General features: G+C 35.4%; 103 protein-coding genes and 30 pseudogenes (2 of these 133 running past the window's edge). 81 read left to right on the top strand and 52 right to left on the bottom strand.

From position 1 onward, the window contains the following. The 35 genes and pseudogenes from N7U66_RS19210 to N7U66_RS19035 all read right to left on the bottom strand — a co-directional run. Positions 1–786 carry the 5' portion of an N-acetylneuraminate synthase family protein gene (locus N7U66_RS19210; RefSeq protein ID WP_267676544.1) on the bottom strand. Its footprint begins 90 nt before the window's first position, so only the first 786 of its 876 coding nucleotides appear in the window; the start codon lies at positions 784–786; the stop codon falls past the left edge of the window. A 4-nt stretch (positions 787–790) separates the two neighbouring features. Next, positions 791–1,945 carry an acylneuraminate cytidylyltransferase gene (locus tag N7U66_RS19205; protein ID WP_267676543.1) on the bottom strand — a complete coding sequence of 385 codons (1,155 nt, stop codon included), beginning with the start codon at positions 1,943–1,945 and terminating at the stop codon, positions 791–793. 129 nt (positions 1,946–2,074) lie between these two features. Beyond that, positions 2,075–2,401 (bottom strand): glycosyltransferase, encoded by a 327-nt coding sequence (locus N7U66_RS19200; protein ID WP_267676542.1) that lies wholly within the window; start codon positions 2,399–2,401, stop codon positions 2,075–2,077. After that, entirely contained in the window at positions 2,370–3,137 is a 768-nt protein-coding gene (locus tag N7U66_RS19195; protein WP_267676541.1) for a hypothetical protein, read from the bottom strand. Before N7U66_RS19195 ends, N7U66_RS19200 begins: the two co-directional genes overlap by 32 nt. An 80-nt stretch (positions 3,138–3,217) precedes the next feature. Further along, positions 3,218–4,039: a galactosyltransferase-related protein gene (locus tag N7U66_RS19190; protein ID WP_267676540.1), complete on the bottom strand. Its 822-nt coding sequence runs from the start codon at positions 4,037–4,039 to the stop codon at positions 3,218–3,220. Beyond that, positions 3,957–4,286, bottom strand: a complete 330-nt coding sequence (locus tag N7U66_RS19185; protein WP_267676539.1) for a glycosyltransferase family 2 protein — start codon at positions 4,284–4,286, stop codon at positions 3,957–3,959. The genes N7U66_RS19190 and N7U66_RS19185 overlap by 83 nt, the downstream gene beginning before the upstream one ends. A 21-nt stretch (positions 4,287–4,307) precedes the next feature. After that, positions 4,308–5,261 (bottom strand): glycosyltransferase family 2 protein, encoded by a 954-nt coding sequence (locus N7U66_RS19180; RefSeq protein ID WP_267676538.1) that lies wholly within the window; start codon positions 5,259–5,261, stop codon positions 4,308–4,310. A 4-nt stretch (positions 5,262–5,265) separates the two neighbouring features. Continuing rightward, positions 5,266–6,486 (bottom strand): glycosyltransferase, encoded by a 1,221-nt coding sequence (locus N7U66_RS19175; protein WP_267676537.1) that lies wholly within the window; start codon positions 6,484–6,486, stop codon positions 5,266–5,268. Positions 6,487–6,489: 3 nt separating this feature from the next. Continuing rightward, positions 6,490–6,735: a hypothetical protein gene (locus N7U66_RS19170; RefSeq protein ID WP_267676536.1), complete on the bottom strand. Its 246-nt coding sequence runs from the start codon at positions 6,733–6,735 to the stop codon at positions 6,490–6,492. Further along, positions 6,716–7,282: a glycosyltransferase gene (locus N7U66_RS19165; RefSeq protein ID WP_267676535.1), complete on the bottom strand. Its 567-nt coding sequence runs from the start codon at positions 7,280–7,282 to the stop codon at positions 6,716–6,718. Before N7U66_RS19165 ends, N7U66_RS19170 begins: the two co-directional genes overlap by 20 nt. Next, entirely contained in the window at positions 7,194–7,448 is a 255-nt protein-coding gene (locus N7U66_RS19160; RefSeq protein WP_267676534.1) for a glycosyltransferase family 2 protein, read from the bottom strand. Before N7U66_RS19160 ends, N7U66_RS19165 begins: the two co-directional genes overlap by 89 nt. After that, positions 7,449–8,273, bottom strand: a complete 825-nt coding sequence (locus tag N7U66_RS19155; RefSeq protein WP_267676533.1) for a glycosyltransferase family 2 protein — start codon at positions 8,271–8,273, stop codon at positions 7,449–7,451. Positions 8,274–8,278: 5 nt separating this feature from the next. Further along, a complete protein-coding gene (locus N7U66_RS19150) occupies positions 8,279–9,202 on the bottom strand; it encodes a GDP-L-fucose synthase family protein (RefSeq protein WP_267676532.1) in 924 nt (307 codons plus the stop codon). Next, positions 9,202–10,313: pseudogene (gene gmd, locus N7U66_RS19145) on the bottom strand (GDP-mannose 4,6-dehydratase). The gene N7U66_RS19150 and the pseudogene gmd overlap by 1 nt, the downstream one beginning before the upstream one ends. Before the next feature lie 24 nt (positions 10,314–10,337). After that, entirely contained in the window at positions 10,338–11,612 is a 1,275-nt protein-coding gene (locus tag N7U66_RS19140; RefSeq protein ID WP_267676531.1) for a glycosyltransferase, read from the bottom strand. Next, positions 11,612–12,238: a class I SAM-dependent methyltransferase gene (locus N7U66_RS19135; protein ID WP_267676530.1), complete on the bottom strand. Its 627-nt coding sequence runs from the start codon at positions 12,236–12,238 to the stop codon at positions 11,612–11,614. The genes N7U66_RS19140 and N7U66_RS19135 overlap by 1 nt, the downstream gene beginning before the upstream one ends. Next, complete coding sequence (locus N7U66_RS19130; protein ID WP_267676529.1) at positions 12,211–12,519, bottom strand: hypothetical protein; 309 nt, start codon at positions 12,517–12,519, stop codon at positions 12,211–12,213. The genes N7U66_RS19135 and N7U66_RS19130 overlap by 28 nt, the downstream gene beginning before the upstream one ends. After that, positions 12,510–13,028 carry a hypothetical protein gene (locus N7U66_RS19125; RefSeq protein ID WP_267676528.1) on the bottom strand — a complete coding sequence of 173 codons (519 nt, stop codon included), beginning with the start codon at positions 13,026–13,028 and terminating at the stop codon, positions 12,510–12,512. The genes N7U66_RS19130 and N7U66_RS19125 overlap by 10 nt, the downstream gene beginning before the upstream one ends. Continuing rightward, positions 12,985–13,212, bottom strand: coding sequence for a hypothetical protein (locus tag N7U66_RS19120; protein ID WP_267676527.1), 228 nt, complete (start codon positions 13,210–13,212; stop codon positions 12,985–12,987). The genes N7U66_RS19125 and N7U66_RS19120 overlap by 44 nt, the downstream gene beginning before the upstream one ends. Further along, the gene (locus N7U66_RS19115) at positions 13,209–13,436 is read right to left on the bottom strand and encodes a hypothetical protein (RefSeq protein WP_267676526.1); all 228 of its coding nucleotides are present in this window, start codon (positions 13,434–13,436) and stop codon (positions 13,209–13,211) included. The genes N7U66_RS19120 and N7U66_RS19115 overlap by 4 nt, the downstream gene beginning before the upstream one ends. Before the next feature lie 59 nt (positions 13,437–13,495). Then, positions 13,496–14,665: a TDP-N-acetylfucosamine:lipid II N-acetylfucosaminyltransferase gene (locus N7U66_RS19110; RefSeq protein WP_267676525.1), complete on the bottom strand. Its 1,170-nt coding sequence runs from the start codon at positions 14,663–14,665 to the stop codon at positions 13,496–13,498. Then, on the bottom strand, positions 14,662–15,711 hold the full coding sequence (gene rffA, locus N7U66_RS19105; RefSeq protein ID WP_313791545.1) for a dTDP-4-amino-4,6-dideoxygalactose transaminase: 1,050 nt from the start codon (positions 15,709–15,711) through the stop codon (positions 14,662–14,664). The genes N7U66_RS19110 and rffA overlap by 4 nt, the downstream gene beginning before the upstream one ends. A gap of 70 nt (positions 15,712–15,781) precedes the next feature. Next, the gene (locus N7U66_RS19100; protein ID WP_267676524.1) at positions 15,782–16,414 is read right to left on the bottom strand and encodes an acetyltransferase; all 633 of its coding nucleotides are present in this window, start codon (positions 16,412–16,414) and stop codon (positions 15,782–15,784) included. Positions 16,415–16,417: 3 nt separating this feature from the next. After that, positions 16,418–17,110 (bottom strand): WbqC family protein, encoded by a 693-nt coding sequence (locus N7U66_RS19095; RefSeq protein ID WP_267676523.1) that lies wholly within the window; start codon positions 17,108–17,110, stop codon positions 16,418–16,420. Continuing rightward, positions 17,100–18,238, bottom strand: a pseudogene (locus tag N7U66_RS19090) (acyltransferase family protein). The gene N7U66_RS19095 and the pseudogene N7U66_RS19090 overlap by 11 nt, the downstream one beginning before the upstream one ends. Position 18,239: 1 nt before the next feature. Further along, entirely contained in the window at positions 18,240–18,551 is a 312-nt protein-coding gene (locus N7U66_RS19080) for a hypothetical protein (RefSeq protein WP_267676520.1), read from the bottom strand. Continuing rightward, entirely contained in the window at positions 18,515–19,048 is a 534-nt protein-coding gene (locus tag N7U66_RS19075) for a hypothetical protein (protein WP_267676519.1), read from the bottom strand. The genes N7U66_RS19080 and N7U66_RS19075 overlap by 37 nt, the downstream gene beginning before the upstream one ends. 97 nt (positions 19,049–19,145) lie before the next feature. Next, positions 19,146–19,700, bottom strand: coding sequence for a hypothetical protein (locus tag N7U66_RS19070; RefSeq protein ID WP_267676518.1), 555 nt, complete (start codon positions 19,698–19,700; stop codon positions 19,146–19,148). A 26-nt stretch (positions 19,701–19,726) separates the two neighbouring features. Continuing rightward, positions 19,727–21,004: pseudogene (locus N7U66_RS19065) on the bottom strand (ABC transporter ATP-binding protein). Position 21,005: 1 nt separating this feature from the next. Then, positions 21,006–21,880, bottom strand: a pseudogene (locus N7U66_RS19060) (ABC transporter permease). Further along, positions 21,873–22,865 (bottom strand): SDR family oxidoreductase, encoded by a 993-nt coding sequence (locus tag N7U66_RS19055; protein ID WP_267676517.1) that lies wholly within the window; start codon positions 22,863–22,865, stop codon positions 21,873–21,875. Before N7U66_RS19055 ends, N7U66_RS19060 begins: the two are co-directional and overlap by 8 nt. Then, a pseudogene (locus tag N7U66_RS19050) lies at positions 22,866–24,151 on the bottom strand (nucleotide sugar dehydrogenase). A gap of 15 nt (positions 24,152–24,166) precedes the next feature. Further along, positions 24,167–25,864 carry an exopolysaccharide transport family protein gene (locus tag N7U66_RS19045; protein ID WP_267676516.1) on the bottom strand — a complete coding sequence of 566 codons (1,698 nt, stop codon included), beginning with the start codon at positions 25,862–25,864 and terminating at the stop codon, positions 24,167–24,169. A 200-nt stretch (positions 25,865–26,064) separates the two neighbouring features. Continuing rightward, positions 26,065–26,625: a hypothetical protein gene (locus N7U66_RS19040; RefSeq protein WP_267676515.1), complete on the bottom strand. Its 561-nt coding sequence runs from the start codon at positions 26,623–26,625 to the stop codon at positions 26,065–26,067. Positions 26,626–26,635: 10 nt separating this feature from the next. Next, positions 26,636–27,427 (bottom strand): polysaccharide biosynthesis/export family protein, encoded by a 792-nt coding sequence (locus N7U66_RS19035; protein WP_267676514.1) that lies wholly within the window; start codon positions 27,425–27,427, stop codon positions 26,636–26,638. A gap of 104 nt (positions 27,428–27,531) precedes the next feature. On the opposite strand from N7U66_RS19035, the pseudogene N7U66_RS19030 reads away from it, so the two are divergent. From N7U66_RS19030 to secA, 6 genes and pseudogenes are all read left to right on the top strand, one after another. Beyond that, positions 27,532–29,395 (top strand): annotated as a pseudogene (locus N7U66_RS19030) (ABC-F family ATP-binding cassette domain-containing protein). 52 nt (positions 29,396–29,447) lie between these two features. After that, on the top strand, positions 29,448–30,272 hold the full coding sequence (locus N7U66_RS19025; protein WP_267676513.1) for an O-methyltransferase: 825 nt from the start codon (positions 29,448–29,450) through the stop codon (positions 30,270–30,272). Positions 30,273–30,299: 27 nt separating this feature from the next. Then, positions 30,300–30,422 (top strand): hypothetical protein, encoded by a 123-nt coding sequence (locus tag N7U66_RS19020; protein WP_267676512.1) that lies wholly within the window; start codon positions 30,300–30,302, stop codon positions 30,420–30,422. A 165-nt stretch (positions 30,423–30,587) separates the two neighbouring features. Next, positions 30,588–31,159: pseudogene (locus N7U66_RS19015) on the top strand (cob(I)yrinic acid a,c-diamide adenosyltransferase). 176 nt (positions 31,160–31,335) lie between these two features. Further along, the gene (locus tag N7U66_RS19010; protein ID WP_267676511.1) at positions 31,336–31,557 is read left to right on the top strand and encodes a DUF2795 domain-containing protein; all 222 of its coding nucleotides are present in this window, start codon (positions 31,336–31,338) and stop codon (positions 31,555–31,557) included. A gap of 338 nt (positions 31,558–31,895) precedes the next feature. Further along, positions 31,896–35,253: pseudogene (gene secA / locus N7U66_RS19005) on the top strand (preprotein translocase subunit SecA). 114 nt (positions 35,254–35,367) lie between these two features. On the opposite strand, the gene N7U66_RS19000 reads toward secA, so the two are convergent. After that, positions 35,368–36,249, bottom strand: a complete 882-nt coding sequence (locus N7U66_RS19000; RefSeq protein ID WP_267676510.1) for a hypothetical protein — start codon at positions 36,247–36,249, stop codon at positions 35,368–35,370. A 331-nt stretch (positions 36,250–36,580) separates the two neighbouring features. Between N7U66_RS19000 and N7U66_RS18995 the strand changes: the two genes are divergently transcribed. The 5 genes and pseudogenes from N7U66_RS18995 (at position 36,581) to N7U66_RS18975 (ending at position 40,289) form a co-directional block, all read left to right on the top strand. Next, positions 36,581–36,988, top strand: a complete 408-nt coding sequence (locus tag N7U66_RS18995; protein WP_267676509.1) for a hypothetical protein — start codon at positions 36,581–36,583, stop codon at positions 36,986–36,988. A gap of 284 nt (positions 36,989–37,272) precedes the next feature. Further along, positions 37,273–37,776 (top strand): peptidase associated/transthyretin-like domain-containing protein, encoded by a 504-nt coding sequence (locus N7U66_RS18990; RefSeq protein ID WP_267676508.1) that lies wholly within the window; start codon positions 37,273–37,275, stop codon positions 37,774–37,776. Between the two features lie 35 nt (positions 37,777–37,811). Beyond that, positions 37,812–37,949, top strand: coding sequence for a hypothetical protein (locus N7U66_RS18985; RefSeq protein WP_267676507.1), 138 nt, complete (start codon positions 37,812–37,814; stop codon positions 37,947–37,949). A gap of 7 nt (positions 37,950–37,956) precedes the next feature. Then, positions 37,957–38,964: a transglutaminase domain-containing protein gene (locus tag N7U66_RS18980; protein ID WP_267676506.1), complete on the top strand. Its 1,008-nt coding sequence runs from the start codon at positions 37,957–37,959 to the stop codon at positions 38,962–38,964. Between the two features lie 84 nt (positions 38,965–39,048). Further along, a pseudogene (locus N7U66_RS18975) lies at positions 39,049–40,289 on the top strand (DEAD/DEAH box helicase). A gap of 126 nt (positions 40,290–40,415) precedes the next feature. On the opposite strand, the gene N7U66_RS18970 reads toward N7U66_RS18975, so the two are convergent. After that, positions 40,416–40,691: a hypothetical protein gene (locus tag N7U66_RS18970; protein WP_267676505.1), complete on the bottom strand. Its 276-nt coding sequence runs from the start codon at positions 40,689–40,691 to the stop codon at positions 40,416–40,418. Beyond that, positions 40,681–41,259 carry an RNA polymerase sigma factor gene (locus N7U66_RS18965; protein WP_267678561.1) on the bottom strand — a complete coding sequence of 193 codons (579 nt, stop codon included), beginning with the start codon at positions 41,257–41,259 and terminating at the stop codon, positions 40,681–40,683. The genes N7U66_RS18970 and N7U66_RS18965 overlap by 11 nt, the downstream gene beginning before the upstream one ends. Positions 41,260–41,400: 141 nt before the next feature. Here N7U66_RS18965 and N7U66_RS18960 point away from each other — a divergent pair, with 141 nt between their 5' ends. From N7U66_RS18960 to N7U66_RS18900, 13 genes and pseudogenes are all read left to right on the top strand, one after another. After that, positions 41,401–41,766, top strand: a complete 366-nt coding sequence (locus N7U66_RS18960) for a DUF6249 domain-containing protein (RefSeq protein WP_313791313.1) — start codon at positions 41,401–41,403, stop codon at positions 41,764–41,766. A gap of 217 nt (positions 41,767–41,983) precedes the next feature. After that, a pseudogene (locus N7U66_RS22900) lies at positions 41,984–43,782 on the top strand (DUF885 domain-containing protein). 60 nt (positions 43,783–43,842) lie between these two features. Next, positions 43,843–44,829, top strand: a complete 987-nt coding sequence (locus tag N7U66_RS18950) for a hypothetical protein (RefSeq protein WP_267676504.1) — start codon at positions 43,843–43,845, stop codon at positions 44,827–44,829. 257 nt (positions 44,830–45,086) lie between these two features. Beyond that, a pseudogene (locus tag N7U66_RS18945) lies at positions 45,087–47,306 on the top strand (RelA/SpoT family protein). 97 nt (positions 47,307–47,403) lie between these two features. Then, complete coding sequence (locus N7U66_RS18940; RefSeq protein WP_267676503.1) at positions 47,404–47,859, top strand: Fur family transcriptional regulator; 456 nt, start codon at positions 47,404–47,406, stop codon at positions 47,857–47,859. 20 nt (positions 47,860–47,879) lie between these two features. Continuing rightward, positions 47,880–49,151, top strand: a pseudogene (locus N7U66_RS18935) (adenylosuccinate synthase). A 208-nt stretch (positions 49,152–49,359) separates the two neighbouring features. Next, entirely contained in the window at positions 49,360–51,144 is a 1,785-nt protein-coding gene (locus N7U66_RS18930; RefSeq protein WP_267676502.1) for an OstA-like protein, read from the top strand. After that, positions 51,125–52,309 (top strand): aspartate aminotransferase family protein, encoded by a 1,185-nt coding sequence (locus N7U66_RS18925; protein ID WP_267676501.1) that lies wholly within the window; start codon positions 51,125–51,127, stop codon positions 52,307–52,309. The genes N7U66_RS18930 and N7U66_RS18925 overlap by 20 nt, the downstream gene beginning before the upstream one ends. Before the next feature lie 157 nt (positions 52,310–52,466). Beyond that, positions 52,467–53,850, top strand: a pseudogene (locus tag N7U66_RS18920) (tetratricopeptide repeat protein). Between the two features lie 173 nt (positions 53,851–54,023). Further along, positions 54,024–55,031, top strand: a complete 1,008-nt coding sequence (locus tag N7U66_RS18915; RefSeq protein ID WP_267676500.1) for a DUF368 domain-containing protein — start codon at positions 54,024–54,026, stop codon at positions 55,029–55,031. Next, positions 55,032–56,051, top strand: coding sequence for a DUF368 domain-containing protein (locus N7U66_RS18910; protein ID WP_267676499.1), 1,020 nt, complete (start codon positions 55,032–55,034; stop codon positions 56,049–56,051). Beyond that, a pseudogene (locus N7U66_RS18905) lies at positions 56,044–56,782 on the top strand (shikimate dehydrogenase family protein). The gene N7U66_RS18910 and the pseudogene N7U66_RS18905 overlap by 8 nt, the downstream one beginning before the upstream one ends. A 90-nt stretch (positions 56,783–56,872) precedes the next feature. Further along, complete coding sequence (locus tag N7U66_RS18900) at positions 56,873–58,891, top strand: DUF349 domain-containing protein (RefSeq protein WP_267676498.1); 2,019 nt, start codon at positions 56,873–56,875, stop codon at positions 58,889–58,891. Between the two features lie 1,299 nt (positions 58,892–60,190). Here the strand turns inward: N7U66_RS18900 and mazG are convergent. Continuing rightward, on the bottom strand, positions 60,191–60,976 hold the full coding sequence (gene mazG, locus N7U66_RS18895) for a nucleoside triphosphate pyrophosphohydrolase (protein ID WP_267678560.1): 786 nt from the start codon (positions 60,974–60,976) through the stop codon (positions 60,191–60,193). A 213-nt stretch (positions 60,977–61,189) separates the two neighbouring features. Here mazG and N7U66_RS18890 point away from each other — a divergent pair, with 213 nt between their 5' ends. The 6 genes from N7U66_RS18890 to N7U66_RS18865 all read left to right on the top strand — a co-directional run bounded on the left by N7U66_RS18890 (position 61,190) and on the right by N7U66_RS18865 (position 65,430). Further along, positions 61,190–61,948, top strand: a complete 759-nt coding sequence (locus N7U66_RS18890; protein WP_267676497.1) for a hypothetical protein — start codon at positions 61,190–61,192, stop codon at positions 61,946–61,948. Between the two features lie 282 nt (positions 61,949–62,230). After that, positions 62,231–63,124 (top strand): hypothetical protein, encoded by an 894-nt coding sequence (locus tag N7U66_RS18885; protein ID WP_267676496.1) that lies wholly within the window; start codon positions 62,231–62,233, stop codon positions 63,122–63,124. Then, the gene (locus N7U66_RS18880; protein WP_267676495.1) at positions 63,121–63,951 is read left to right on the top strand and encodes a hypothetical protein; all 831 of its coding nucleotides are present in this window, start codon (positions 63,121–63,123) and stop codon (positions 63,949–63,951) included. Before N7U66_RS18885 ends, N7U66_RS18880 begins: the two co-directional genes overlap by 4 nt. Beyond that, the gene (locus N7U66_RS18875; RefSeq protein WP_267676494.1) at positions 63,948–64,817 is read left to right on the top strand and encodes a hypothetical protein; all 870 of its coding nucleotides are present in this window, start codon (positions 63,948–63,950) and stop codon (positions 64,815–64,817) included. The genes N7U66_RS18880 and N7U66_RS18875 overlap by 4 nt, the downstream gene beginning before the upstream one ends. 122 nt (positions 64,818–64,939) lie before the next feature. Further along, positions 64,940–65,128: a hypothetical protein gene (locus tag N7U66_RS18870; protein WP_267676493.1), complete on the top strand. Its 189-nt coding sequence runs from the start codon at positions 64,940–64,942 to the stop codon at positions 65,126–65,128. A gap of 53 nt (positions 65,129–65,181) precedes the next feature. Then, the gene (locus tag N7U66_RS18865; RefSeq protein ID WP_267676492.1) at positions 65,182–65,430 is read left to right on the top strand and encodes a hypothetical protein; all 249 of its coding nucleotides are present in this window, start codon (positions 65,182–65,184) and stop codon (positions 65,428–65,430) included. An 8-nt stretch (positions 65,431–65,438) separates the two neighbouring features. Here N7U66_RS18865 and N7U66_RS18860 read toward each other — a convergent pair. Both N7U66_RS18860 and N7U66_RS18855 read right to left on the bottom strand, forming a co-directional pair. After that, positions 65,439–65,999: pseudogene (locus tag N7U66_RS18860) on the bottom strand (integrase core domain-containing protein); the annotation flags it as partial. Further along, positions 65,993–66,082: pseudogene (locus N7U66_RS18855) on the bottom strand (nucleoside triphosphate pyrophosphohydrolase); the annotation flags it as partial. The pseudogenes N7U66_RS18855 and N7U66_RS18860, both read right to left, overlap by 7 nt. Positions 66,083–66,294: 212 nt before the next feature. Between N7U66_RS18855 and N7U66_RS18850 the strand changes: the two are divergent. From N7U66_RS18850 to N7U66_RS18795, 12 genes are all read left to right on the top strand, one after another. Continuing rightward, on the top strand, positions 66,295–66,648 hold the full coding sequence (locus tag N7U66_RS18850) for a hypothetical protein (protein WP_267676491.1): 354 nt from the start codon (positions 66,295–66,297) through the stop codon (positions 66,646–66,648). A gap of 139 nt (positions 66,649–66,787) precedes the next feature. Then, positions 66,788–67,054 carry a hypothetical protein gene (locus N7U66_RS18845; protein ID WP_267676490.1) on the top strand — a complete coding sequence of 89 codons (267 nt, stop codon included), beginning with the start codon at positions 66,788–66,790 and terminating at the stop codon, positions 67,052–67,054. A gap of 282 nt (positions 67,055–67,336) precedes the next feature. After that, a complete protein-coding gene (locus N7U66_RS18840; RefSeq protein ID WP_267676489.1) occupies positions 67,337–67,522 on the top strand; it encodes a hypothetical protein in 186 nt (61 codons plus the stop codon). A 7-nt stretch (positions 67,523–67,529) separates the two neighbouring features. Continuing rightward, entirely contained in the window at positions 67,530–68,261 is a 732-nt protein-coding gene (locus N7U66_RS18835; protein WP_267676488.1) for a hypothetical protein, read from the top strand. Between the two features lie 15 nt (positions 68,262–68,276). After that, entirely contained in the window at positions 68,277–68,516 is a 240-nt protein-coding gene (locus N7U66_RS18830; protein ID WP_267676487.1) for a hypothetical protein, read from the top strand. A gap of 27 nt (positions 68,517–68,543) precedes the next feature. Next, the gene (locus N7U66_RS18825; RefSeq protein WP_267676486.1) at positions 68,544–69,323 is read left to right on the top strand and encodes a PoNe immunity protein domain-containing protein; all 780 of its coding nucleotides are present in this window, start codon (positions 68,544–68,546) and stop codon (positions 69,321–69,323) included. 244 nt (positions 69,324–69,567) lie between these two features. Next, positions 69,568–70,038, top strand: a complete 471-nt coding sequence (locus N7U66_RS18820; protein ID WP_267676485.1) for a hypothetical protein — start codon at positions 69,568–69,570, stop codon at positions 70,036–70,038. 601 nt (positions 70,039–70,639) lie between these two features. Continuing rightward, on the top strand, positions 70,640–71,227 hold the full coding sequence (locus N7U66_RS18815) for an AHH domain-containing protein (RefSeq protein ID WP_267676484.1): 588 nt from the start codon (positions 70,640–70,642) through the stop codon (positions 71,225–71,227). A 430-nt stretch (positions 71,228–71,657) separates the two neighbouring features. Next, a complete protein-coding gene (locus tag N7U66_RS18810) occupies positions 71,658–72,014 on the top strand; it encodes a hypothetical protein (protein ID WP_267676483.1) in 357 nt (118 codons plus the stop codon). Between the two features lie 139 nt (positions 72,015–72,153). Then, positions 72,154–72,768, top strand: a complete 615-nt coding sequence (locus N7U66_RS18805; protein ID WP_267676482.1) for a DUF6973 domain-containing protein — start codon at positions 72,154–72,156, stop codon at positions 72,766–72,768. 10 nt (positions 72,769–72,778) lie between these two features. Continuing rightward, complete coding sequence (locus N7U66_RS18800) at positions 72,779–73,237, top strand: hypothetical protein (RefSeq protein WP_267676481.1); 459 nt, start codon at positions 72,779–72,781, stop codon at positions 73,235–73,237. 244 nt (positions 73,238–73,481) lie between these two features. Continuing rightward, on the top strand, positions 73,482–73,946 hold the full coding sequence (locus N7U66_RS18795; protein ID WP_267676480.1) for a hypothetical protein: 465 nt from the start codon (positions 73,482–73,484) through the stop codon (positions 73,944–73,946). A 193-nt stretch (positions 73,947–74,139) separates the two neighbouring features. On the opposite strand, the gene N7U66_RS18790 is transcribed toward N7U66_RS18795, so the two are convergent. From N7U66_RS18790 to ruvX, 3 genes and pseudogenes are all read right to left on the bottom strand, one after another. Next, complete coding sequence (locus tag N7U66_RS18790; RefSeq protein WP_267676479.1) at positions 74,140–74,559, bottom strand: DUF5606 family protein; 420 nt, start codon at positions 74,557–74,559, stop codon at positions 74,140–74,142. A 59-nt stretch (positions 74,560–74,618) separates the two neighbouring features. Continuing rightward, positions 74,619–75,210, bottom strand: a pseudogene (gene def / locus N7U66_RS18785) (peptide deformylase). 15 nt (positions 75,211–75,225) lie between these two features. After that, a pseudogene (gene ruvX, locus N7U66_RS18780) lies at positions 75,226–75,636 on the bottom strand (Holliday junction resolvase RuvX). Positions 75,637–75,899: 263 nt separating this feature from the next. Between ruvX and N7U66_RS18775 the strand changes: the two are divergent. The 6 genes and pseudogenes from N7U66_RS18775 to N7U66_RS22290 all read left to right on the top strand — a co-directional run bounded on the left by N7U66_RS18775 (position 75,900) and on the right by N7U66_RS22290 (position 79,608). Then, positions 75,900–76,716, top strand: a pseudogene (locus tag N7U66_RS18775) (2,3,4,5-tetrahydropyridine-2,6-dicarboxylate N-succinyltransferase). A gap of 6 nt (positions 76,717–76,722) precedes the next feature. After that, entirely contained in the window at positions 76,723–77,331 is a 609-nt protein-coding gene (locus N7U66_RS18770; protein WP_267676478.1) for a glycosyltransferase family 9 protein, read from the top strand. Then, the gene (locus N7U66_RS18765; RefSeq protein ID WP_267676477.1) at positions 77,316–77,717 is read left to right on the top strand and encodes a glycosyltransferase family 9 protein; all 402 of its coding nucleotides are present in this window, start codon (positions 77,316–77,318) and stop codon (positions 77,715–77,717) included. The genes N7U66_RS18770 and N7U66_RS18765 overlap by 16 nt, the downstream gene beginning before the upstream one ends. Positions 77,718–77,775: 58 nt before the next feature. Beyond that, positions 77,776–78,861, top strand: a complete 1,086-nt coding sequence (locus N7U66_RS18760) for a CDP-glycerol glycerophosphotransferase family protein (protein WP_267676476.1) — start codon at positions 77,776–77,778, stop codon at positions 78,859–78,861. After that, a complete protein-coding gene (locus tag N7U66_RS22295) occupies positions 78,854–79,120 on the top strand; it encodes a glycosyltransferase (protein ID WP_313791309.1) in 267 nt (88 codons plus the stop codon). Before N7U66_RS18760 ends, N7U66_RS22295 begins: the two co-directional genes overlap by 8 nt. A gap of 77 nt (positions 79,121–79,197) precedes the next feature. After that, positions 79,198–79,608: a glycosyltransferase family protein gene (locus tag N7U66_RS22290; RefSeq protein WP_313791308.1), complete on the top strand. Its 411-nt coding sequence runs from the start codon at positions 79,198–79,200 to the stop codon at positions 79,606–79,608. Here N7U66_RS22290 and N7U66_RS18750 read toward each other — a convergent pair. From N7U66_RS18750 to N7U66_RS18740, 3 genes and pseudogenes are all read right to left on the bottom strand, one after another. Next, entirely contained in the window at positions 79,605–80,369 is a 765-nt protein-coding gene (locus tag N7U66_RS18750; protein ID WP_267676475.1) for a lipopolysaccharide kinase InaA family protein, read from the bottom strand. The two genes, N7U66_RS22290 and N7U66_RS18750, sit on opposite strands and share 4 nt — an antisense overlap. A gap of 59 nt (positions 80,370–80,428) precedes the next feature. After that, positions 80,429–80,979: pseudogene (locus N7U66_RS18745) on the bottom strand (DUF5672 family protein). 67 nt (positions 80,980–81,046) lie between these two features. Further along, the gene (locus N7U66_RS18740) at positions 81,047–81,205 is read right to left on the bottom strand and encodes a hypothetical protein (RefSeq protein ID WP_267676473.1); all 159 of its coding nucleotides are present in this window, start codon (positions 81,203–81,205) and stop codon (positions 81,047–81,049) included. A 77-nt stretch (positions 81,206–81,282) separates the two neighbouring features. Here N7U66_RS18740 and N7U66_RS18735 point away from each other — a divergent pair, with 77 nt between their 5' ends. Beyond that, entirely contained in the window at positions 81,283–81,945 is a 663-nt protein-coding gene (locus tag N7U66_RS18735; RefSeq protein WP_267676472.1) for a hypothetical protein, read from the top strand. Between the two features lie 207 nt (positions 81,946–82,152). Beyond that, entirely contained in the window at positions 82,153–82,863 is a 711-nt protein-coding gene (locus N7U66_RS18730) for a glycosyltransferase family 2 protein (protein ID WP_267676471.1), read from the top strand. A 277-nt stretch (positions 82,864–83,140) separates the two neighbouring features. On the opposite strand, the gene N7U66_RS18725 is transcribed toward N7U66_RS18730, so the two are convergent. From N7U66_RS18725 to N7U66_RS18715, 3 genes are read right to left on the bottom strand one after another with little or no spacing between them, the layout of a single operon-like run. Beyond that, positions 83,141–84,058 (bottom strand): glycosyltransferase family 2 protein, encoded by a 918-nt coding sequence (locus N7U66_RS18725; RefSeq protein ID WP_267676470.1) that lies wholly within the window; start codon positions 84,056–84,058, stop codon positions 83,141–83,143. Continuing rightward, on the bottom strand, positions 84,059–84,700 hold the full coding sequence (locus N7U66_RS18720; RefSeq protein ID WP_267676469.1) for a PglD-related sugar-binding protein: 642 nt from the start codon (positions 84,698–84,700) through the stop codon (positions 84,059–84,061). After that, the gene (locus tag N7U66_RS18715) at positions 84,693–85,772 is read right to left on the bottom strand and encodes a DegT/DnrJ/EryC1/StrS family aminotransferase (protein ID WP_267676468.1); all 1,080 of its coding nucleotides are present in this window, start codon (positions 85,770–85,772) and stop codon (positions 84,693–84,695) included. Before N7U66_RS18715 ends, N7U66_RS18720 begins: the two co-directional genes overlap by 8 nt. A gap of 319 nt (positions 85,773–86,091) precedes the next feature. Here N7U66_RS18715 and N7U66_RS18710 point away from each other — a divergent pair, with 319 nt between their 5' ends. From N7U66_RS18710 to N7U66_RS18690, 5 genes and pseudogenes are all read left to right on the top strand, one after another. Then, positions 86,092–86,652 (top strand): L-threonylcarbamoyladenylate synthase, encoded by a 561-nt coding sequence (locus N7U66_RS18710; protein WP_267676467.1) that lies wholly within the window; start codon positions 86,092–86,094, stop codon positions 86,650–86,652. Positions 86,653–86,733: 81 nt separating this feature from the next. After that, positions 86,734–88,172: pseudogene (locus tag N7U66_RS18705) on the top strand (CCA tRNA nucleotidyltransferase). After that, positions 88,156–88,620, top strand: a complete 465-nt coding sequence (locus N7U66_RS18700) for a GNAT family N-acetyltransferase (RefSeq protein ID WP_267676466.1) — start codon at positions 88,156–88,158, stop codon at positions 88,618–88,620. The pseudogene N7U66_RS18705 and the gene N7U66_RS18700 overlap by 17 nt, the downstream one beginning before the upstream one ends. Further along, positions 88,604–89,679, top strand: a pseudogene (locus N7U66_RS18695) (COX15/CtaA family protein). Before N7U66_RS18700 ends, N7U66_RS18695 begins: the two are co-directional and overlap by 17 nt. Next, on the top strand, positions 89,676–90,188 hold the full coding sequence (locus tag N7U66_RS18690; protein WP_267676465.1) for an IS1096 element passenger TnpR family protein: 513 nt from the start codon (positions 89,676–89,678) through the stop codon (positions 90,186–90,188). Before N7U66_RS18695 ends, N7U66_RS18690 begins: the two are co-directional and overlap by 4 nt. A gap of 81 nt (positions 90,189–90,269) precedes the next feature. On the opposite strand, the pseudogene N7U66_RS18685 reads toward N7U66_RS18690, so the two are convergent. Further along, a pseudogene (locus tag N7U66_RS18685) lies at positions 90,270–91,327 on the bottom strand (hypothetical protein). A 100-nt stretch (positions 91,328–91,427) separates the two neighbouring features. Between N7U66_RS18685 and N7U66_RS18680 the strand changes: the two are divergent. The 23 genes and pseudogenes from N7U66_RS18680 to uvrB all read left to right on the top strand — a co-directional run bounded on the left by N7U66_RS18680 (position 91,428) and on the right by uvrB (position 112,663). After that, positions 91,428–92,321, top strand: a complete 894-nt coding sequence (locus N7U66_RS18680) for an ABC transporter ATP-binding protein (protein WP_267676464.1) — start codon at positions 91,428–91,430, stop codon at positions 92,319–92,321. Between the two features lie 55 nt (positions 92,322–92,376). After that, a pseudogene (locus N7U66_RS18675) lies at positions 92,377–93,211 on the top strand (ABC transporter permease). 94 nt (positions 93,212–93,305) lie between these two features. Continuing rightward, positions 93,306–93,986: a hypothetical protein gene (locus tag N7U66_RS18670; RefSeq protein ID WP_267676463.1), complete on the top strand. Its 681-nt coding sequence runs from the start codon at positions 93,306–93,308 to the stop codon at positions 93,984–93,986. Between the two features lie 19 nt (positions 93,987–94,005). Then, positions 94,006–95,904 (top strand): hypothetical protein, encoded by a 1,899-nt coding sequence (locus N7U66_RS18665; protein WP_267676462.1) that lies wholly within the window; start codon positions 94,006–94,008, stop codon positions 95,902–95,904. Continuing rightward, positions 95,861–96,620: pseudogene (locus tag N7U66_RS18660) on the top strand (T9SS type B sorting domain-containing protein). Before N7U66_RS18665 ends, N7U66_RS18660 begins: the two are co-directional and overlap by 44 nt. 24 nt (positions 96,621–96,644) lie before the next feature. Next, positions 96,645–97,880 carry a hypothetical protein gene (locus N7U66_RS18655; RefSeq protein WP_267676460.1) on the top strand — a complete coding sequence of 412 codons (1,236 nt, stop codon included), beginning with the start codon at positions 96,645–96,647 and terminating at the stop codon, positions 97,878–97,880. 106 nt (positions 97,881–97,986) lie between these two features. Next, complete coding sequence (locus N7U66_RS18650) at positions 97,987–98,547, top strand: hypothetical protein (protein WP_267676459.1); 561 nt, start codon at positions 97,987–97,989, stop codon at positions 98,545–98,547. 277 nt (positions 98,548–98,824) lie between these two features. Further along, a pseudogene (locus N7U66_RS22725) lies at positions 98,825–98,935 on the top strand (hypothetical protein); the annotation flags it as partial. Further along, positions 98,922–99,026: pseudogene (locus N7U66_RS22720) on the top strand (T9SS type B sorting domain-containing protein); the annotation flags it as partial. The pseudogenes N7U66_RS22725 and N7U66_RS22720, both read left to right, overlap by 14 nt. Positions 99,027–99,182: 156 nt before the next feature. Further along, positions 99,183–99,362, top strand: a complete 180-nt coding sequence (locus tag N7U66_RS18645) for a hypothetical protein (RefSeq protein ID WP_267676458.1) — start codon at positions 99,183–99,185, stop codon at positions 99,360–99,362. Then, the gene (locus tag N7U66_RS18640) at positions 99,334–100,659 is read left to right on the top strand and encodes a hypothetical protein (RefSeq protein ID WP_267676457.1); all 1,326 of its coding nucleotides are present in this window, start codon (positions 99,334–99,336) and stop codon (positions 100,657–100,659) included. The genes N7U66_RS18645 and N7U66_RS18640 overlap by 29 nt, the downstream gene beginning before the upstream one ends. A 354-nt stretch (positions 100,660–101,013) precedes the next feature. Next, positions 101,014–101,463, top strand: a complete 450-nt coding sequence (locus N7U66_RS18635; protein WP_267676456.1) for a hypothetical protein — start codon at positions 101,014–101,016, stop codon at positions 101,461–101,463. Between the two features lie 195 nt (positions 101,464–101,658). Continuing rightward, positions 101,659–102,291: a T9SS type B sorting domain-containing protein gene (locus N7U66_RS18630; protein ID WP_267676455.1), complete on the top strand. Its 633-nt coding sequence runs from the start codon at positions 101,659–101,661 to the stop codon at positions 102,289–102,291. 519 nt (positions 102,292–102,810) lie between these two features. After that, complete coding sequence (locus N7U66_RS18625; RefSeq protein ID WP_267676454.1) at positions 102,811–105,528, top strand: T9SS type B sorting domain-containing protein; 2,718 nt, start codon at positions 102,811–102,813, stop codon at positions 105,526–105,528. A 181-nt stretch (positions 105,529–105,709) separates the two neighbouring features. Beyond that, positions 105,710–106,297, top strand: coding sequence for a choice-of-anchor L domain-containing protein (locus tag N7U66_RS18620; protein WP_267676453.1), 588 nt, complete (start codon positions 105,710–105,712; stop codon positions 106,295–106,297). 94 nt (positions 106,298–106,391) lie between these two features. After that, a complete protein-coding gene (locus N7U66_RS18615; protein WP_267676452.1) occupies positions 106,392–106,535 on the top strand; it encodes a choice-of-anchor L domain-containing protein in 144 nt (47 codons plus the stop codon). Position 106,536: 1 nt separating this feature from the next. Continuing rightward, on the top strand, positions 106,537–107,871 hold the full coding sequence (locus tag N7U66_RS18610; protein WP_267676451.1) for a hypothetical protein: 1,335 nt from the start codon (positions 106,537–106,539) through the stop codon (positions 107,869–107,871). Then, a complete protein-coding gene (locus N7U66_RS18605; protein WP_267676450.1) occupies positions 107,822–108,049 on the top strand; it encodes a T9SS type B sorting domain-containing protein in 228 nt (75 codons plus the stop codon). Before N7U66_RS18610 ends, N7U66_RS18605 begins: the two co-directional genes overlap by 50 nt. A 324-nt stretch (positions 108,050–108,373) precedes the next feature. Further along, complete coding sequence (locus N7U66_RS18600) at positions 108,374–109,399, top strand: sensor histidine kinase (RefSeq protein ID WP_267676449.1); 1,026 nt, start codon at positions 108,374–108,376, stop codon at positions 109,397–109,399. After that, positions 109,306–109,740: an ATP-binding protein gene (locus N7U66_RS18595; RefSeq protein ID WP_313791544.1), complete on the top strand. Its 435-nt coding sequence runs from the start codon at positions 109,306–109,308 to the stop codon at positions 109,738–109,740. The genes N7U66_RS18600 and N7U66_RS18595 overlap by 94 nt, the downstream gene beginning before the upstream one ends. An 8-nt stretch (positions 109,741–109,748) precedes the next feature. Next, positions 109,749–110,018 (top strand): response regulator, encoded by a 270-nt coding sequence (locus N7U66_RS18590; RefSeq protein ID WP_313791543.1) that lies wholly within the window; start codon positions 109,749–109,751, stop codon positions 110,016–110,018. A 167-nt stretch (positions 110,019–110,185) separates the two neighbouring features. Next, positions 110,186–110,575 carry a hypothetical protein gene (locus tag N7U66_RS18585; RefSeq protein WP_267676448.1) on the top strand — a complete coding sequence of 130 codons (390 nt, stop codon included), beginning with the start codon at positions 110,186–110,188 and terminating at the stop codon, positions 110,573–110,575. An 82-nt stretch (positions 110,576–110,657) separates the two neighbouring features. After that, positions 110,658–112,663, top strand: a pseudogene (gene uvrB, locus N7U66_RS18580) (excinuclease ABC subunit UvrB). Between the two features lie 84 nt (positions 112,664–112,747). Here the strand turns inward: uvrB and N7U66_RS18575 are convergent. Next, positions 112,748–113,810, bottom strand: a pseudogene (locus N7U66_RS18575) (branched-chain amino acid aminotransferase). 115 nt (positions 113,811–113,925) lie between these two features. On the opposite strand from N7U66_RS18575, the gene N7U66_RS18570 reads away from it, so the two are divergent. From N7U66_RS18570 to N7U66_RS22285, 3 genes and pseudogenes are all read left to right on the top strand, one after another. Further along, positions 113,926–114,432 carry a DUF4920 domain-containing protein gene (locus tag N7U66_RS18570; protein WP_267676447.1) on the top strand — a complete coding sequence of 169 codons (507 nt, stop codon included), beginning with the start codon at positions 113,926–113,928 and terminating at the stop codon, positions 114,430–114,432. Between the two features lies 1 nt (position 114,433). After that, positions 114,434–115,120 (top strand): annotated as a pseudogene (mnmD, locus tag N7U66_RS18565) (tRNA (5-methylaminomethyl-2-thiouridine)(34)-methyltransferase MnmD). A gap of 117 nt (positions 115,121–115,237) precedes the next feature. Next, positions 115,238–115,343 carry the 5' portion of an NAD-dependent epimerase/dehydratase family protein gene (locus tag N7U66_RS22285; protein WP_313791307.1) on the top strand. Its footprint extends 50 nt past the window's final position, so the window shows 106 of its 156 coding nt (coding positions 1–106); the start codon lies at positions 115,238–115,240; its stop codon lies off the right edge, out of view.

The raw sequence follows: 115,343 nt of genomic DNA, 5'->3' as shown, positions 1-115,343 counted from the left end.
ATGTACATCTCTTGATAATTTTCGCAAGCCCATAGGCTCTAAAGAGGCGGCATGGTCTGTTCCTTTCCAAGTTCTATCAATCGTATAATGCCGTTCTATGATGTTAGCTCCTAAAGTGTAGGCGGCAACATCTACCGCAATCCCTAAATGATGGCGAGAAAAACCAATATGTTTTACCTCATCTTTATATTTATCCATTAGTAGATTAATATCTAACAAACAAACATCTTCAAAAGGCACGGGATATCCTGAGGTACAATTGTAAAGTACTAAATCTTTATTTCTGTTGTGCTTTTTAAACAACATCACCAACGCGTCTATCTCTGTTTTGGTGGTCATTCCTGTTGAAACATGAATCTCTCCGCTGTAGTTTTTACATAACCACTCCAACATGACTACGTTATTATTACAGGCTGAAGGAATTTTTATAAACTCAGGGTTAAGTGAAGCGATTTCTTGTGCTGACGTGACATCCCATACAGAAGTGGAATAGGTAATGCCTATGTCTTCACAATACGTTTTTAATTCGCGATGTTGTTGTACATCAAACTCTAAAAATTCCCGATGTTCCCCATAGGTATTGCCATAAGAATTTGCAGGATTAGGGTGCGGGCTGTTGTATTGTTCTTCTGTCAACAATTCTTTATTATGACGCTTTTGAAATTTCACCGCATCCACATTACAAAATATTTTCGCTACTTTAATTAGTTCTTTTGCAATGGTCATGTCCCCTTTATGGTTACATCCAATTTCGGCAATAATATATGGTTTCTTGTAAATATTCATCTGTTTAGAATCTCTTATTATAATTCATAATAAACGCACAGGCTTCTCTAATCGCTCCAGCTCCGGAGGGTTTCGACAAAACGATGTCGGCATGCTGCTTTACAATAGCTGTCGCATTATTAGGGGCTAAAGACCAGCCCACGCTACAGATATTTGTTAAATCGTTAACATCATCACCTATATACGCAAAATTAGTGATGGCTAGTTTTTGTTCTTTTATAATATGTTGAAGCAAGCTGTATTTATCTTTCACCCCCAAATACACCTGTTCAATATTTAATTTCTGCATGCGTTTGGCCACAAGCTCAGAGTTTTCTGAAGTCATCACTAGCACTTTAACATCAAATTGCCTTAATATCTCTAAGCCCATGCCATCGCGCATATCGAAGCTTTTTGTATGTTCTCCGTCTTTTGTATAGGTTATGGTACCATCTGTAAACACACCATCAACATCTAAAACCACATGTGTGATTTTCGAGGCTATTTTAGCCCTCTTTTGCCGCTCGATGAGCAATTGCTCAACCGAAATCCAATCGTTTTCTGAATCTATTTCCAATAGAGATGCTTCAGGCATTTTTACAATAGCTGTTTTTTCGCCTAGTCTGTTTTTATTTTTTTTAAGCGCCACTTTTGTTGTGGTATATACCGCTCCATTTTCTATGAGTACCCCTTCAAAATCTTGTCGTCTTGGTCGTTGTAGTGGATTATAATTTACAGGCGTCCCATTTTCATTCCACAAAAAGCGGTGCGTATTTACTACCGTTAGTGCAGAATCGTACCCTTCATTTAATTTTGATAAACAGGCGTTAATGTCTGCTCTTGTAGTAAACGGAGAGGTGGCTTGCAACAAACAAAAGGCGTCAAAATCATAAGCAATACTATCACAATATTCTAACATAGCCATTTCTGTCGTTGCTGTATCACTAGCGCTTTCGTCGCTTCTCAATTGTGCTTTTACTTTAGTGGTCCACTGGTATTCTTTAGAAATAAAATTGATAATGGCTTCATCATCTGTATAAATAATAATTTCATCTAAGTCTGAAAAAATAGCTTCGCCCAAAACCCAGGTAAATAAAGGTCTTCCCACCATTTTTCGTTTATTTTTACCAGGGATGCCTTTAGAGCCTTTTCTTAGTGGTATAAATCCTATTTTTTTCATTAAATGCCAATCGATTAGTTAACGCATTACTTCTGCTAAAATACATTTTTTAACGTTGAAACAGTAAAAATTAGGATAAAAGGTCATTGTGTAGGTGTTGTAATTAAAACACTCCCTTAAGTCTAAAAATTAATAGACAACACTTTTGTAAGCCTTCAAAACCTTTGCTTTTATAAGAGTGATTTCCAACTGAGGCTTCACTATATTCTGATTATAATGATAGGCCTGTTCAATTAAGTCTGGTGTTTCTAACGCTTTTTTAATTTGTTGTGTTATGGTTTCAATATGACTGCACTCTTGAATAAGTAACCCGTTTTTTTCTGTTGTAATAATATCTTCAGAAGCCCCTCCAGGATTAGACTGTATAGGAAACGCACCACATACTATAGCTTCTAGCAGCGTATTTGGCAAACCATCACTCGCACTATTTCCTATATATAGTAATGCAGTGCCCATTAGTTTTAAAATAGTCTCGGTGGGACAGTATTTTTGATTTTGAATATACGCGCATATCTAAATGTTTAAACCATGTATGGTTCTCTATATATGATAGTACTTCAGGATCTGCCCCAAAAATTACAAGTTGATACTTTTTTAATTCCCTTTTCAAGGGTTCTAAAGCTTTCAATACCTCAATCGCTCTTCCAGAACGTCCTTGATACCCCTTTATTAAAATAATTTTACGCGCTAAAACAGGTGTTTTTATTAAGGTGTTCGCTATTGAAAAATCATAGCCTCCCCCACCAGGAAAAGTGCCTAAGACCGTTCCATTAAACCCCATGTCTTTTGCTAGTTGCACATCTCTTTTACAATCTGTAAACAAATAATTGACGCGCTGTAAAACGGCTTCAATGTCTTTTCTGTATGCTGGAAATTCTTTAAAATAGTACAAATCACTTCCCCAAGACGAATAGATCCATTTTAGGTTACTATGTTTTTGCATAACTTTTAAAATAGGGACGCAGGATAGGTAAAGCACAAAACTGTGCACCGCGTCTCGCTTCACCTCTAATAATGCATCTTCAAAAGCTTTAGCGGTATCTTTTTCTAGAACTTTATACACGTTCGGCCATTTCTTTTTTATAAAATAACGCCCGCTCCAATGAGGCCACCTGAATTTCCAATTTTGAAAGGCTGTTAACCACGACAAGCTGGGAACTGTTGCTCCATCTTTAATATCGAACCAAAACACCTCATGTCCGAGTCTTTAAGTTGATTGGTCCAGCGTTGAAAATGAATAGAATTCATAGAAACCATTAATATTCGCATGACTTATAATTTAATGATTAATGTGATGGTCTCATCATTTCTATTATATTGATATTTATAAGGCTGGTTTCTCAAGTTTCTTATAATACACTCTAATAATTGATCATTGATCTCTTGCATACTATCAAAGGCCATGGTTTTCTTTCCTAGTCGTTTTTTTATCGTTTGTTTAAAGGATTTGTAATCCTTGTGTACATTTACTTGGAGGTGAATGACTTTGTTAGTCGCGGGCAACAAGACCCCATTTATAAAAGCAGTAATTGTGCCTCCCCTATTCGTAATATTATACGTTTCATCACTATGTTGTAGTTGCTTATAGTCTTCTGCATGATACACTCCCCATTCTTGGTCTGTATTTGCTTTCATTCTATTGGTTGACGCAACGAGATCCAAATAGGCCGCATTTATTTGCTCTAAACGAGAATGAAGCGGTGAATTATCATTATTCATTCTATAGTGCTTGGCATGCCATTGATGAAGTATTAGCAGTGCATCTGAATAAAAGCGCACAGTATGTCCCGCATTTTTCAAGCGCACATGCACATCGGTATCTTCACTTCCCCAGCCATTGTAGAATTCGTCGTAACCTCCTATAGACTTTAAAAGTTCTGTATTGTATACGGTCATCCCTGTGGCTTGATTATTAGATTTAAAAGCCACCTTATAGGCTCCAAAAGGTTTTGTTTTTTTAGATTCTGTTTCACTTAAAAAACCCACTTGAAAATAGGTAGCCACCCGTTCTTTAGCCACCTGCTCTAATACCGTAATAAACTCCTGGATGATACAACATATCGACATCGCCAATAAAACAATAGGGGCTTTCAATGGTTTTTAACGCGATGTTAATGGCTCTAGATTTACACCATAACTGTTGTTCTGTTTCACAACGAATGAGTTTTACAAAACTGTATGCATCTATTAAAACGCACAATTCATTTTTGTAATTAGAGGTACTTCCATAATCTACTAAAATGACATCAAAGTTTTTAGTCACTTGATTGGCGAGAGTGGCTAAACAATTTTTTAATATGTTTATATTTCTGTCTCTATATGTTAAGATTATAGTTATCAATCCTCTTTTTTTTATTAATGGTTACCTAAAGATTAAAATCTTAAATAGATATATATGCGATTTAAACTTTGTAATAAAACCAATGTCTTTATTCAAATATACAATATTCAGCTTGCTGTAATATTTACGAAGATCTTTAAATCGTTCCATGCGATTACTTTCACATTGTAACGCCGTGTAGAATGCCCAAAGCATTTTTTTTGCGACATGTTGGATCAACTCATTTTTCTTTATCACATTTTGATGCTCTGCCAATTTCAATGTTTGATATCTAAAATAGAAAATATCGTATAGTTTTTTTTTAGAGACATTAGCGCGGGAACTAATTTGATCAACCGCTCCATCACCCCCTCTAATAGTGGCTAAAACGTGATCTATGATGACTACATTTGGTCTTAGTGCCAACATCCTTATATGAAACTCGTTATCTTGATAGCGTTCTATCGTATCATTAAATAATGCTTTATCTTCAAGATATACTTTTCGCCACATGAAACCACAGGTTTGAATTTCAATAGCATCCATGGCATAATTATAAAATAAGCTTTGCGTATGCTTGTATACAAATTTACTTGTTCTGTAGCGTGTTAATTGGTAATTCGCATAGTCATTTCTATGAAGCACAGCCTCTGTATCGCCTGCAAAAGCGGCTAGCTTTTTAGCAATAAAATCAGGTTTCATAACATCATCGCTATCAAACCAATTAATAAATTCACCTTGTGCTAAGGTAAACCCGTAATTTCTGCAGCCATTAGCGCCTTTTACAATAGTATCGGGTCTATTATAATATTGAAACCGAGGGTCCTGAGCTACTATATTATTTATGATGACAGCTGTCGTATCTGTACTGCCATCATCTATTAGTATACATTCCCAATGGGTATAGGTTTGTACCCTAATAGTCTCAAGCGTTGCTTGAATTAAGGCGGCACGATTATACACGGGCATGACTATAGACACTAAAGGTTTTGACATCGGGTTATATTAAATCTTGATAATACCTGGCAATCATTTTAGGCAATCCAAACGTGGCATGGGCCCATATTTTGGCCTCTAAGCTCATGGTATAATACATTTCTTTATCTTCTAAAAGCGTGCTGACTGCTTTCGCTAAAGCGTCACTGTTTTTTTGCGCTACTAAAATACTTGTTTTGTCTGTAACGGTATGCGGTATCCCACCACTATTAAATCCAACTACTGGCAACCCCATAGCTTGCGCTTCTGCCGTCACAACGCCCTGCGTTTCTTCTCTTCCAGTAGCATCCTTTATGGAGGTCATTAAAAAAAGGTGAGCCTGTTCTAACTCCTGTTTTATTTCTTCCTGAGTGGCTTGACCATACAAAAAGACATGCTGCTCTAAATTTAAAGCTTTAATTTGTGATGCCAATGCCTCATGTAAAAAGCCATACCCAAGAATCGTATATTTAATATCATAACCATTATCCACCAATTTTTTTACCGCCTCAATACCATATTGGTGTCCTTTAACAGGCACCAGTCTTCCAACACTAATCAAGCGGTACGTTTCTCTGTTATTAATAGTCTTAGGATAGATAATAGGCGAATAAAATTCTAAATCTATGGCCATAGGCACTACAGATATTCCTGTTTCCGGATACCCTAAACTGAGGACCTGTTGTTTTAAAAATAAGGTATTAACAGTGACTTTATCCCAAACGGAATACCATGGTTTATAGCGATTAATCACCGCCTCCTTTTCTAAGTCATTGTTGTAATGCGCATCAAACCCATGAAAGGTAACCAACACCTTAGCACGGAGGTATCCAATACGTTTAAGAATAGAAATATCTGTCGCATTAGTCGCAAAATGAATGTGAAAAACGTCGGTATTTCTATAGTTGGAATAAAACTTTAAAATAAAGAGATAACTGAGTGATACTTTTGAAACGGTAGCACAATATTTTATGAAATAATAAAGCAACATGGGGTGTAACACATATTGAAACGCTTTAAAAAGACGTTTCAATTTATGTTGAGGGGGCGTTATTGTCGCTACGAAACGCATAACCTCATGTTTCTCTAGAAGCGCTGCCTGAGATCCTTCTTGAATGGGATTAATACGATCTGCAATTATTTTAACATCGTACCCCATGGTAATCGCTGCCACCACATTAGAGACCACAAACGTTTCTGAAGCTGTAGGAAATAGGTGGGTTTTAAAAACAAGGGTCGGTTTCAATAGTTATAGTTTTTTTAATAAGAAATGTCCTTTTTTAAATGACAGATAAAAGCCAACAATGGCAAAGGTTTTAACGGCATCTACGATTCTAAATAACGATAATTGTTTTATTACTAAGCGTTTTAATATGGTTTTACTAAAATTATTATTAGCATAAAGCAATGCTTTTAAATGCTTCTTGTATTGCTGTATAATATAGGTGTTGAATGGCTTTAACGCCTCATGTTTTTTAGCTTTTAATAAGGCCACATGTTTTTCTCTCGGCATAAAATGCTGAACGGATTTCGGCATCGTTATGATGCACCAGTGCTTTAGACAACGACCAATGAAATTTGCGATACCGAATTAAAGCTTGGTCTAAATACACGATGTGAGGCTTTTGATATAACATTCTCAAATTAAAATCCCAATCGTCTAAATTTCTAATATATGGATCAAATAAATCCTGTTGTTGTTCTAAAAAGGAACGTGTCCAAAATGGTCCGCAAACATAGAAGGTGATCTTACCTGTTAAATAATCTTCAATAAGGGTGTTAGATTGTATGGTATTGTAGTCTACTGTTTTCCCGGTCTCTGAATTAAAACGTTCTACTTTCACGACCACGGCATCGACGCCCTCTTGCCAATGGGTAACAACCTCAGCTAGCGCATGGGGCTGGTAAAGATCATCACTATCGAACCAATTGATAATGTCGCCTCGACTTTTTTCAAATCCATAGTTTCTGCAACTGTTTGGCCCCTTTTTTAAGTGGTCTCGGCCGTTGGTAAATTTTAAATCTATGGTCTTTGGCCGCATAGGTATTGAGTACATCAAGCGTATGGTCGGTACTGCCATCATCTACAATAATACATTCCCAATGGTCATGGGTTTGTGCTCTTATCGACTCTAAGGTTTCACCTACAATGAGTGCACGATTGTAGGTTGGTATAATTATAGAAACTAAAGCGACTGGTGTTTGCATTTAATTTCTTTTGTAGAGTTTCACAAGTAGGCGCAGTACCAAAGACATTATTTTTTTTGGGACCGTGTATTGTTCCAGTTCTAACAGCATTTTAAACCTGTTGGAGGTTAACCATTGCGAATCTGTATTAAACTGTATATAATCTTCATAAATAGGTAAAGGAATTAAAGCTTTTAAAACAGAATCACGCTCGGCTTGTCTTAGTTCTAGATTACTATTGCTAATGCCATCCATATAAAAGGTGGACACCAAAATATTGATATATTTATAAGTGTTTGCGTTTAGGCCTAAAACGATTAAAAAAAACTTCCAATCGGCTACTATTTTTAGGTCTTCATCATAAACCCCATACTGCTGAAAGAGTGTTCTTTTAATAAAGGTTGACGGATGATTGATGGTCGAAAAAAAGAAAGTTTTTAAGGTGAGTTTAGCATTTCTGTGTCCGTAATCGATTGTGGTTTCACCCTGCATATCCACTTTAACTAAATTACCAAACACAATGCTTGTTGTACTTAAATGACCAGCACAAGCTTTTAAAACGGTGGGGTCATATAGGGCGTCACCACTATTTAAAAAAAGCACATAGTCGCCTTGCGCGCGATCAATCCCCTTATTCATAGCATGGTAAATACCTCCATCTGGCTCACTAATACTATAACCAATATGGTTTTTATATTTTTCAATGATGCTTTTGCTTCCATCATAACTATTGCCATCGATAATAATATGTTCGAAATCTTCGAAGTCCTGTTGCTTAACACTGGTAATGGTGCGTTCTAAACCAACAACATCGTTATAATTAATAGTAATGATTGAAATTAGCACAAGCTCTAATTTAAAAATTTATTTATATACACGGCTTTTATACCCGCTTCTAAATCGATACTATGGCGCCAACCTAAACTGTGCATTAAAGACACATCTAGCAATTTTCGAGGTGTGCCGTCCGGCTTATCGCTATTCCAAACAATCGTTCCCGCGTATCCCACTGTTTTTTTAATTAACTCTGCCAAAGCTTTTATGGATAAATCTTCCCCCGTCCCTACATTTACAGACACATTACCCTGGTACGTCTCCATCAAATGAAAGCAAGCATTGGCCAAATCGTCCACATGCAAGAACTCCCGTTTTGGTGTGCCGCTCCCCCAAACCTCAACCGTTGGTAGATTATTCACTTTCGCTTCATGAAATTTTCGTAATAAAGCAGGTAGTACGTGTGCGTTTTTTAGGTCGTAATTGTCGTTAGGGCCATATAAATTGGTGGGCATCACCGAAATGAAATCACAACCATATTGTCGGTTGTAACTCTCACATAATTTGATACCAGCAATTTTTGCAATGGCATAAGGCTCGTTTGTGGGTTCCAATGTACCAGTTAACAAATAGTTTTCTTTTATAGGTTGCGCTGCTAATTTAGGATAGATACAAGAGGACGCTAGAAACAACAATTTCTTCACCTGATGCACATAACTTTGATGAATCACGTTATTCTGAATCATTAAATTTTCGTACAAAAACTGTGCTCTATAGGTGTTATTTGCTTCTATACCACCCACTTTTGCCGCCGCCAAAAACACGAATTCAGGTTGTTCTTTTTTAAAGAACTCAGCGACACTTTGTTGGTTGGTTAAATCTAATTCTGACGAAGCACGTAATAAAAAATTAGTATAGCCTTTTGCTTTTAATAGGCGCAAAAGTGCAGACCCCACCATACCCTTATGTCCAGCGATGTATATTTTAGCGTGTAATTCCATTATTCGTGATAGTTAAGGGTTTCATGACCACCTTCTTTTAAATATTTTTCTTTTTTAAACAATTTCACATCGGCAGTCATCATATCGTCTACCAAGTCTGCCAAGGCATACTTGGGTTTCCATTTTAATTTTTCTTTACATTTAGTAGCATCCCCAATCAACAAGTCGACTTCTGTTGGTCGGTAATAGGTGGGATCAATTTTAACCACCGTTTTGCCTATAGGCAGTTGGTATTCGGATGCGCACAGGTTTTTATTTTACCCACTTCCTGTTCCCCTTTACCAGTAAACTCTAGCGTAATACCAACATGATTAAACGCCATAATAACAAAATCTCTAACGGTGGTGGTGACACCTGTGGCGATTACAAAATCTTCTGCCTCGTCTTGTTGCAAGATTAACCACATGGCTTCTACATAATCTTTAGCATGCCCCCAATCGCGTTTCGCGTCTAGATTTCCTAAATACAAGGTGTCTTGAAGTTTAAGGGCAATTTTTGAAGTGGCACGCGTAATCTTTCGCGTCACAAAGGTCTCGCCTCGTAATGGCGATTCGTGATTAAATAAAATACCATTACAGGCATACATATTATAGGCCTCTCGGTAATTGACCGTAATCCAATAGGCATACAATTTGGCTACGCCATAGGGGCTTCTTGGATAAAATGGTGTGGTTTCTTTTTGTGGTACTTCTTGCACCAAGCCGTATAACTCTGAGGTTGAGGCTTGATAAATTCTCGTTTTTTGGGTTAAACCTAATAGTCGCACAGCTTCTAAAATACGAAGCGTCCCTAAGCCATCGATATTGGCAGTATATTCTGGTGTATCGAAACTCACTTTTACATGAGACATGGCCCCCAGGTTATAAATTTCGTCGGGTTGCACTTCTTTTATGATGCGTGTTAAATTCATGGCATCACTTAAATCCCCATAGTGTAATTTAAAACGCACATCTGCTTCATGTTTGTCTTGATAGAGGTGATCGATGCGTTCGGTATTAAACGAAGAGGCCCTCCGCTTGATACCATGTACTATATAATTTTTAGACAATAACAATTCGGCTAAATAGGCGCCATCTTGTCCTGTAATTCCAGTGATTAATGCTATTTTCATCTTTAAAATCTTATAAATCTAAAATTAAGGTTTTTTTAAAATCTTTTTAAACAATTCGATATAGTTGTTCGCTTGAATTTTTTGATCATATTTAGTAAGCGCATCCTGTCGTATTTCTTCAGAGGTTAATTGAACACCTGTTTTAAAAAAAGCATTAATGGCTTGAGACAAAGCGGCTACACTAATCGTATTGGTTATCAAACCATTTTTACCGTTTTGAATCATATCTCGAATGCCTCCTACAGGAAACCCTATCACTGGGGTACCACACAAAAGTGCTTCTAAAACCGTATTTGGTAAGTTATCCATTAATGAAGGAATGACAAAAACATCGGCAGCCGAATACGCGACACTTAATAGCTGCTCATTCTTAATATGCCCTAATTCAACCACCTTATTGTTGTTCATTAGCAGATTCGTTTTTGCTCCAATAGCTAGTAAAATAATATTTTCATCTTCTATAAGGTTAAACGCTCTTTTTAAAAAAGCGTATCCCTTTCTATGATTTGAAATGGAATCGGCAACAAATAATACCACTTTCTTAGAACATGACAACTGCAACAAGTCTCTAGAGTATTCTTTATGTCTTGGTTTAAAAATAGTCGTGTTGATTCCATTTGGAATACAAGTCACCGGAAACTTACTAAAAAAGCCACTCTGTTTTATTTCGTTGGTCATCCAATGACATAAAGTTACAAAATGAAGATTTTCTACTGGCTCTAAAGCCTCTGTTTTTATTTTTAAAATGCTTTTAAATTGTTCTTTCTCTAGTGTACTAAGTTGCCTATTTATTGGTTTTCCTTGATCATTAATACCTAAAAACGTTTCTTTATAATGTTCGCCACCCGAGAATGGATTCATATCATGCAAGGTCCAAACGACAGGTTTTGTGTTTTTTGTAAAAAACTGTTTGTAATCTAAGAAATTGGAGACCCAGTGTAAATTAATGAGGTCGGCTTCCTTGTACAGATCTGATGCTGTGATATCAAAATTAGAATCTGGATACGTATATAACTCTAAACCAGTACTTCGTTTAGCAACAAAACGCTCTTTTTTATTCTTTCTTCTTGTCTTTACAATTTTAAATTCTTTGAGAATTTTAAACAGTTTATTTTCGATTTTTTGAATGAAGGTCTTCCGGCCTTTGGGCCTTAAAAGAAAGGACTCCGGAAAATCATTATTTTTAACGGCCAATAGTAGTTTTGAATCTATATTAGCGTCTAATAAACCCATATGTAATCTTGCAGATGCTTTACCTGCGCCTCCCGTATCATAAGTATTTACTATTAAAACCTTCATTATATTTTTTCGTAAACTGCCAAAATGGAATGTCCCTTAATATTTGCACTATTAACCTTGGTGTAATATCGTATAAGATTAGACAGTGACAAAACTTTAGCAACTCCTCTCATAAATTTATACTTTTGTAAATACGTTGTCATTGATTTTATATACCATTCTTTATGGTAACTCTGCAAAGGCTCATAGGCAAAGGTCACTAATTTTAAATCAAATACTTTTTCTAATGCCTTCAATGAACTCGGGCGCCATCTCCCCATATGATGCGGCGGGAAATTTAAAACGCCTCCTTCTGAATGTTTAATAAACGCATCGTTATTTGGAACGCAAATAACGAGTTTACCTCCTGGTTTTAAACACTCAATTTGTGCTTTTACAAAGGACTGCACATCAGAGATATGCTCTAACACTTGAAAGGAACAAACCACATCAAAAGCTTGCTCATGCGTCTTGGCAAACGCTTGTATGGGTTCTGCATAAACCTTTAGCTTCTGTTTTTTAGCTTTTACAATACTGTGTTCATTAAGCTCCAGTCCGGTAATGTTATAACCTTCACGACTTAATTTTTGCACAAAGCCCAAGCCGCCACTGCCTACTTCTAAAATGTTGTCCTCTTTTTTAAACATTTTTTTAGTCTGCTCATGTTCCCATTTCCATGGCATATAATACCAATCAAAATGCTCCGAGCCTCGTAAAAGGGACCATCCCCGTAAAGCCCATGAGGCCTGTAGTATTGATATCCCGTAAACTTACACTCAAACAATTGGATGTTCTCAATGCCCTTAAAAAAAGAGGCAACATCCATATTTAATTCCCGCTTGTATCTACTAATAATATCTGCTACCGGATACGATTTTATAAGTACGGCTTTTGATTTATCATGGGTATGTGTTGACGTTAACTCCATTTTAATTTATTTTTTATTTTGCGATACAACCTATAAACCAACCCTTTATCTTCTTTAGCGCTTGTACTTTTATTAAATTTAATCACCTTTCTCAAGATTCTTTTATTCTCTTTCAATGTAGTAACAGCACTAAATTTGTTAGTATTTAGTTGCGTCACTGTATAGGTATCATCAACACTGCAATGGGTTCCGGAACCATCCATCCCAATGTTTTGTGTATATGAAATATTTGGATGCAGACACAATCCTTTTAATAAAAACACAGACGCATGCCACTTGATGGCCCAAGTATTCCAGGTACCATCGATATTATTTTTTAAATGCTGCAAAAACGGATAACTGTTTTCTAAATTAAACTCACGGTCTCTTTTAGTCTTTAAAATGTTATGATATAAAATAGCTGCCTCCGGCTGGTAAAAACGCCAAGCGCGTTTCCAAGTGGCCCAACCCCAGCACGAGGTTTGATTATAAAAGAAAAATGGTGGTGTAATGCCATCTATGGGTTGCATATATCCGAGAAATGTGCATGACTTTTTCTTCCTTTTCATAATAATTAAGGGCGGCATTCATATAGGTTAAAAACTGAGGCGAGGTTATGATATCATCTTCTAAGACAATAATTTTACCGTGTTTTTCTATAATTTGAGTGACACCCTCAACAATATTTAAGGCCGAGACCTTTATTAGTGTCATGCGTAATGATATGCACGTCTTGGCACCACTGTTGTTTTTTTAAAACACGTCTCGGTTTCTTCAATATTAGTCTTATCGGTAGCCGACGCATTGGCTTTAGGACCATCGGCATGAATATACAGTACAGATTTAGAAGCGTATGCATTCGCTTTTAACGCTTCGAGCGTTTGCAACGTGTGCCACGGCCGATTGTATACAAATAGAACGATGGGTGCTAAATTCATTTAATAATTTAAAGTATTACTATTTTTAAATACATCTTATAATTATGGATACTAAAGTTCTAGCTTGCATAGGTAGACAATAACTTCTTTAAATGATTTAAACGCAACTCATCTGATATAACATGCTCTAACTTATCTCTATTGTTATACATCTTTAACTGCTCCTCATTAATTAATGTATTTAAATTAAATGCTAATATATCATTGGCATTGTATGTTGCAATGCCAATAGCATTAATATACTCTTTTATAGGATTATTTCTTTTTAAAAACACAGGTTTACCCAGGGCTAATGCTGTTGCTATATTGCCCCATGCTTGCGAACGATTATGATACATATACACAACATCCATATTTGCTATAAATTCCACAAAACGAGCACGATCCATATATTCAGTGATAGGAATAAAATTTTCACCAAATAATTTCAACCCGCTTTTAATAATTTCTTTTTTATACCATTCTTGACCATAACTTAAAAAACAATATACGTTAACATTTTTGATGTGCTTTACCTTTTCAAAAGCTTCTAAATGATTGTTTGAGGGTGTAGCCGAATTACCTATTAAAATTTTAAATCTATCGTTATCAGTCTTTTTTTTTGTTAGAGTTGAGGTTAAATTGAAATTAAGATTGTAAAACCCAGCAATATGCTTAGCTTTTAAACTGGGGTACAATCTTCTAAGTAAACTAATTTCTACCACATTTAATTCACCACAAATGATATAGTCTATTCTACCCATTTGAATTAAACGCCTTTGATACTCTTTCTTAGTGTGATTCTTTTGTCTTACTCTTTTTTTTAATGTCTTGATAAACTTTTTTAAGCCATTGTCAAAATTAATTTTTGGGTATAATTCTTTCTTTACTCTAGCATAGGTCTTCTTATCATAATTTCGTTTGGCATGCTCCCAAAAAGGATATTCATAAAATTCGCCACCCCGTAAATATACGATTAACGTATTAGTATAATGGGCTAGAATTTCAGCTATCTTATAATCGTACCAATGCACAATTATAGTATCGTTTTGATTTATTTTATTTAACTCATGAGTAATTTTTCTATGATCATAACCAAGGTACACCACCTCTTTATTTGTATTAATATAGTTGGTTTCATTTGGCTCCCCTCTAATTAAAAAAACATTATTATCATTTTCCTCTACAGAATAGATGTCTTCTATATAGGAATCTATAAATTTATCTTGTGCCATTATATGGTAATTCATCCTACTGCTTTTTTTATTGCCTCGATAACATAATCCACTTGCTTTAGAGATAATTCAAAATAAAACGGCAACCTTAACAAGGTTTCCGAATACTTGTCTGAAAAAGGCAAGTCGCGTCCATCGTGTTTGTCTTGGTAAAAACTACTGTTATGCAAACTTAAATAATGGAAAACCGCGTTAATCTCTTTTTCTTTTAAATAGTTCAAACAGGCCGTTCTGTCTTCATTTGTATTAAACACTAAATAAAACATATGAGCATTATTAGTTGCGTTTTCGGGGATTGTTGGTAATTTAATCAACCCTTTTTCTTCTAAGGGTTTTAATCCATCATAATACCAATTCCAAATGGATTTTCTTTGCTTTTGTATAGCACTTAGTGTTTCCAGTTGCGCCCATAGAAAAGCTGCTGTTATTTCTGAAGGCAAAAAAGAAGAGCCGATATCTACCCAACCGTATTTATCGACTTCGCCTCTAAAAAAAGCGGATCGGTTTGTGCCTTTCTCCCAAATAATTTCTGCTCTTTCGCTAAATCGGTCATCATTAATAGCCAATAAGCCACCTTCCCCGTAAATAATATTCTTAGTTTCATGAAAAGAAAATGCAGCCAAATGACCAATACTACCCAAAGGTCTATTTTTATAATAACTATCTATAGCCTGTGCAGCATCTTCAACAACAAACAAATTGTGAGCATTTGCTATTTTCATAATAGTATCCATATGGCATGCCATACCTGCATAATGTACTACAACTAAAGCTTTGGTTTTTGGTGTTATTAGGGCTTCAAGCTTAGTTTCATCAATATTTGGATGCTCGGGTTGAGAATCTGCAAATATAATTTTACCACCGCGCAGCACAAATGCATTGGCTGTTGACACAAAAGTGAAAGAAGGCATTATAATTTCATCTCCTTCTTTAATATCTAATAAAATAGCCGCCATCTCTAAAGCATCTGTACAACTAGTGGTGAGCAGTGCTTTTTTAATATCAAAATTAGTCTCAAAAAATGTTTGACACTTTTTTGTGAAATCACCATTCCCTGATATCTTACCGAAGCTACCGCCTGTTCAATATACAAAGTTTCTTTCCCAGTTAAATAGGGCTTATTAAATGGTATCATTCACGTATAAATTTAGCAGGATTACCAACATACACTCCCTTTTTTGAAATAGTATTTATAACAACCGCACCTCCACCGATCTGGATTTCTTTCCCTATGGTTATGTTATCGATAATAGTGGCGTTTATTCCTATTACACATTGTTCTTTTATAGTTACAAAACCAGCCATAGCAATACAAGGAGATAAAAAACAATGTGCTCCAACTTGAGTGTCATGAGCGATTATACAACTGATATTTATTAGTGTGTTTTCTTTTATAATTACGTTGGCATCTAAAACAGATTTAGGATAAATTACACATCCATGCCCTATCTTAGCAGTAGGATCTAAATAACACGTGGAATGAATTATCTTACCAAATGGAATTCTGTTTACAAATTTTTCATATAAAACTTTCTTGGTTTTTAAATGTTTATAACCTATTGCAATAATTAATTCGTCAAATTCTTTATTAGCAAATGAATTGTCTATAGATTCAATTGTTCCTCTAATCAAAAAACCATTCACTGAAGTTTCTTTTGAGTAGTCATCAAAAAAAACAACATCATTATAATGATTATCATTTATGGCATAATTTGCAATTTGCTTGCCTAGATCACCACAACCAATAATTCCTAAAATTTTCATTAATTAATTATTATTTTTTTTTAAATAATTGAAACTATCAGAACCTTGATTAAAAAGTAAATCTAAAATACTCACTCCATGTTCAAAGGGTTCGTTTAATTGTTTATACTCCGGGTAACCTGAATAATCCATAAACTCAACAGAGATATTATTCTTTTCAAATAAACTTAGGTCCATATAAGCTTTTGCAGCTGGTCCTGAAATATAATGATTACAATTTAATTGTTTACAAATTTGAATAAGCTTTTCATTTTTATCTCCTGAAAAAATAAGGTCTTTACTTCTAACTATTTTCGTGGTAATGCCTAAGTATTGATTTATTGTTTTTATGAAAGTCAGATTAATATCAGTCAAATTATTTGAAATTGGCTCATTATATAACGGCAACAACAATTGCTCTATTTCTTTAAAATGTGACGCTTTATTATAATTTTGCACTAACGTTTTCCAATGTTTTTTATACCAAAGTTGTTGACTTATTTTTGCCTCATTTATTTTTTGCCCAAAATTTAGCTTTACAGGTATTGTTAACCACTGCAAACCTTGCTTAGTTTTTATTAAGTTTCTGTTTCTCCAATCGTTTTTAGTATACTGCATTTCATCATACAAAACGAAAACATCGGCTCTGTTAATAGCATCAAAATACCCCTTCCAAGGTATATAGTTCGATTGTAATATTAATATACTATTTTTCATTAGCATTTAATTTTGGATTAATCTTAACTGTGGCAAAACTATCTTTAAATTTCAAAAAATAGTTTTCAAAGTACTTATAAGATAAATGGCTAACTAACAAAGTTAAAAATGTGGTTATAAAATAAAGTAAGATATTGTAAAGAATTACATGCTCACTTTCTTGCATAAGGTTATTTAAGCAAGCAAACACAACAAACATAACCAAAGGATGATACATGTAGACACCATACGATATCACTCCTAAATAAGATAGTCTTGTTTCTTTCAACTTTCCTTGGTTAACAAATATGATACTTAAAATTGAGACAAAAACAAAACCTAATACAATTCCCGATAAATTAAAAGCCAATAAAACAAGAAGTACTAGTATCACTATGAGAGCAATCCGTTTATCTTTAAATAGTATATAAAAGAGTTTCTCTTTTTTAAAGGCATAAAACGCTCCTAAAGCCCCAATTGCCATATACTCTATCGGAATAAAATTACAGATTTCTGTTAATTTGTTTATTATAAAATTATCTCCTCTCGGAACTTGATTAAGTACTAATACTTTTATAAGTATGAAAGGTATTAAGAATTTAGGCAAAATTTTATAAAATACTTTTATTACCCACGGCCAAAAAACATAAAATTGTTCTTCTACACTGACACTCCAGCTATGTGATGCTCCAACTATTCTGTACCCAAAAATCAAGGCAACATTTGATAGAAAAAACAAAAAAAGTGGCAATGCCGTTGAATAATCTGTGTTAAGTATAAGGTTATAATAAAAATCTTCCTTAATAAAAAATTGATTATCAATAATAAATATTGGGACTAAAAAAAAGATATGATTGTAATTAAATAATACAATGGCCAAATTCTTAAAACGCGCCTTATATAGAACTTCTTAATATCGATTTTATTCGTATTATTCTTTTCTTTAAGTAGTAATAATGTAATTAAAAAGCCACTTAAAACAAAGAACAAATACACCATATTTAGTCCCAATCCATCAATGAAATCTTTTAAAAAACTATCATACAGCGATAGCATCTTCCCTCTTTTCTTATATAACTCTAAATGATGTACGACTACCCCAAATGCTGCAATAAACCGTAATTCATTAAATCCTTTTATAAGCTTCATTTTAAAAGGATTCAATAGGTTTTACTAGACTCAATTCAGCCTTATCATCAATCCAAATTAGCGCTCCTGCTTCTAACCATTTTTTTTCTAATTGATTACTTAAATAATCCTTTTTCCATTCCCAATCTAAAAAGTCTAACTTCTTTACCTTTATTTTAAATTCTGTATGGTTTAAATTTATTCCCCTCTCATAAGCCCAATAAGCTGTATAGCGTTGTAATCCAATTTTCAATATATCTTGATTTACATTCGGACTATTTACACGCCAACTCCAGTTCACCCATAACGCACCTTGCAAATAATCTCCAACCATTCCTTTGTCATTAATAATTGGTAAAAAAACCTCTTCTCCGATTCTTTTATATAAGAGACAGCAATTATGTGATTATAATCTTCAAAATGACTATCCATAAAAACGGGGTGTTTGGTAACCCCAAAAGCTTTAGTTGATAAAATCATTAAACCATCTACTGTCTTATTTACTATACTTTTAATACCCAACCTATCTATTAATATATCTAAACTGGGCTTTAGAAATGGAGATTGCATTGTTACATTTACTTGAAGCGTTAGTAATACACATGCTATTAATAGTATGCCTTTTTTATGAAAGTTATTTACCGCTGACGGGTTTTGATAATCAATATTTAAGTTTTTCTTAAATAGTAACAGTATTACTCTATCCCAAATGCTTACTGGAACTAATAGAAAATAAATAGCAACCACTCCAATCGCAAAATATGGAATTGGAAATTCTAAAAAGATCCCCAAATGCAACCCTAAACCTATAATTACTATAGGTAATCTCATTTTTTTCATCCAAAAAACAAATAAGAAAAATGCTTCAAAAACAAATGTGAAATAGCCTAAAAATAACATAAACCACTTTTGGTTTAATAACCATTGATCATTTAAAATAGTTATTTGGGGCAAAGAAGCGGGAAACCGAGACCCCTAAGCCATGAGTCCAAATTTCGGAAGTTATTTTATGAAAAATAGAATCAAAATAAACAAAACCAATCCCCACCACGACCGGTAAATAATAATATATGACTGAAACCGCTGATTTTTTCTTTTTCAAATATGCTACATCCAAAGACAGGATATTTGATAGAGGCATAAATGTGGTTAAAAAACTAATACCTACATAAACGTAATGCATATGGTATTCAAAATCTGTAAAAAAGGACAAAAAGAATACACAAAAGACATAGTTTATTATGGTCATAATCTGTGTTAAAAAACCAAATACCAAACAAACCAAAACTATGAGCCAAGTAATAAGTAAAATAGAATTATCAAAAGCTGGCACTTCAATAAAAGGAATTTCATCGAAGTACAAATGTCTATACTTAAATATATGAAGTACTTCAAAAAATAGATTTAAAAAAAAGGCTATCCTAAATATTGCCAATCCGGATGGAGATATTTTTTTTTCATACAACTTATCAAACCACTTCATAAACCTTTATTTGTTTAGCGTACAATTTATTTTTGGACGGTCCATTTTAACTGCGGTCTAATAAAACCATTCACTTTACCTAGATACCCGCAGTCGCGTTTAACATCCTTAACTTCAAAAGTTAATAACTCTTTATCGTCAAACAAGCCACTCATACTATTCGTATGTACATAAAAATGAATCTGATAAATTTCTGTATTTAATAAATTGGCAGGGATTTCACAAACCAACTCCGTTTCTTTATTGATGCCACATTCAAATTTTCCGCCCGTTCCAAAAACCACATCGCCTTTAAAGGTGCGCAAATCGAAACCTACCGAAATAAGAGCTTCTTGTGTTAAATTAATCATTTTAACTTTAAAATGCACTGTAGAAGTAACATCAATAACGTCACGTTTGTCGCTACTGGTCGCATTTTCTATGGCTGCGTAATTTAGAGTAATGTATTCATTTCCCTTCCTCAGGTTTAAGGCCTCCGCACTGTAAACTTGATTGATATGTGTTTCGTGTTGCAGGTACTGCTCAATCATTTCTTTTGGATGCCCTGAACCAATTATTTTTCCATTTTTAAGACTTATCACCCGAGTACACAAGGTTTCTACTGCCGCCATATTATGACTTACAAATAAGACGGTACGTCCTTCTCCTTTAGAGATATCCTGCATTTTACCTATAGCCTTTTTTTGAAACTCTGCATCCCCAACGGCCAATACCTCATCAATCACTAAAATCTCCTGGTTCTAAAAAAGCCGCCACGGCAAAAGCCAAACGTACAGTCATTCCGAGAACTATAGCGTTTTACGGGTGTATCTATATACCGTTCACAACCCGAAAAGTCTATAATCTCGTCTATTTTAGACGTGATTTCTTTTTTGGTCATCCCTAAAATAGCGCCGTTTAGATAAATATTTTCACGCCCGGTCATCTCCCCGTGAAACCCAGTACCCACTTCTAATAACGAGGCTATACGCCCTCTCGGTTTTAATTTCACCTGTGGTGGGACCAGTAACTTTAGATAATATTTTAAGTAATGTCGATTTCCCAGCACCATTTTTACCAATAATTCCTAAAACTTCTCCACGTTCCACTTCAAAATTAATATCCTGCAAGGCCCACACATAATTAGAATCGCCTTTGGTACTGCGGTCATTACTTTCGCCAATTTTTAAAAACGGATCCTCTTTACCACGCACGTTATACCACCAACGTTTTAAATCGTCGGCAATCGTTCCCGTACCCACCAAACCTAAACGGTATTGTTTAGAAATGTTTTCGGCCTTTAATATGATGTCTTTATCTGCCATTTTAAACCGTATCAATAAATGTTTTTTCTGTTCTGTTAAAGACGATTAGTCCCAATAAAAAGAACACAATGCTTATGCTTCCTGCATATAAAAAAGAGGTCCAAGAAAACTGCTCTGTCCCTAAAGTCATGTGTCTAAACAGCTCTATAAAGGTGGTCATGGGGTTATATTCTACTAACCACGAATACTCCGGTAACTTTTCTTTAAAATAGGATAATGGATACATGACTGCCGAGCCATACATGAGGAGTTGCACACCAAAGCCAACTAAATATGTTAAATCACGATATTTTGTCGTCATCGAAGAGATGAGCATGCCAAACCCTAAGCCAAAAAGTGCCATTAAAAATATTAAAACGGGTAATAGTACTAAGCTTAACGTTGGTGTTGCCTGAGAGGCGGCTTCAGTGAAATATTTAAAATATATGTAAAACCCCACGAACAACAGCATGCGAATCCCGAAATTAATCAAATTTGTAATGACAGTAGATAGCGGCATGATCACTCCGGGAAAATAGACTTTACCAAAAAGCCCTTGATTGGATTTAAACGTACTACTGGTCCCTGTTAAACAACTACTAAAATAATTCCAACAACTCAGTCCGGCCGGATTAAACAAAAAAGCAGGAATCCCGTCTCCAGTTGGAATATTAGCCGATTATTAAAGATCAAGGTAAAGGTTAAAGTGGTAAATAGGGGTTGTATAAAATACCAAAGCGGCCCTAAAATGGTTTGCTTGTATACCGTGATTACATTTCGCTTCACAAATAAAAATAGCAAATCCCGATAGCGCCAAATCTCTTTAAAATTAAGGTCTATTAGTTTCCTTTTGGGTGAAATGGTATACAACCAGTCGTCTGTTTTCACTTTACTCATGTGTGTGTGCTTTAAAATACTGCCAAGTTTTTTCAAGACCTTCTTCGACTAAAACTAACGGTTTATACCCCAAAAGTGTTTGGGCCTTCGTAATATCGGCTAACGAATCTTTAACATCACCCGGACGATTTGGTCCGTGACTTGCTTTTATATTTTTTTTTGCTGCTGCATTTAAGGTGTTCCATAGGGTATTGACACTAATACGCTCATGACAAGCAATATTAAATACCTGATTCTTTGCCGCAGCAGACGCAAAAAAGCCTTTCACATTCGCTTGTACGGCATTATCCACATAGGTGAAATCGCGGGTTTGTTCACCATTACCATGTATTGTGGCTGGCTCATTATTTTTTATGGCATTCATAAACAAGGGAATCACTGCGGCATAAGCGCCATTGGGACTTTGTTTTGGTCCATAAATATTAAAATAACGCAAGCCTATCGCGTCTGTGTTATAGGTTTTTCCAAATACGTCTGCATACAATTCGTTCACATACTTTGTTACCGCATAAGGTGATAAAGGCTTGCCTATAGTCTCTTCAACTTTGGGTAGCGCGGCACTATCACCGTAAGTAGAACTGGAAGCCGCATATACCATGCGTTTTACTGTGGTACTTTCTTTTAAGGCCACCATCATGTTTAAAAAACCAGTGATATTGACCACATTGGTCGTTATCGGGTCATTTATAGATCGTGGTACAGAACCCAAGGCTGCCTGATGACTAACATAGTCTATATCTACCATGGCCTTCTTGCAAGTCTCTAAGTCGCGAATATCACCTGTTATCAATTCAAAATTAGGGAGTGACAAAAATTCTTCAATATTAGCGCGATGCCCATTTGAAAAATCATCCAGTACCCGTACTTTCTTCGCCTGATGTTTTAATAAATAGGCGACTAAATTTGAACCTATAAAACCAGCGCCTCCAGTGACTAGAAAAGCGTATTTACTTAAATCGTTGGTATGATGTGTTTGTGTTTTCATTTATAATCTGCCATCAATTTGATTGATTTTGAGCTGTCCTTTTACATCGAAAACAACGGCCTTGTCCCCCTTTACAGCGTCTAGATCGAAGTCTAAAAATTGATCATGCGCTACCGCTAAAACCACTGCATGGTAATCCTTTTTTAAGTGCGCCACCTCTGTAAGCAACTCTAAACCATATTCTTTTTTCACAGCTTCCTTGGAAGCCCATGGATCGTAAACCTCAACATGTATTGAAAAGCTTTTAAATTCATTTATAATATCTATCACTCTAGAGTTTCTAATATCTCGGGCAGTTTTCTTTAAAGGTCATCCCCAAAATCAAAACCTTAGCTTTGTTAATAACCGTTCCTTTAGCCACCATTAATTTAACAGTTTCCTGGGCCACATAAGCCCCCATACTATCATTCATACGTCTACCCGCTAAAATAATTTCGGGTGTATAGCCAGATTGCATAGCTTTTTCTGCCAAATAATAGGGATCAACCCCTATACAATGCCCACCCACCAAACCTGGTGTGAATTTTAAAAAATTCCATTTGGTGCCCGCCGCTTCTAATACGGCTTGAGTATCGAGGTCTAAACGCCTAAAGATTTTTGATAATTCATTTACAAAAGCTATGTTAATATCACGCTGCGAATTCTCTATCACTTTCGCCGCTTCTGCCACTTTTATTGAGGGCGCCAAATAGGTTCCTGCCACAATAATAGAACGGTATAAGGCATCTATTTCTTGAGCGATGTCTCGCGTAGACCCGGAGGTGACTTTTAAAATTTTAGTTAGGGTATGTTTTTTATCACCTGGATTAATACGCTCTGGCGAATACCCTACAAAAAAACCAGTATTGAATTTTAGTCCGAATGTTGTTCTAAAATAGGCACACAAATGTCTTCAGTCACCCCTGGGTAGACCGTAGATTCAAAGATAACAATACCTCCTGGTTTTAGCACCCGACCAACCGTTTCGCACGCGTTTAAAAGGGGGCGGAAATCGGTTTATTATCGGGAGTAATGGGCGTGGGTACGGTAACAATATAAATAGCGGCTCCCGTTAACTCTTTAGGATTGATACTAATACGTAAACCTATCTTTTTATTAGGCTTCAAGGCCACTTGCAACTCCCGAAGAGAGATTTCCTGCGTGTCATCTTGGCCCTGTTTTAGGGCATTCACGCGTTGCGGGTTGCTATCGAAACCCAATACCTGATATTTTGTAGCAAACGCAACAGCCAGGGGTAAGCCAACATACCCTAATCCTATAATGGCTATTTTTTTTGTTTGCGTCATGGCTTCTGTTTGTACTTAACGAATCTTTAAAATAGCTTTTATCCTATCGAATACTGATTTTTTAGCCGTTTCATTCTCATGATACCCATTACCATAAGCACCATAGCCATAACTATAGCCATAACCATAGCCATATTTTCCTTTTTGGTCGTAGCCGTTATAGAGTAAACTGATGTTTTTAATTTCACCACGTTTATATTTGTCATTAATAAAATTCAGCATGTCTTTTTTAGTATATTCCTGTCTCGCCACATATAACGACGCATCCACATACTCGGTTAATTCTAAAGCATCAGACACCAAACCTACAGGAGGTGTATCTAGAACGACATAATCATACTTTTCTTTTAGGGCCGCCATGAAGGCATCCATTTTGTCTCCTATCAATAGTTCTGAAGGATTTGGTGGAATGGGCCCCGAGGTAATCACATCTAAGTTTTCGATGCTTGTGCTCCGGGTTACCGCAGCTAAGTCTTTTTGACCTATTAAATAATTAACCGCACCAATCTCATTTTTAATATTAAAGTCTCCAAAGATTTTTGGTTGTCTTAAATCTAAGCCCACCAATACTGTTTTCTTACCACTTAAGGCGAATACGGTTGCAATATTAATGGCACAAAATGTTTTCCCTTCTCCACTAACAGAAGAGGTAAGCATCACCGTTTTAGAGCCTTCTAAGTCATGTTTTTTGTACATGAATTGCAAACTGGATCGAATCCCTCTAAAGGCCTCTGCTACTGCCGATTTAGGTTTGCGGTGTACAATTAAATTATTATCAATGGTGTTTTTACCAATCACCCCCAAAAGAGGGATTTTTGAAATGGCTTCTAATTGTTTTGGACTATGGAGTTTATTATCAAAGAACGTTACTAGAAAAGCAAGTAATAATGGCGGTATAAACCCGACTACAACGGCCGTAAAATAGGCCGATTGCGTGTTTAAATCTATGGCTTTGGCACCCGTGTCTTTGGCCTTGTCTATAATTAACACATCAGACACGGTAGCGGCTTTTAATATATCGGCTTCCCCGCGTTTTGACAAAAACATATTATACGTTTGTTCATCTAAAGCATATTGGCGTTGAAACCCCAACATGTTTTGTTGGTCTTTTGGTAATTTGCGTAGTTTATAATCGACTTCTGCCTTTTTAGAACTAATAAAACTGAGTTCTCTATTCAATCCTTTTTTTGCCGAGCTAATGGTTTCTAACAGTACCCGTTTTATAGCCTCTATTTGGCTGTTAATATCGGCAAAGATGGCGGCATCACTTCTAATGGTTTCCTCATACTTTGCCTTTTGTACCGATAAGGCATTAATTTTAGCAATATTAGATAAAATACTAGTATCCTCCACTCCTGCAGTGGCTGGTGCTGGTAATTTGGTAAATGTATTACTGGTTTCTAGGTAGGTTTTTAACTGCTCGTAATAGTCTATCTGCCTTTTTACAGCATCTTTTTTAAATTCTAAATCAATTAAATTTTGATTAATTTGCGCACTCTCGGCATCTAAATTAAAAATGCTATTGCGTTGCCTGTAGTCGTTTAAAGAATCTTTATTTAACGTTATTTTATCTTTATAACGGTCCAACTGGCTATCAATAAATTGAATGGTATTGGTTACAAATTGATTTTTACGTGTTAATTGATCTGCACTTACAACGGTTACCGTAGTATTTAAATAATCTACAATTTTGTCCTTGTTGAAGTCTGTCATCGCCAAGTTGAGAATAGCCGAGCCTCTAGGATTACTAACACTTAGTTTATTCCTATAGGTCGCCACAACACTATTAAAATCTGAAAATTGAATGTAGTAGTCTTCCTTAGGCTGGACTACCGCATGTGCTTTGTAGGTGATAATACCATTGATAAATGGTGTGCGTATGGTATCTCCCGAAACAAATTGTTGTTTAAATCCTACGGATTAATGGTCAACTGGCCTTTAGTTTTATCTGAAAAATTTTGAGCATCTAACACCTTGGTAGTCCCATTATCGTTCACCACATGCAACTCGTAAACGCCTTCACCCAAGTAGGAGACTTTTATAGGCATATTTAACATTTGATACGCGTTAGGCGTTAATTCAAATTTAAAAGGAGCCGCCTTGTAAATATCATCTTTTCTAAAACGAGATTGCTTGAGGTAGGTGACGTAATATTCTAAACTATCTACCACCTTCTCGTGAATAGAACGTGATCTTAAGGTGGTAATTATTGTTCTTATTTTACCGTAAACACCTCCCCAATTAAAGGTCAAACTGGTGTTCGAGGAAAACAATGGATTTGTATTATCTTCTATTGAAATTTGAGTATTTAAACTGTAAGACTGTTGTTTTCTAATGTTTTGTTGGTAGGCAAAAAACAGACCGATACCAATACAAAGTAAAAACAACTTCCAGTACCTTAAGGTTCTAAATAAAAACGCCTTTATATCGAAAGCAGGCGTTGAAGACTCTAATAAATCAAATTCATCATTCATACACTATCATTTATAGATTCTTTGCCAAAAAATAAGTAGACACCACAACAGAAAATATAGAGGCAATGGTGGTAAAGGTTTGCGAGGCTGTTTCCCCAGCACCTAAGGCCTTGCGCTTCAGCGGCTTCACCATGATAATATCATTGGGCTGAATGTAATAATAAGGCGATTTCATAGCTGCTAAATCTGTTAAATCGATACTGTGAATTTTTTGTCCGTACGGGTATTGGCGAATAATTTTAATGTCGCGTCGGTCGGCTACATTCGACAATCCTCCCGCATTGGCTATGGCTTCTATAATGTTTACCCGGTCCTGAAATAAAGTATACACTCCTGAACCGCCTTCGCCCGTCATGGTATATCGTAATCCTGCTAGTTTTATTGTCACAAATATTTGTGTGGTTTCTTTTAAATATTGAGCCAATATCTCCTTTTTAACCTTATCTTCTATCTCGTCTGTGGTAAAGCCCAATACATTAATATCCCCCAGTATAGGAAACTCTATGTTTCCATGTAAATCTACGGTAAACCCATTAAAATATAAGGAGCCTTGACCTCCCGCGGCACTGCCTGCTGGTTGAAACACTTCAATTAATTTTTTGACTTCAGAATCAATGGCTTTAATATTAACACTTAAAATATCGTTTACCTGAACACGGTAGGGTTTTGACAATTCTACAATTTGTAAAGAATCATCTACTACAGTCCCCTTATCTTGAAGATAAACGACGTCTTTATTAGTAATACAAGAGGAACATAAGACACTGATTAGCATGATAATACCGAGTAGCAATCGATTCATTTTGAGCACATTGATTTAAGACAAATATAGCTTTTCATCGTGAATAATAAAACATTTGTCGGATTTTTTGGTTTTTTATCCGTTATTTGTAAAAAAACTGATCCTTGAATTATCTCAACGTTGAAAATATATCGAAATCTTATGGAGAGCTCACGCTTTTCGAAGGCCTATCCTTTAGTATCCATAAGGATCAAAAAGTTGCTTTTGTAGCTAAAAATGGCACCGGAAAGACCTCCATTTTAAACATACTCGCCAACACAGATACCCCGAGATACGGGACAGGTGATTTTTAGAAAAAATATTAAAGTCTCCTTTTTACCTCAAGAACCCTATTTAGATAGTAGTCTAACGGTAGAACAGACCATATTTAATAGCGACAATCCCATTTTAGATGTCATCAAAAATTATGAAATCGCCTTATTAAACCCTGAAGATTCTGAAGCGTACCAAAAAGCCTTTGAGCAAATGGATGCCTTTAATGCTTGGGATTTTGAAACCCAATACAAACAAATTCTATTTAAATTAAAGCTCGACGACTTGCATCAAAAAGTGAGTAGCATGTCCGGTGGCCAAAAAAAACGCCTGTCTTTAGCCAATGCTTTAATTAATAAACCCGATTTATTAATTCTCGATGAGCCTACCAATCATTTAGATTTAGAAATGATTGAATGGTTAGAAGCCTTCTTTGCCAAAGAAAACATCACCCTGTTTATGGTGACACACGACCGGTATTTTCTAGAACGGGTGTGTAATGAAATTATAGAGCTTGATCAAGGCCAGTTGTACAATTATAAAGGGAACTACTCTTATTATTTAGAGAAAAAAGAAGCCCGTATCGAGCAAGAAACAACAGAAACCGGTAAGGCGAAACAATTGTACAAAAAAGAGCTCACTTGGATGCGTCGCCAGCCCAAAGCACGAACTACAAAATCGAAATCGCGAATTGATGATTTTGCAGACATCAAACACCGGGCACACCAGCGTCGAAAAGATCACGAAGTGCAGTTAGAACTTAATATGGAGCGTTTAGGAAGCAAAATTCGGAGCTTAAAAAAGTATCGAAAGCCTACAAAGATAAGGTCATTTTAGATCAATTTGATTACATGTTCCAAAAAGGGGAGCGTGTGGGAATTATTGGTAAAAACGGCACAGGAAAATCAACCTTTTTAAATATTATTACCCAGTTAACCGAACCAGACTACTGGAAAGATTGTTATTGGTGAAACCGTAAAATTTGGCTATTATACACAAACGGGAATCACCCCTAAACCCGATCAAAAAGTGATTGATGTGGTACGCGAATTTGGTGACTATATTCCTTTAAAAAAAGGCCGCCAAATTAGTGCGCAGCAATTATTAGAACGCTTTTTGTTTGACCGGAAAAAACAATATGATTTTGTGGAAAAATTGAGTGGTGGCGAGCGTAAACGACTATACCTATGCACCGTTCTCATTCAAAATCCAAACTTTTTAATTTTAGATGAGCCTACAAACGATTTAGATATTGTTACCCTTAACGTGCTTGAAAGTTTTCTGTTAGATTTCCCTGGCTGCTTGTTAGTCGTTTCACACGACCGGTATTTTATGGATAAGATTGTAGACCACCTATTTGTTTTTAGAGGTGCTGGTGTTGTTGAAGATTTTCCTGGAAACTATAGTGATTTTAGAGCGTATGATGATAGTAAACCGGTAGCTATTGAAGCTGTCGAGGATAAAAAAGAAAATAAAAGCTGGAAGAAAGATAGTAAAACAACGCTCTCTTATAACGAACAAAAAGAATACAAAAACTTAGAGAGTAAAATAAAATCTTTAGAGTTTGATAAAACGGAATTAGAACAAAAATTTCTAAACCCGGACCTTTCTCAAGATGAGATTAATGCACTATCCAATACCCTCCAAAAGATTATTGACAGTATTGAAGAAAAGGAAATGCGTTGGTTAGAGCTTACTGAGAAGTTGGAAGGCTAAACGAGTACTCTATGTGTCATGAATAGTGATCTCCAAAAGAGCACTGTTGGGATTGTTAAATTTAAAACAAATAAAAGTGTACCGCTTTCGCGGAAAAGAACGATGCGAAAACTCATTATTGCCTACTTCAAATTCACGGTTACGTTCCAAAAACCAACATGGTGTGCAATCCCCTTTTGTTTATGATCTGGTAACCCAATGTTTTTACGACCGAAAAAAGCACCCTGCTTACGCCCAATTAAAAGCGTATAGAACGTATTTGCGCTCTAACACTACGACGCTTACCGTCACCGATTTAGGTGTTGGGTCTCGAGTAAAAAACGGAACGTCCCGCAGGGTTTCAGAACTCGCTAAAAATGCAGGAACAACAAAACATCGTGCAAAATTACTGTACCGTTTAGTACACTATTTTCAGTTTAAAAACAGTTTAGAATTAGGAACCTCACTAGGCATTGCTACCCAGGCGATCCATTTAGGCAATCCTAAAGGCAACATCACCAGCATTGAAGGCTGCCCTAATATTTCTGAATTTACTCTAAACACCTGGCGCGCTTTTAACATAACAAACAGTCAACTTATAAATGGCAACTTCGATGACCTTACAAAAACACTCACGACGAATACTTACGATTTAATATACTTTGATGGGAATCATCAAAAAGAAGCCACTTTAAATTATTTTGAAACCTTGCTCCCTACAACGACCAATACGTCTGTTTTTATTTTTGATGACATCTACTGGAGCAAAGGCATGACCGAAGCTTGGCAGCTTATAAAACAACACCCTAAAGTCACCGTGACCATTGATACGTTTTTTTGGGGGATTGTTTTTTTTAGAAAAGAACAAGCCAAAGAACATTTTACAATACGCGTTTAATCGCTTAGTTTATAAAATTTAAAAAAAATGATCTTAATATTTATAATTTCAATAGTCCTTATTGGTCTTTTTGTTGGTATTCCTAGAAAGAGAAATACTTCTTATAAAGAGCGCTATGACACAAAGAAAACGAGTAGAAAATTCAAGTAGGTTTTTATAGTAACAAAAAATCGCTAAAGCTCTTTTTCGTCAAACCTTCCCGATTCTAAATAAGCAGAATCCACCTTCCTACAGCTGAAGGAAGGCGTTAAAAATGTATTTTATTTTAATAAATAGAATTGAAACTTATAAATTGCGACTTATAACTCTAGAAAAATGAAAGTATATACAAAAACCGGAGATAAAGGCACGACCGCATTATTTGGCGGGACGCGTGTCCCTAAACACCACATTCGCATTGATAGTTATGGCACTGTCGATGAATTAAATTCTCATATAGGACTCATTCGAGATCAGGACATCAACCCCGCATACCAAGCTGTTTTAATAAGCATCCAAAACAAACTCTTTACCGTTGGCGCCATTCTCGCGACCGACCCTGAGAAAATGATACTTAAAAACGGCAAAGAAAGGCTTAACATTAATAAAATTTCAGAACAAGACATCACTTTACTAGAACAGGAAATGGATGTCATGAATGAAGCCTTACCCCCAATGACACACTTTGTACTCCCTGGCGGACATCAAACCGTGTCATTCTGTCATATTGCCCGCTGCGTGTGTCGCCGAGCCGAACGTTTAGCCTCCCAACTTAATGATTTAGAACCCTTTTTACCGAAGCACTCATGTATTTGAACCGTCTTTCTGACTATCTTTTTGTGTTGGCACGAAAGTTGTCATTTGACTTGGACGCAGATGAAGTAAAATGGATTCCTGAAAAGCATTAATGCCCAACAGAAAAACGGCTTAAGACACGCTGTGATTAAATAACACTGCAAATAATTTACTGTTAGATAGTTTCAGTGAAAAATGACGTTCTTTTTTATTATTGAAAATAATTCACTTTTTTCTTGACTATTAAAACTAAAAAATTATTTTTGCAAAAAAATAAACCCATAAAGAAATGTATTGGACATTAGAATTAGCATCTTATTTAAGTGATGCCCCTTGGCCAGCAACTAAAGATGAGCTTATAGATTACGCTATTAGAACTGGCGCACCTTTAGAAGTTGTTGAAAATTTACAAGCCATTGAAGATGAGGGAGATTCCTACGATTCTATCGAAGAAATCCGGCCTGATTACCCAACAGATGAAGATTACCTCCGGAACGAGGACGAATATTAATATAAAGGTTGTAGCAACCTTTCGATAAAAAACAAAGAAAAAGTCTCTATTCGAGGCTTTTTTTGTGCTTTAATTTTTAGAAATGAAGCACACAAAACGTATCTTTAAGCCCTATTTAAAAGTGTAATAAAACACAAAGCACACTTCGACTGCGCTCTGTGGGACAATGCAAAATAAATAAAAACAATGCACGAAAGGATCTCAACATCCGGAGAGCATTTAATCTGTTTACGTTGGCATTGTCATCCTCAAAATGATAGAGCTAAGAAACCAAATTAAAAATAATGTCACCTTGAGCACAGTCGAAGGGCTCGCAGACATAAAAATATAATAACACTATGAATTTTATAAATTCCGTACTAAAAGTCTTTGTTGGCGACAAATCGAAACAAGATGTCAAAGCCATCTCGCCTTTAGTAGATAAAATCAAAACCTTTGAAGCCGCTTTAGAAGCCTTGTCTCATGATGAGTTAAGAGCTAAAACGGCTGAGTTTAAAGCCATTATTGCTGAGACGCGAAAACCGTTTAACGAACGTAAAGACAAGCTACGCATTGAAGCCGAAGCGATTGATGATATTGACAGACGTGAAGACATTTATCAAGAGATTGATAAAATTGAAGATGAGTCTTATGCCGCTGTAGAAGATACTTTAAATACCATTTTACCGAAGCGTTCGCAGTTGTAAAAGAAACAGCGAAGCGCTTTACACATAACACCGAAATTACAGTAACCGCAACGCCATTTGATAGGGAGGTTTACGGTATGGGCGATTATGTGACCCTTGATGGTGAGCAAGCGACCTGGTCGAACTCATGGGATGCTGTTGGAAAAGCCATTACTTGGGACATGATTCATTATGATGTACAGCTTATTGGTGGTGTCGCGTTACACGAAGGTAAAATTGCCGAAATGCAAACGGGTGAAGGTAAAACCTTAGTGGCAACCCTACCCGTTTACTTAAATGCCCTAGCCGAAAAAGGCGTGCATTTAGTGACCGTTAACGACTACTTAGCAAAACGTGATATGGCGTGGATGGCGCCTATTTTTCAATTCCACGGCATGAGTATCGATTGTATTGATAACCACAGACCAAACTCTGAAGGCCGTCGTAAAGCCTATAACTCAGACATCACCTATGGTACAAACAACGAATTTGGTTTTGACTATTTACGTGATAACATGGCCAATTCGCCGAGACGATTTAGTACAACGCCCACACCATTATGCCATTGTAGATGAGGTCGATTCTGTATTAGTCGATGATGCCGAGAACACCATTAATTATATCGGGGCCTATTCCTCAAGGGGACCGCCACGAATTTACAGAGTTAAAACCAAAAGTAGACGATATTGTTGCCGTACAACGCAAATATTTAACCCAGGTTTTGGTTGAGGCCAAAAAGTTAATTGCAGAAGGGGATACTAAAGAAGGTGGTTTTCAACTCTTAAGAGTGTATAGAGGAATTCCAAAGAATAAAGCTTTAATTAAATTCTTAAGTGAAGAAGGCATTAAACAATTACTTCAAAAAACAGAAAACACTTATATGGCCGATAACAACCGGGAGATGCCAAAGGTTGACGCGGAATTGTATTATGTTATTGAAGAAAAGAACAATCAAATTGAATTAACCGATAAAGGGGTGGAGTACATTTCAGGAAAAGACAATCCTGACTTTTTTGTCATGCCGGAAATTGGTATTGAAATTGCCAAAATTGAATCGCAAGGGCTATCCTCGGAAGAAGAAGCCAACTTAAAAGAAGATTTATTTAGAGAGTTTGGTGTGAAATCTGAACGCATTCATACGCTAAATCAATTATTAAAAGCCTATGCTTTATTTGAAAAAGACAACCAATATGTTGTTATGGATAATAAAGTTATGATCGTCGATGAGCAAACAGGACGTATTATGGATGGGCGACGTTACAGCGATGGTTTACACCAAGCCATAGAAGCCAAAGAAAATGTAAAAATTGAAGATGCCACGCAAACCTTTGCTACTGTAACCCTTCAAAATTACTTTAGAATGTATCGCAAACTGTCCGGTATGACAGGTACTGCCGTTACAGAAGCTGGTGAATTGTGGGAGATCTATAAATTGGATGTGGTTGAAATTCCAACCAACAGACCTATTGCACGTCATGATAGAGAAGATTTAGTTTACAAAACGAAGCGTGAAAAATATAACGCCGTTATTGATGAAGTCACGAACTTATCGCAACAAGGGCGTCCCGTTTTAATTGGTACTACTAACGTTGAAATCTCTGAGTTACTTGGAAAAATGCTTAGCATTAGAAAAGTACCCCACAACGTGTTAAACGCAAAACTTCATAAAAAAGAAGCCGATATTGTAGAACAAGCGGGACAGCCTGGTCAAGTTACCATTGCCACTAACATGGCGGGTCGTGGTACAGATATTAAGTTAAGTGACGCCGTTAAAAAAGCTGGCGGTTTAGCGATTGTTGGTACAGAACGTCACGATTCGCGTCGTGTAGACAGACAATTACGTGGTCGTGCTGGTCGTCAAGGAGATCCGGGAAGTTCACAATTCTATGTTTCATTAGAAGATAATTTAATGCGATTGTTTGGTAGTGAACGTATTGCCAAAATGATGGACCGCATGGGACTTCAAGAAGGTGAAGTGATTCAGCATTCTATGATTTCTAAATCTATTGAACGTGCGCAGAAAAAGGTTGAAGAAAATAACTTTGGGGTGCGTAAGCGTTTATTAGAATATGATGATGTCATGAATTCGCAACGTGAAGTGGTTTACAAACGCCGTCACCATGCTTTATTTGGAGAACGTTTACGCGTGGATTTAGCCAATATGATTTACGACACCTCGGAAGGTATTGCTGAAACCAATAAAGATGCCAGTGATTTTAAGAATTTCGAATTTGAATTGATTCGTTACTTCTCGATGCCGTCACCAGTAACAGAGGCAGAATTCAATAAACTCTCTGCTACAGAATTAGCAAAACGCATTTACCATGCTGCTTTTGATCACTACAAAGCAAAAATGGCTCGTAATGCTGAAGTAGCTTATCCTGTAATTAAAGATGTGTTTGAAAATCAAGGCGATAAGTACAAACGTATTGTGGTGCCCTTTACAGATGGTAAGAAAACATTACAGGTGGTCACCGATTTAGAATCGGCTTACCACTCAGAAGGAAAGCAATTGGTTACCGATTTTGAAAAGAACATCACGTTAGCCATTATTGACGACGCCTGGAAAACGCATTTACGTAAAATGGACGAATTAAAACAGTCTGTTCAACTCGCGGTTCATGAACAAAAAGATCCACTATTAATTTATAAATTTGAAGCTTTTGAATTATTTAAAGGCATGATCGATCAAGTGAATAAAGAAGTGATTTCGTTTTTATTTAAAGGAGAATTACAAGCCAATCAAGGCACTCAAATAAGTGAAGCAAAACAAACCCGTAAAAAGGAAAATCTAAAAACACAAAAAGACGAAATCCCTAATTTAGATGAGCGTTCTGCGCAAAACAGAGCGGCAGGGAATACACAACAACAGCAACAAGTGACCGAAACTATTGTACGTGATCAACCAAAAATTGGTCGTAACGATCGTGTCACTATTAAACATGTTATGAGTGGTGAAAATAAAACCATGAAATATAAACAAGCTGAACCTTTAATTGCCAAAGGTGAATGGGTGTTAGTAGAAGAATAAAACACCCCTCAAAAGACTATTAAATAAAAAACCTGAAGCTGTGCTTCAGGTTTTTTATTATTATGTAATTCTAAACTATAGACTACAATGGTATTGAAATATAAATCTTAGCACCTAACTGTTTTGTTGCTCTAATCGTTCGACGGCGGCTACCTTTGTTTTTTGAATTTGAGAATACAGTTTCATTAATATTTCATAATCATCCTTCACCCAATCTCCAGTAGACACAGCTCTTAACACGCCTTGTTTATCCAGGTAGCTACTGTACAAATTAAAGGCTTTCATAGCATCTGCGTCATTATAAAAATAATTTTTCCAAGTTTGGTTAATTTTGTTTTTCTTAACGACTCCTATGCCTCCCTTAAAAACTTTAATAACGCCTCTCGAGTACTCAAAAGAAACGGTAACATCATTTCTCTCATAGGCCGCTTTTAAAAGATATGCATTGTGTAAAATATAATTTGATAAGCGGGCCACAATTTCCTCATTGGTCTCTTTTTTAAGCGGTCGTTCTCTCCATTTATTATTGCCAGGATAAAAGGGATCTTCCTTATAATTCTTTAACTTTTTTATTTCTTCAACAAATTTAACTGCTGATTCCACACCTTTGTCGTTATTTCGAATACTTGCCAATAAGCCTGTCATCTGTCCCACTTCATCAAACCGATCAATTTTAAGTATATTTTGTCCATAGCTAAGGGCTTTATCATTAACATAAGTCCAGTTTCCATGTTTAATATTACCGCCCTCGAACATAGTATAAGAGGAATCAGGAAAAAATTGTAGTGTCAATCCTTTCGTTAGTTTCTCATTGGCTAATGCTGTCCTTTCCGCGTCGTTAATGTCTGCATTTTCTTTATCAAAAGTTATGACTTCTGTTAAGGTCCAGGATCCAATGATTTCATCATCCACTAATTTTTCTTCCAATTTTTCAGTGGAATTACAACTGCTAAAAAAAATAATAAATGTTAATGGTAGTAGGTAATTAATCTTCATAATAGGTTTGGTTTATAGATTATAACTAAATAACGTTATGTGAATTACAAGTTTTAATTGGAACTCACGCGTGTAAATCTACTCATTTTTTTAATAAGGAAATTATTTATTTCTAAACTTGAGATTGCATCATTATGAGAGTCATCGTTTGAATACAGGTCACAGGATATCAAGACAAAACCAATGCCTGTTACCCGTTTTGCGGCATTGAATTTCTTAAATATTCAATTTCCCACCACCCCATGGTATTAGTAATTTAAAAATTACAAAAAAAAGCGTACCTTTAAATAGCCCTACAAAATGCAGTATTAAGTTTTAAACCGAGACGGATTTGATTAGGAATATATTAGCTACATTTTTAGGTTTCATAGCTGCATCCATAATTGTTTATGTATTTGAAACCCTGATTGGTCACAACCTTTTTCCATTACCTTCAGATGCCAGTCCTACAGATATGGATTGGATAAAAAGCAATATGAATAAAATTCCTTTAGGTGCTAAAGCCTTTGTGGTTATTGGACATTTTATGGGTATTATTGTTGGTATGTTTATCGCGGGACTTATCTCTAAAACCAGTATGCTTCCAGCTTATATTGTGGCAAGTATCCTAATTTTGGCTACTGCTTTTGTTACCTTCACTTTACCTAAAGGCCTATGGTTTATCCTTGCAGAAGGGGTTGCCGTTTTTGCTGGATTTTCCTTTGGAAAAACACTCGCTCAAAAAAACGTCTATAATTAGCGATCCAGCATCCCGTTAATACCAAGCATTTCTTCAGAATTAAGTCTGATAAACATTCAAAAACCATGAATTACTATTCTAAACTCAATGATTATATATGAAGTAAATGAATGCAATGGCCATTAAACCTGATGCCTTATTAAGAATACCCTAATTATTATTTATCACCAAACTCATTAAAAGTACTGTTTCACTCATTGAAAAGCACCGTTTACTAATTTCCTGTTTTGTAGTCCCTTATTGATGTATAGGTTTGGAGTATCATAACATTTAAAACGTACACCATGAAAAATCAATTTAACTTAAACATCAAGACACCGTGTTCAGAACATTTTAATCAATTTACTCCAACTTCAACTGGTGGCTTTTGTGGGTCTTGTGAAAAAGAAGTGATAGACTTTACAAAAATGACCACACAGGAGATCATTAATTATTTTGAAACGCACCATAACAAAAATACTTGTGGCAGGTTTAAAAGTCAGCAATTAGAGACCAGGTATCGCAAACCGATAGTAAAAACAAGAATAAGTCTATTAAGTGGCATCAGCTTAGCCATTTTATCGTTTTTCTCAATAACAGCGACACAGGCACAAAACACAACAAAAAAAGTAGACGCTAATAACAATACTTCAGAAGTTGAAGCCTCAAAAGCCGAAAAAAATATTATTGTCAAAGGCTATGTAACGGAACAATCTCTTGCCCTACCCAGTGTAAATGTAGTCTTAGAAGGTACAGCCATAGGAGTACAAACAGATTTTGATGGCTATTTTGAGTTTCGGAAAAAGTAAAAAAGGGAGATGTATTGGTTTTTAGTACAATAGGTATGCAATCACAGAAAGTGATTATTAATAATGAAAATTCTGCTTCGACCGTAGAATTAAAAGTAGATATGAACATGGATTCCTGTATTCTTATGGGTAAAGTTGCTGTTAAATCTGTTTACAAATCGAAAAGAGATTAATAAATCTATGCATAATATACTCCTACTCGCTATAATAGTCGCCTTTAATATTTCTAATGCACAAGTATCAGATTTTAAAACTATAGATTTTACTAAAGCCGATAATACTGCTAAAATAAATCAAGGTCATAGTTTAGAAAACCTACCGCTGCTGGCATACAAGCTAACGCACAATCTTACAACAGACGTCGAAAAGTTAAGAGCTATTTATACCTGGGTGTCTACTAATATAAAAGGCGATTCTAATCAAGACGAGAAGGTGATTAGAAAACGAAAAAAACTTCAAAATGATAGTATTGGTTATATGAAGTGGAATAATCAATATAAAAAAATAACGTTCAAAAAATTACTAAAACATAAGAAAACAATCTGTACTGGTTATGCCTACTTAATGAAAGAATTATGTTTTACGGCCCATATACAATGTAAAATAATAAATGGATATGGAAGAACCGTGGCATCCAATATTGAAGCCTTAGAATTAGCTAATCATTCGTGGAACGCTATAAAACTGAATAACAAATGGTACCTCTGTGATGCCACGTGGTCCAGCGGATATATGGTCTCCGGTGCTTTTTTTGTAAGAGATTATAATGATGGTTATTTTTTAACAGAACCGCTTCTCTTTGGCAGAAATCACTATCCGTTAGAAAAAAAATGGTTTCTAAATGACACTTTAATTCAGTCTGAATTTATTGCAGCACCACTCATTTACGGTGAAACTTTTAAACACAAAATAATCCCTATCTATCCTGAGACATTAAATACCATCATTAAAAAAGACGATGAGATTAGCTTTCGTTTTAAAGCGCTCAACGCCGTTTCTGAAGGTAATATTTCATTGATTCAGTTTTACGGAGTATCCGCAATCCCTTTCAAAGTTTATGATTTAAAAAATGAAAACGGATGGATCTCCTTTAAATACCGTTTTAAACACAAGGGATTTTACGACGTACACTTAAAAATTGGGGATGATATTGTAGCCACTTATACCATAGAGGTAACTAAAGGTTAAATAAAAACCCGTTTTTGCATTTAACTTTTTTAATAAAATAAAAAGCGTGACAAAAAAACTACCTTTGCAGTAAACAATTTGCACATGTCATTTAAAGACCTAAAACTTAACAGACCATTATTACGTGCCATTGCCGAAAAAGGCTATGACCATCCAACGCTTATTCAAGAGCGCACCATTCCGTTAGTTTTGGCTAAAAAAGACATTATAGCTTCGGCGCAAACCGGGACCGGTAAAACGGCTGCCTTTGCCTTGCCTATTTTACAATTGTTGTATGATAAGCAAGTGGCTCCAAAAAATGGAAAAAAAATACGCGCCATTGTTGTGAGTCCTACTCGGGAATTGGCTATTCAAATTCAGGAAAACTTTCAGGCTTATGCCACGCATACCAATTTAACCTCAGCTGTTATTTATGGGGGCACTGCTATTGATCCTCAAAAAGAGGTTTTAAAAAAAGGCGTTGATATTTTAATTGCAACCCCTGGCCGTTTGCTGGATTTACACAAACAAGACCATATCAATTTAGATTATGTTGAAATTCTGGTTTTAGATGAAGCCGATTTGATGTTAGACATGGGCTTTATTGATGATGTTAAAAAAATTGAAAGACTCTGTCCTAAAGAAAAACAGACACTCTTATTTTCTGCCACCATACCCTACAAAGTAGAACAACTGGCTAACGGCATTTTAAAAACACCAACACGTGTTGAAGTCTCTCAAAATTCTTCCACCTCTAAAAATGTTGTACAAGCGCTGTATTTCGTACCAAAACCACAAAAAATAGAATTGTGTTTACATCTACTTCGCGATACCATAAAAGGCCGTATTATTATTTTTCGTAGAACAAAATATGGTGTTGATAAATTAGAACAAACACTCCTTAAAAACAACTACAAAGTAGATAGTATTCATGGAGATAAAAGCCGGACCCTACGCCAAGACGCCTTAAGTAATTTTAAGAAAAATAAGGTTGACATCTTAATTGCTACTGATGTTGCCGCAAGGGGTATTGATGTGGATGACGTAGATGCCGTCATTAATTTTGATATGCCAAATGTGCCCGAAACTTACGTGCACCGTATTGGAAGAACGGCACGTGCTGGCAATACTGGAGCGTCTTATTCTTTTTGTTCTGCCGATGAAAAAGACTATGTAAAAGCAATACAACAACTTATTAACCTTCAGTTAGATGTCGTAGACACCCATCCGTATCCCTTAGATCCTAAAGCTAAAAAAGAAGTTCATACTTCTAATAAAAGCGGAAGTAAGCATCGAAAAGGACGCAAAAGTGAAGGTTCGAAAAAAAGAAGAAACGCTGGTACTAATGGCCTAAGCGCTTATTAAAATAATGTTTTAGCAGTGGCACTTGTATGAATAACATGATGCCAAATAAAACAATAGCGTATACTGTGGTTTTAGAAACACTAAAATTAGGAACCCAGGCTGTCATTTTAATAGTAGACCATGTATGAAACCAACTGTCTGTTCTTAACGCTTCTCCAAATACGGCAAACCCTAACAACCCACTGAATGCCGCACCAATTATAAGCCGAGACTGTTTTAGAAATGAGCGGCGTATTCTCTACTATTATTGTTTTAGTCGCCGATAGCTTAACCACTTCCTTCATTACCGCTGCAGTAAAATCACCCGAAGGAGACGCTAAAGGCTGCGTTTCAAATAGTTTCTTAGACAAGATATCTAATGGCTTTTGTTTACTATCGTTCATAATGTTGTAGTATTTCCGGTTCTAATTGTGATCTTAATATAGTCGCTAATTTTTTCCGACTTCTAAATAACTTCACCTTAACATGGTTAGGTTTTATATCCATCACCTTCGCGATTTCATCTAAAGATTGGTCCTCATAATAAAACCAGGTGAGCATAAAACGATCCTCGGCGGGCAAGGCGTTTAAACAGTTTTGTATGGTGTCATTGCGTTCTTTAATTTCCATGGCAAACAATGCATTGTCTATGGTTTTAATTTCATGTTCTGTAAAAGCATCTATAGCAATAGTATTTTGGAGCCGCTTTAATTTTTTAATGCGATCTAAACACGTATTATAAGTCACCTTATAAATCCACGTAGAAAATTTAGAATCCCCTTTAAAGGTTGCTAAATGCTTGTATATTTTTATAAATACATCTTGCGCGACTTCTTCAGCTTCTTCCCTATTCTTCGTCATGGTTAAGGCTAAGGTAAACACCAAATCTTTATAACGGTCCACTAGCACGGCAAAGGCATGGCTGTCGCCTTCTAAAACTTTAGTAATATAATGTTGGTCGTTGATGGTCATCTGCTCATTGGACGACCAAGGGAACCCTTCGGTTACAGAATAAAAGAAAAAATATTTGGAAAAAGTTGTAACCATCAGTTAAAAGCTATCGTCTTAAGCTAAGAACAGATTAAATTAATCAATTAAAAAACAACACTCATTATGGGATCAGAAGTCATTATTATGCCAATTATCATTGGATCAATTTTTGGAATATTCTATTTGTATTTTTCCACAAGAAATAAAGAACGCTTAGCATTAATAGAAAAAGGTGCAGACGCCAGTATTTTTGTAAAAGGCAGAGAGCATACTGCTCCCATATGGAAAGTACTTATTTTAAATATCGCATTACTTTTAATGGGTATTGGCGTAGGTATCTTTATCGCCATGCTATTAGAAACCTACACCACAATAAATGCAGATTCGATTTATCCTGCTTGCATCTTTTTAATGTCTCGGACTCGCCTTATTTGCTGGCTTCACCATGACAAAACAATTAGACAAATAATCACATACGCTTTGTCCTAATTCAACCGCTTTATTTAGAATAAAGCGGTTTTTTTATTTTAAAAGTGGTAACACGTGAAACCTAGTTCACTAATTTCATAGTGGGCATCCTCTAACCTTAGCCATCCCTTTAAAGGTCACTACAAATGAAAGGATTTTTTACGCAATAGATAAAATGGGGTTACACGACTTCATGTTAGTTTTAAATAGTATTTTAGTCTTTCAAAATGACGTAAACATGAAAAATTATCTCATCCTCCTTTCTACAATCGTATTATTCGCTTCTTGTAAAGACCACACCAGTTCCAAAACTCAAGACATAAACTCAGAAAAAAACACGACGTTTAGTAATATGCTCGACAACTTTTATGAGGAAGGCTTAAAACTAAACCCTCTAAATGCCACAGCTGCTGGTGATAACAGATATAATAATAGTTTGCCAAATACACTTACAGAAGCCTATGTTACAAAAGAAAAGGCCTATTACCAAGACTTTAAAACAAAGGCAGAAAGCTATCCTAATGACGCCCTTAATAAGAGTGAGCAACTCAGTCGTGACATTCTTATTTGGGACTGCGAAGTTAATTTAGAGCGTTTCAATTTTAGAGAAGATTATACTCCAATCAACCAAATGTGGACCAAACAATTAACTATTGGTCAATTAGCAAGTGGTGCCGGTTCTCAGCCTTTTAAAACGGTTGAAGATTATAATAACTGGTTACAACGTGTGGATCACTATTTAGAATGGGTGGCCTCTGCCGAGGAAAGAATGAAAGCAGGCATGGCCGCAAATCACGTCTTACCCAAAAGCCTAATTGTTAAAGTGCTGCCACAACTACAAACCATTGCAGAAACGAAATTAGAAGACCATTTATTCTACCAGCCAATTAAAAATTTACCGAGACAGCTTTTCTGCTGAAGCTAAAGAACAGATCACCGAAGCCTATACAACGATGGTTGAAAACAAAGTCATTCCTGCTTACGCCAAACTGTACAACTTTATGAATACCGATTATATGGCTGCTGGTAGAGCAACCAGTGGTATTGATGACACACCAGATGGAGCGGCTTATTATAAGCATCAAATAAAATTATACACCACAACAAACATGACAGCAGACGATATCCATGATCTTGGTTTAAAAGAAGTAAAACGCATTCTTGCTGAAATGGAAAAGGTAAAAACCGAAGTGGGTTATACCGGTGATATTATTTCATTTTTCGATCATGTTAGAAATAACAAAGATTTGATGCCTTATAAAACACCTGAAGCCATTATAGCCCATTTTAATGCCATTCACGAGCGCATGAAACCTCAAATTGAAAAACTTTTTGATGTTAAGCCAAAAACTGGATTCGAAGTACGTAGAACAGAAGCCTTTCGTGAAGCCTCTGCCAGCGCAGAGTACAATCCAGGCTCTTTAGATGGTACCCGCCCAGGTATTTTTTACACACCCATCCCGAGACGCTACAAAATATAATGTCTTTAGTGATGAAGCCTTATTTTTACACGAAGCCATCCCGGGACACCATTACCAAATTTCATTACAACAAGAAGATACCGATTTACCAAAGTTTAGAAAAACATTATGGTACAGTGCTTATGGTGAAGGTTGGGCACTTTACAGTGAGTCTTTAGGGAAAGAATTAGGGCTATATACAGACCCATACCAGTATTTTGGCATGTTAGGCATGGAGATGCATAGAGCCATTCGCCTAGTTGTAGATACAGGTTTACACGCGAAAGGCTGGACAAGAGAACAAGCCATAAACTATTCATTAGAACATGAAGCAGAAAGCGAAGCAAGTATCATTTCTGAAATTGAAAGGTATATGGCGAATCCGGGACAAGCCTTGTCTTATAAAATAGGGCAATTAAAGATTAGAGAATTACGTGCAAAAGCTGAAAAGGCTATGGGAACAGCGTTTGACATTAAGCAGTTTCACAACGAGGTTTTAGAACCCGGCTGTGTCCCGTTAGCATTATTAGAAACTAAAATTGAGTATTGGATTGCCCACTCTAAAAACGAATTATAGAGACTTGGAATAATTTTTGAAGAGATAGATGAGTGGTACGTCATATTATAAATGTAATCTATGTTAAAAAAACAAATCACCATACTTCTACTGTTAGTAGTCTCACTTTTTAGTCCGGCTCAAAACACGACTTTAATCTCTGAAAACCAAGACCCTATTTCCTATGCTACCATCTCTTTTGGTAACGGCAATGGTCTTTTTGCAGATGATGCCGGTCAATTTTACTTTACAAAAAAGCTTTATAGTGATATCGACTCGATACACATATCGGCCTTAGGCTACAAAAAAGTATCGCTTTCTACCGAAAATTTACCAAGCACTATTGTTTTAGAATCTAAAGTCAACACGCTTCAGGAAATAATTATTCGAGGCCTCCCAAAAGGCAAATTTAAAATCGAAACATTAAAGCCCACCACACATGACGATTATTTTAAATGTTGGTTACCAACCATTGAAAGTGAAATCGCCGTGTTTTTCCCCAATGAATCCGAACACATTAAACGTTTAAAAACCATTGAAATCCCAATAAAAGTAGAAGCGAAAAACTGGGAGAAACGCAAGCAAAAAACCAAAGAAAAGCGACCGTTTTCAACTCTTTTTAAAGTGAATTTCTATGAAAATAATAACGGTTATCCTGGTGAGGTCTTGACCTATGACAAAATTACTTTTATAGCGACCGAAGCGAATGAGGCTATTTACGAATTAGAGGTTTTAGATCACAACCTTATCATACCTAAAGAAGGCTTCTTTATTTCATTACAAGTGTTGGGCTATACAGATAACAACGGGAAATTGTTACCCAATAAAAAATATCAAGAAGTAAAAACAAAGCGTGGTCTTGTAAAAGTATCAACCACCTTCAGACCGCTTTTACCATTTACAGGAGATATATTAGAAAAAAGAACCTTTGTAAAACGTGTGTTTTTGAATGATGGCGCCTGGGTACTTTATGACAAAGAGGCGATTGATAACTCTAACTTATTAAAAGCAGGGCTAAACAACTACGGCTTGGGGTATACCATGGAGGTCTATAAAACGAAAGAATAGAAAGATATAAAATACAGCCCGTCCGGGTCTAATATAGACTTAAAACACCTGGCAAGCGCTTCCTTGGCACAAACTAAAAGTAAAACCTATGAGCACCGGTGATTGCTCTCGATGTTTTAGGATAAAAATCATCACGTTTTTAAAGGTCTCAAATGTTATTTGTGTTTTATTTCCGGTAGGCATGCGTCCTTGAATACTTCAACTAAAAAACGACAAAACATCTTGCTCATTAATATTTTTATCTTATTTTTAATACTATGACAGAAGTGGAAATTGAAAATGAAAATGCTGCTATTGCAAAAGCCTACAAAAACCTTCTAAAAGTTAGTTACACAACACTAACCACTGAAGACAAAAAATTGATTCGTAAAGCCTTTGAGGTTGCTGTTGATGCGCATAAAGAACAACGTAGAAAAAGCGGAGAAGCTTATATTTTCCATCCCATAGCTGTAGCCCGAATTGTGGCTTCAGAAATTGGTTTGGACGCCACTTCTATTGCTGCTGCCCTACTTCACGATGTCGTTGAAGATAACGAAGATTATTCTATTAAAGATATTGAACGCCTGTTTGGTGAAACAGTTGCCGAATTGTAGATGGGCTAACTAAAATTGCCTCCATGAGCAAAGAGAAAGAAATGGACATTTCTTTGCAAGCCGAAAATTTTAGAAAAATGTTACTCACGCTCAACGATGACGTGCGTGTGATCATCATAAAAATTGCCGATAGGCTTCACAACATGCAGACCATGGACTCTATGAGTCCGAGATAAGCAAGTAAAAATAGCGAGTGAAACCCTTTATATTTATGCCCCCTTAGCGCATAGAATTGGCTTATATAATATAAAGACGGAACTGGAGGATTTAAGTTTAAAATATACCGAACCTGAGGTTTATAACGACATATTATTCAAAATGAAAGAGAGTAAGCAACAACAAGATGCTTACATAAAAGAGTTTAATGATGTTATTAAAACCGCTTTAGATCGAGAAGGTTTAAATTACACCATAAAGGGGCGGCCTAAATCTATTTTTTCTATTAAACGAAAAATGGATAAACAAGGCGTTACTTTTGATGAAGTCTATGATAAGTTTGCTGTTCGAATTATATACAAAACAGAAACGGAGAATGAAAAGTTTATCGCTTGGAAAATTTATTCTGTGGTTACCGATCATTTCCGGCCAAACCCTATTCGCTTGCGCGATTGGATTTCTTCTCCAAAATCAACGGGATACGAAGCACTGCATATTACTGTAATGGGTCCTAAAGGCCGTTGGGTAGAAGTACAAATTCGTAGTGAACGAATGAATGAAATTGCCGAAAAAGGCTATGCGGCGCACTACAAATACAAAAATGCAGAGGCTAAAGAAGACAATCTCGACATGTGGATCAATCGCTTACAGGAGGCTCTTGAAAATCCTGAAACGAATGCAGTAGATTTTGTAGAACAGTTTAAACTCAATTTATACTCTAAGGAAATTTTTGTATTTACCCCTAAAGGTGATTTAAAATCACTACCCAAAGGAGCGACACCCCTAGATTTTGCTTTTAACATCCATACCGAAGTAGGTATGAAAACACGCGGAGCGAAAGTCAATGGTAAATTGGTGCCTTTAAGTCATGAATTGCAAAGTGGTGATCAGGTAGATATTTTAACCTCTGAAAACATAAAACCGAATCCCAACTGGTTAGACTACGCGACCACCTCGCGTGCGCGCGCTAAAATTAAATCGCTGCTTCGTGAAGAAAAGAAAGACATTGCCGAAGATGGTAAAGAAATTTTACGTCGAAAATTAAAGCAATTAAAAATCACGCTCAACGAGAAATCAGTTAATGAAATGGTGAGTCATTTCAAGTTAAAAACGAGTCTCGATTTATTCTATCGCATCGGTATTGGCACTATAACAAACCCCATGCTAAAAGAGTATGCGGCGTCTCGTAGCAATGCTTTAATGACCTTCTTTAAGAGCAAGATTAACCGGAAAAACACCATTTCTAAAGAAGACATAGAAAAAGAAGAGATCACCAACAAATACGACATGTTGGTATTTGGCAAAGAGGAAGAGCATTTGGATTATAAATTAGCCACCTGTTGTAATCCCATTCCAGGAGATCCTGTTTTTGGTTTCTTAACCGTCTCTGAAGGTCTTAAAGTGCATAAGAAAAATTGCCCTAATGCCCTAAGTTTGCAATCTAATTACGCGTATAGAATCATGCAGGCCAAATGGATTGATTCTTCACAAGAAGAGTACCATGCCAATATTATCCTTTCAGGAATCGACAATTTAGGCCTGGTAAATGATATTACAAAAGTCATTTCAGGAAATATGCACGTCAACATGTCAAGCATTAGCTTTCAAAGTGACGACGGTATTTTCTCAGGTAAAATTAATGTGAGTGTTAAAAACAAAACCTTACTTAAAAAAGTAATGGATAACCTCAAGAAAATTAACGGCATTGAGAAAGTAACCCGGGTTTAGAACTAGGGTTGTTAATAACTGTCTAATAACCCCTCCTCAAAACACATCCTTTTTTAATAGTACACCTCAAAAAAATACGTAAATTTGTTCCGTTATTATGAGCGCAAATACAGATAGTAAAAATCAAGAGATTGTAAAAAACGTTTTTACAGCTTTCTTAGAAAGCAATGGCCACCGCAAAACGCCGGAACGTTACGCTATACTTCAAGAAATCTACAATAATACAGAACATTTTGATATCGAATCTTTGTATTTAAATATGAAGAACAAAAAGTATCGCGTAAGTCGTGCCACACTTTATAATACCATCGAACTGTTACTAGATTGTGGTTTAGTACGCAAACATCAGTTTGGTCAAAACCAAGCACACTACGAAAAATCCTATTTCGATAAGCAACACGACCACGTTATTTTAACCGATACTGGCGAAGTGATTGAATTTTGTGACCCTAGAATACAATCTATAAAAAAGACTATCGAAGAGGTTTTTGATATTAAAATAAACAACCATTCACTTTATTTTTACGGCACAAAAAATACAACAGACAACTAACACTACAAATATTATTACACATGGCAGTAGATTTACTACTAGGTTTACAATGGGGAGACGAAGGCAAAGGAAAAATTGTCGATGTTTTAACCGCTAATTACAATATTATTGCTCGTTTTCAAGGTGGTCCAAATGCAGGTCACACACTAAAATTTGATGGCATAAAACACGTTTTAAGAACCATTCCCTCCGGGATCTTTCATAAAGATGCTATGAACGTTATTGGAAATGGCGTTGTGGTCGATCCCGTAGTTTTTATTAAAGAACTAGAAGGTTTAGACCAATTTGACATCGATTATAAAGCGAAATTAATTGTATCGCGTAAAGCGCATTTAATTTTACCAACACACCGTTTATTAGATGCAGCTAGTGAAGCCTCTAAAGGAAAAGCCAAAATTGGCTCAACCCTAAAAGGTATTGGTCCAACATATATGGATAAAACTGGCCGAAATGGTATTCGAGTAGGTGATTTAGAAATGCCGGATTGGAAAGAAAAATACAGAGCTTTAGCAAACAAGCACGAAGCTATGATTGCTTTCTATAATGTGGATGTACAGTATGATTTGGCAGAAATGGAAATTGAATTTTTCGAATCTGTTGAACGATTAAAAGAATTACAATTTATAGATAGTGAAGCCTATTTACACCAGGCGTTAAAAGATAATAAAACCATTTTAGCCGAAGGTGCTCAAGGGTCGCTTTTAGACATCGATTTTGGAACCTATCCCTTTGTAACGTCAAGTAATACTACTGCTGCAGGTGCTTGTACTGGCTTGGGTATTGCGCCAAACCAAATAAAAGAGGTGTTTGGTATTTTTAAAGCCTATACCACTCGTGTAGGTTCCGCCCATTTCCAACCGAATTATTTGACGAAGTTGGTGCCGAAATGGCTAAAGTAGGTCAGGAATTTGGCGCGGTTACAGGAAGACCAAGACGTTGTGGTTGGTTAGATTTAGTCGCCTTAAAATACACGTGTCGCATTAATGGTGTGACCCAACTCATGATGATGAAAAGTGATGTGCTTTACGGTTTCAAAACCTTAAAAGTAGCGACCGCTTATAAATATAAAGGGGAAACCATTACGCATTTACCATTTAACATTGAGCCTGAAAATGTAGAACCTATTTATACCGATTTTAAAGGTTGGGCTGCAGATTTAACCGAAATGAGCGAAGCCTCTCAGTTACCGAGAGGCGCTTAATGATTATATCGCGTTTTTAGAAAAAGAACTAGAAATCCCAATTACCATTGTTTCTGTTGGACCCGATAGAAAGCAAACGATTTTTAGGTAATTGATTATTCTTATTAGTTATAAAACCTGCCTAACCTAAATGTTAGACAGGTTTTTTTGCTATTAAATATATCTTAATACCTAATCACAACTCAGATTAATCGTTATTTTTGCTCAAACACGATAATAAAAAATGCTTAAAAATTTATTTGTTATAGTATTCCTAAGCCTAATCACTCTCAACGCTTTTGCACAAGAACGCAAAAACATTGAGATTAAAGAGTCTCGGTGCATTTGGTGACATAGATGAAGAAAGATATCCTGGTGCTCGTATTTTGACCGGAAGTGATGCCGGACAAGTACATGTCTATCATGATGGAATTGATATGTGGTGCGATCAGGCCGTTTTATATGGTAAAGAGAATTTTGTTGAAGCCTACGGCAATGTCTTAATGAAGCAAGGTGACACCATACAAATGGTTGCTAAATATGCCGAATATAGCGGAAAAACACAATTAGCAGTCGCTAAAGGCGATGTGGTGCTTACAGAACCAAGTTCCGTCTTAACCACTCAAAAACTATTTTTCGATCGTATAAAACAACAGGCCTTTTATAATAATGAAGGCCAAGTGGTTCGAGATTCCTCTCGGCACTATTACGAGCACCGTGGGACGCTATTACATGCAAGAAAGCAAATACCGTTTTTTAAATACGGTAAAACTGGTCAACCCGAATATGTGTTAACAACCAACCAGCTTGACTTTTATTCTGAAAGTGGCCACGCCTACATGTACGGCCCTTCAAGAATTGTTGGAGAAACCAGTACCATCTACTGCGAACGTGGTTTCTACGATACCAATGCCGATACGGGCTACTTTATTAAGAACTCTAAAATAGATTATGACAACCGTGAGGTTATTGGTGACAGCATGTATTTTGACAGGAAACTCGATTTTGCCTCTGCAACAAACAACATCAAAATTACAGATACTATAAATAACAGTATCATCAAAGGCCATTATGCTGAAGTCTACAAATCTAAAGATTCTGCTTTTGTCACGAAACACGCATTGGCGATTTCAGTTCAGGAAAAAGATTCTGTTTATATTCATGCTGATACGTTGATGGTCACAGGAAAAGAAGGCAACCGAATTACAAGAGCTTTTAGAAATGCTAAAATTTTTAAATCAGATTTAAGTGGAAAATCAGATTCCATTCATGTGAATCATCAATCGGGTTTAACCCAATTAATAAACTTGTCCCGCTTATCCCCTAAAGATCCTTTTGCCGTAAAACGCAGACCCATTCTTTGGAACTTAAATAACCAAATGACTGGTGATACGATTCACATAAAATCCAATCCCAAAACCGAAAAATTAGACTCATTACGCCTGTTTGAAAATGCCTTTTTAATTAGTAAAGATTCTTTAGGTTTAGCAGACTATAGTCAGGTTAAAGGCAAACGTTTAGTGGGCTTATTTGACGATAACAACCAGTTAAAACAAGTGAATATCTTTAAAAATTCGGAATCTATTTTCGTTCTAAGAAACGAAGACGATGAATTGATAGGTTACGACAAAGCCCGTTCTGCAAATATTGAAATGTTTTTTGAAGCGGGTGACATTACTATTTACAAGCGTCTTATTCAACCGGAAGCTAAAACCTATCCCGAAGAAGATTTTCCTGAAAATTTGAGAAAATTAAAAGACTTCGATTGGCGCGAAGAAGAGAGACCGTTAAGTGTTGAAGACCTATTTAAAGACGATTTACCACTGGATTTACCTAAAATTAAAGGCCTAGAACCCTTTGTTTCAGAAGAGGAATTTTTTGATGATAACTTGCTCGATCGTGTTGAAGATGCCGATAATTCTGCAAAACCTAAAATACGCTTTGATGGTAAAATTCAAGCCCTTCCCAAAGCCTCTAGAGAACTTCCAAAATCATTAAATACTGAGGCGAAAGGAACGAATCGCAGACCTAATCCCGCAAAAAAAACAATACTAAGCAAGGCACCCCTTAAAAAAAGGAAGAGTAGTGAAAAGCGATTTCTTTAAATACCAAGCGCAAACCACACCACATCCTTTAGCGATGGAAATTTCTCATGCCGAAGGCTCCTATATTTATGATTCCAACAAAAAAGCGTATTTAGATTTTGTCGCTGGTGTTTCTGCCTGCAGTCTTGGCCATAGGCATCCACGAGTTATCTCTGCTATAAAAGACCAACTTGATAAGTATTTACATGTTATGGTTTACGGCGAATACATTCAAAGTCCTGCCGTGGCGCTTACCAAACTATTAGCACATCATTTACCGGGCCCACTAGAAAAAACGTATTTGGTTAATTCGCGTACAGAAGCCATAGAAGGCGCCATTAAGTTAGCGCGACGCGCAACAGGCAGAAGCCAAATAATCGCTGCCCACAACGCCTATCATGGTAACACCATGGGATCCCTTAGTTTAATGGATTATGAAGAACGCAAGGCCCCTTTTAGACCATTATTACCCGATGTAAGTCATATTACGTTTAATTACGAACCCCATTTAAAACACATCACTAATAAAACAGCCTGTGTCATTTTAGAAACGATTCAAGGAGGAGCAGGTTTCATTGAACCACAAAATGGATTTCTTACTAAAGTAAAAGCACGCTGTGAGGCTGTTGGCGCCCTGTTAATTTTAGATGAAATTCAACCCGGAATAGGCCGCACTGGTAAACTTTTTGGGTTTCAACACTACCATTGCATTCCCGATATTTTAGTAACTGGAAAGGGACTAGGCGGCGGCATGCCCATTGGAGCGTTTACTGCCTCTACAAAATTAATGGACATGATACATCATGCGCCTAAATTAGGACACATCACAACTTTTGGTGGTCATCCCGTAATCGCCGCCGCCGCGTTAGCCACACTACAAGAAGTTACAGAAAGTGACTTAATGGCACGAACCCTTGAAAAAGAAACACTTGTTCGTAAGCATTTAAAACATCCCTTAATTACTGAAATTCGTGGTCGTGGCTTAATGCTTGCTGCCCTATTACCCTCAGAAGAAATCACCAATCAGTTGGTTTTAAAGGCCCAAGATGAAGGATTAATCTTATTTTGGTTATTGTTTGAACCCAAGGCCATTCGTATTACACCGCCGTTAACCATCTCAAATGCCGAAATAATTAAGGGCTGTGGCATTATAATTGCTATATTAAACAGTATACAGAGTGATTAATACAGTCCCAAGGTATTAATTTTCAGTTCTTAAGTGCCCTGAATTAGTAAGCAGACTAACAGTTGTTCATTACTTTGTTAAAAACATTTGGGTATATAGACCTGAAAAAAAGAATTGAGCGTTACATTTAGAGTAACGCAACGCTAAACAATAGCCTATGGAATTTAGCCAAGAAGACTACGAAAACAAATCACTCACTAAGTTTGAATCGATGCTAAAAACAAATAATATTTTGTTTTTTGATTCGAATGAATTTGAAAATATTATACACTACTATCTTAATCAAGGCAAAGTGGCTTTGGCAAAGAAAGCAATAAAATTAGGATTAGAACAGCATCCTGCTTCTATCAATTTAAAATTATTTAAGGTTGAAGTTTTTGTTTTTGAAAACGAGCTGGAAAAAGCGAATGCGCTTTTAGATAGTCTTTATGTTTTAGAACCATCAAACGAAGAAATTTATATTCAAAAAGCCAATATTCTATCTAAAGCTGATAAACACGAAGAAGCTATTTCTGTATTGCAACGTGCTTTAGAATTAGCAGAAGATACGGCAGATCTCTATTCTTTAATTGGTATGGAGTATTTATTTTTAGATCAATTTGAAGCCGCAAAAAAGAGCTTCATGAAATGTCTTGAGGAAGATCCGAGAGGACTATGCCTCGCTATACAATATCATTTATTGCTTTGATTTTTTAGACCAAAACGAAGCGGCTATCACTTTTTTAAACCACTATTTAGATAGTAATCCTTATTGTGAAGTCGCTTGGCATCAATTAGGGAGACAGTATTATGAGATGAAAGATTTCATTAGAGCATTAAGCGCTTATGATTTCGCGATCATTTCAGATGATACGTTTGTTGGAGCTTACCTTGAAAAAGGAAAAGTGTTAGAAAAATTAAAACGCTATAATGAAGCCATTGAAAATTATAGCATTACCCTCACTTTAGATGACCCCACCTCCTTTGCTTTATTGCGTATTGGGAGTTGTCATGAAAAACTCGGTCAAGAGGAGTTAGCAGTACAATATTATTATAAAGCAGTACACGAAGATCCCTTATTGGATAAAGGTTGGATTGCCATTACAAAGTTATATGTCAAGCAAAAAAATGCACAAAAAGCATTATACTACATCAATAAAGCGATAAATATCGATAGTGAAAATGTGATTTACTGGAAATTATATGCCAAAATTAATCACAGGTTAAATTTACTTGAAGAAGCCGAGCGGGGTTATAAACGCGCTATAGAGTTGGGCAATTACGAATTGGAAACCTGGTTGCTCCGTAGTGATTTGTTAACACAATTAGGAGAACCTGAAGCGGCCAGTTTTAATTTAATTCAAGCGGCCGAATTTTATCCAGAACATGCTGAAATAGAGTTTCGCTTGGCGGGAATATATTATACCCTTTTAGAAACGGAGAAAGCAAGCTATCATTTAAAAAACGCCATGCGTTTTGATGCCGAACACATTATTATTTTAGAGGAATTGTTCCCTGAAGTGTATGACTCTCTGCTAGTGAATAGTGTGATAAGGAGGTAAACTGCTGTTCATATCAAAACGCGAGCATATCCTCCTTATAGAAATAATGAAAATCACAAAAAATATATACAATAAGAATGGAATACTTTCATGATTATGAAACAATCTCGATCAATAAAAGGAATACAATCTTCTTAAAAATACATACCTTTGGTTTAGTAAAAAACTAAAGTATGCTAAGACCATTTAAAGACTACTTACTCATTTCGCTTAAAGGCATCGCCATGGGTGCGGCAGATGCTGTTCCGGGTGTTTCCGGTGGCACAATTGCCTTCATCTCCGGGATTTACGAAGAATTAATCACCACCATTAGTAACGTCAACCTTACTTTATTTAAGACAATAAAAACCGAGGGATTGAAAGCCTTTTGGGTAAAAGCCAATGGCCCTTTTGTACTCGCTTTATTAGTGGGTATTCTTATTAGCTTTGTCTCTTTTATGAGCTTGGCAAAATATTTAATGGAGCAACACCCTGTGTTGATTTGGTCTTTCTTTTTTGGTCTCATCGTTGTTAGTATTTACTTTGTGGGTAAACAAATTACCTCGTGGAAACCTTTAACCATTATTGCTGTTATTATTGGTGCTGCCATCGCTTATTATGTCACCAGTCTACCCAGTCTGACAGCCAATAACAATCCTTGGTTTTTATTTCTAGCAGGCGCTATCGCCATTTGTGCGATGATTTTACCCGGTATTTACGGGTCTTTCATTCTTGTTATTTTAGGCGCATACAAAGCATTGAGCAATGCGATAAATGATTTCGATTTAAAAAAAATCGCCATTTTTGCTTTGGGCGCTATCGTGGGCTTACTTAGTTTCAGTAAGCTGCTAAAATGGCTTTTTAAAAACTATCACAATACGACCTTAGCCTTACTTACGGGTTTTATTTTAGGCTCTTTAAACAAGATGTGGCCATGGAAACAAACACTTACTGTAATGAATGAAGACAATGGAAAAGAAGTCCCCTTCCATGTGGTCTCAGACTTGGGGACGCTCTCTGTTTTTCAAAAAAACGAAAACGATTTTGACAGCTACAAAACCGTTATTGAACAGAGTATTTCTCCGTTTCGATATGCAGAAATTAATAACACAGACCACCAAATATATTTAGCCATTGCGCTTATGATTGCTGGATTTTTAACCATCTTTATTTTAGAAAAAGTAGGCGCTAAAAAAGTATAAATGCAAAGTACACGAACCTTAAGCGATAAATTTTTTCTAGTTTTAAAAGGATTAGGAATGGGTGCTGCCAATAAAGTGCCTGGCGTTTACGGTGGTGTTGTTGCTTTTGTTGCTGGATTTTATGAGGAATTTATTTATTCTCTTAAACGCTGCAATCTTATTGCATTACGGTTATTACTCGCAGGTCGGTTTACCTCTTTTTTCCATTATGTTAACGGACGGTTTCTAAGCTTACTGTTTTTTGGGATGCTCGTTAGCTATTTTAGTGTCTCCCAAATTTTAGATTTTGCTATTAAGCACTACGAACTCTATGTGTGGAGTGTGTTTTTTGGAATGATTGTAGGTTCAATATATTACATCAGTAAAGATTTTGAAGATTGGAAGTTAACCACCTACTTGGCACTATTAATTGGTGCCGCCATTGGTATAGGTATTAGCTTTTTAGACCCTGCGACCGAGAACGATAATTTATGGTTCGTTTTTTTCTGTGGTATTATTAGCGTGTCAGGCATGACCTTACCTGGTTTTTCAGGCTCCTTCATTCTTATCTTATTAGGAAATTATGTCTTGTTACTAGTCGATTCTGTAAATGCCTTATACGATACGTTCTATGAGCTATTGGGTGGGAATTTTAGCTTTACCCAAAATGTCGAGCGTCTTCGAATGCTAAAGGTGTTGGCTGTGTTTACCCTAGGCTCTGTATTTGGTTTAGTCACCTTCTCTCACGCCCTTAGCTATATTCTAAAACACTATAAAAGCGTGACTACGGCTTCTATAATTGGTTTTATTGTAGGATCGCTCGGTGTCGTTTGGCCTTGGAAAGAGACCATCTATAAAAAAGATGCTCAAGGCACCTTTTTATTTGATTACGGTGGAACCTATATTGTTGAAAATTACAAACGCTTTATCCCTGAATTAAATACAGAAACATGTATAGCCATTGCTTTTGTGATTTTTGGAATTGCCATTGTATTAGGTTTAGAATATTACGATAAAAAAACAAGGAAGGTCAATGCGTAGATTTGGATTAATAGGAAAAAATATTTCATACTCGTTTTCTCGAAATTACTTTAAGAATAAATTTGAGTCAGAGCTAATAAAAGAGGCAACGTATGATAATTTTGATATTGACGAAATTGAAGCCTTTAATTCCCAATTAAAACAGTTACCCAACATTGCGGGTTTTAACGTCACCATTCCTTACAAAGAAACCATTATTCCTTATTTAACGAAACTGCATCGAACAGCAAAAGCTATTGGCGCCGTAAACACCATTAAAATCAATAAAAAAGGACAATGGATTGGTTACAACACAGATTATTACGGCTTTAAAAAAGCATTAAAACCACAACTTCAGCCGCATCATAAAACCGCACTAATATTAGGTACTGGTGGGGCGAGCAAGGCGATTGCTTACGCTTTAAAATCTTTAGACATCAGGTTTGAATTTGTCTCACGAAGCGCTGCCAAAGGGCTTCACTTTACGTATGACACGCTTTCAGTAGAAGACATTAGAGCCCATTCCATCATTATTAACTGTACGCCCTTAGGCACTTTTCCGGAAATTGAGCGCTGTCCCTCTATTCCTTACGAAGGCATTAGTAGTAAACACCTACTCTTCGATTTAATTTATAATCCGAGAGCAAACCAAGTTCCTCAAATATGGACACGACAAAGGCGCTATAACAATAAATGGCTATAAGATGTTAGAGTTTCAAGCCGAAAAAGCGTGGCGCATTTGGAATAAATGAGTGCTTGAAAAAAATGGTAGCACCTATTAATGGCTAACTTTTACTATCTTTAAAGTCAAATTTTTTACTAGAACCATAACATTTTATAAAATGTCAGAGCAAGATAACCTGCAAAACGCAGACGGAGAAAAGGACCTAAATCCTACAGAAAACACATCAGTACAAGAAGAAACAACAGAAACGCCTAAGGGGGAACAAAATGCGCAAGCGCCTGTTAATGAATCGAATGAAGATGATGTCATCAACGAAATAGACGAATCTAATGCTGAAGATGCTGAGGATACAAGCAACAGTGAAAGGCACACTATTGAAGAAAAAGATTACCATGCCATGTCGTTAGATGAATTGGTAATTGAGCTGGAAAAGCTAGTAAAAAAAGAGAAAGTACAAGCTATAAAGAAGCAAGTTGATACCATTAAAGAAGAGTTTACTGATAAATTTAACGCCCTTTTAGACGATAAAAAAGAAGACTTTTTAAGTAAAGGGGGCAACGAAATAGACTTTCAATATAATAGTCCGCTACAACGTAGTTTTAAAGATTCTTATAAAGAATACCGCTCTAAACTCACTGCACATTACAAAGGTTTAGAAAAAGGTTTAAAAGACAACTTATCCACGCGTTTGAAAATCATTGAAGACATTAAGGCTTTAACAGACCTTGATGAAACCATGAATACAAAATACAAGCAATTTAAGGAGTTACAAGAACGTTGGAAACACGCAGGATCTATTCCGCGTGACAAATATAACAATGCATGGAACAGCTATCATTTTAATGTAGAGCGGTTTTATGATTTGTTACATTTAGATCGTGACTTACGCGATAAAGACTTCGAATATAATCTAGAGCAAAAAACAAAAATTATTGAACGCGCCGAAGAGTTAGCCAAAGACGATAACACCAACCGCGCATTTAGAGAATTACAGAACCTCCATAAACTTTGGAAAGAGGATTTAGGACCTGTTGCAAAAGAACATCGTGATATTATTTGGGAACGCTTTAAGCAAGCTACAAAAGTAATTAATGACAAACGTCAAGTTTATTTTGCGCATTTAGATGAATTATACGAAAAGAATTTAGAGTTCAAGCAAGCGATTATAGCCGAAATTGAATTGATCACTAACGACATTAAGAATAATTCTCACAAAGCATGGCAAGACAAAATAAAAGAAGTTGAGGCGTTACGTGAAGGTTTTTTTAAAGCTGGAAAAGTGCCCATTAAGGTCAATGAAGCTACTTGGGCCAAGTTTAAGGAAGTGGTTAAAAATTTCAATCATAAAAAGAATGATTTTTACAAGTCATTAAAAAATGAGCAATATGAAAATTTAAAAAAGAAGCAAGCACTTGTAGACATCGCAGAGGCTAATAAAGACAGCGAAGATTTTGACGCGACCACGCCGTTAATGAAAAAAATTCAAGGAGATTGGAAACATATTGGTCATGTCCCACGAAAAGATAGCGACAAAATCCGGAAAAAATTTAAGGCTGCCTGTAATCATTATTTCGATCGTGTTCATAACCAACGCAATGCCGCAAGTGAAGAAGAGGAAAAGGCTTTAATAGAAAAAGAAGCCCTTTTAAAAACAGTGAAAGACACGACTCTTCTCGGTGAACAGAAAGCAGATCTCGCTAAAATTAAAGACTATATTTCCAAATGGAAAGCCATTGGACGCGTTCCTGGCAAGAAACGTAAAATTGAGAACGATTTTAATACGGTTTTAGACGGCTTATTCAAATCTTTAGATATGAATAAGACAGAAGTGGAAATGATTAAATTTGAAAACAAGCTTCAAGATTTATCAAGCGCGACCGACCCAAGAGTACTAGATAATGAACGTGTTTTTATCAGAAAAAAAGTAAGCGAAATCAAAGCCGAAATCAATCAATTGCAAAACAATTTATTATTTTTCAAACATGCCGATGAAAAGAATCCGCTAGTAAAATCGGTACACGATAACATTAAAAAACATCAAGACGAATTAGCGGTTTGGAAAGCGAAACTTAAAAAAATAAAAGTAATTTACAATGCCGAAGCAAAAGCAGAAGCTGAGGCTAAGGCCGAAGCGATAGCGGCAAAGACTTCAGAGGAGGCTTCAGGGACAGAATAATTGTCTCCTTTTAGATATTTATAGTTTATAAAAGTGCTCGCTTATCGGCGAGCATTTTTTTTGTAAAGCCCTGTCACTGGATAACGCACGTAGACTTGAACTCACCGCATAAAGGGATTTAAGATCCTTATATTGGCTACTCTTTATTTTAACGGCATATACGTTTAGAATTAAATAGAGAGAAAAGGCTTATAAAAACAGGAGACTTATATTATGCCTTCATTCCTACGACACTGTTCCTTTGTCATTTTATTTTGTAACTCTCGCGTTCCCTAAAAAACCAAATCCTGTTCGTTTTTGACAACAAACAGGATTTTGGCTCCTAACTAAACTAACCAATTATTTCTATTTCGCTTACTAGAAATAATCTATTTTTATAAAATGACATACTAAAAAGTTTACGCTATTAACCAATTTCCTATGAAGAATGATGTCATTTGTTAGTATATACGCAGCAAACATTCATTTGGATCACGAAGATTAAAAAAAAACAAAAATTTTATTTTACGCACTGTATTTTGTGATTGGAAACCGCCCCTTTTTCCAACGACTGTGTTTTGGCTTCCTCCCAAACTAGAGTGTATTTGAAAATCAGAGATTTTCCAACGACTGCGTTTTGGCTTCCTCCCAAAATAGGGTGTATTTGAAAATTAGAGATTTTCCAACGACTGCGTTTTGGCTTCCTCCCAAAATAGGGTGTAATTGAAAATCAGAGATTTTCCAACGACTGCGTTTTGGCTTCCTCCCAAACTAGGGTGTAATTGAAAATCAGAGATTTTCCAACGACTGCGTTTTGGCTTCCTCCCAAACTAGGGTGTAATTGAAAATCAGAGATTTTCCAATGACTGTGTTTTGGCTTCCTCCCAAACTAGGGTGTATTTGAAAATCAGAGATTTTCCAATGACTGCGTTTTGGCTTCCTCCCAAACTAGGGTGTATTTGAAAATCAGAGATTTTCCAACGACTGCGTTTTGGCTTCCTCCCAAAATAGGGTGTATTTGAAAATCAGAGATTTTCCAACGACTGCGTTTTGGCTTCCTCCTAAACTAGAGTGTATTTGAAAATCAGAGATTTTCCAATGACTGTGTTTTGGCTTCCTCCCAAACTAGGGTGTATTTGAAAATCAGAGATTTTCCAACGACTGCGTTTTGGCTTCCTCCCAAACTAGGGTGCATTTGAAAATCAGAGATTTTCCAACGACTGCGTTTTGGCTTCCTCCCAAAATAGGGTGTATTTGAAAATCAGAGATTTTCCAACGACTGCGTTTTGGCTTCCTCCCAAAATAGGGTGTATTTGAAAATCAGAGATTTTCCAACGACTGCGTTTTGGCTTCCTCCCAAAACACATCCATTTCACCAAGGGTCATGTCTTTTAACTCTTTGTTTAAGCCTTTTGCTTTAGCTTCCAAATACTGGAAACGCTTAGTGAATTTTTTATTGGTACGCTCTAAGGCGTTCTCCGGATTAATATTTAAAAAACGTGCATAATTAACCATAGAAAAGAGTACATCACCAAATTCACTTTCCATTTTATCGCGATCCTTTTTAGCCACTTCCACTTTAAATTCTTCCAGCTCCTCCTCTACTTTCTCCCAAACTTGTTCCGGACGCTCCCAGTCGAAACCTACGCCCGAAACTTTATCTTGTATGCGGCTCGCTTTCACTAATGCTGGTAAGCTTACAGGCACCCCTTCAAGCACACTAGTTTTTCCTTCTTTTAGTTTTAGTTTTTCCCAATTGCGCTTCACCTCTTCTTCATCTTTCACTTTCACATCGCCATAAATATGCGGATGCCTATGAATGAGTTTCTCGCAAATACCATGACACACATCTGCGATATCAAAACTATTCGTCTCACTTCCTATTTTGGCATAAAACACCAAATGCAATAGTAAATCACCCACTTCATTTTTTATTTCTTCTAAATCATTCTCTAAAATGGCATCCCCTAACTCATAGGTTTCTTCAATAGTTAAGTGCCGTAAACTTTCCATGGTTTGCTTTTTATCCCAAGGACATTGCGCACGCAACTCGTCCATGATAGTTAGCAAACGGTCAAAAGCTTTTAATTGGTTTTCTCTCGGAATTCATAGATTATTGGTGTTTTGGTAAAAATACGATTATTGTAATTTATCTATGAGATAAAAACGTGTTCTACATTAATTACGGTTTTTACCGTAATTAAAAACATAAAACTGTAGAATTATATTTGGGTTTTCGATGAACGCCCTTTTTTAAGGATTAATTTTGCTTTACCTCTACATATATTCGCACAGAAATTAATGAACTAATCTTTTTAAATGAAAACACCTTTTAAACTAATTACAAAAATCGCAGTCATCTGTTTTGCGCTATTTCTTTACAATTGTGAAAGTGACAACGCTATAGACCATGAAAAAACAAGCAATAAAAACAAACCTTCTTCATACATTAAATCTAAGGCAACCTATGAAGAGGTATCAAAAAATACCAAATTAATTAACCAGCTTGAGACTATAAATCAAAATGATTCTGATAGTGCCTCTAAAATGGTTTTTTTATCTAATTATGATTTTTATGTTGATACTGATGAATCCAATTATTTAGAAAGTTTAGACGGAACTTATCACTCTTACACGTTCCCAATCTATAAAACAAATAACCGGAAAGATAATGAAGTTCAAAATCTATTCTTATCTTACAATGCACTACATGACAATTACGATACCTTCATTGTAACGTACAATCTAACACCCACAGAACGGGAAAATTTCGCCAATAATCATTCTATTAATCTACAAGGCAAAGTTTCTTTGGAGTATTTAAGTGATTTTGTGCCCGATGTGATTTTTAACTCCTCTTTGGTCTATATTAATTTAGAAACTAATTCTATAACCTGTTGGGAAGAAATTTATGGCACAAGTCAAGGTACAGGTTGGCAAGACATCGTGGGCTGGGAACAGACTCCATGTCCTTGGCACACTAGCAACTCCGGCGGCGGCGAAACCTCTTCATCACCTTCTCGTTCAGGAAGTAATACTACAAGTGAAATTCCTTCGGCTATAGTGGCGAAGTTGTAAACTGGAATCCTGGAGGACCATCCGGTGGAGGTACTTCAAGTACAGATACCACCTCTGAAGCCTCACCGTCTAGCACGCCTCCTGCCACTGCAACCTATATTCTATCTTTAGAGGCTCAAAGAAAAAAAAACCTTTAGACGCATACAATTAACACCTGAGCAGAATACAGTATTTGGTGGGTTTGTTCCGGATGTTCAAGATGCGATTTTCGATTATCTTGAAAGTCAATTAGGTGAAGATGTAGCAAATATTTCATTAGCGGAGTATTCTGAAGAGGCTGTTGTGTTTGTACAAGAGCTAATAGCTATTGGTTCTGAAAACGCTATTATTGAGATTTTACAATTTTTAAATGAGAACCCAACACCGGAGGCTAAGGAATTCATAAATTGGGCAATAGAAATTAAAATGTTACCTACAGATCCTTGTGGTGTTAACCATAATTGTATACAATCAATACAAACAATGGCTAATGGTCTGAGAAGTTTTCATGGTGAGCAAGGAGTTTTAATGGCTGATTATTTTGAAAGTGTTATTAATGATAGTAATTCTTTTGAAACAATGGGAGATTTACAGGATTTTTATGACAATGCATCATTAATTACAGAAGAGTACAATAATTATATGTTTAATAGCATCTTATTTGCTTTTGGAGATGGTGTGAGACCGATTGTTGAAATGGCTCTATTTGAAGTAGGTGGAGCATTTGCATTAAAATTGTTACAAAAAATTCCTGCAAATTATATAACCACTCCTATTGCAAATATTATTAATAAATTATTAGTTATTGGTTCTGATGCTTATGCAAGTCTAAAGCATGCAAAAAAATTTGGAATTAAAAGCTATTTACAATTAGAAATCGAGTTTGCTACATTAGGAACGACTAGATTAGCGGAAGGTGTTCAATTCCACCACCTCATAGAACAACGATTTGCAAGTATCCCGGCTGTAGCAAATTGGATAGGCTCAAATACAAATAATTGGAAATCTATAGTATTAACCGTTGAGGAGCACCAAGTCTTTACTAACGCTTGGAAAAATGCTATTTCAAGAAATAATCAACTAAACCCTGGATGGACAGGTGCCCATACCAGCACAGCTACACTGCAACAAATTAAACAAGCTGCAACACAAATTTATGCAGAATATCCGGAAATTTTACAAATATTAGGATTATGATAAAGCGTTATTCCTTTTTTGCAAAATGGAGAAAAAAAGATGTAATTTTTTTAAATAATTTAAATATAAATAAAACTATTACGGAAGGTTATGATGGTTTTTGGATTGAAAATAAGGATACGTATATTAAAATAATAGACCATTTTTCAAAAAAGAACTCTTTATTCGAAAAAACAGAACCTCCGAAATTTTCAACAAGTCTTATAGGAGTCTCTTTTTCGAAAAAAGAATTAGATGAAGCCAAATATTATAATTTAGTAGGTACAGGCACTCCTAAAGGCTACCCGCAACCTAAAGAGGGTTATAAAAAAATCGTGTTTACCAGCGAATGTGGAAACTACAGAGTAAATAGAAAGCAAATTGCTCCTTTTAGAATCAACAAACCTAAATGGAATATAAATCAAGTTAATTTTTCAATGGAATGGGAATGGGACTGTATGTTTTTTAAAAAGGAATTTTATCCGGAAGTTTTAGCACCTCTTGGAATAATGTCTAGAGAGGTATTACTGCATAGTACTGGTAAGCCTATAGAAGACACTATCCAGCTTGATATCCCGATAGCAGAAAGTAAATTATTAATAGAAAATTCTGAGTATGATGTCTATACTCCTGAACAAAGTTGTGGTAAAAAACAATATTCACAACAAAATTTAGATTTTTTTCCGCCATTTGAGAAAGAGTTTGATTTTCATATCTGTTATACACAAGAAGAATTTTACGGTGGATTTAAAAGAATTATTATTTCTAAAGAGTTATGCCAAATTCTAGTCAAACATCAGGTAATAAAATATCATTCAGCTCACTTAATACCAATGAAAAGTATATGAAAAAGTCAATAGCAACAATTTTTGTATTGCTTTTCACATTATTTATTCATTCTCAATCCAAAAGAATTGAAAGTAAATTAATGGATTGCTACTATCAATCATTTTCTGACGATGGTGTTGAATTAAAACATCTTATTTCCAACTATGAAAACCTTTTAATTAATGAAGGGTTTTTAGAAGACAATAGCGGAAATAGTTATCTAAGATTTTTACAAAATTTTGCAAATCAAAAGTATTCTGTTAATCCGTCTAAGCTTTTTTCCGTTGAAGAGCAGAAAATAATAAAAATAGACGAGAATGAATTTCCGGAATGTAGAAAAATCATATTAGCTGATTCCACAACTCTTTATAATTTTAAATCAAAAGGTATAAGTGATGCGGTAATTAATAATGCTAAACCTTATAATACGGTTAAAGACATGCTAAAAGTATGGTCTGTAGATGATTTTGAAATCGATTATTACAAGCGACAAGCTTTTTTAGTTTTCTTACTAATAGATACAGAATCAGGACTTAAGAAAATAAACATAGAGGATTTAGATATTGAAAATGCATTAAAAATGTATTTAGATTCAAAAAATACTTTTTATTTAGGTGAAGTAGAGAAAACAAAAGAAGAATTAAAAAAAATAGTTAGAAATCATATACAAAATAACAAATATAAGTATGCAATATCCTTTAAAGCGGATAGAAAAAGTTTATATCTAGAATATATTATTTACCAAAATATAATTTTACAAGAAATTCATTCTTTAAGGCAGGAATATGCACTAGAGAAATACAATACTGAATACGAAAATCTTTTAGAAAAACAGAGAGAGGAAGTGAATAAGACCTATCCCGAAAATTTTTTGACTTTAGATTGAATAATTCAAGAAAAAATAAAATATTTCTTAGAGAACGACTGGTATAAGGCATTGGAATAACAAATGGTCAAGCAGCTAATCTCACCGCTATAGCTGTAACAGCAGCAGTAAAAGCAACTGACTTGTATTTTGCATCTAACCCAACTATCTCTACATTTGCTCTTGGTCAGTATTTTAAAAATAGAATAAATTTAGCATTAGCAGCAGTTGAAGGTAGTGTTAATAATAGTTCGCCGCCATTTGCAATCCCTAGCCCAGCCCCATATATTCAAAGTGTTCCTGGAATTAGTAATCCCTACGATTGTAATTAATTATGAATATTATTAAAATACTTTTATGCCTAATTTTATTAAACTTTAATCCCATGCCATCTGAAAAATTTGAATCTATGATAGGAAAGGATATTTCTGTTGTAAAAAAAGCACTAGGGAATAATTTTTCTAATGAACTATTCGGGAAGGATTATTATTACACACGTAATTTTGCCAGTAAAAATTATTTTGGGATGACATATAATGCTGTAGGCTTCCCTATTTTAGAACTGTTTGTTAATCCAAATATATGGTTTTTCCGTTTTAAAATAGATTGGCTTTCCTTTCATATTATTGCTTAAAAGCCAATTTATTTTAAAATGAGCCTAGCGGCAGCGACATGCTGCTTTTGAGCATATTTTACAGGTGGAATTTTACCCAAAGAATCGTGTGGCCTATGATTGTTATAATCATCCATCCATATCTGTGTTTGTTCTCTTACTTGATCTATATTCTCAAAAATATACTTATTGAGTACACCTCTTCGATAGGAACCGTTGAATCGCTCCACAAATGCATTTTGAGTTGGTTTTCCAGGCTGTATGTATTTAAATTCAATATCGTGCATCCTACTCCAGTCATTGGTTATATGTGCGATAAATTCAGGACCATTATCCATTCTGATCTTTGTAGGTTTTCCTTTTTTATTGATAAGATGATTAAGTACCCATACAATACGATTACTGGTTAAGGAAAAGTCGATCTCTATATGCAGCGCTTCTCTGTTATAATCATCGATAATATTAAATGCCCTAAAACGTCTTTTATTTTCTAAAACGTCTGTTACGAAGTCCATACTCCACGTATGGTTGATTTGTTGAGGAACTTCAAGTGGTTCTTTTATTCTTGCTGGTAATCGTTTCTTTGCTTTTTATCCCAAGGACATTGCGCGCGCAACTCGTCCATAATAGTTAATAAGCGATCGAAAGCTTTTAGTTGGTTTTCTCTCGGAATGCATAGATTATTGGTGTTTTGGTAAAAATACGATTATTGTAATTTATCTATGAGATAAAAACGTGTTCTACATTAATTACGGTTTTTACCGTAATTAAAAACATAAAACTGTTGAATTATATTTGGGTTTTCGATGAACGCCCTTTTTTACGGTTTAATTTTGTTTTACCCTACATATATTCGCACAGAAATTAATGAACTAATATTTTTAAATGAAAACCCCTTTTAAACTAATTACAAAAATCGCAGTCATCTGTTTTGCGCTATTTCTTTACAATTGTGAAAGTGACAACGCTATAGACCATGAAAAAACAAGCAATAAAAACAAACCTTCTTCATACATTAAATCTAAGGTAACCTATGAAGAGGTATCAAAAAACACCAAATTAATTAATCAGCTTGAGACTATAAATCAAAATGATTCTGACAGTGCCTCTAAGATGGTTTTTTTATCTAATTATGCTTTTTATGTGGACACTGATGAATCCAATTATTTAGAAAGTTTAGACGGGACTTATCACTCTTACACGTTCCCAATCTATAAAACAAATAACCGAGAAAGATAATGAAGTTCAAAATCTATTCTTATCTTATAATGCACTACATGACAATTACGATACCTTCATTGTAACGTACAATCTAACACCCACAGAACGGGAAAATTTCGCCAATAATCATTCTATTAATCTACAAGGCAAAGTTTCTTTGGAGTATTTAAGTGATTTTGTGCCCGATGTGATTTTTAACTCCTCTTTGGTCTATATTAATTTAGAAACTAATTCTATAACCTGTTGGGAAGAAATTTATGGCACAAGTCAAGGTACAGGTTGGCAAGACATCGTGGGCTGGGAACAGACTCCATGTCCTTGGCACACTAGCAACTCCGGCGGCGGCGAAACCTCTTCATCACCTTCTCGTTCAGGAAGTGATACTACAAGTGAAATTCCTTCGGCTATAGTGGCGAAGTTGTAAACTGGAATCCTGGAGGACCATCTCGGTGGAGGTACTTCAAGTACAGATACCACCTCTGAAGCCTCTCCGTCTAGCACGCCTCCTGCCACTGCAACCTATATTCTATCTTTAGAAGCTCAAAGAAAAAAAACCTTTAGACGCATACAGTTAACAACTGAGCAGAATACACTATTTGGTGGGTTTGTTCCGGATGTTCAAGATGCGATTTTCGATTATCTTGAAAGTCAATTAGGTGAAGATGTAGCAAATATTTCATTAGCGGAGTATTCTGAAGAGGCTGTTGTGTTTGTACAAGAGCTAATAGCTATTGGTTCTGAAAACGCTATTATTGAGATTTTACAATTTTTAAATGAGAACCCAACACCGGAGGGTATGGCAGAAGCTAAATTAATGGTGTTAGAAAAATTTGTAAATAATCCAATGGATCCTAAATGGGATACAACGCAGTCTCGGAATTTATCAAAATAATCCTGCATTGGCTTATGATGCAACTTATGTCGTTTACGGCGCAAGTGGTTACGGTGTAATGTATAGATTACTAAATCATAAACAATCATTCTTTGCTTCACAAAATACTTTAATAATTAATGGAAATATCCCTGCGAGTATTCCAACTACAGAAATACCAATGGGTGCGGGTCTTTATTATTATTTACATGATCAGGATTCTAATAGATGGTTTGAATATGGACTACCAGTTGAGGTAGCCGTAAATACCAGCTGTCTTTCATGTAGCTTAGAAAACATGTGGCAGGCATTTGTAAGTGAATCACTGTTTATAGCTGGAAGATATTTTTTACCTGTAGAAGATGTTGTGATTTTGATTACAGGAGAGGATTTTGATGGAGTGCAATCTAGTCGAGCCGTAGCAGCAGGATTTATATTAGTTGATTTAATACCCGGTGCAACAGCAATTAAAGCAATAAAATTAGTAAAATATGGTGATGAAGCATTAGAATTGGCCACCGTTGCGATTAGATACATTGACAATATATATAGAGAACAGACAATAATCATTGAGAATGTCCTAAATGGTATAGAACTCTTAACTAATAATACAAGGAGAGGAAATTTTGGGGAAATTGTAGTAGATGTTGATATTTATGAAAAAGGCTATGAATCCTTAAATAGAACACCTGGAATAACAAACTTAAATGATACCGCTATACATAGTAATGGTATAGATAATATAATTAGAAACCCGTAAACTGGAGAATATATATTGATCGAAACTAAATATAATACTGCTACTTTAAGTCAAGGCACTCAAAATGGAAATCAAATGAGCGCCGAATGGATTATTAATCATCTAGAAAATCTTCCGTCTCAGTTTGGAGATTTAGGTTTAGATATTATAGATGATGGATATACAAGTGTTTTAGCTCAGGTAGCAACTGATGGTACAATTACGTATTCAGTTTTAAACGATTTAGGTCAGATTATTGGATCTTGGGTACCATAATTTGTTATAATACTTAAAATGGATAGCATGCGAGACACTTTAAAAAATAAAGAATATTTTGACGAATTTATAGATATTCTTTATCAAAGAATAGAAAAAAGAATATCTAAAATTAATAATTCTGAAATTAAATTAGAAAGAATTGATATTGTCAAAGGTAGTATGAGTTACGGGTTTTTATCTATTCTTAGAGCTAAGTATTCAAGAGGAGACGAAATGTTTAGCGAGGATGTCAGAAGAGATTGTGAAAACGCTATAACCTTGATGTATGAAGCTTCAAATAGTAAAAGTCAAAATATTTTACATTATATTGAAGAGAAAGAAGTTAAATATCTCAAACAGTATACTCTTCAATTTCATATTGATATGATTGATATGTTATCTTTTGGAGTTCTTTTAAACATATCAATTGATTGTTTTCAACTGATAATGAATAAAATTGATAAAGATGGCATTAAAGACTTCTTATATGAATTTTTAATTCAAAGCAGAATAACAAATAGAAAAAAAATTGAAAAGGAAAATTTTCAAGAGTTCTCTTGGTATAGAGATAGATTTAAAAAGTTGAAAGACATCATTAACATAGATGACAAAAATACTGCTCAAACTATGTTAAAATCTTTTTTAGAAACAAGTTGGTATGACTCTTTAAAAGATTCTAATCTATATAATCAACATATGAGAGTAGGTGGTAACTACTTAGGTTATTATTGTTACATAGCAGCAGCAATAGTTAAAATCAAAAATCTCGACGATAGTAGCTTTAGAGATAATCGATATTACCCAAAAGATTTAATAAAATTTTGATATGAGATTAAGCTATTCCTTATTTTATATTTTATCTCTATCCATTTTCTGTTGTTCTTCGGTAAAAGTTTCAAACAAAAAAAATTTAGCTTCGGTAAAATAATTTATACCGAGATATGAAGTAATAACGGAGGACGCAGCGAAAAAAACAAACGAAGATTTTAAAGGGGCTTTATTATGGCTTTCAAAAGATAAAGACTCGTTAGATAGAGAACAGTTTATTAATAGTGAAAACCATGATGTTATGATGCTTACAGTTAAGCAAGATACTTTTAAACTTAAATTGATTATAGAGCCAAATTATTATACGCAACCACGAAAAAATTATAATAATGAAGATTCGGGGAATATAATATATACAGATAGAGATAGTTTATATCAATGCCTTAAAAAAAAGAATGAGATCTCTAAGCCATGCAAATCTAAGAGTGATTTACAATACTTTGATGAAGCAAATTATAAAATAGAAGAATTCCCAAAAGACAAAAAAAATATTTTAGGCTATAAATGTTTTAAAATAATTGCCAAAAGAAATGATGAATATCTAAAACATACTTACGAAATGTATGTTACAGATAAAATAAAATTAGACTTCAATTATTTAATAAATTTTAAAAGTTTAAATTCAAAATATTTAATATTAGAGTTAAAAAGAACGACACCAATGGAAGGCAATTATTATGGTTACATTACTAATTCTATAAAACTAGACTAGAAAAAAAGGGTACATGACTTTACAAATATCCTTTTTTAAAATATGCACGACATGAAGCAGTGGATAACTGGAATTACCAAAAGTGAAATTCCTTCGGCTATAGTGGCGAAGTTGTAAACTGGAATCCTGGAGGACCATCTCGGTGGAGGTACTTCAAATACAGATACCACCTCTGAAGCCTCACCGTCTAGCACGCCTCCTGCCACTGCAACCTATATTCTATCTTTAGAAGCTCAAAGAAAAAAAACCTTTAGACGCATACAATTAACAACTGAGCAGAATACACTATTTGGTGGGTTTGTTCCGGATGTTCAAGATGCGATTTTCGATTATCTTGAAAATCAATTAGGTGAAGATGTAGCAAATATTTCATTAGCGGAGTATTCTGAAGAGGCTGTTGCGTTTGTACAAGAAGCAATCGAAATACTAAGTCAAGAAACGATAGTTGATCAAAATGCATTAAATTTTATCCTAGAAGCCAAGAGTCAAGATAAATTATATAATGCGTTTGATTCTAATTTTATGCTGTCTGTAAATCAGTACATGGATATCGATACATCAGACCGAGACAAGTACCGATCCTTTATATATACATTTTGTAATGAAATGTATAGCATTAAGAGCTGCAAATCCTGACTGGTCTGATATTAAAATCTATTGGGAAGCATCAAAGGATTTTGTGCATATAACACTTGATGTATTAGGTTTAGTTCCAGTGTTTGGTGAACCAGCAGATATTATCAATGGTGTTATATATACTTTTGAGGGTGATGCCTTAAATGCTTCCTTAAGCTATGCAGGTGCAATACCCTTTGTAGGTTGGTTAAGCACTGGAGCAAAAATTTCCATCAAAGTCATTAATCAAACAACAGGAGGTCTTATCGCGCTTGTTTGGAAAGTTAGTGATAGTGGGTTGGTTACTTTTGGTAACAGAAACATACTTAAACACGTTATTGGCTCTGCTGGCACAGGTTTACATGCTCATCATATTGTCCCGTGGGCTAAATTCGACCACGAAATAGTACAAAAAGCAGCCAATTCAACGAATGCCTTTAATATGAATAGTGCTCTAAACGGAATTCCAATACCACCAAGTCAACATTTAACAGGGCACAATATATATAGTTCAAAAATAGATGAAATACTTGAATCATTAGATGATACATTTCCGAGATATGACTCCAAATGAGGCCTTCATGCATTTAGAAAGCCTTACAATTCAAATAAAAAATTTATTTGCAAACAACTTAACGTTTAACTCCTGGACAATTAGCAGATTTAATCGTTTATCCATAAAAATTTATGAAATATTATTGGCTAACAAATACTATTGATACTGAAGTTATAGGAAGATATCCGCAATGTGACTCACCAAAAAGCATCGGTAATTTAAGAGAGTTAGATTATTCAAAACCTATTGAAAATTTAGCCCCCCTGAACTTATAATTAATTCAAAAGCTATCCCCACATCCTACTTAAAAGGAAGTTTCATTAATTCCGGAAGATTATTAATTATAAAAGATGATTTTCTTGAATTTATAAAAGATTTTTGTGATGAAAGATATCAATGCTGGAACATTAAAGTAAACCATAAAAGCAATATCTTAAATGATTATTATTTGTTTTATATAACAAATCCAAGTAGTGAGAATTATATTGAGTTTTCTAGAAGTGAATTTTCAATAAAAAAAATTCAAGATCAACAAAATAAAGGAGAAAAAATAGGTATTCCGGATTACTCAAGTTTTGTAAATACAATTGATGTTTTACCGGAATTCACAACGATTGCGTGCAATAAGCTTGTTGTTAATTTTAAGGAAACAAAAACAGATTTTTTTAAAATTTCTAGGGTTCCATATATTAGTGGCTATTTTGTATCTGAAAGATTAAAAAATGCTATTGAAGAAAAAGGATTTACAGGTATGGCATTTAAAGAAATTGGTGAAATTGATAAAAGAATTGAAGTAATCTATTAAATGAATGATCTAGAAAGAAACCGAGACAAAAAAAACCTTTAGACGCATACAGTTAACACCTGAGCAGAATACAATGTTTGGGAATCTTGGAGCTGAAGCTCAAGACACTATTTAAGAATTTCTTGAAAGTCAATTAGAATTGAGTAGTTCACTTTCTGAATATTCTGAAGAGGCTGTTGATTTGATTGTGAATGCAATTGATAATTTGATTAATTTTACTGAAACAGATTATCCTATTAATATGAATGGATATCCTTTTGAATGGTGGTTAGATAATGATTTTATTTTAAATTCCGGTAATTTTGATATGCCATCTGATAATCCTCTTGAAGTTGACGAAAGCCCTAATGCGAAAGAGGTTGCCCTATTTTCTATTTTCCCATTAGAGGCAGCAATTCATATAGACAATTCTTATGATGCCTTAAGTAAAGCTGAGGCTCTAGTTTTAAGTGGACAATTAACAGGAATCACAGACGTTAAAGCTGATGCTTTTCGACACGCTTTTTGGAATGCACTAGGTTCTGCAGCTTTCAGTGTACATATAATGAAATTATTTGCTGATGCTCATGAATTGGGAGAATCTGGATTAGCTGCAGATATGGACTTTCATAATAATGATAAAGGAAGGGCAATTGGTATTAATTACAATGCTTTTACAGGTAACCTTATTATTGTAAATCATGTGCTTCAAGATTTGTATAATGGTAATTTAAAATATATTTTAAATGGGAATCTAGTATTTACTAATCAATAAAATGATAATTATGAATGATTTAATTATAGCAATATTGCCAGTTTTATTAGTAATATTTATTCTATTTATATTGGGTATAGTAATACTTGGTAAATTTCGGCTTTTTAAAGAAAAAAGACCTCTAAAAATAGTAACTAGTATTATTTTATCGATATTTATTTATTTTTTAATATCGACAGTTTATTTATCTTTTTTAACGAAGCAACCAGAGGTTGAATTTAATGAAAAAATTTGGATCGAAAAACCGGAAGAAAGATACAAAATGATAGATGATTTACTAGATTCAGATTATTTAAGAGGAAAACAAAAAAACAATATCAAAGATGTATTTGGTGAACCTAAAATTAAGAAAGAAGAAAATTGGACTTATGAATTGATAGGTCGTACATGGGGTGATTTCAAAGTTTTTGAGCTTAATCTTCAATTTGAAAACAATATTGTAAATCATTTTAGTTTTAAAGAAAAATAAGAATATCGATGATGTCTTTTTAGATAAATCATGGCGTAATATCATAAAAATAACAATTTATAATTATCATAATTCTAAGTTTAATATCTAAAAAGTATATTGGTGTTTTGTTACTTCTAAAATTTTAAAAACAAAAACTCTCACAATCATATATGATTCGAATTTAGTGTGTTTATCTCCTTTAGGACCAAATGGTTAGATTTCACCAAATACACAGATAATACATACTAATTAATAAAATTATATGAAATTACTTTTTTTTTCTATCCTTTTTACATTATTATGTAATTCATGCCAAGCTCAACGAGACTTTAATAAAGAGTTATGGTCTGAAAATAGTGAGCTTATAAAAGAGGGAAACACTAGACTAGAGATGGTTAATGATTTAATGCAAAACTATTTAAAAATAGGTATGGATAAAAAACAGGTTATTAATCTTTTAGGAGAACCAAATTCTGATACCATAGGAGTTATTTTGCCTAAAGGAAAAAGCCTGCCTGATTCTTTAAAAATTAATTATAATATAAAGCAAGCTGATTCTGCAAGATTAAAAATTACACAAAAAATAAATGAATGGTACAATAAAAATTACCAACCAGCGAAACTAATGTCATATAATTTGGGTTGGACATTGGTAGATCCAATTTTTCTTAAAATTCACATCAATGAGGAAAATAAAGTGATTGGTTTTTGGACAAAAGAATATTGATTTATAATTAAAAATAAGTCATTTAAAAATTGTATTGTAAGTTTCCTGTATTAATTAAAAGAAAGAGCTCTATTTTTTGAATTAACTTCATTAAATAGAATACATGCACTAAAACAAAAATTAAAATCTATGGTTGATTCAAACAAAAAAATCCAGCAACTCTGCTGGATTTTTTAATCTATATAAAGAAAAACTATTCTTCTTCCTCTTGAGACGCTTTTGGCGCTTCAAAGTCCATCAAATCATTTTTTTGAAGCATATTATACCACTGCACGACCTTTTTTATATCACTAGCATATACGCGATCCTCATCATAATCCGGCAATACTTCAAAGAAATACTCTTCTAGTTTGTCTTTACTATCTTTATGGCTAATCGCTGTTGGCGCACCATTTTCTTTCGCTTTAATTTTCTTTAACACCTCACGTAAAGGCACTTCTGCGGTTAACGTATAAATAGCTATTTCACTTAAAACGCTAACGTTTTGTTGAATCCCAACAGTGATTTTACGATTATCAATTAACGATTCGGCTACAAAGCCACCACGCGTTTGTGTCACTAATTTATACAATCCCGGTTTTCCTGAAATTGCCAATATTTTATCTAATGCCATGCTTCTATTTTTTTCAATGGAGCGCAAATATCTTGTACGCTTTTTTGTTTTGCAAGTTTTTAACGCTTCTTTTTCATATTAGGAAATCGCATGCGGTAATCCACACTAATTTTACCTTTAGAAATGTTAGTTAGTTTACTTTTAATTAAACGTTTTTTCAATGCCGACAGTTTATCGGTAAACAACACACCTTCAACATGGTCATACTCGTGTTGAAACACACGTGCGGCCGCACTCACTTAAAGCTAACGTATGTTTTTTAAAATCTTCATCTAAATATTCAATTTTAATATTAGGTTTTCTAAACACATCTTCCCGAACATCTGGAATGCTTAAACAGCCTTCATTAAACGCCCACTCATCGCCAGTCTCTTCCAAAATTACAGGATTAATAAAAGTGTGTTTAAAGGTTTCTAAAAACGCTCTTTCTTCATCATCTAAGACATCGTCTTCTGCAAAAGGAGAGGCATCTATTAAAAACATACGTATGGGCAGACCTACTTGTGGCGCCGCCAATCCAACACCAAAAGCGTTGTGCATGGTCTCCTTCATATTTGAAATAAGTGTTTTTAAATCAGGATACTCAGCGGTTATTTCTTTTGCTTTTACTTTTAAAACGGGATCGCCATAGGCTACAATTGGTAATATCATTCTTTCTGTATTATACTATTTATTATACAAATAACTTTGTAAAATTATGGTGGCGCTTATTTCATCTACAAGCGCCTTATTTTGACGTTGTTTTTTATTAAGCCCACTATCAATCATGGTTTGTACTGCCATTTTTGAGGTAAACCGCTCATCGACACGTTTTACCGGTATTTCTCGGAAAAAAAGTACGTAACCGACTTATAAATGGCGCTATTAACGCTTCGCTCTCACTGGCTTCATTATTCATTTGCTTGGGTTCACCAACCAAAAATAATGCTACTTGCTCTTTTTTTGTATAGGCTTTTAAAAAATCTAATAGTTCTTTAGTGGCAACAGTAGTAAGTCCGAAGCAATAATTTGCATATCGTCTGTGACCGCCAATCCGGTTCTTACTTTACCATAATCTATTGCAAGAATTTGAGCCATTATTATTTTTTGTGCAAATTTAAGGTTTATATCTTAATACTATAAATTATTGTGTCCTATTTAAATTGAATTTATATTTGCGTGAAGGATGGAAGCGGCATCCTTTTTTACATGCGTTTCCTTTTTTTACTCATGCCTTATAAATAAGCAAACGCATGTAAAAAAGATATAGCAGACAGCCTGACCTTTAGGGCACGCCAAAGCAACTGAGATACTAAATGTGATACTCCCAGCTTCACGGGACGAACAAAATAAATTTTATAATGAAAGAATTACAACTGACTATAGAGAATGCTTGGAACGATCGCGCATTACTAACCGAAGAAACCACACAAACGGCTATTAGAAAAGTAGTGGATCTATTAGATGAAGGCAAACTTCGTGTTGCCGAGCCAACAAGCCATGGGTGGCAAGTAAACGAATGGGTGAAAAAAGCGGTGGTCTTATACTTCCCCATTCAAAAGATGGAAACTATTGAAGTGGGTGTTTTTGAATTTCATGATAAAATTCCGTTAAAAACAGGCTATGCAGCAAAAGGCATTCGCGTAGTGCCTCATGCCGTTGCGCGCCATGGGGCCTATATTAGTGCGGGGACCATTTTAATGCCCAGTTATATAAATATTGGGGCATATGTAGACGAAGGGACTATGGTCGACACTTGGGCTACGGTAGGCAGTTGTGCACAAATAGGTAAAAACGTACACTTATCTCGGCGGCGTTGGTATTGGTGGTGTTTTAGAACCTCTACAAGCGGCACCAGTAATTATTGAGGACGGAGCCTTTATTGGTTCTCGCTGTATTGTTGTGGAAGGTGTACACGTAGAAAAAGAAGCTGTTCCGGGCGCTAATGTGGTGTTAACCATGAGTACTAAAATTATCGATGTTACCGGACCGGAACCTATTGAAATGAGAGGCCGTGTTCCGGAACGTTCGGTAGTGATTCCTGGTAGTTATACAAAAGCGTTTCCTGCTGGAGACTACAATGTGCCCTGTGCCCTAATTATAGGGAAACGTAAAGAAAGCACAAATAAAAAAACCTCTTTAAATGATGCGCTTCGTGAGCATAATGTAGCGGTATAAGACCAAATGAAAATATTAATAATACAACAAAAAATGATTGGAGACGTACTAACGTCCAGTATATTATTTGAAGCATTACGCGCAAAATATCCAAATGCTACCTTGTATTTTTTAATCAATTCACATACCTATCCGGTGGTTGAAAATCATCCGTTTATAGATGAATATATTTTATACACCAAGCAAATAGAAGCCTCAAAAATTAAATTTATAAGGTTTGTAAAACAAATTAGAGCGGTGAATTATGATGCCATTATTGACGTCTACGGTTCCACCACGACAGCTTTAATTTGTTTGTTTGGCAAGAGTAAAATGAAAGTGGCTTACCATAAAAATTATACGGCTTTTGTGTACTCTCACACAATAAAACGTCTTAAAAAACCTTTACATAACTCCAGCTTAGCAATAGAGAACAGATTAAAATTATTAGAACCTCTAGGGGTGGAATTTAAACCCTATACCCCAAAAATATATTTAACAGAGCAAGAAATCACCAATGCTAAACAGTTTTTGTCTGATGCTAATATTAATTTGAATGCTGATTTATTTATGATAGGCGTTACGGGAGTAGTCTTGAAAAAACCTACCCTTTTAAATATATGGCGGCGCTATTAGATAACATTATAACTCATAATCCTAAGGCACAATTATTATTTAACTATATTCCTGCACAAGAAGAAGACGCTAGAGCCATTTTAAATTTATGTCGTTCGAAGACTAAGAAAAACATTTTCTTTAATGTTTTTGGTTCCAGTTTAAGAGACTTTTTGGCCCTTACCTATCATTGCCATGCATTTATAGGTAACGAAGGTGGTGCTAACAATATGGCAAAGGCCTTGGGAGTCCCAACCTTTACCATTTTCTCTCCATATTTAAATAAAGCGAATTGGTTTGGTAATGATGAATCGATAAGACATGTAGCGATCCATTTAGCCGATTATATCACCGTATCAGAAAAGATGAGAATAGAGGCCAAGGAAAATCCGAACCTTTCTATTTAAAACTCAAGCCCAAGTATTTAAAACCTCAACTGATTGCCTTTCTAAATAGCTTATCGTAATGAATTACAAATTTCTTATTTACATATCATACAGTTACTCGGTGCCTATTGGGCTACCACTAGAAGCTGAAATATTAAAGAGAGGGTATACCGTACACTGGTTTAGCGATGAAGCGGATGGAAAAAAAGCATTAATTAAAAAAGAAAACGTGCTACCCACCATTCACGACGTTCTGAACTATAAACCTGACATCGTTTTAACGGCCACAGATGATGTTCCTGATTTTATAACAGGGGTTAAAGCTCAGGTTTTTCATGGTTTTTTAGCTCAAAAAAGACCGGAAAATAAAAATGATTTTTCGCATTTTAGAATACGCGGATTTTTTGACTTGTATTGTACTCAAGGCCCAAGCACTACAACAGGGTTTCTAAAAAAACAAAAGAAAAAAAAGAGTTTTGAAGTGGTAGAAACAGGATGGAGCAAAGTAGACCCTTTATTTCCTTTAGAAAAGAAAAAACGAAGTACTATACCCACCATTCTAATCGCTTCCACCTTTACCAAACGCTTAAGTTTAGCCTTTAACCCAACAGTTTTTAACGAAATAAAACGACTAGCTCTTTTAGGGACTTACGATTTTAAGATGGTATTACATCCAAAATTGCCGGAAGACATAAAACAAAAATGGGAAAACTTAAATGGGGTGAATTTTGAGTATATTAATACAACCAATCTCGTGCCTTTGCTTAAAACTGCTGATGTCTTATTTGCCGACACCACGTCTGTTATACAAGAATTTTTACTTCAAAAAAAACCAGTGGTTACTTTTAATCATACCTTCCAACACAATTATTTAATTCATGTAAATGCTGCCAAAAATATCGAAGAAGCTCTCAATGAAGCTCTAAAATACCCGAAAACACTACTTGAAAACATAGACATCTTTATAGCTGAATTACACCCGTATTATGATGGTGCGTCCTCAAAAAGAGTCATTGATGCCACCATAGCATTTTTACATAAAGACAAAAGCTATTTAAAAAGCAAGCCTTTAAATTTAATTCGCAAATATAAAATGAGAAAACGTTTAAATTATTTTACTTTTAAAAGTTACCATAGGCCTTATACCCTTAAATTAGATGATTAAGCTTACCGCAATTATTCCTACTAAAAATGAAATTGACCACATCGCATCTGTTATCGCCTCAGTTGATTTTGCCGATGAAATATTGGTAATTGATAGTTTTAGTACGGATGGTACTTTTGAAAAAGCACAAAGCTTAGCTACTAAAGTCTTACAACGTGAATTTGATTTTTATGGTGTTCAAAAAAATTATGCTATTTCACAAGCAAAACATGAATGGATCCTTTTACTAGATGCCGATGAACGGGTGACTCGGACTTAAAAACCGAAATTCTTACTATTTTAAATAGCGAAAAAATACTTTACGATGCGTTTAGAATAAAACGTATTAATCATTTTATGGGGCAACGTGTTAATTACAGCGGGTGGCGAAATGACAGTGTGATTAGACTGTTTAAAAGAGATCTTTGTCTATATGACGATCGCCATGTTCATGAATCTCTTCACGTTAATGGTGTTACCTCTCAATTGAAACAGAGCCTATTACATTATTCGTATAGAAGTTTTGATAAGTACATGCAAAAAATGAATCACTATGCTAATTTACAAGCGAAAGATTATGACAATAAAACAGGGCCCTTAACGGCGTATCATTTTATTATTAAACCTTTTTGGGGCTTTTTTAAGCATTACATTGTACAAAGTGGTTTTCGTGATGGTGTTGTTGGTTTAACGATTGGCTATATACAAGGGTATGTGGTATTTATGCGTTATGTGAAACTCCGGTTACTGCGTAAAAATAGACGCTAATCATAATGCTTCCAAAACTTAAGCTTCCGCTTTAAACGTCTCCGTCTGTGATATGCTTCTTGAAATGCCTGAGTTTCCTGCCACATTAAGTTAAATACTTTTGTATAGGCTTCATTTATTAATTTAGCATATTCATCACTCATTACTGAAACCATATCTTTATGAATGGTCAGTTTAGCGAAATTTTTAATACGCTTTTCAAAGGTCATTTTTTCAAAATTCATACGATTTAAATCCACTAAAGAAAATTTATAATCCCCATTATTGAATTCAATGAGGGTATTTCCTGGTGAGTGATCAAGAAAATTAACCTGTTTTTCGTGCAACTGAAAGGTAAACCTAGTAAACGCTCTTAAAATCGCTTCATGATTAGGAACATTAAAATCTGTCGTTAACTCGCGAAACGTAATATCATAATCTAAATGTTCGCTTATATAGTAACTCTTGCCAAAAAGCAACCCCGCATTGATCTCATAAAAGGCGACTGGCTCTGGAGTATTGATTCCGAATGCTATTAATTTGTTGGCATAATCGAAGGAACGTTGTGCTTTGCTTTTTCTGAAGCATTTGTAAACAATTTTATTGATGACATTTGGCTTCTTAAAAGACTTGACGTTCAGCACCTTATCGCCTAATTGAAATAATCGCAAACTGTTTCTATCCTGATTTCCATAGGCCTTTCCTTCTGTCTCATAGTTTAATATAAGATGGTCTAACGTTTTAGAATGCCTTTGATAGGGTGGGTTGATGTCTTTACGCATGTTTTATAAGTTTGTCCAAATATTGACTATTTGGACCTTCAAAAAAATATTATTAATTCCTACCCCTGGTAATTCGTGATTAAAATGTCCTTCCAAAACGCTTTAACTTTAGGCTTATCAAAACCATGACATCCAAATGGTAGCTTATTCGCGTTTAGTTTTAATGCTAATTTTGGTTTTCTGTCGATTGCAAAACCCAACGCCTCTTGGTACTCGGAATTTTAAAGTCTGAGTAATGCTTTGGAACTATTATGGACCAAAAGACGTCTTCCATAATATAAAAATCATTTTTCTCTCGTTTTAAATTGGTCGCAATTTCGCTTTTCATTTCTTGAGCAATTTGATAACACTTCGCAATGTTACGTAAAGAAAACCCGCCATTACCAACTTTAAAAAATATTTTCTGACGTTCTCTTTTCCGTTTAGAATTGAAAATACTCAACATTTTTTTTAGCAAGGTATCTGGTGAAGCGATCCATGGTGCTCCAATATAATCATAGTCTTTTTCGCACCACTGAAGCAGTTCATTTTTAAAAACAAAGGCATCTAATTGATAAATGAGCAGATACTTGAAGTTTAAAAAGCGCTCATAAAAAGCATCAGATAACATCAAACTATTATATCCATAAACAGTTTCAAAATAATGCTTTGGAAAAACCTCACTCCTAATTTTACCATTAGCGTTCAATGGGGAAACATCCAGTTTTTCTCGGATGAACAAAAACGATATCAAAACCTCCTAATAGTTTTAAACATTGCCCTAACGACATTTGCTCTGTTAGCGATAGATTGACTTTATAAATGGGTATTATAATGGTAACCAACTTAATCTGCATACAATAGTTTTAATTGTTTTAACAACTCACAAATTGTAAATTTATTTATCTTCGTTGCACAAACAAAGACAAAGTTAATGAAAATAAATGTTGGTTTCTTAGTTGCTTACGATTACGAACTTTTAAAAATTTCTATCCCTTTAGTTTACAAACATGCCACAACAATTACATTAGCGATTGATAGTAGTAGACAAACCTGGTCCCGCAACACTTTTCAGATAAATGCGCTTTTTTTTGAATGGCTAAAAGCATACGATATTGATAATAAAATCGACATCTATGAAGATGATTTTTATGACGCTACTATTAATGCCATGCAAAATGAAACTAGAGAACGTAATATGCTCGCTAAACGCATGGGTGATGGCATTTGTATACAAATTGATGCCGATGAGTATTTTGTAGATTTTGAGGGTTTTACCAAATATTTAAAAAAGAACGACCATCTCCTTTCTAGAAAGAAACCCATTCAAATATGCGCCTTCATGATTGATGTTTACAAAATACTTGAAGATGGTATTTTATACTGTCCAACTTACACGAACTACTATTTAGGTAGCACGAAGGCTAATTATGTAAGAGGGCGGAAAAATAAAAATCAGCAAAAATGGTACGTTCCTTTTATATCCGTTCATCAATCTTGGGGTAGAGATGAAGAAGAACTAAAATTCAAATTGAACAATTGGGGGCACAAAGAAGATTTTGATGTAGATACCTTTTTTGAATTCCGAAATCTATAAATAAAGAAAATTATAAGGCACACAAAAACTTCCATCCCTTTGATAAAAACGAATGGCCAACATTAGAATATATTAAAGGAAAAGACTTTAATGAAATAGTCACTAATTTTAAAACCAAAAAGGTTTCCAAACCTTTTATTTTAGGGAAAAACATTTCTCAAGAAATAAAATTTCTACTCAAATAATTTTTATAAAACAAACAAAAACATGTCTGAAATCACTGTAATAATGCCGGTATATAATGGTGCTGAATTTCGCGAAGCGTCTATAGATAGTGTGCTAAATCAGACTTTTAAAAATTTCAAATTTTTAATTTTAAATGACAACTCAACAGATAAAACAGCAGACATTTTAGATGATTATCAAAAAAAAGATTCTAGAATACAAGTAATTCATAAAACAGAGAACAAGGGTCCTGCCCATTTGAGAAATGAAGGTATTGCTTTAGCAAAAACAGAATTCATAGCTTTGATTGATGCCGATGATATTGCCCTACCGTCTCGATTTGAGAAGCAGGTATCCTTTTTAATAAACAACCCTGATTACGGGGTTTGCGGCACTTGGTTTACTTTTTTTGGTGATAAGAAAAACAGAACCGTTAAGCACCAAGCTTCCCATGAAGGCTTAAAGGTGCAAATGCTTAAAAATTGCTGTATTGGTAATCCAACCGTCATGCTTCGGAAATCACACTTAGGTGACTTGCGTTTTGAAAATGAATACGTCCCAGCTGAAGATTATAGACTATGGAGTCAATTAATTGCCGTAACAAAATTTCATAACATACAGGAGTCATTACTACTTTACAGATGGCATCCTAATAACATTAGCCAGACTAAGATTGAGAACCTAAAAAAAGTTGAAGTTATCATTAAAGAACAGCAGCTTCAAAACTTAGGTATATCTCTCGGACCACCCTAATCTTAAGTTTTATTTAAACGCTGTTAATTTACATCGGCAACTTTCTAAAACTGCGATTATAAAAACGATTGAATCTTCAAAGGAATTGAAAGCCTTAAATTCTAAAACCAACTTCTATAACCCATCCATTTTTGAAGCTCACATTGATAAAATAATTGTTAGAACCATTAGAAATGCTAAAGCATATGATTATTCTTTTTACCAATATATAAAGAACGATTCTCGTTACTTTATTAAAATACCTACGATTGATAAGTTGGTATTATTTTTTAAATGTTTATTTTAAAAACTTATATTTAAAGAGTCTCTTATAATATTTAAATTTTGTTTTAAAAGAGGCTTGATTAAAATGGTTTGTCATAAATCGCACCTGAACTTGATCCATTTTTTCACCTGAATGTTTTGATTTTAATGATGAAAACGCAGCCCCATTAGCCAAAGATTTTAAAATTTTATTAATGTTTTTTGTCCTCGATTCTGCCACAATTGTGGTTACTTCTTGGAGATTTAAATAAGAAGAATAATGCTTAAAAAAATCAGATTGTAAAGAATACGCGCCACCTTCATGAATTCTGTATACGGCAGAAATAAAATTCATAAAAACACCTTTACCTTTCTGTAACAACATGACATAAAGCGAATTATCCTTCGAGTGCTTGAGTGTTTTATATAATTCTATATTTAGTGCCTGCTTTTTAAAAACCGCTGTTAAAGTATAAGTAGAGTACGGTGTAAATAAATTATTAAAATCGATAGTTACAATATCTGTCGTATAGGTGAAATCATTTTTTGAAAGGCCTTCTCTTTTTAGAATCTCAAAATTAGTCCAGGATACGGTGTATTCAGGATTAGCTTCTAAAAAATCGACTTGCTTTTGTAATTTTAAAGGATCAACCCAATAATCATCTCCTTCGCATAATGCGATGTATTTACCTTGTGCTTTAGGAAAGCAGAAATGTGCCCAAGGTTTAATATTTTGTGAGTATTGATTTTCCTGTTGCAAAATTAATTTGACCCTCGAATCCTTCTCAGCATAGACTTTAAGCAAATCTTGTGTGCCATCGGTTGAAGCGTCATCATGGATTATAATTTCTATTGGAAAATTAGTTTCCTGTAATAAAAAACCATCTAATGTCTGCTTAACAAATTTAACATGATTATATGTTGTACAACAAATACTTAATAATGGTTTCATTTAATTTATTTCTTTTATTTTTCTAGCTGGATTACCTACAAGTAAACAATTATTTGGAAACGATTTTGTAACATTTGCTTTACCCCCAACAACACAGTCATCGCCTACAGATAATCGCAATGGTAAAACAAGAGCATTCATACCTAATAACACGCGCTTCCCTATAGTACAATAAGATCCTACCATTGCAATGGAAGACATATAACAGGCGTCTCCTAACGTTGCATGGTGCGCGACTAAACTATTAAAATCTACCACACAATCATTACCTAATGTGCTCCCGGTACTTATCTTTGCTTGTTGGTGAATAAAACAACCTTGACCCAAAGTTGCTGATGCGCTCACTATTGCTCTCGGGTGGATCAGGTTTGGGGTTACACCTCCTAAACCTCTTATTTTTTCAGCTATTTCATTGCGCAATCTATTTTCACCCATTGTGACTGCAAATAGCTTTCCTGCTAGGTTGCTTTTATACAAATCTTCGGTACTGCCAAGAATGGTAATACCCAAAACCTCTTCCCCAATGCGATCTTTATTATAATGGTATAACCCTTTAATATTATAACCACAATCGATGGCTAATTCAATAATAACTTCGGTATAATTACCTACTCCAATTAAATTGATGTCGTTTTTATTCATTAGAAATACAATTACGTATTAAATTGCTTATTAATAAAACCTGCGCTTCTGCAAGATCAAAATATAGAGGTAAGCATAAAACTCTACTAGAAATAGATTCTGAAACAGGCATAACGTCACCATTAATATACGCTATAGTATTTAATGAAGGGTTGAAGTATTGCCTAGGATAAATATGATTATTATTTAATAGATTTACAACGTCTTGTAATTGCTTTTCAGTCTTGAAAACAACCGGTATATACGAATAATTATAGTCACAATTACTTTCTATTTTTTGAAATTGCACGCTCCCTTTCAATTCCTTTTGATACCGTTTGTAAAGGCTTTCTCGTCTCTCAAAAATAGCCTCTAAATAAGGAAAAACAGCTAAACCCATAGCAGCTTGCAACTCGCTAATTTTAGCGTTTATTCCCAAACCATGAAAATCTAAGGCCCCTTTGTGACCAAAATTATGATGATAGTATAATTTATTATACAACTCTTTATCCTTTGTAAACAAGGCACCACCCTCTCCTGTATGAAATATTTTAGTCGCGTGAAAACTACACGTACTTACATCTCCATACTCGAAAATGGATTGGTTATTATAGCTCACCCCAAAAGAATGTGCAGCGTCGTAAATGACTTTTAAATTGTGTTTTTTTGCGATTTTAGCTATGGCATCAATTTTACAAGGATTTCCAAAAACATGTGTTGCTAATATTGCAGAGGTTTTAGGGGTAATGGCGCGTTCTATTTTTAATGGATCTATATTAAAAGTCTCTTCATCAATATCAACAAAAACAGGATGACAACCTTCCCATATAATACTAGAAGTAGTCGCTATATAACTAAAAGGTGTCGTGATTATCTCTCCTTTTAACTCAAGACATTTAATGGCTATTTGAAGTGGTAATGTTCCATTCGTTGTGGCTAGGATATTAGAAATATGGTACTTGTTTTTTATCTTATCCTCTAATTCTAAAACAAGCTCTCCTCTATTAGTCAACCATTTTTTTTCCCAAGCCCTTTTTAAAATGGCATTATATTCTTCTATAGGAGGTAAAAAAGTTTGAGTTACATTAATCATATAAACAATTTTGACTTCTTTTCTAGTCGTTTAAGCCGCTAATTTATAGCTTTAATATTGATTCTATTAACTTAAAATTACTAATATATTGTATCAAACTTAGAATACGTTTCAAGAAGTATAGAAAAATAAATAAAAGAAGTACTCGGGCAAGTCTTAATAGGCCTGAAAAATTAGTTTTTATGGTATATAATAAATCCGGTTTTGAGTATTTCCACCTTAATCCCATTGATGCGATTAAAAAGATTTACAGTAAAATATAATTGCTTCCTTTCTTAACGCCGAAAATTCAATTAATTTTGCAGAAGAATAAAAAGCAATGCGAGAAGAAATAGAAAAAGCACTGGACGTTTTAAAAAGAGGCGGCCTTATTTTGTACCCCACAGATACCGTTTGGGGTATTGGTTGTGATGCTGCTAATGCCGCAGCGGTGCAAAAAATATATACCTTAAAAAAACGCGACGACTCAAAAGCACTTATTTGCTTGGTCAACAATTATGGTATGCTGGAAAAGCATGTGGACAATGTACCCAAAATGGCCTATACTATTTTGGATATCGCCGTTAACCCTACTACCATTATTTACGATGCCCCCGCTGGAATCGCTGAAAATTTAGTAGCCAATGATAACACACTAGCGATCCGTATTGTAGACCATGAATTCTGTAAAAAACTCATTAGATATCTAGGGAGACCTCTTGTGTCTACCTCAGCCAATTTTGCGGGAAAACCTACACCAAAATCCTTTAAAGAAATAGATGAGGCAATTTTAAAAGGTGTGGATTATGTCGTAAATTTGCAAAAAGAAACCATCGCTAAGAACCCATCTACCATAATTAAATTAGGGAGTGATGGGGGAGTGAAAATTATTCGCGAATAATATTTAAATTCCAAAATAAAAATTCCAAAACCCCAATGGGAACGATATGGAATTTGGGATTTAGAAATTGGAATTTGATACATGAATTACAAAGAAGCCCTTCAGCATACTATTTTTAAAATCATTTCAAAATCTGCAAAAGAATTAGGCGTAGACGCTTATGTCATTGGTGGCTTTGTGCGTGATTACCTGTTAAAAAGAGGCGATGCCAAAGATATCGATGTCGTTGCCATTGGAAATGGTATTGCCTTAGCCAAACAGGTCGCTAACAACTTACCAAACAAACCAAAGGTTCAGGTTTTTAAAACCTACGGAACGGCCATGCTGAGATATGATGATATCGAGATAGAATTTGTTGGCGCGCGAAAAGAATCATACAACGAAAATAGTCGTAACCCCGTGGTTGAAAACGGCTCCTTACAAGATGACCAAAACCGACGTGATTTTAGTATTAATGCACTGGCTTTAGATTTATCTGAAGCGCATTATGGCGAATTGCTAGATCCTTTTAATGGTGTTCAGGATTTAAAAAACAAAATCATTCGTACACCTTTAGATCCTAATATTACCTATAGTGATGATCCTTTACGCATGATGCGTGCCATTCGTTTTGCTACCCAATTAGGCTTTACTATAGAGAAAGCATCGCTAGAGGCGATTGCACAAAATAATCATCGCATTAAAATCATTACCAATGAGCGCATTGTTGTTGAACTGAACAAAATTCTAGAAAGCAATATCCCTTCCGTTGGGTTTTTATTATTAGAAAACACAGGATTACTACAATACATTTTACCTGAATTGACCGCTTTAAAAGGGATCGATGAAGTAGAAGGACAAAAGCATAAAGACAATTTTTACCACACACTAGAGGTCGTAGATAACATTTCCAAACATACCGATGATGTCCGGCTACGTTGGGCTGCCCTACTCCATGATATTGGTAAAGCACCGACTAAAAAATTTAGCAAAAAAGTAGGCTGGACCTTTCATGCCCATGAGTTTGAGGGCTCTAAAATGGTCTATCACTTATTTAAGCGTTTAAAAATGCCCCTGAATGAGAAAATGAAGTTTGTACAAAAACTAGTCTTTATGAGTTCACGACCTATTGTTCTCGGCTCAAGATATTGTTACCGATTCGGCTGTTCGCCGTTTAGTCTTCGATGCGGGAGAATATGTGGATGATTTAATGACGCTTTGCGAAGCAGATATCACCACTAAAAACCCAAAAAAATTCAATAAATACCATGACAATTTTAAAATTGTTAGAGAAAAAATTATTGAAGTTGAAGAAAAGGATCACGTTCGTAATTTTCAACCACCAGTATCTCGGAGAAGAGATTATGGAGACCTTTAATTTAAAACCTTCCAAAGAAATAGGGATTATTAAAGAAGCGATTAAAGAAGCCATTTTAGAAGGTGAAATACCCAATGAACATGAAGCCGCCTTTAATTTAATGTTAAAAAAAGGAAAAACTTTAGGCTTAAAAACGAAGGTTAACGATGCTGAAAATAGTTAGAACAGACGCTAATAATCCAGATTTTATTGCCTTGATCACATCGCTTGACAACTATTTAAAAATCACCGATGGTGACGAGCATGCCTTCTATAATCAATTCAATGCTATAGCGGTTATAAAACATGTTGTTGTTGGCTATTTAAATGGTATCCCAGTGGCTTGCGGCGCCTTTAAATCTTCTAATACCACTACTATAGAAATCAAACGTATGTTTACTAAACCAGACGTTAGAGGCAAAGGAATTGCTAGCGGTATTTTAACAGCCTTAGAAATTTGGGCCAAAGAATTGGGCTACACCTCTGCTATTTTAGAAACAGGTACACGACAGGTGGAAGCCGTTTCGTTTTATAAAAAATGCGGGTATCGTGTTATTGCTAACTACGGACAATATAAAAATATGGAGCATAGCGTTTGCTATAAAAAAGAAATAGATGAAAAAACACTTTAGAACCCTCGCCAAAATAGCGCTTGTTTTAGTTTATTTAGTGATTATCGCTGGTGCCGTCGTGCGCATGACAGGATCAGGAATGGGCTGTCCAGACTGGCCAAAATGTTTCGGATATTATATTCCACCCACACAGGCTTCAGACTTAGAATTTAAGCCCAATCACAACTACAAGAAAGGGATCGTTATTATAAAAGAAGAAGGACTGCTTGTTGCTAAAAATGAATTCACCTCTTCTCATGCGCTTAACATAAACAACTGGAAACCTTATACCGAACACGATTACGCCACCTTTAACGCGACGCATACTTGGGTAGAATACATCAATCGCTTATTTGGTGCTTTATCCGGAATTCCCATTCTAATTTTTACGATTATTTCCTTTTGGTTCGGCGAAAAAACAAGTGGATAACTATCCTGTCCATTTTAACACTTTTCGGCATGGCTTTTCAAGCTTGGTTAGGAAAAACAGTGGTAGACTCCAACCTATCGCCTTATAAAATTACCATTCATATGGTTATGGCCTTGGTGATCGTGGCATTTATTTTATATATTATATTTGCGTCTAAAATCAGCTTTAAAGCGCATATTCCTGACGCCACATTTAAAAAGATGCTCTTGTTTGCAATTTTTCTTACGCTCATTCAAGTCGTTTTAGGCACACAAGTTAGGGAGCACGTGGATGAACAAGTGAAAGCGGTAGGCTATGTGAAATCACTTTGGCTACAAAACCCAACGCTCCATTTTTATGTGCACCGTACGTTTTCAATTTTTGTTTTTGGTTTAAATGGTTGGCTTTTATTTAGAAACAGAACATTACAACTAGGCTATAGAAAGATGGATTTGGTTATGCTTTGTATTGTTTTTGAAATATTAACTGGTATTGCCATGTATTATTTCGATTTTCCATTTTTATCGCAAACCTTACATTTAGTTATTGCCACGATACTCTTCGGTATTCAATTTTATGTATATTTAGAAAACCGAAAAGATTTTATTCATAATCATGCAAACAACTCAGAAGAGATTGTATCTTCGCCAACCAAAAAAATAGGTTTATGATTTATAGATTTAGAGTCATTCTTGACAATGATACCGAAGAGGATGTGTTTCGCGATTTAGAAATTAGAGAAAGCGACACGATGGAGGATCTACACAACATTATCACGCAATCTTTTGGTTTTGATGGGACTGAAATGGCCTCTTTTTATTTAAGTAATGACACATGGGATCAAGGTGAAGAAATTTCATTGTTTGATATGAGTGATGGCTTAAATGAGGTCCGATTAATGAATGAAACAGCATTAAGTGATACGGTACATGAAGCACAAACCAAACTCATATATGTTTACGACTTTTTTAGTATGTGGACCTTTTATGTAGAACTTGCCGAAATTGTTGAAGAACTGGAAGGTTTGGACTATCCTAATTTAATGTTTGTCAAGGGACAAGTACCTGACAGTGCTCCCGAAAAAGTATTTGAGGCTGAAACGGATGAGGAGAGTGAATTTGATGACGATTACAACATTGATGATTATGAAGATCTAGACTTTGAAGAACATTGGAATTAAAACCAATAATGGTAATTATATTCGGCCGTTCGTTTAAAATATGAGTAATAAAAAAAGCATTTCTAAGAAATGCTTTTTTTATTAAAAGCCTTTAGTATTCACATCCTCATAATTTCGCTTCACATAATCTAAAGCATTTTTTAATATTTCGCCCATATTTTTACTGCGTTTAAATTTCAAATCCAGTGTATACTCATAGATTTTAGATTTTAATAACTTGATATGTTCGGTTGGGAAATGGTATCATGAATCATACAGTTTAATAATTCTGAAATACGGTCATGATAGCTAATCATTCGCTTCGCAATAATAGAGCGTTCCTCCACTTTATATTGATCGATGGATTCTTTTTGAAATTTCTTAGCCACTAAATTAACCATCGTTGCATTTTCCTTAAAGAATTGAGGCCTGTACACATTAAACTTCCCTTCGTAAGATTGTTGATCAAAATCTATCGCTCTAATTTTAAAGACCACATGATCAAAATCGTGTGTCGGAACAATAACATAATTATAGCTTCGCATGTCACCCAAAAGTCGAATCATACACCGCTCATTGAACTTCACAAATTCTTTAGCTATCTGTGATTTTTCAGAATCTGAACAATCATCGAGCATATTTTCAATAAACTCATCCCCTGGAATTCCGGCAATATGCTCCTCTATTAACGTATCCTTATAGACCATAAAGTTTAAGTTATAGGGCGATAGCATATGCTCTAGTTCTAATCCATAGATTCTAGAAGCATCGGCTTTTTTTACATAAAAATAGGTGTAGTTGTCATTTAAAACATTTCTAACTTTTACGCGAAAGGGTTTTGAATTCCCAAACGTGCAGTAATCTACGGCATCAACATTTAAAAAAGGAATGATTTTCTCATTCCCATCAGAATGTAAATTATTATAGACCCTTTTTAAACTTAAGTCAATTTCTTCCCGTTCGTAATCATTATAGTATACCCGAATCCATAACGTATCGTTATCATCCTTATCGTAAACCGTCACAGAACCTTGAAACCGCAATAAGTCATCATATAATACTGATATTCTAGTGTTTCTATTGTACTCCGTTAGATATTTATGCAATCTCTCATTTACAGGATAAGAAGGTTTTTTCTTGGAAATTTTTAAATCTTTCATAACATGATATGTCATCCAAATTTAAAACTTTATTTTCACAGTGTAACAAAAAACGCTAGACATCGTCTTACTTTTAAACCAACCATAAATTCACAGACTATTGGAAACTATTCTCAAAATAAGTAATCTTACTAAAAAATTCGGCTATTTAACGGCTGTTGATGATTTATCTTTTACCATAAACAAAGGCAACGTCTATGGCATTTTAGGTCCAAACGGTAGTGGCAAATCTACCACGCTGGGCATTGTTTTAAATGTAGTTAATAAAACGAGTGGTACGTTTAGCTGGTTCGACGGCACCGTTTCTACACATCATGCATTAAAGAAAGTGGGGGCCATAATTGAGCGTCCTAATTTCTACCCATATATGTCTGCTTACAAAAATCTAAAGCTGGTTTGTAAAATTAAAGACATTGATTATTCTAAAATTGAAGAAAAATTAGAAGTCGTAGGCTTACTAGAAAGAAAAGACAGTAAGTTCAGTACTTTTTCCCTAGGCATGAAGCAACGGTTGGCTATTGCCTCGGCATTATTAAATGATCCTGAAATATTAATTCTTGATGAGCCAACCAATGGTTTAGACCCACAAGGCATCCATAAAATACGAGACATTATAAGATACATCGCTAGCCAGGGCACTACTATTTTGTTAGCCTCTCACCTATTAGATGAAGTAGAAAAAGTGTGCAGTCATGTGGTTGTGCTTAGAAAAGGTAAAAAATTGTATTCAGGTCGGGTAGATGAAATGATTTCGAGTAATGGTTTTTTCGAACTCAAAAGCGATGACTCTAACGCATTAGTAGGCTTTTTAGAATCGCATGCTAATATTGAACGCATTACCAAAAATGGGGATTTAATAACGGCTTTTTTAAAGGCGCCTATTTCTGCTTCAGACTTTAATAAGCAGCTTTTCGACAAAGGCATTTCATTATCCCATTTAGTGATGCGAAAAGAAAGCTTGGAAGAGCAATTTCTTCAACTTACTGACAACTAAAACGCATCAATCCAAAAAAATAATCTGAGTCACCTCAGGACAAAATCAAACCATCATGTTAAGACTTTTAAATATAGAATTCATTAAATTATGGAATAATAAAGCCAGTAAAGTATTGATTCTTGCTTACTTTATTCTTTTAGCTTTTATTGCATTAATTGCAGCTATAAAATTTAATATTGGCCCCATAAAATTTCATCTAGCAGAATTAGGGATTTTCAATTTTCCATATATCTCGGCATTTCAATACCTACGTCGCCGCAGGTCTCAAATTTTTCCTGTCTATTGTCATTGTATCTATGGTTGCTAATGAATATAGTAACAAAACGATTAAACAAAATTTAATTGACGGTTTAAGTAAAAAAGAGTTTATTCTGTCTAAGGTATATATGGTTGTTGTGTTTTCGTTTATATCAACCCTTTTTATATTTGTATTATCGCTAATTTTAGGATTTGCTTTTTCAAGTTTTACTGAATCTTATATCGTTTTTTCAGATTTAGAATATCTGTTTGCCTTTTTTATAAAACTATTGGGGTTCTTTTCTTTTTGTTTATTTGCAGGCATGCTTATCAAACGATCCGCTTTTGCTTTAGGATTTTTATTGGTATGGTATATGTTTGAGGGCTTGATTCGAATTGTATTAAACGTGGTAGAAAGCACTAAAGAATATGCAGACACGATCACTCAATTCTTACCTTTAAATTCTATGTCTAATTTAATTAAACAACCATTTTCTAGACTTGGTGCCGTTAAGGAAGTAGCGAGTCAAGTTGGTGAACAATTTGATTTTGATTATGCCGTACATTGGTACGACGTTATCATTGTTTTGGCTTGGTCTTCATTGTTTATCTTTTTATCTTATAGGTTACTATTAAAACGGGATTTATAATAAAAAAGAACGCCACAAACACTTCAATACTTTTTTAACAGTTTTCCAATAATAAAGTTAGCAATTTATAATATCTTTGATAGCTATGCTATTAATGATTAAGAAAATACTGTTCCCGCTTTGTGTGATTTTTACAGTTGGAGTTAACGCTCAAAAAGAAGCTTCTAACTGGTATTTTGGCAGTAATGCCGGAGTCCATTTTGATACTGATGCCGGTACCGTTACTCCTTTAAGCAATGGGGCCTTATCGACCGAAGAAGGCTGTACAAGCATCTCTGATACTGATGGGAATTTATTGTTTTACACCGATGGTAGAACCGTTTATAACGCCAACCATAATGTGATGCTAAATGGGACTGGATTAAAAGGAGATGCCTCAAGTACACAGTCTGCTATAATTATCCCTAAACCAAATAACACTGACATTTATTATATTTTTACCGTAGATACTCCTGCTATAGATTTTATTGATACAGGGTTTAATTATTTTGAAGTTGATATGACTCTTGATGGAGGTTTAGGTGGCGTTATTGATAACACTGGAACACAATTACTCTCGAACACTTCTGAAAAGTTAAGTGCCGTTTTAAAAGATTGTGACTCTCAGGATATTTGGGTCATAACTTTTGCTGATATCAACGGTGGTGAAAGTAACAATTCTTTTTTTGCTTATAGGGTTACAGAGTTCGGTGTGAACCCAACACCAGTGATCTCTACCTTTAATCTTAATATTGCCGAAATTAGAGGCTATTTAAAATTCTCTCCTTCACGGTGAACAAATAGCATGTGCCAATGTGGGGCAAGGAGTATTACTTTTAGATTTTGATTTAGAGACTGGCATTGCCAGTAATTTGCAGAATATCACACCCAATGTAACTTCTCCTAGTGGCGCACCACAACAAGCCTATGGTGTGGAGTTTTCGCCTAATAATGAATTATTATATGTGTCTACCTATTTTACAACAGGCGGGAATAGCAACGATCCAAATAATCAATATGGCGCCCTTTTACAATTTAACTTGAAGGCCTCAAACATTGATGCTTCTGAGGTTGTTATCGATGAAAGACAAACCTATAGAGGGGGGTTGCAACTGGGTCCAGATGGCAAACTATACCGTGCCATGAGCGCTTCTTATAGCATTGGCTCTCCCTTTTTATCTGTTGTAAATGCGCCAAACAATATAGGCATCAATTGTGATTACCAACATAATGCCATTGCTTTAACTGGAGATAGTAGACAAGGACTTCCCCCTTTTATAACCTCCTTTTTTAGCGAAGACATAGATATCATTCAAAATGGTGCCAGTAGCACAACCCTCGCTTTATGTGCTGGTGATGTTTACACGCTAATGGCGGAGGATATTACTGATGCTGTTTACACCTGGTATGGAGATGGTGTTCTATTATCAGAATCTGATTTTGACTTAGAGGTAACATCCCCTGGTTTTTATGAAGTTTTTATTGAATTGAGTGGCGATGATTGTGGCACTTTAGAAGGCGAAGCTAATGTTATTTATTATGACATTCCTTTTGCCAACCAACCTAATGATGTAGAGGTTTGTGGTGATAGCGAAACCGTTACGTTTGATCTTACGTTACAAACAACAGCTATTATGGGAACGCAAAATCCAAGTCTGTTTGATGTTAATTACTATCTTTCTTTACAAGATGCTATGAATAATCAGAATGCGATTTCAGGAGGCTATCAAAATGTAAGTAATCCACAGACCATATACGCCGGAATTAATAATGTGAATAATACCGCTTGCTTTGACATCACCAGTTTTGAACTAGTCATTTTTATTAATCCCGTTATAAATAATGTCATCAGCATTAGTGAATGTGACTCTGATGCTAATCCTATGGATGGCTTTACTGCTTTAACGCTTTCCAATTATAATTCAGTCTTTTTGGGTACTCAAGATCCCTTGCAGTATACCGTGACCTACCATGATACAAGTACAAATGCCGAGTTGGGAACCAGTGCCCTTCCTGACAATTATACAAATCAAACCGCTTTTACTGATCCTATTTTTATTAGAATTGAGAATAATGCTAATACCGCTTGTTACGAGACAGAAAGTATCAACATTGTTATCAATCCAGTCCCCGACGTATTTAATTCAGAGATTTATCAATGTGATGACCAGGCGATGATTGATGGTTTTACAACCTTTAATTTAACTGAGGCGAATGCCACTTTAACAGGAAACGCCGCAAACAGGTCCACACAGTTTTTTTTAACTTTAAACGACGCGCAAAATAACACTAACGCCATTAATGGAAATGCATACAATAACCTATCAAATCCACAAACAGTGTTTGTGAGAGTGACTAATGATATTACAGGCTGTTTTAATTTTACATCACTGACCCTTGAGACAAGCAACACACAAATTAATGACTACATAGCTGCTCCCGTTTGTGATGAATTGGGTAGTGAAGACGGTAGAAACACTTTCAATCTAGATACTTATTCAAGTGATATCTTAAACGGATTACCCGACGGATTAACCATTGATTATTACGAAACCGCTAATGAAGCATTACTAGAAAATAATGCATTACCAACTATTTTTGAAAACACAACACCCTATTCTCAAACCATTTATGTCCGTGTTGAAAATGATAATGCCTGTTATGGCATAAATGAAGTGTTACTCACAATTCATCCGTTGCCCGAAATACCGTGAAAATGAGACCCGCTTCTATTGTCTAAACGAATTTCCACAAACCATAACAGTAGATAGCGGATTAAATGATACTAATTCGGGAAATTACAGTTTTGAATGGTCCACTTCTGAAAATACGGAAACTATTGAAGTAAACGCAGCAGGAACTTACACCGTTGTGGTAACGAACAACGGAACGGGTTGTGAGAAAACAAAAACGATAATCATTGAACCTTCAAATATTGCGACTATTGAAAACGTCGAAATCACAGATGGTAGTTTAAACAACAATCAAATCACGATATTAACAAGTGGTGAAGGGAATTATTTATATGCGCTAATTGATTCGGCGGGTATTCAAAGTGCTTTTCAAGAAAGTAATACATTTTCTCAACTTCAACCTGGTATCTATTCTATCTTAATTAGAGATATAAAAAACAATTGTGGCATTACCAATGATATGGTTTCCCTTATTGGCTTCCCTCTATATTTTACACCTAATAATGATGGGAAAAATGACACATGGCAAGTATACGGTGTATCCAAAAACTTCCAACCCAATTCCGAAATTTTAATTTTTGACCGTTATGGTAAATTAATAGCTCAAATACTGGCCTCTCGGTCTAGGTTGGGATGGGACATTCAATGGTAACCCAATGCCCACAAACGACTATTGGTTTACGATTAAACTACAAGATGGACGCTTGTACAGAAATCATTTCACTTTAAAACGCTAACAAAAACGGTTAATAAGATTTTATATGATAAAAAAAATAATCATAATTATATGCTTTTTACTAACAGCATTTGTTAACGCTCAAAATGAAACTGCAAATTGGTTTTTTGGTGAAAAAGCTGGATTAAATTTCAATAATGGTTTTGCAAGTGCTAACTTAGATGGTGAATTAGTAACGACTGAAGGTTGCTCGACGATTTCTAATAGACAAGGCGATTTACTATTTTATTCTGATGGCATAACCGTTTGGAACAAAAATCACGAAATCATGCAAAATGGTACTGGTCTTGCGGGTGATGATTCCAGCACACAATCGGCCATAATTATTCCCGACACCGGGAGCAACTCTGTGTATTATATTTTTACAGTCGATTCACGAGCCGGCCCCGATGGATTACGATATTCTCGAGTAGATATGAATTTGGACGCTGGACTTGGGGCAGTTACTACAGCTAAAAACGTACTATTAGTAACACCAACCACAGAAAAAATCACGGCGGTAGAAAGTTCAGATGGAGAAAGTATTTGGGTCATTAGTCATAAATGGGAAAGCAATGAATTTGTAGCTTACCTCGTTAGTGCTTCCGGTGTTAATCCCGTGCCAGTTGTTAGTGCTGTTGGTTCTGTGCATGGTGGAGACCTGAATAATTCAATAGGCTATTTAAAGGCCTCACCAGATCGGGAGAAAATTGCTAGTGTCAAATCATTCACCAATAATGAAACGCAGATTTTTGATTTTAATGCAGCCACTGGGGAGATTACGAACCCCATTACAATTTCTAATTATATTTCAGAAGATATAGGCCCGTATGGTTGTGAGTTCTCTCCGGACAGTAAATTACTCTATGTTTCTGAAATTATTAGAGATGCACCTGTAGCATTCTCAAAAATCCATCAATATGATTTAACACTAAATACACAACAACAAATACTTGATTCAGATATTATCGTTGGGCAGGAAGAAGGCCTTCTCGGAGCGATACAACAAGCCTTAGATGGGAAAATTTATATTGCTAAATTCAATTCGTCTCAAATTAGTATCATAAAAAAACCAAATGATTTGGGCCTCGATTGTGCTTACGGCGCAGAAGCGGTTAATCTTGGCAGTAGAATATCCCGATTAGGCTTACCCCCTTTTATTCAGTCGTATTTCTTTGCGACCAATATTTTTGAAAACACCTGTTTTGGTGATACCACTTCCTTTAACATTGAAACCTCATCAACCATAGATAGTATTCTCTCGGGATTTTGGAGACCCTAGTTCTGGTGTTAATAATACGTCTACAAGCACCAACCCAACTCATGTTTTTTCTTCAGCAGGTAATTATGATATTACAATAACTATTCAAACGGAAGGCGAAACACAATTGGTCTATAGAAATTTAACTATTGCTGACAAACCTGCTGTTTTAGATTTAGAACCTTTAGCGACGTGTGAAAGTTTTGACGGTGAAATAATATACAATTTAGTCAATGCTATACCACAAGCTATTCTCGATAGTACAGAATTGCTAATTTCATTTTATAACACTCTTGATGACGCTAATCTTAGAGAGAATACCATTGTTTCTCCTACAAATTACAATACGACGAGCTCTAATGAAACTATTTTTATCCGCTTAGATAATAGTAATGGAAACTGTTTTAGCGTGAGTGAATTAGAACTCACGATAATAGACCCTCCTGCCATTGATGAATTTGAAGAATATTTCTTTTGTAATAATGATGCTACTGCACAAATTACAATAGATGTTGGAAATTTACCACTTCCTTTAGATGATTATAATTTTTTATGGTTGGACTCGAATGAAACCACACCAGAAATTCAAGTCAATCAAGAAGGCACTTACTATGTTAGGGTGATTTTTGCAGCCTCTGTAACGCCTGAAAATCCGAAGGATGCTATACTGAAAGAATTGTCGAAGTAAACGCTTCGAGTATTCCAACAATAGTAAATATAGAAATTACAGATACAACAGCTGAAGTTTTTGTAACGGGACTTGGAGATTATGAATATACCATAGACGACCCAAATAACGCCTACCAAACTAGCAATATATTTACAAATAACACGGCAGGTACACATACGATGTATGTACGAGATATTAACGGCTGCGGTGTCTCTGAAGCAGAATTCTCTATAATTGATTTTCCGAGTTTTTTACTCCAAATGGAGACACCGTAAACGATTATTGGCAAGTATATGGGTTATCTAGAAACTTTCAAACTAGCGCTATCATTTATATTTACGACCGTTATGGCAAACTCATCACGCAACTAAAACCGAGATGGCCCTGGTTGGGATGGCACATTTAATGGCAAACCCCTACCTCAAAGTGACTATTGGTTTTCGGTAACGTTGGATGATGGTAGACAGTTTAAAGATCACTTTACCCTCAAACGATAGTCACAGCAATTTCTATAGGTGAGTAGTAATACTACTATTGCCTTTGCTTTTTTAATTTTGAGTGGTTTTGCCTCTCTAAAACTTAATTACCAATTAGATGTACCTTTACGGAACATATGAAAAATGCTTTTTTCGTTCAAAACTATTCATAACAAAATGCAAAATCCTGTTTCGAAGTTTTTAATTATTACTGTTGCCCTGCTTTACTCATTCCAACTGCATGCACAATTACCAAATGATTGTGTAAATGCCGTTACGGTTTGCGGTGATTCAGATGTTGTTTTAGACGTTAGTGGTAGTGGTACAAATGAATTTCCGAGACTCCTGTCAAAGTAATGAAAACAATAGCTTATGGCTTGAAGTAACCGTTACAACAGCTGGAATTCTAGCATTTACCATAACTCCAAATAGCACTTCAATTTCTGAAGACTATGATTTCTTTATTTTTGGCCCAAACACAACATGTGGTAATTTAGGACCTACTATTCGATGCTCTACTACCAATCCGTCGTCTTCGGGTCAAGCTAATAATTTAACAGGCTTAAGCACCACTGAAACTGATAATTTTGAAGGTCCCGGGCCCGCGGGAAACAGCTTTGTAAGTGCCATTAATGCAGCAGCAGGAGACACTTATTTTATAGTCATCGATAGACCAATCGGCAATAGTCCTTTTAGCTTAACTTGGACTGGAAATGCCCAATTTGCTGAGGCTCCTGAAAGTGACACCAATAATAATGGTCAGGTACTCGATTTAACAGACTGTGATTCCTTGGCTCCTTTTAATGATGGGCAAACACCTTTCGATCTAGATGTAAATACACCATTAATGATTGGTTCACAAAATAATGTTGCAGTAGCCTATTATGAATCAGAAAGTGATGCCAATATTGCCGTAAATGCACTAAGCAGCCCTTATATAAGTACAGCAAATGGGCAAACCATTTATGCTACGATTACTAATACGACTACTGGTTGTTTTAGCATTCAGGAATTTCAATTATTCATAACCAGTCAACCAACAATTAGTGCATCACCAAACTTGGTGGCTTGTGATGACAGCTCCAACAATGGTATAGAAACATTTAATTTAAATGCTCAAAACAATACAGTACTAGGATCTCAAAATCCTACAGATTTTAATATTACCTATCATGTAAATCAACTAGATGCTGATGGTAACTTGAATCCATTAGCAAGTCCATACACAAACACTTCAAATCCACAAACCATATTTGTTAGGATGGAAGATGCTATAAACTCGGCTTGTTACGCAACTGCTCCATTTGATTTAATAGTCAATAACCTACCAATTATAACTTCAATCCCTGATTACCCGATATGTGATGATAATACTGATGGTTTTTATGTTTTTAATTTAACGTCGCAAGATGGAAATATTATTAATGGACAAGCGAATGTATCCGTCTCATATTATGAATCAGACGCGGATGCTAATTCAAACATAAATGCTATAGCTAACCCGACAAACTATACAAATATAACGGCAAGCACACAAGTTATTTACGTACGATTGGGGAGTACAATTTCAAGCTGTTTTTCAATTTCTAGCTTTGAAATTATTGTGAATCCCTTACCACTAGTTACACCAATTCCGAGACTACGAAGTTTGTGATGATGCTACTGATGGAGATAGCGCCAATGGCTTTGCTTCATTTGACCTAAGCACTCAAAACACGGCACTAATAAATGGTCAAAATGTAACCATTACTTATTTTGAATCACAGAGCGATGCAGAGGCTAACATAAATAGTATTCCAAATCCCTCTACGTACACGAATATGAGCACAAATTCGCAAACAATCTATTATCGTTTAGAAAACACAGCGACACTTTGTACCGAAACGGGCTCCTTTAATATTGTCGTGCATGCGTTACCGAAGTACAAAACGCCATATTAGTACAGTGTGATGAGGATGGTACACCAGATGGTTTTACAGAATATAATCTAAATGAAGCTAATGAAAATGTGATGATTAGTGGTGACACCACGGGTTTCAATTACACACATTATTTAACTCTTGCTGAAGCTCAAAGCGGCATGAATCCAGTAACCCCCTTTCCTTTTACAAATACGTCAAATCCACAAACGATATACGTTCGTATTGAAAACCAAACCACAGGTTGTTTTATAACTGCTGAATATACCCTTGAAGTGACTGCAACAGACATAGGGAATACGGATTTAAGTGAATGTGACAATGATTATGATGGCTTGACAGCGTTTACACTTTCTGATGCTGACCCATTAATATTAACTAACGTTCCTCAAGGGTCAACAGTTGCCTATTACGAAACCGCTTCGGATGCTCAATTTGAAATCAATCAATTGCCGAGACAACTATACCAATTCAACACCTTTCTTGCAAACTATTTTTATTCGTGTGGAAAATGCAAACGACTGTTTTGGTATTGCTAACATGGATTTAATCGTGCATCCTTTACCACAAAACAATGTAGTTACTAATTTTGTTTCATGCAGTGATACCCCCAATAGTCCGAAATCGATTTATCACAATTTGATATTGAAGTATTAGGGACCCAAAACCCTGCTGATTTTACGCTCAGCTACCACGAAACCCAACTGGATGCAGATAATAATATTGCTGCTTTGATGAGTCCATACAGCACCGCAAATAACCCACAGACCGTTTATGTACGGGTTGAGAATAACACCACAGGGTGCTCAATCACGACTATAAATTTTAACATCGTTGTTGTTGATGCAAACCCTATAGTTACTGCTGAACTAACAACATTAGCTTTTTCAGAGCAACATAACATCTTAGTAACAGTGAATACCGCAATGACCAATGACGTTGCAGGTTACGAATTTAGTCCGGATGGAGGGCCATGGCAGTCTAATGCCTCAAACGCCTTTATGTATACTTTTACAAATGTATCAGCTGGAGAACACATCGTAAGGGTGCGTGATGCATACAGCTGTAGTGAGAATAGTCTCACGGTTTTAGTTATTGACTACCCCTTATTTTTTACCCCAAACGGCGACGAATATAACAATAACTGGAATATCTATGCTATAGACAATCAGCCCGATGCGGTGATTTATATTTATGACCGCTATGGTAAATTACTCAAACAACTCAGTCCAACGGGTCAAGGATGGGACGGTACTTATAATGGCAATCCCATGCCAACCAGTGATTACTGGTTTACCGTAGAATATAGAGAACCTAAAACAGATAAAAAAATGACTTTTACAGCGCATTTTACCCTAAAACGATAAAAAAAACCCTTCTAAAAATAAAATTCGGAGGTCTCGTATCTTTTCTTTGATTTTATATAGGATTTTAGTTATATAAAATGATTTATATAAATAGATCTTTTTATCATTGTATTAGCTTTGAATTAGAATAACTAAATTTAAGTGTATTTGCACTTTAAACAGATCAAAAATATAACACCTCATTATGAAAAGACTTATTCTCTTTATTTTTCTTACCCTATGTTTCAAAGGATTTTCTCAAGAAGAAAAATCGGAGTTAACAACGTAGTAAAAATATATATTAGAACATTAGAACTAAATGCAGATACTTCTATAAAATTTCAAGCTATAATTAAATCCTATAAAGAAAAGCTTACTGATACGACACTTACCCCTAATAAATTCAACACTCTTCTGAAATCTCAGACATTAGAAATTTACGAGATACTTACCAAAGATGAATTTAAAAGATTCAAGGCATTACGTGCAAAGCACCAACCTGAACTAACTTTCAGGTTCAATTAATTGAAAAAAGACAAAATGAAATTATATTTGCAATATTTAATTCTAATATTAACATTATTATTCTCAGGTTTATCAATAGCACAAGGATCGTTCTGTGATCAAGCCGAGCCTTTCTGTGCTGGAGATTCCTCTTTAGTTTTCTCCAACACTTCTGATACAGGCGAGGCAGAGATAGGTCCCAATTATGGCTGTCTCGGTAGTCAACCAAATCCAGCTTGGTATTTTATTCAAATTGACCAATCCGGAGAATTAAATTTTAATATCATCCAAAACACAGAGCCTGATTTTACGGGAACAGGTCTTGACGTAGACTTCATAACATATGGCCCCTTTACAACAACAAATGTTTGTGATCAATTATCTGCTATCAATACCATTGCTTGCAGTTACTCGCCTTCATCTGTAGAAAATTTCACTATAACTAACGGCATACCCGGAGAAATATATGTGTTACTTATTACGAATTATGACAATTTGCCAGGGTATATTCAATTAGAACAAACAAACAGTGGCACTAGTGGGTCAGGCTCTACAGACTGTTCAATTATAAACACCTTTAACTATTGTGATGGCGACGTTGTCGCTCTCGACGCTACAACTACTGATGCCACTTCTTATTCATGGAGTAAAGACGGTTCGCCATTGTCAGAAACTGGACCAGTTTTAAGTAATGTTGTCGCTCCGGATGCTACTTATAGTGCTGAAGCTATTGATGCTGATGGAGCCGTTATCTCTATTATCGAGTTTATTATAGACTTCCATGAAGTACCAACTGTAAATTCTATTCCTGATCAAGCTCTTTGTGACAATAATGATAATGGATTTAGAATATTTGACCTGAACGCCCTAAACGCAATAGCTTTAGGAAGTCAGTCTGCAACTAACTACACAGTAACATATCACACGAATCAAGTAGATGCAGACAATGATACTAATGCATTACCTAGTTCATACATGAATCAAATAGCTTATGCTGTTGAATCTATTTTTGTAAGGATTGATAACAATAATAACACGGCATGCTATAGTACTGAAGTTTTCAGTATAGAAGTTCTTCCAAACCCAACCATCACAAGCGTTCCGGACTACGGCGTCTGTGATGATGCTACTGATGGAGATAGCGCCAATGGCTTTGCTTCATTTGACCTAAGCACTCAAGACACGGCACTAATAAATGGTCAAAATGTAACCATTACTTATTTTGAATCACAGAGCGATGCAGAGGCTAACATAAATAGTATACCCAATCCCTCTACGTACACGAATATGAGTACAAATTCGCAAACAATCTATTATCGTTTAGAAAACACAGCGACACTTTGTACCGAAACGGGCTCCTTTAATATTGTCGTGCATGCGTTACCGGAAGTACAAAACGCCATATTAGTGCAGTGTGATGAGGATGGTACACCAGATGGTTTTACAGAATATAATCTAAATGAAGCTAATGAAAATGTGATGATTAGTGGTGACACCACGGGTTTCAATTACACACATTATTTAACTCTTGCTGAAGCTCAAAGCGGCATGAATCCAGTAACCCCCTTTCCTTTTACAAATACGTCAAATCCACAAACGATATACGTTCGTATTGAAAACCAAACCACAGGTTGTTTTATAACTGCTGAATATACCCTTGAAGTGACTGCAACAGACATAGGGAATACGGATTTAAGTGAATGTGACAATGATTATGATGGCTTGACAGCGTTTACACTTTCTGATGCTGACCCATTAATATTAACTAACGTTCCTCAAGGGTCAACAGTTGCCTATTACGAAACCGCTTCGGATGCTCAATTTGAAATCAATCAATTGCCGGACAACTATACCAATTCAACACCTTTCTTGCAAACTATTTTTATTCGTGTGGAAAATGCAAACGACTGTTTTGGTATTGCTAACATGGATTTAATCGTGCATCCTTTACCACAAAACAATGTAGTTACTAATTTTGTTTCATGCAGTGATACCCCCAATAGTCCAGAAATCGATTTATCACAATTTGATGCTGAAGTATTAGGAACTCAAAACCCTGCTGATTTTACGCTCAGCTACCACGAAACCCAACTGGATGCAGATAATAATATTGCTGCTTTGATGAGTCCATACAGCACTGCAAATAACCCACAGACCGTTTATGTACGGGTTGAGAATAACACCACAGGGTGCTCAATCACTACTATAAATTTTGAAATCGTTGTTGTTGATGCAAACCCTATAGTTACTGCTGAACTAACAACATTAGCTTTTTCAGAGCAACATAACATCTTAGTAACAGTGAATACAGCAATGACCAATGATGTTGCTGGTTACGAATTTAGTCCGGATGGAGGGCCATGGCAGTCTAATGCCGCAAATCCCTTTATGTATACTTTTACAAATGTATCAGCTGGAGAACACATCGTAAGGGTGCGTGATGCATACAGCTGTAGTGAGAATAGTCTCACGGTTTTAGTTATTGACTACCCCTTATTTTTTACCCCAAACGGCGACGAATATAACAATAACTGGAATATCTATGCTATAGACAATCAGCCCGATGCGGTGATTTACATTTACGACCGCTATGGTAAATTACTCAAACAACTCAGCCCAACGGGTCAAGGATGGGACGGTACTTATAATGGCAATCCCATGCCAACCAGTGATTACTGGTTTACTGTAGAATATAGAGAACCAAAAACAGATAAAAAAATGACTTTTACAGCGCATTTTACTCTAAAACGATAGAAAAAAAGGAATCGAACTTACCTTGATTTAGGTCACAACATCCAACATTAGGCATTTCTTATCTTTGCCTACCCTCATAAGGTGGAGTGAAACAGACCATTGGCATACCATTAATAAAAAGGTTTAACATTATTTTTATTTTTATTATCTGTCTTCTTATATATCTTTGCCCGTTGCTGCTATGATAAGAAAAGGCCTTATAATATTATCGTTTCTGTTTGTGATGTCTGCACAATCTCAAAATATTACTGTAGATAGCCGGACCTACTCCTCTCAAGAACTTATTGAAAACATATTAATTGATAGTAACTGTATTTCTAATGTTACTGTTACAAATACCGTTGGAGGGGACTTTAATGGTACTGACCGGAGTTATGGTTTTTTTGACGCTACAGGAACGACTTTCCCTTTTCAATCCGGCCTTGTTTTAAGCACAGGAAGATTAACTAATGTGCAAGGTCCAAATACGTCATTAAGTGATGACGATGCTCCCAACTGGACTGGAGATCCCGATTTAGAAATGGCCCTTCAAGAATCGAATACTATAAATGCAACCATTCTTGAATTTGATTTTACTTCCGTTGCAAACCAAATAAGTTTTAGATATATTTTTGCTTCGGAAGAATACCAAGAAGGGGATCCAAATACCTGTCAGTATTCAGATTTGTTTGGCTTTCTTATCCGCCCCGTTTCACAAACAGATTATACCAATATTGCCCTTGTTCCTGGGACGCAAACCCCAGTAAAGGTAACTACGGTTCATCCGTGAAATACCAAATGGTTGTGCTGCGCAAAACGAGGCTTATTTCGAAAGTTTTAATGGGGCCACTGCGCCCATTAACTTTAATGGACAAACTACCGTATTGACGGCAACGGCAAACACCATTCCTAACGAAACGTACCATGTGAAATTAGTAATTGCCGATGAGCAAAACTACAGGTTCGATTCTGCGGTGTTTTTGGAAGCTGGTAGTTTTAAATTGACCACCGATTTAGGTCCGAGATAAATTGGTTGCCACAAACACGAGTGTCTGTGAAAATGACCGAATAACATTAGATGCTTTCCAACCCGGTATAAATACTTATAAGTGGTTTATAGACGGTGTTGAGCAACTCACACAAATCAGTAGTACTTTTGAGGTCACTGCCAGTGGCACCTATACTGTGGAGGTTACTTTAGAAAATGGTTGTATCTCTGTTGGAGAAATTGTGATAGAATACTCCCCTAATCCTACCGTGACAAATTCTAGCCTGATTGCTTGTGATGACAATCAAGATGGTTTAACGTCTTATAATTTGTTTAACGCTTTAGATGCGGTCACTCAAAATAATCCTGATTTAGGAATTATGGCTTTTTATACGAGCATGGTGGATGCCGAAATGCAAATCAACCCCATCCAAAATCCTAATAACTATAATAATATCAGTCCCATGCAAACTGTTTTTGCTGAGGTATTTGATCTCAACACCGGGTGTTTAGCAATAGCAGAGATCATGCTAGACCGTTCAACAAACACTTTGAATCTGCCGGATTTTAATACCTGCGATGATGCTACTATAGATGGTTTTACAACTTTTAATTTATATGACATTCGCTCTGAAATTGAACCCTTAGTACCTGCAAACTATAACATCACATTTTACACTTCTATTACTGACGCCTTCGCGGAAAACAATAGTATAGATGGCAACTTTGATAATACAATTCAGCAGAGTCAAACTATTGCTGTAAAAGTGACTACAGATACCAATCAATGTTATGCCATTACAGAGCTCACATTAAGGGTATTATCTACCCCCAAATTAATGCCCGATCAAACTTTTATTTATTGCATAAATCGCTTTCCTGAAACCGTGACTTTAGAAAGCGGCATCACTAATGGCATGCCTAGCAGTTATTCTTTCCAATGGTTTCTTAACGGGACTGACACCGGAATGACATCGGCTACTATTGAAGCTAATGACATTGGAATCTACACGGTAATAGTAATGTCTCCTAATGGCTGCTCAAACACAAGAGAGGTCACCTTAACTCCTTCCAACGCACCCACTATTGAAAGTATAGCATTTACAGAATTAACGACAAACAATACGGTAACAGTGACTGTTTCGGGTGACGGTGATTATGAGTTTGCTCTGGATACGGAATCAGATATTTATCAACATGCCAACACCTTTTTGGGGATAGAACCTGGTTTTCACACACTTTTCGTAAGAGATAAAAAGGGTTGTGGTAGCGCATCAGTCGAATTTTCCATATTAGGCTTCCCAAAATTCTTCACACCCAATGGTGATGGTTATCATGACATCTCGGCAACCTTTAGGAGTCAGCGAGCGCTTTAATACCGATTTAAGAATTCTGATTTTTGATCGCTATGGTAAATTATTATCTCAAGTCAATCCACTTACAGGCTGGAATGGTACTTTTAACGGGGCTGCATTACCAACTAACGATTATTGGTTTCTTATAAGTCGTCCAAACGGCAAACAATACACAGGCCATTTTACATTAAAACGCTAAGTATTTTATTTTTATTGATTCCATTGCATAACAATAAATGGGTGAAACACCCATTTTAAAAATACAAGACAGAACTAATGAATAATAAATTCTTGGCTCTGTGGCATGGTTATAAATAGCCCTCCATCTTTCATCCTGACAAAAAGATTTCTCCGATACCTGTTTTTTTTTTAGTAGTTATTCATGATAAAAATCATAGGAAATGTCTAAAATGCAAAAAACATAAAGTTTTCCTAAACTATTTTTTGTATTTAGTAGGTCATTGATCTACAATCTATGTTTTCCTTCAACCATCATGTGATTTTGCCGGATTAAAGTAACAAAATGAATAATCAAGACAAATCAAAAGAGGTCATACGTGATGAGTTAAAAGAATTACAACAAGAATTTTTAATATCCATAAAGGACATTGATGATAAAAAACGGGTGCTACTTATGCAAGAGCTCGCTATTGCCCTCCAAGGCATTTCATTAGAAAACCAAGAAAAAGCAAAACGCGCAGCCCAATTAATAATTGCTAATTTGGAAGTCAAATTTCTTAATGAAGAAAAAGCAAAGCGTGCAGCAGAACTAGTTATCGCAAATATTGAGCTCGTCTTCCAAAATAATGAGAAATCAAAACGGGCCGCCGAATTGATCATTGCCAATAAAGAGCTCATCTTTCAAAACGAAGAAAAAGCAAAGCGTGCAGCAGAACTGGTTGTCGCGAATATAGAACTTGCCTTTCAAAATAATGAGAAAGCAAAACGTGCAGCAGAATTAGTGGTTGCAAATACGGAGCTTGTTTTCCAAAATAATGAGAAATCAAAGCGTGCAGCAGAATTGATTACTGCCAATAAAGAGCTTATCTTTCAAAACGAAGAAAAAGAAAAACGGGCAGCAGAGTTAATTTTAGCAAAGGAAAATGCTGAAGAAAGCGATCGACTAAAATCAGCATTTTTAGCCAATATGAGTCATGAAATAAGAACACCCATGAATGGCATTCTTGGTTTTGCTGATCTTCTAGAAGAACCTGAATTGACAGGGGACGTACAGAAAAAATATATCAGAATCATAAGAAAAAGTGGTACAAGAATGCTTAATATCATTAATGACATTGTTAACATTTCTAAAATAGAATCTGGACTTATGGAAGCGAATATCCATGTTTTGGATATCAATGATAAAATGGAATTTATCTATAACTTTTTTAAACCCGAGATAGAAAGAAAAGGCGTGGATTTTTCATTTAAAAACACCTTATCTAATACCGAAATATTTATTCATTCCGACGGAGAAAAAGTGTATTCCATTCTTACCAACCTGTCAAGAACGCTATTAAACATACCGAAAAAGGCGCGATCGAAATAGGTTATGATTTAAAAAAAGAGAACCATGCTGAGGTACTGGAATTTTATGTGAAAGATACAGGGATTGAGATACCAAAAGGGAGGCAGACAGAGATTTTTAAACGTTTTGCACAAGCCGATATTTCAAATAGAATGGCCTTTCAAGGTGCTGGATTAGGCTTATCTATTTCCAAAGCCTATGTTGAAATGCTTGGCGGTAAAATTTGGATTGAAAGTGAAGAAGGGAAAGGATCTGTATTTTACTTCACCTTACCTTATAACACACCTCATAAAGAAAAAACCTTTAAACTAAAAGAAAACTTCTCTAAAAAAACTTCGGCGAAGGGAACTCTAAACCACTAAAATTAAAAATATTAATTGTCGAGGACAATACTATATCACGACTGTTAATAACCGCAATAGCTAAAAATTATAGTTCAGTTATATTAGAGGCCGTAACAGGTATAGAAGCGGTTGCTATATTTCAAAAAAATCCCGATATTGATTTAATTTTAATGGATATTCAAATGCCTGAACTAAATGGTTATGAAGCCACTCGACAAATTCGAGAACTAAACAAAGACGTTATAATTATAGCCCGGACGGCTTCGGACTTTCCGGGGATAGAGAAAAAACAATAGGAGTGGGATGTAACGATTATATTTCAAAACCAATTAATAAAGAAGAGCTGCTCCAGTTAATACCACAATATTTCAAAAACTAATGATCCTTTTAATTTACTTATTACGTTTTAGTTTAAAATTATATAACTAAATATTAGCCAGTAGTTTATTCCAATATTATAACTATGATACTATCAATTACTAAATGGATTGTAATACTATTCGGGCTATTTATAATCTTCATTGGCTTTGTCATGTTATTTGCTCCTAATAAAGCTAGAGCCACTTTAAGAAAAGCGGGAAGCACAAACGTTATTAATTATACAGAAATAACCCTCCGTTTAATTCCAGCAATAGCATTAATTATACATTCTGAAGCCTCCAAAATACCAGAAGCATTTCAGCTATTTGGGTGGATCATGGTAGTGACATCCTTGATCCTTTACTTTATTCCAAGAAAAGCACACCACCGCTTCTCAATGAAAAGTTCCGACGTATTGAAACCCCTATATATAAGACGCATTGCTCCTTTTGCTTTTATTTTAGGTGGCGTCATTCTTTATAATGCCCTTTAATATTTAAAGCGTTGAGCCCCACACGCAAAACCTTAACTTTTTCTTCAAATAATTACTGCTGGATATTCCTTAATTTAGCGACATGAAATTCAAAATTGAATCCGAATTTAGTCCAACTGGTGATCAACCTTCAGCCATTCAACAATTGACTGATGGTCTAAACGCTAGCGAAAAATATCAAACGTTGCTTGGTGTTACCGGTTCCGGTAAAACGTTCACTATGGCTAATGTTATAGAGCGTGTACAAAAACCCACGTTGGTTTTAGCACATAATAAAACATTGGCTGCCCAATTATACTCAGAATTCAAACAATTTTTCCCTGAAAATGCAGTAGAGTATTTCGTGTCTTACTACGATTACTATCAACCCGAAGCTTACATCCCAACCTCTGGTGTTTATATAGAAAAAGATTTATCAATAAATGAAGAGATAGAAAAGATGCGTTTGAGCACCACATCTTCCCTCCTCTCTCGGCCGTCGTGATGTCTTGGTGGTAGCCTCTGTGTCTTGTTTGTATGGTATTGGAAACCCTGTTGAGTTTCAAAAAAATGTGATTACCATTAAACGCGATCAGCAAATTTCAAGAACCAAATTATTACACCAATTAGTACAAAGTCTATACTCCCGTACAGAAGCCGATTTTAAACATGGTAATTTCAGAATAAAAGGGGATACTGTAGATATTTTTCCGAGTTATGCAGACGATGCCTTTCGCATACATTTTTTCGGTGATGAAATTGAAACGATTGAGCAGTTCAATATTCAAACCAATAAAGTTATTGAAGAATATGACCGATTAAACATCTATCCTGCTAATATGTTTGTAACATCACCAGATGTGCTTCAAGGCGCCATAAAAGACATTCAAGATGATTTAGTCAAACAGCACGATTATTTTAAAGACATCGGCAAACATTTAGAGGCAAAACGCCTCAAGGAACGTACAGAATTCGATTTGGAAATGATTCGCGAATTAGGCTACTGTTCCGGTATTGAAAACTATTCTCGTTATTTAGATGGTAGATTACCCGGCACAAGACCGTTTTGTTTATTAGACTATTTTCCGAGACGATTACTTAATGGTTGTTGATGAAAGTCACGTGACCATTTCTCAAGTACATGCCATGTATGGTGGCGATCGAAGCCGGAAAGAAAATTTGGTGGAATATGGGTTTCGATTGCCTGCAGCAATGGACAACAGACCCTTAAAATTCGAAGAGTTTGAAGCCCTTCAGAATCAGGTAGTTTACGTTAGTGCTACTCCTGCCGATTATGAATTACAAAAAACAGATGGCGTTTATGTGGAGCAGGTTATTCGTCCTACCGGGTTATTAGACCCTATAATAGAAGTCCGACCAAGCTTAAACCAAATCGATGATTTAATTGAAGAAATTCAAGTACGTACAGAAAAAGATGAGCGGACTTTAGTCACCACATTAACTAAAAGAATGGCTGAAGAATTAACAAAATACCTCAGTCGAATTAGTATTCGTGTACGCTACATTCATAGTGATGTAGACACCTTAGAACGCGTTCAAATCATGCAAGATTTGCGTGCTGGGATCTTTGATGTGTTAGTGGGTGTGAACTTATTACGTGAAGGTTTGGATCTTCCGTAAGTCTCCCTGGTCGCTATTCTAGATGCAGACAAAGAAGGTTTTTTACGCTCCAACAGGTCTTTAACGCAAACCGTTGGTCGCGCCGCCGGACATTTAAATGGAAAAGCGATAATGTATGCAGATAAAATAACGAACAGCATGCAAAAAACAATTGACGACACGGAGTACAGACGTGAAAAGCAAATCGCTTACAACACAGAAAACAACATCACGCCCACGGCTTTAAATAAAAGTTTAAACAGTGCCCTGAGTAAAAATTCGGTGAGCACCTACAGTTATGAATTGGAAGCCGCAAGAGCTGCAGAGCCGTAAAGCGCGTATTTAAGCAAACCTGAATTAGAAAAGAAAATTCGTGAAAAACGCAAGATGATGGAACAAGCAGCTAAGCAATTGGACTTTATAATTGCAGCAAAATTACGGGATGAGATTAAAGCATATCAAGGGAAATTAGAAGCTCTAAAAGTGTAATCAAGACTGTTTTTTGTCACCGTTCTTGCAATGGTAGTCCTAAATCGTTAGTAAAAAACATGCGGTAGAAAACCAAACGTCTAACTAGTTCACCGCTACTCTCCAGCCAAAGGGGTCTTCAGCTTTATTGGTTTGAATATCTATGATTCGTTTTTTCAATCGGTCTGCAAACGTGTGTTCTAATGTTGGTAATTCAAAATCTTCATCTCTAAATCCAAAACCAGTAAATAGGAGAAATTACCGCTGCCGTTCCAGCGCCAAATAATTCTTTAAGACTTCCATTTTTAGAGGCTTCGATTAATTCCTTCACGCTAATTTTTCTTACCTCCGTTTGTATCCCTTCAGCTTTGGCAATATCTAATATACTTTTTCGGGTCACTCCATCTAAAATACGGTCACTTACAGGCGCAGTCACTAAGGTGTCATTAATTCGAACAAAAATATTCATTGCCCCCGCTTCTTCAATATATTCGTGAGACGTATCGTCTGTCCAAATGATTTGATGATACCCTTTATCCTTAGCTAATTGAGTAGGATAAAATTGACCAGCATAGTTACCGCCCGCCTTAGCGAAACCAACACCACCATTAGCAGAACGCGAATATTTCTCTTCTATTAAAACCTTTACTTTTCCTGAAAAATAAGCACCAGATGGCGCACAAGCAATAATAAACTTATAAGCATTCGCTGGAGACGCATGAAAACCGGCACCAGTCGCAAAAATATAGGGTCTTATGTATAACGAACTTCCCTCTGCCGTTGGAATCCAATCTTTTTCAACATGTAATAACGTTTTTAATCCTTCAAAAAAATAATCTTCAGGTAATTCCGGAATGGCTAAACGTTTCGCTGAAATATTTAAGCGTTTAATATTTTCCATGGGTCTAAACAAAAACACCTCACCATTAGCATCCTTATACGCCTTCATTCCTTCAAAAATAGATTGACCATAATGAAAAATTTTAGACGCAGGATCTAAAGTAATTGGACCATAAGGGACAATTTCACGAGTATGCCACTTCCCATCCTTATAATCACACACCAACATATGATCTGAAAACACCTGACCAAATGCTAAGTTATTAAAGTCAGTATTCTTAATTTTAGATGTGTTAGTTTTAGTTATCTTGATGTCGTTTTTCGTCATGGTTTTCATAAAATCTGGTTAACTTTAGGATGCAAAAATACAGAATTAAGCGTTAGAAAATATAAATTTAACCTTTAAATACTATCTTTGAAAGATAGAATCAAAAATGATAAACATGAAAAATCACATATTAACCTTGGCTCTAGCAATCACTGTTTTTGCTTGTAAAGGAGAAAAAAAGACAAACCTAGAAGAAACCTCTAAAGAAATAACTCAAGTGGAGTACCAATCTTTCGGAGATGCAATTATCGCAGACGATGCGGTAGCAGTACAATCCATGGCTGAACATTATAAGAGCATGCAAGTAGGTGATAGTATTCCTGCTAAAATGATCGCCAAGGTAAATGAAGTATGTAAAGCGAAAGGGTGTTGGATGACCTTAGATTTAGGAAATGATGACGAGGTCATGGTTAAATTTAAAGATTACGCCTTTTTTATGCCAAAAGACATCGACGGTAAAGAAGTCATCATTAACGGAAAAGCTTACGTTAAAGAAGTTTCTGTAGATGAACAAAAACATTATGCTGAAGACAAAGGGGCCTCGCAAGAAGAAATCGCAGCCATTACTGCTCCAAAACGCACCTACTCTTTTGAGGCGGATGGCGTCTTATTAAAGGAATAATTTGAAACGCGAAATCATTACCACTAATGATGGTTCAAAAACCATACATATTCCCGAGTGGAATGAGCAATACCATTCCATCCATGGAGCCATTCAAGAAGCGCTACACGTCTATTTAAAAGAAGGTTTAGCGTTTTTTTTAGCTTCTGAAAGCTTTGACAAAAAGTCCAATACGACAACCCTTTTAGAAATTGGTTTTGGTACTGGGTTGAATGCTTTACTCACTTTAGCCGAAGCCGAAAAGCAGCAAATACAAATTAGCTACACAGGCATTGAAGGCTTTCCTATTGCGTTATCAGAACTTAAACAGCTTAATTATGCGGAAGCTGTTGACCTTACTAACAGTGCTGCATTATTTGACAAACTTCACCGTTGTGACTGGGAAAAAGCCTGTGCCTTTTCAGAATACTTTCAGCTAAAAAAAGAACTACGTCCATTTTCGGAAATTAATTATACCAATCAGTTTAACCTCATCTATTTTGACGCTTTTGGTCCTCGAGTACAACCGAATTATGGACGGAAGTGATGTTCAACACTATGTACAAAGCATTGAAACCAAAGGGTGTTTTAGTTACTTATTGTGCACAAGGTCATGCCGAGACGCGCCATGATGTCTGCTGGTTTTACTGTCGAGAAAGTAAATGGCCCACCTGGAAAACGGCATATGCTAAGAGCGATAAAGAAATAGATCACTTTAATGTCATACCATTTCAGGTTTTTTATATCCCATCCCCTATTTGTGTTAAACCTTACTTAAAGCCATGACTATTACGTCAATCAAATCGTATTTTTATAAAAAAACAAGATGCGCGTATTAATTACAGGAGCTACAGGTTTGGTGGGCAGTGCCATCGTAAAATTATGTCATACGAAAGCGATAGATGTTAATTATCTAACCACAAGCAAATCTA

The sequence above is a fragment of the Lacinutrix neustonica genome, from assembly GCF_026625145.1.
Lineage (GTDB): Bacteria > Bacteroidota > Bacteroidia > Flavobacteriales > Flavobacteriaceae > Lacinutrix > Lacinutrix neustonica.
The sequence above is the reverse complement of the archived record's forward strand: the minus strand, read 5'-3'. Positions and strand labels throughout refer to the sequence as shown.

Coding starts and splice junctions, on each gene's coding strand:
- N7U66_RS19205 (WP_267676543.1), bottom strand. CDS start 1,945: ATGAAAAAAATAGGATTTATACCACTAAGAAAAGGCTCTAAAGGCATC.
- N7U66_RS19200 (WP_267676542.1), bottom strand. CDS start 2,401: ATGGGCACTGCATTACTATATATAGGAAATAGTGCGAGTGATGGTTTG.
- N7U66_RS19180 (WP_267676538.1), bottom strand. CDS start 5,261: ATGTCAAAACCTTTAGTGTCTATAGTCATGCCCGTGTATAATCGTGCC.
- N7U66_RS19165 (WP_267676535.1), bottom strand. CDS start 7,282: ATGCGGCCAAAGACCATAGATTTAAAATTTACCAACGGCCGAGACCAC.
- N7U66_RS19160 (WP_267676534.1), bottom strand. CDS start 7,448: ATGCAAACACCAGTCGCTTTAGTTTCTATAATTATACCAACCTACAAT.
- N7U66_RS19150 (WP_267676532.1), bottom strand. CDS start 9,202: ATGGAATTACACGCTAAAATATACATCGCTGGACATAAGGGTATGGTG.
- N7U66_RS19140 (WP_267676531.1), bottom strand. CDS start 11,612: ATGAAGGTTTTAATAGTAAATACTTATGATACGGGAGGCGCAGGTAAA.
- N7U66_RS19135 (WP_267676530.1), bottom strand. CDS start 12,238: ATGTTTAAAAAAGAGGACAACATTTTAGAAGTAGGCAGTGGCGGCTTG.
- N7U66_RS19130 (WP_267676529.1), bottom strand. CDS start 12,519: ATGGAGTTAACGTCAACACATACCCATGATAAATCAAAAGCCGTACTT.
- N7U66_RS19125 (WP_267676528.1), bottom strand. CDS start 13,028: ATGCAACCCATAGATGGCATTACACCACCATTTTTCTTTTATAATCAA.
- N7U66_RS19120 (WP_267676527.1), bottom strand. CDS start 13,212: ATGACACTAATAAAGGTCTCGGCCTTAAATATTGTTGAGGGTGTCACT.
- N7U66_RS19115 (WP_267676526.1), bottom strand. CDS start 13,436: ATGAATTTAGCACCCATCGTTCTATTTGTATACAATCGGCCGTGGCAC.
- N7U66_RS19110 (WP_267676525.1), bottom strand. CDS start 14,665: ATGAATTACCATATAATGGCACAAGATAAATTTATAGATTCCTATATA.
- N7U66_RS19100 (WP_267676524.1), bottom strand. CDS start 16,414: ATGAAAATTTTAGGAATTATTGGTTGTGGTGATCTAGGCAAGCAAATT.
- N7U66_RS19095 (WP_267676523.1), bottom strand. CDS start 17,110: ATGAAAAATAGTATATTAATATTACAATCGAACTATATACCTTGGAAG.
- N7U66_RS19080 (WP_267676520.1), bottom strand. CDS start 18,551: ATGGTTGGAGATTATTTGCAAGGTGCGTTATGGGTGAACTGGAGTTGG.
- N7U66_RS19075 (WP_267676519.1), bottom strand. CDS start 19,048: ATGAGATTACCTATAGTAATTATAGGTTTAGGGTTGCATTTGGGGATC.
- N7U66_RS19070 (WP_267676518.1), bottom strand. CDS start 19,700: ATGAAGTGGTTTGATAAGTTGTATGAAAAAAAAATATCTCCATCCGGA.
- N7U66_RS19055 (WP_267676517.1), bottom strand. CDS start 22,865: ATGAAAACACAAACACATCATACCAACGATTTAAGTAAATACGCTTTT.
- N7U66_RS19045 (WP_267676516.1), bottom strand. CDS start 25,864: ATGACAGACTTCAACAAGGACAAAATTGTAGATTATTTAAATACTACG.
- N7U66_RS19040 (WP_267676515.1), bottom strand. CDS start 26,625: ATGAATGATGAATTTGATTTATTAGAGTCTTCAACGCCTGCTTTCGAT.
- N7U66_RS19035 (WP_267676514.1), bottom strand. CDS start 27,427: ATGAATCGATTGCTACTCGGTATTATCATGCTAATCAGTGTCTTATGT.
- N7U66_RS19020 (WP_267676512.1), top strand. CDS start 30,300: ATGATCTTAATATTTATAATTTCAATAGTCCTTATTGGTCTTTTTGTT.
- N7U66_RS19010 (WP_267676511.1), top strand. CDS start 31,336: ATGTATTGGACATTAGAATTAGCATCTTATTTAAGTGATGCCCCTTGG.
- N7U66_RS19000 (WP_267676510.1), bottom strand. CDS start 36,249: ATGAAGATTAATTACCTACTACCATTAACATTTATTATTTTTTTTAGC.
- N7U66_RS18990 (WP_267676508.1), top strand. CDS start 37,273: ATGAAAAATCAATTTAACTTAAACATCAAGACACCGTGTTCAGAACAT.
- N7U66_RS18985 (WP_267676507.1), top strand. CDS start 37,812: ATGCAATCACAGAAAGTGATTATTAATAATGAAAATTCTGCTTCGACC.
- N7U66_RS18980 (WP_267676506.1), top strand. CDS start 37,957: ATGCATAATATACTCCTACTCGCTATAATAGTCGCCTTTAATATTTCT.
- N7U66_RS18970 (WP_267676505.1), bottom strand. CDS start 40,691: ATGAACGATAGTAAACAAAAGCCATTAGATATCTTGTCTAAGAAACTA.
- N7U66_RS18965 (WP_267678561.1), bottom strand. CDS start 41,259: ATGACCATCAACGACCAACATTATATTACTAAAGTTTTAGAAGGCGAC.
- N7U66_RS18960 (WP_313791313.1), top strand. CDS start 41,401: ATGGGATCAGAAGTCATTATTATGCCAATTATCATTGGATCAATTTTT.
- N7U66_RS18950 (WP_267676504.1), top strand. CDS start 43,843: ATGTTAAAAAAACAAATCACCATACTTCTACTGTTAGTAGTCTCACTT.
- N7U66_RS18940 (WP_267676503.1), top strand. CDS start 47,404: ATGAGCGCAAATACAGATAGTAAAAATCAAGAGATTGTAAAAAACGTT.
- N7U66_RS18915 (WP_267676500.1), top strand. CDS start 54,024: ATGCTAAGACCATTTAAAGACTACTTACTCATTTCGCTTAAAGGCATC.
- N7U66_RS18910 (WP_267676499.1), top strand. CDS start 55,032: ATGCAAAGTACACGAACCTTAAGCGATAAATTTTTTCTAGTTTTAAAA.
- N7U66_RS18900 (WP_267676498.1), top strand. CDS start 56,873: ATGTCAGAGCAAGATAACCTGCAAAACGCAGACGGAGAAAAGGACCTA.
- N7U66_RS18890 (WP_267676497.1), top strand. CDS start 61,190: ATGAAAACACCTTTTAAACTAATTACAAAAATCGCAGTCATCTGTTTT.
- N7U66_RS18880 (WP_267676495.1), top strand. CDS start 63,121: ATGATAAAGCGTTATTCCTTTTTTGCAAAATGGAGAAAAAAAGATGTA.
- N7U66_RS18875 (WP_267676494.1), top strand. CDS start 63,948: ATGAAAAAGTCAATAGCAACAATTTTTGTATTGCTTTTCACATTATTT.
- N7U66_RS18865 (WP_267676492.1), top strand. CDS start 65,182: ATGCCATCTGAAAAATTTGAATCTATGATAGGAAAGGATATTTCTGTT.
- N7U66_RS18850 (WP_267676491.1), top strand. CDS start 66,295: ATGAAAACCCCTTTTAAACTAATTACAAAAATCGCAGTCATCTGTTTT.
- N7U66_RS18825 (WP_267676486.1), top strand. CDS start 68,544: ATGCGAGACACTTTAAAAAATAAAGAATATTTTGACGAATTTATAGAT.
- N7U66_RS18820 (WP_267676485.1), top strand. CDS start 69,568: ATGATGCTTACAGTTAAGCAAGATACTTTTAAACTTAAATTGATTATA.
- N7U66_RS18815 (WP_267676484.1), top strand. CDS start 70,640: ATGAAATGTATAGCATTAAGAGCTGCAAATCCTGACTGGTCTGATATT.
- N7U66_RS18800 (WP_267676481.1), top strand. CDS start 72,779: ATGAATGATTTAATTATAGCAATATTGCCAGTTTTATTAGTAATATTT.
- N7U66_RS18795 (WP_267676480.1), top strand. CDS start 73,482: ATGAAATTACTTTTTTTTTCTATCCTTTTTACATTATTATGTAATTCA.
- N7U66_RS18790 (WP_267676479.1), bottom strand. CDS start 74,559: ATGGCATTAGATAAAATATTGGCAATTTCAGGAAAACCGGGATTGTAT.
- N7U66_RS18770 (WP_267676478.1), top strand. CDS start 76,723: ATGAAAATATTAATAATACAACAAAAAATGATTGGAGACGTACTAACG.
- N7U66_RS18765 (WP_267676477.1), top strand. CDS start 77,316: ATGGCGGCGCTATTAGATAACATTATAACTCATAATCCTAAGGCACAA.
- N7U66_RS18760 (WP_267676476.1), top strand. CDS start 77,776: ATGAATTACAAATTTCTTATTTACATATCATACAGTTACTCGGTGCCT.
- N7U66_RS22295 (WP_313791309.1), top strand. CDS start 78,854: ATGATTAAGCTTACCGCAATTATTCCTACTAAAAATGAAATTGACCAC.
- N7U66_RS22290 (WP_313791308.1), top strand. CDS start 79,198: ATGGGGCAACGTGTTAATTACAGCGGGTGGCGAAATGACAGTGTGATT.
- N7U66_RS18750 (WP_267676475.1), bottom strand. CDS start 80,369: ATGCGTAAAGACATCAACCCACCCTATCAAAGGCATTCTAAAACGTTA.
- N7U66_RS18740 (WP_267676473.1), bottom strand. CDS start 81,205: ATGCAGATTAAGTTGGTTACCATTATAATACCCATTTATAAAGTCAAT.
- N7U66_RS18735 (WP_267676472.1), top strand. CDS start 81,283: ATGAAAATAAATGTTGGTTTCTTAGTTGCTTACGATTACGAACTTTTA.
- N7U66_RS18730 (WP_267676471.1), top strand. CDS start 82,153: ATGTCTGAAATCACTGTAATAATGCCGGTATATAATGGTGCTGAATTT.
- N7U66_RS18725 (WP_267676470.1), bottom strand. CDS start 84,058: ATGAAACCATTATTAAGTATTTGTTGTACAACATATAATCATGTTAAA.
- N7U66_RS18720 (WP_267676469.1), bottom strand. CDS start 84,700: ATGAATAAAAACGACATCAATTTAATTGGAGTAGGTAATTATACCGAA.
- N7U66_RS18715 (WP_267676468.1), bottom strand. CDS start 85,772: ATGATTAATGTAACTCAAACTTTTTTACCTCCTATAGAAGAATATAAT.
- N7U66_RS18710 (WP_267676467.1), top strand. CDS start 86,092: ATGCGAGAAGAAATAGAAAAAGCACTGGACGTTTTAAAAAGAGGCGGC.
- N7U66_RS18700 (WP_267676466.1), top strand. CDS start 88,156: ATGCTGAAAATAGTTAGAACAGACGCTAATAATCCAGATTTTATTGCC.
- N7U66_RS18690 (WP_267676465.1), top strand. CDS start 89,676: ATGATTTATAGATTTAGAGTCATTCTTGACAATGATACCGAAGAGGAT.
- N7U66_RS18670 (WP_267676463.1), top strand. CDS start 93,306: ATGATTAAGAAAATACTGTTCCCGCTTTGTGTGATTTTTACAGTTGGA.
- N7U66_RS18655 (WP_267676460.1), top strand. CDS start 96,645: ATGATAAAAAAAATAATCATAATTATATGCTTTTTACTAACAGCATTT.
- N7U66_RS18645 (WP_267676458.1), top strand. CDS start 99,183: ATGCAAAATCCTGTTTCGAAGTTTTTAATTATTACTGTTGCCCTGCTT.
- N7U66_RS18640 (WP_267676457.1), top strand. CDS start 99,334: ATGAATTTCCGAGACTCCTGTCAAAGTAATGAAAACAATAGCTTATGG.
- N7U66_RS18630 (WP_267676455.1), top strand. CDS start 101,659: ATGAGTCCATACAGCACCGCAAATAACCCACAGACCGTTTATGTACGG.
- N7U66_RS18625 (WP_267676454.1), top strand. CDS start 102,811: ATGAAATTATATTTGCAATATTTAATTCTAATATTAACATTATTATTC.
- N7U66_RS18620 (WP_267676453.1), top strand. CDS start 105,710: ATGATAAGAAAAGGCCTTATAATATTATCGTTTCTGTTTGTGATGTCT.
- N7U66_RS18605 (WP_267676450.1), top strand. CDS start 107,822: ATGGTTATCATGACATCTCGGCAACCTTTAGGAGTCAGCGAGCGCTTT.
- N7U66_RS18600 (WP_267676449.1), top strand. CDS start 108,374: ATGAATAATCAAGACAAATCAAAAGAGGTCATACGTGATGAGTTAAAA.
- N7U66_RS18585 (WP_267676448.1), top strand. CDS start 110,186: ATGATACTATCAATTACTAAATGGATTGTAATACTATTCGGGCTATTT.
- N7U66_RS18570 (WP_267676447.1), top strand. CDS start 113,926: ATGAAAAATCACATATTAACCTTGGCTCTAGCAATCACTGTTTTTGCT.